Origin of the sequence: Morganella psychrotolerans (assembly GCF_001676055.1) — a bacterium.
Classification (GTDB): Bacteria; Pseudomonadota; Gammaproteobacteria; order Enterobacterales; family Enterobacteriaceae; genus Morganella; species Morganella psychrotolerans_B.
Genome location: NZ_LZEX01000042.1, coordinates 115,343 through 230,685 on the forward strand (window position 1 = coordinate 115,343; position 115,343 = coordinate 230,685).

Sequence of the window (115,343 nt, forward strand, 5' to 3'; positions counted from 1 at the left end):
AATATGCCATGTTTACAATAACTTTTAAGTAGGATACTTTGAGTTTTTCCGGCATTTCGGATAATGCTACCAACTGCTCTTCTTCTTCGAAGGTGTCGAATTGACTACTGATAGCGCTTAAGAACTCTGCCAATTTTTCAAGATTGCATTCACTGATATGTTCAATATTAAAGGATGATCCCGCTTTTCGGGTGATGGTAGTGTACTCAGTGACTTTCTCTTTACCTTTATCATTGACCGTGACATTGCGGACATATTTAGCTGTTTCTAAATCGCTGAAGTGAACGACTACAGGCGATTCAAACGCCTGTTTATAGACCATTTTTTCACCCGTAAATGCCAGTCCATCTTTACCGCTGCCAAATACAGTACTGTCGATCAAAGCGATCACTGAACCGACAGTATCTTCCAGATTCATCGATTTAGCTGCGTTGTTGAGTTTTTTCTCCGGAATATCCGGTACAATGTGAAGGCCTGATGATGCAACCTGACTGACATTTTCTTTAATAAAGACGTTGATGTTTTGCATTGTAAATACCTGAGGTTTAGATAACCGGCTTTAGGTACCGGCACAATTACAAATAAAGGAGAGTTCCTGAATTTTATTTTGTATGACCAATATAAATGATTATACGACCAACTAATTGTGCTTTCCGTGAGTTTTAACACATTGATTCAAATTAAAAATCATTGAAAGTGTAGTGGTTTAATGATTTTGACCACCTGAACAGAGGTAATATTGCCCATTTTCCCTTTTTGTCCTCTGCAAAAATTTTCCCGCAACGCCGCACCACTTCCGGATTTTTTAAATTCAGCGGCGTTTTTGGTTATCTCTTATTTTACTATTTGGTTTCCTGTATTAACCGCTGCCACCTTTGTTATTTTTAATTTTTCCTGCTCTTCTGCCTCAATCTTATCACGGCAGGCATTTAAAAATGTGACGGCTAAAAATGAGCGGAAAACCAACTCATCATCAAGCCACGCGATTAAATCATCACGGGTGATATTATGGATAGTATTTGTCAGTGCAGATGGTATTTCGTCATCAGACTCAATGTAATAACCTGTCTTTTCATCATAAGCGACATTGTTCATCAGCGAAAAAAAATCATCGATGGCTATATTAATCTCTTCCGGTGTTTCATCGGAAATATAACAACCGTCAAAGTGATGACGTAACATAGTTTCCGGGCAAAGTTGTTTCGTCCGGGTCAGATAAATACGTTCCAGTGCCGTTTCTGTCTGAGGCTCCGGATAGGAAGTAATAAACGCCGAATACCGGAAAATAAAGGGTTTATCCAGCGTTTTACTTAGTTCGTGGTAAATATCATTATCTTCATAATCACTGAAAATCCCCTCACACAAATGAGTCAGCTTACGGCAATGCTCAATTTTATCCACCAGCGTCCGGCAACGGCGCACATCAAATACGGTCGAATTAATATCAGATTCATAGTCATCAATTTCATAATAGGATTTAAACGTAATATCACCCAGATTTTTTATTGTACGGGTAGCAAATCGCCGGCGTAAAAAAATGGCGATAATAACTACTGTCAGGGTGACTATGCCGAACGTTGCCATAAATAATTTCCTTATATTATTAGTACTTCAACAGCATCTTCTTAGCTAAATGATAATCTCCGGATGTCATATTCCGTCGGCACATCACTGGTGTTATTTTCTTTCAGTGTTGTCAGCCAAGTATCCGTAAAACAAGCTGAAGATAACGTATGCAGCACATTTATAATTTTCTGTACTTACTCCGTTATTTTTTCTGTGTTGCCATCAGCAATGTAACAGATCCGCTCCGGCCATCACTATCCAGAGAAATATGGGCGGTTACACCCTCGTGGTTATATTCACTGTAAATTTCACCACAGGATTTACGTGATAAACAGGTAAAAAACGAATCATCCTGAATAACATTATTTATATCATTGGTTGCTGCCCCGAATACGGTATTCAGTTCATTATTCAGACGATTATATTCTGCAAATAACTCATCTTTATTAGTGTATTTTTTGGGGTTCAGTATCATCAGTGATGCAAGTCCCTGCTCCCGCATGACTACAAAGAAATAGGCATATTTCTGCATTTGTTCAGCAGGTGATGAAAAGGAATGACATGCCCAGCCTTGTGGTGCCGATGTACAGTCCAGCCCTTTTAAATCAGACTTGCGGATTTCATCCATACTTTGACCCCATTTAAATCCGTGCATAATGTCAGGGGATTGATCACATGCCGCTAATAACGATAGCAAGAAGATAAAGACGATTTTTTTCATAAAAATTCCATGGGTATTCATTCAATACATTTTATTATTTCTGTCATTGAGAGATCTGACGAGCTACCTGTCCGACCCTCTGCAATAATATCCCGGGTTATCTGCAAAAACGCCTCTATATCCTCAGCGGAATGGCAGTGCAAAGGCGATACCCTTATCAGGCTGTTCAGCCCGTAGGAGGTCAGGATCCGCTGTGAATACAGGCTGGATACTGCGCGTTCATGGACAATAACATTCCGCTTTGCAAATTCACGGACGGCATCGGTACAATTTAAATCATCAAATACAATCCCGGTAATAAGGTTACGGCGGCTTAAATCACCGTTATCCACACAGACGGTAACGCCCTGCATCGCCCGCAGTCCCTGTACTTTTTCTGTGCCGTTTAATAAAAGATGTAATAAACCCCGTTCATGTTCTGCAATACGGTCCATTCCGGCTGCAAATAATGTCCTGCGGTTTGCTTTGCTGCTGATATCCTCACTATCTGTGCCCTTTTGTCCGAGCCGGCAGATATAATCGACCACTTCAGATAATGCAGCATAGTGTGCCGGTGTCGGTGTGCCTAATTCCCAGTCGGCGTCCGGCTTACCCTTTAATTTATGATGTACCAGACCGGCTGCTCTGTCAGAAATAAAGGCAAAACCCGCACCTTTGACGCCAAAAAAATTTATAAGGTGCAAAATTTATGGCATCGATATTCAGACCGGAAATATCGAGTACACCATGAGGCGCATGTTGTACGGCATCAACAATAATATAGATATCCGGATTGATGGCTTTCGCCTGAGTGACAATTTTTTTAATATCGTAAATATACCCCGAGATATTTGAAGCTGCCATCACACATAAGAGAGCGGTATTTTTATCAATCAGGGATAAAATAGCATCCGCATCAACGCCGCCGGTTAACGGATCCGCATCAGCCACACGTAACTCACATTGTGTTTTTTCCGCATAATGACTGACCGCATCAAATGCCGAAGGATGCTCTAACATGGATGTCACCATATTTGAGCCTGCCGCATGTTCACTTATTACCCGAACCAGTTCAAACATCACCTGTGAAGCGGTATAACCGGGATAAACAGCGCCGCCCTGTGCATTAAAAATAATCCTGACGTCCTCTTTTCCTTTTTGTTCTGTCTCCAGGAGATATTGTGATACAGAATGCGGCTGTCCCGCGCAGTCAGGAATGGCATCCACTTCATGGAATTTTTCTTCCGCACGTTTTAACCGGAAGGAACCACCGGAATTATTAAAATACAGACGATAATTACCTGATATATCCTTATCAACAAAATAAAATTTATTTTTGATCTCGTTTTGCTCTTCACGGGTAAACATTTTATATTTATTTAACATTCCATTATCCCTGACAGTCATTTTGTTTTCGTTACAGTATTTAAATATTATTCATTTCTGTAAAGCCTGTTATTTGATTTTATCAGGCGGGATCAATAAATATTTTGATACTGTTTCTGCCTATCGCCACGGGACTAAACACGTATCATTTGCAATCATACTGAAATCAGTATCATCACTATTTTCACTCATAAAATGATACAAATAAAACATATAACGCGTGCTTTACCATAGGATTCATAATGTAATTGTCACCATATTTGAATTAGTTGAATTACATTTTTATTACGCTAAGCTGACTCTCAAATCTGATTATTATATTACGTACTTTACCTTAATTAACGACGTTTTCCGGAGTACCGGCCATTAAAGGGATTGATATGACAAAGCAACGTAAATACGGGCTTATTCTGTTTACTATTATTGTACTGTCCGGCGGAGTCTGGCTGTCACAGTCCGGCACGATGCCGACAGATAAAGGCTATGAACTTTATCTGTCCGGCGATACTGAAGGTGCATTCCGTTATTTCTCCGAAAATGCAGAGAAAGACCCACAGGCCGCTTACGCGCTGGCAATGATGTATCTCGGTGGTATTGATATACCCGCAAGTAGTGAGCTGGGACAAAAATGGCTGCTGGCATCGGCACAAGCCGGAAATAAAAGCGCACTCTATAATCTTGGTTTTTACCGCTACCGTGGTTTAATAAAAGACACTCCGGACGACCTTTATGGTATTGACTCCCTGAAAAAATCGGCACAGGCCGGTGTACGGGAAGCGCAGGAATTACTGGGCAGTATTTACCTTCACGACAAATACAGAAATATTCCGTCAGATATAGAACTGGCCCGTAAATATATGACTGATGCCAAAGAACAAGGATCATTTATTGCAAAATTAGGGCTTGGATATATCGCTTACCAGAATGACAAGGATTATAAAAAAGCGGTTGAAATTCTTACCCCGCTGCTCAGTGAAAAATTTGTTTTCCCGGCCGTACTGCTTGCAGGTATTTATGAAGAAGGCGGTAATGGCATAGCACAGGATCTGAGTCAGGCAGAGAAATATAAATATATGGCGTTTTCACAGATAAGCTCTGTGAGCAGTGAAGATCTGGAACCACAACCACTGTCGCTTTACGGCTCTCTGACACAGAAAGAAATGACAGCCCGTCTGAATAAACTTGAAACACTGGCAAAAAATGGAAATCAAGCTGCCCGCTATACCCTTTTCTCTATTTATACGGATGGTGACGGTGTTATCCCCGATAAAGAAAAAGCCCTTACTTACCTGCAACCGCTGATTGATGCCAACGATCCGAAAGCGATGTATGCCTGGTATGTTGCCACCCGCTCACATCCTGATTATCTGAAAAAAGCGGCTGATGCCGGCTATCCCGATGCGCTTTTTCTGCTGTATCAGATATATGCCAATATCCGCATAGACTATGACATACAATATGACGCTGAGCTGGCGAAAGAATATCTGAAACGGGCAGCGGATACCGGGCACCGCGATGCGATGATGAGGATCATCGATACCACAGCGCGCAGTTATGCCTATCCGGATAAAGAAACCAATACACTTGTTTCATCCTATTTAGCCAAATTACTGGAAAAATATCCGCAAGACCCCGCTGTACTTATGCTGGCATCCGAACGCTATGGTGATGATGATGGTCATATTTACGATCCTGTCCGTGCATTTGAGTTCAATAAAAAAGCGGCGGAACTATCACCAAACCCGGAATATCAGGATAGCCTTGCTTATAAATACGGACATGGCATTGGTATTAAACAAGATCTGAAAAAATCAATTGAGATATATAAATCACTTATCGGCGATAAACATGATCGTGATGCAGATGACATCTCCCGCCATTTAACAGATATTTATTTCACTTACGATGGCGGAAACTATATTGATGAAAAAGAGATTATTGCCTTCCTGAAAGAGGATGTTGATAACAATAAAAACTACCGCCAGGCTTATTTCTATGCCGACATTCTGCTCCGCGACGATCCGGTTAAAAACCGGGAACGCGCTATGGAGTTATACGAAAAAGCACGGGAATACACATCCCGTGCAGATATTCATCAGGCAAAAGCCTTGATCGCGCTGAATACCGGAGAAAATAGTCAGGCCCTGAAACTGGTTCTGGATGTACTGGATAATGAACGTGCCCGCTATATTATTTCACCAAAAGAATGGAATGATGCGGCACAAATTCTGTTCAGTGAAGGAAAAAACAGTGCTGTTGCAAAACGTTTCTGGGTGAATTTTGCGCTGACAGACAATAATCCTGATGCCATAAAACTGATCGGGCCACTCATCGGTCATGATCCTGATGTCAGTTATTACTATGCATTATTAAAATTAACGCAGGCAGAAAATCAACCGGATATGACAGACGAAGTACTGCGTCCGTTAGTTGAGCTGATGCTGACTGCATCCGGACTCGGTAGTTCAGATGCGGACGAATATATTATTTCTCAGTTAAAACAATTTGATAACACAAGTAGTAAACCGGTTCATCTGCAAGCCTTTTTACGGATAACCGGGCTTGCTGAAGGGGATATTGTTCCACGGTATAAAAAGTGCGCCGATACCGGAAGCATCCGCTGCATGTATGAATTAGGGGAGATTTATACCAATGGTGATTACGGTGAAAAAACGGATCCGGATATCGCTATCGCCTGGTATGAAAAAATTCCGGACAAAGATTACCGGTTTACCACCTCACGTCTGAGAAACCTGAAAGAGGGCAAAGCCAAGCTTGCTGAGCTGAACGCCCTGGTACAAAAAGGCGATGCCGAAGCGACCTATTCATTGGCCTACGCCTGGAGAAACGGTAACTATGGTCTGAAAAGCGATCATAACATGTGGCTGAAATATCTGAAAATAAGTGCAGATGGTGGCTATAACGATGCAATGATCTCACTCATCGACAATTACAGTGAAACCGATACTATCAGTGCCGCCGATAAAGCCATGCTCCTGCACCTGTATGAACGACTTGCCGATGCCGGTGAGCAAAATTACACACGCAAACTGGCTGGCCAGTATCTCAGCGGCAGCAATCTGGTCAGCGCCGATCGTCAGAAAGCCCGCCATTACTTTACCAAAGCCGGCAGAGAGGGAAAGTATGAGCTCGGGGAAATGGATACGTTTGATCGTAACCTGAAACTCGCCGGTGAAAGTCCGAATGCCGCTTACCTGTTAGGTTATGCACTTCTGACAGGAAATGGTGCACAAAAAGATCAGAAAAAATCTGTCATTTACCTCCGGCAGGCTGCACAGGCCGGTCATGACCGGGCGGCTATTCTGCTTTCAGATATACTCACAGACGGTAAATATGACAAAACTGCTCAGCAGTGGATTGTAGAGCCGGATCTGAGTGAAGCTGTTACCTGGCTGCGTCAGTACCGGGGACCGCGTGATGTATCAGAAAATATCACATTCTATGAAACAAACCTTAAACCGGCTCTCAGCGGAGATAATAACGCTATTCTGGCAATCGGACAGAAGTATCAGCAGCAGGGAAATAACCCGGCGGCACAACTCTGGTTCGGAAAAAGTGCTGAAACCGGCTATGTCCCTGCATTTTGTTTACAAGCGGAAGTGACTGATAACCGGATAAAAAAACAGGAAATACTGCGCCGCGGCGCGGAGAAAGGAGATATCTGCTCTGAAGTACAGCTTGCGGCACTTTATCTGAGCGATCCCGCTTTTACACCGGATTCAGCGGAATGGAATGATGCCGTTTCATGGCTGGAAAAAGGCATAAAAAATGATGACCCGGCAGTGTCAGCGGCCGCATTTACGGCGCTGGCAGGGCTCTACAGTGGTAATACACGCAATGACAGCGGGGATTCATTCAGAAAACCCGATAATGAAAAATATCTCGCTTTCCTGCTATCCGTTGCCGATCATCGGGCAGATGCACAGATAGCCCTGTTCTTCTATTACCGGAATAACAATGATATTGATAACGCCGTAATTTATCTGAAAAAAGCACATGACGGCGGAGATATTTCTGCAACAGAACTGCTGTATAGACTCTATATGCCATCAACGTATTGCAAAAACTCTGATGATGCCGATAAAGCGGCTCTGTACCTGACAGACTGGCTTAAACGAACCCCGCATGAGAAAAACCGCCGGGATCGCTACACGCAACAGCCGGAAACTGACACTAAACAACTGGGTGATGCCTGGCTGGAAGGATACTGCGACATAGATCCAAATCCTGAGAAGGCCATTGCCTGGTATAAAACATCGCTGGAATACCATTCCACTCATGCGTTGTCTGCAATGTATAACGCACAGGTCAAAAATCAGAATGCAGCAGAAGCCTATTACTACGGATTACTGGCGGAGGTTTCTTCCCTGAATGAGTCAGGTCTGATTGCAACACTTTCAGAGCAGGACCGTAAGGCGGTTGAAGAGCAGGTTCGTAAAACACAGGAATACGAAAATTACGGTCAATTTGAAAAAGAAACAGAGGAACGTCGTCAAAAGGCTGAAAACGGAAATGCAAGTGCTGCATTCTCCCTGGCAGTCAGTTATGCGCGGGGGGAAACCGTACCGGAAGATACGAAAAAAATGCTGTATTACTATGAAATGGCAGGTAAAAATGGTTATGCACGCGCCTATAATGTATTAGGTAATTTGTACCGAAAGCCAAATGAACGCGGGATAGTGACTGATGGTGAAAAAGCCCTTTCCTATTTTGATGCAGGCGCAAAACTGGGAGACAGTAATACCGCTCATCTTGCCGGTGATATGCTCTATTTCGGCCAGGCAGGACTAAAAAAAGATTATGAACGGGCTGCGCAATATTATGACATGACATCATTAGAGCAAGGGGATCATCATAGCCTGGCAAAATATAAACTGGCCCTGATTTATTACAATAAACTGGCTGGAACAGGCAGTGATGAGGATCTCCGTAAAGCGCGTGATAGCCTGTTACTGGCTGCAAAATACGGTGATAAAGATGCCATACAGGCGCTGAAAGAGTGGGATTTTTCCCGTATTTCCGGGCACTGATTCAAAAAAGTACTAGTCAGGACTATTTCAAATCAGGTGATCGAGTTTAAGACTGACAGCAAAAAGCCTCTGCTTTCAACAAGCAGAGGCTTTTTAATACTGCTAATTATTTCTCAACAATTATATATTCTACACCATTTACATATTGGTTTCCGTAAGCCTTGTAACCCTGTAAACGGTAATTATCAGGAATATCATACTGCTCACTGGAGTCAACAATGACAGTTTGAGGATCTTCTCTGCCACATTTTACTGACGACCCATCCTTATAATTGAATGTAATAGAAGAAAGAACTTTATTACCTTCATAGCGACCAGTATTCGTCACGATTTTAGAGACATGAGAGACATTCTTCACTGTAATCAGCGATCCTCCGTTACCCCCAATTCCCCCCATGTTGTCAACTATCCCGCCGCAACGCATAGCTACTGTATAATCAGGTGGAGTTACAACAACAGATGCCGAACTACCAGTACTATAACCAAATGATTTTGAATGAATTAATGGTGATACATTCAGTGTTGCCTTAATTTCAAAAGGTTGATTCTGGTATATCCCTTTTGCAATAACCTCGGTGTTACCTGCAGCTTTTGCTGTGAGAATACCTGTAGCAGCAATAGCTGCAATCGCGTTATTACTCACAGACCATGTAACACTATTAGCCGGGACCGTGATCTTTTGGCCATTAGTTATATCTTTCGCCTCTAAGGCATACTGATATTGCAATGTTTCCCCCAATCTCAGATTGTCAGGGGTCAATGTAAACGTGTATTGAATAATGCTGCCATCCGTATTACCGCCGTCGGTGCCGTTACCGTCACTGCCCGGCACGGTGGTGACCGTTTCGGTGTTACCGGTGACGCCCGCGCCGTTTTTCGCCTGTACCGAGACCGCGATCACCTTGCCGGTGTCCGCCGCTTTCAGCACATACGCCGGCAGGCTGCCGTTCGTCGTAGCGATACCCTGCCCGCCGCTGACTGCCGCTTCGGTGCTGCCGTTTTCACCCCAGACCGCCACGGAGCTGTCCTGCGGATTACCGGTCTGCGCAGCAAAGGTATAGGTGCCGCGCAGGGTCTGCCCGACCGCCAGAGTCCCCTTGATCGCCAGCTGACTGACCGCCGGTTTGCCCGCTTCATCAGTGATGCCGCCGTTATTACCGCCGTCGGTGCCGTTACCGTCACTGCCCGGCACGGTGGTAACCGTTTCGGTGTTACCTGCTGTATTTAAAGCATTTCTTGCCTGTAAACTCAGTGATTTTATCTTCCCGACATCCTCTTTGACCAAGATATACCCGGGTATACTACCTGATGTAATAACCGTTTCACTCTGATTGAGACTGCTGGTTTTTCCCTCATTTCCCCACTGATAGCGGGATCTATCCTCATTATTACTTCCGTTAGCATTAAATTTATACGTTCCGGTTAAGGTCTCTCCTAACGCCAGCTTACCGGTTATCATCAATTCGCTGACAGCCGGTGCCCGGCCAATAATAGTTTTCGCTGATGCAATGCTGATATTCTGAATTTTCGGAGTCAGTAAAAACTCCCCTGATGATATACCCGCAGTTACTGTGGCATAGTAAGTTCCGGGATTATCCGGTACTTCGGTAAATTTGCTGACCGTGACGTCAGACTGTGAACCGGATAATGATTTAACTGACATAAGAATATCTGCAGCAACACCGGTTACAGGCTGATTATTCGTATTTTGCAATTTCAGTATTAACTGCGCAGTCGACTTGCCATCATTCGGCAGAAGGATTTCTGAAGGTGATAATGTGCTGCCGGCCGGACTTACTGCCGCTGAAGTTACTAATACCTGCGTACTCGCTTGTCGTGACGGGTTACCCGATTCATCATATGCAATGACAGAAACCGTATAGTGATTAACAGCCCCTTCCCCGTATTGATAATCAGGCAAAATAACACTGTACTCAGTAGTTCCTTCGCGGGTAATTTGTCCGCCATGTGCCAATAATTCCGGGGCACTCCATTCCACATGGCCGACACCGTTACGGCTGTTAACAGACAGGTTAAGTGTACGTCTTTCACCGGTGTACCCGCTTATCTGTGCAGGAAGTGAGACTGAAATCGTTTCTTTTTTACGGTATTCCAGAATGATATGGTTATTACGATCCACAAAATCGTAACGGTTGGACTGTAACAAGCGGCTGGCAAGTAGCTGATGAGAATCAAGTTGCTGCAACATAGGTACACCAAAGGTATAATTTAGATCTATACCAAACCGTGTATCATTTTCGCCACTTTTACCCTGACGTTGTTCTGCATTAAATGTCAGTAACGGGAAAGGCGAATAATTCGCGCCAACCGTCACCGCATATGGATTTTTTTGCTGATTATCTTTACCGAATAAGCCTACGCTATCGCCGTAATATTTTTCGTAAACTAATTTACCCCCAATCTCAGGGTATGCCGGCAGATAACCTTCAGCACGCAAATCCCAACCATCGGCCGGGCGCTCTTCATAAAATTGCACATCACGGGAATCTTTCCAGTCTGATGTTCTAAAATAGCCATTAGCCGATAATTTCATAAAATCACGTTGATATTCGGCACCCAGTCCGACCCGGGAATGACTCCGGGACCAGTCGTGATCATAGAATGTATTTACCCCGAGCATATAGTCAGACGCAAAAAAACGGTAACCCAGTCCTAAGTTTGATTGGGTCCGGCTTTCTGTGCGATGCAGTGACGCCTGTGAAAATACCATGTGTTCCGGTAATTCCCACAAAGGAACCAGAATATCCAACTGTGAATTTTTTAATGTAAAATCATTATCCACGTCAAATTTAACACGGGCTTTTCCCTTACCCTGCAACCATTCAGTAACTTCATTATTAGTTTGTGTATTAATTTCACCCACTGCCACAGAGCGGGCCAAATCTTTTGCCGCATCTCTGCCGGGATTATTTTGTAAAAAATGCCCTGCCTGTAATGCCGTCTGAGCAATACCAGCCGAATTACCTGCTGTTTCTGTGCCAGTGGTTTCTGTACCCACTGTTTTTACCGGTTCAGATCCGCCCGGAATATCAATTTCATCACCGATACCCAACTCTTCAAACGGTTTTGAAAATGTTCTGAACTGATTCAGTTTCTTTAACTGTTCAAGTGTTATACCTTGCTGTTTTGCAATACCTGCAGGTGTATCACCTAATCCCAGTGTATAAACTTTGGTCGCAGGTAATAACAGGAATGTTGTTCTTTTTTCTGTTGCATGAGCAAGTATTGACGGGGTAAATGAAAGAGACAACGGGAATACAATCTGTATTCCAATATTAAAAAATATAAAGTAGCGGTGACGGAGTGTCATTGAATTAAGTTCTGTTGTATTTGTCATAGCAGATTAGACCTATTAAAAAATGATGTTACCGGCAGAGCCGGTTAACACATGTATTTAATTTTTAACAAGATAAATTAACGTGATTTTTTGCAGGTATCTTTTCTTGATGTCTCCCGCTCACGAATTATTTGTAGCGTAGTATCTTCAGTAACGTATTCGCTTCCCATATCATCAAACGCTGTAAATGATAAGATTTTATAACCATGCAATGGCCCGTCGACAAGAATAGAAAAGTCATATTTTGCGTTCCCGGGGATTTGGTTAAAAGTAATAACGTTGGCATTTCCGGGGTAACAATGTTCATTAAGTATCAGATACGTTATCGCAACATGCTCAATTGGTGAGGCCATTTTATTCTCAATCGTACCGCCGATACGGTATTCTTTATCTGCTCCGGCACCGACATGGAATAATAATTCAGCCTGGTTTCCGGCATACACTGAAGAACATGAAAAAATAAAAAATATAATAAAAATAAACGATTTCATTACAACTCCGGTAATCTTTAAATTTAGCAGACGACTTTAAGTCTTTATAATAAATACGTTATTATCTGAACTGATACATTGATACATTGATACATTGATACATTGATACATGTTTTAGTGAAACCGCAGACACAAAGCATCGAAAATAGATTAATCATAAAAAGACAGATTGTATTTACACCTGAATAAAAACCTGTCTTTATCAGAGATATTTATATATTAAACGAGATAATAACTGCAGAAATCATACCATACTCACTGAAACAGTGATTAAACAATAGTCAATAAAGCAGAGGATCATTAAAACCATACAATTCAAAATACTGAAAAAACCAGATGATAACGTTCACTCTGTCGGTTCAGAAATACAATTCCATGGGTTATTTTCTGTTTTATAAGCATTTTTATTTAAATAGTTTTACTTAAAAGAGATTACATTGCAATACTTTTTATTTGCCTGTGACATTCGATTAAAATCATAATCACTATGTGTTCATATGTAACTAATTAATATGGTTGGAATTAGCTTAATTTATGATTATATCGCCATAAAATCGGATGAAAAAAACCAGCATTAAATTTTATTTTAATTAAAAACAGACAGTCAAATAAGAATGAAAAACCGTTATTATGGCGGGGTTACTTAGTGTACGAGACGTTAATGATTACGTGATTAATTGATTCATAAAGCATTATTTCACATCCTCATAAGTAGTATTCTATTTTACCTCACCAGTCTTTTAAAGATTAAACACATGTAATATTACTTATATCAAAAAATGTGTATTATCGCCATTACTGCCAGCCTGGTTTAATAATACACACTCTCTATTTCGATACATCCGCCAATTTAAATTTATAAACACCGATATATACATTCAAATTAAAAACATGTAATGTTCATTTACGGCATAAATCACCAGTTAACTGACTTACCACTGCTGTTACTATGACAGAGACTCTGCATTACTCTGTTAATATTATATTAGTTATTATTTTTAACCGGTATGTCTGAATGACAGTGGCGGCTTTACTTTTTCTGCACCGCTAGCCGGGGTGCAATGGAGGGGCTATATTTGATACAGCCCCTCCATTGCACTAAACACCCCGTAAAACCTGCTTACTCCAGCGCACTCAGAATAGCCTGTGCCGCTTTCACTCTTTCTGTATTCGGGTAGTTTTTATTCGCAAGGATAACAATTCCGACCTGTTTTTCCGGAATGAAAGCTACATAAGCACCAAAACCGTTTGTTGCGCCGGTTTTATGTACCCATGACGCTTTTTTGTATGGCTGAACGTGGTGATTGGTGACCGGATGAGGTTCTAATGCCACCTCATTCGTCACGCCGCCTGCTACCATGTCTGATTGCTGCGGCCAGTCATACATCTCCCAGCCAAGCCCCTGATTAATTGCAGCTGTTTTGTAGTAACGCGTCTGTGCAATTTTGATCCCGTTTTCCAGGTCACTGTCACCTGTCTCAGACGGGTTCATATTTGCTTCTATCCAGTTAAGCATGTCTTTTGAGGATGATTTCACGCCGTACGATTCCGCATCAAGCTGTCCAGCAGACAGGCGTACCGGCTCATTATTTTTATAACCATAGGCATACTGATTTTTTGCTGCATCCGGCACAGTAATAAATGTGTGTGACAGCGCCAGTGGTGTAAAAATACGCGTCTGAAGCGCTTTTTCATAAGGCATATTAATGGCTTTGGCGGTCAGAACACCAAACAGCCCGATACTACTGTTTGCATACAGACGCATATCTCCCGGTGTCCATTGTGGCTGCCACTGCTGATAAAAATGCAGTAAATCCTGCCGTGTGACTACCTCAGACGGCACCTGTAACGGTAATCCGCCCGCCGTGTAAGTTGCCAAATCCAGTAAGGTGATTTTCTTCCATTGCGCAGAATTAAGTTCCGACCAGTATTTTATGGCAGGATCACTCAGTGCAATCTCGTTTTTTGCCACCGATATGCCGCCAAGCACACCTGTAAAAGTTTTACTTACAGATCCAAGCTCAAATAGTGTATTTTCTGTTACCGGCTGTTTCGCCTGTACATCAGCAAGCCCGTAATTAAAGAAATACTGTTTTCCCTGTACGGTAACCGCTACAGCCATGCCCGGGATTGCCTGCTGCTTCAGTAACGGCTCAATCGTATTATTAACCGTGGCAGCGACGTCTGCCGCGATTGACAAGCCCGGTACTGAAAATGCCAGCAGCGCCGAAACCAGTGTTGCGGATAACGATTTTATCATCATAATTAATCTCTTATGTATATGGATTCCGGGCAGAAGTATCGTCAGAATACGGGTACAGAACAAACGGTAAATTATAACAAGAGCCTAAAGAAAAACTTACAGGTGCTATATGGTCAGACGCTACATCCCGCTGAATCCGCTCAGGGCATTTGAGGCCGCCGCCCGCCATCTCAGTTTTACCCGCGCCGCGGTCGAACTGAATGTCACTCATGCCGCCGTCAGCCAGCAGGTCCGATTGCTGGAAGAACAACTCAGGTGCGCGTTGTTTGTCCGCGTATCGCGCGGGCTGGTGCTGACCCATGAGGGCGAAAGTCTGCTGCCGGTACTCAATGAGGCGTTTGATAAAATCGCCGGTACGCTTGATCAGTTTTCACAGGGGCAATTCCGGGAGCGCATAAAAATCGGGGTGGTCGGGACATTTGCTGTCGGCTGGTTATTGCCGCGCCTTGCGGATTTTTATAAAAAATACCCGCATATTGATGTGCAGCTCTCCACGCATAATAACCATGTGGACCCTGCCGCAGAGGGACATGATTATACTATCCGCTTCGGAAACGGCGCATGGCATGAAGTGGATTCTGAATTAATTTTCAATGCACCGCATGCCCCGTTATGCGCGCCGTCGATTGCTGAAAAATTACAGCATCCTGATGATATTCATCAATTTACATTATTGCGATCTTACCGGCGGGATGAATGGAGCAGATGGATGAGTTGTGCCGGCGGCAAAGCGCTTTCGCCGTCACATCCGGTCATGGTGTTTGATACCTCGCTGGCAATGGCAGAAGCCGCACAACTCGGTGCCGGGATTGCAATTGCGCCGGTTTGCATGTTTGAGCGCCGGATACAATCCGGCGCTCTTGTTCAACCCTTCGCCGCAGAAATCACACTCGGCGGTTACTGGCTGACACACCTGCAATCACGCCCGGAAAGCCCGGCAATGAAGCTGTTTGCACAATGGTTAAAAGAATGTGGAGAGCCATGATCTCACTCTCCCTCCAGACTTTTTACCCGCAGCGCGTCGCCGTCACTGACCCGCAGGCGTTCACCCCGGCAATGAGGACATGCCGTCGCGTGCTGCATCACGGACACCGCCCGGCTGCAATCCCAGCACCAGCCTGCGCGGGGATAATATCAATGTGCAGTGTGCAGCCTTGTGCCACTGTGTCGCGGCAGGCAATATCAAACGCAAAACGCAGCGCGCTCTCTTCCACATCGGCAAGTGCGCCGATTTCCAGCCAGACATCCGTTACCCGCGTGATGCCGTGCTCCTGCGCCTGTTCGCGGATAATATCCGCCGCACTCATGCAGAGAGATAACTCATGCATGCCCGCGTTCCGCATGACGGAGAAATACCTCACGGCGACCTGCCATCTGCGGCGCGTCCGGGTCGCTTACCGGCAATGAGAGCAACATGCGCGCGCAATCATCTGCCAGCCGCATTCCCTCTTCAGCTGTCAGTGAATGTGGCAGAGGTGATAACAGTGAGCAGGTAAGATACTGTGATACACCGTCCAGTTCCCCGACGGTAAATGTCATGGTGCCGTACGGCAGTTGCAGCCCGATTTTTTCACTGACCTTGCGCTCCGGCCAGATTTGTCCGGGTCCCGGGAAAATCAGCACGCTGAACATCCACGGCGTAATGACACATCCCGTCCATTGTCCTTCAAACAAGGTGAAATTTGTGACATAAACCGGCATCGACGGATGCAGAAAAGTAAGATGCTGCATGGCATCACCGGCAATTTTTTCAAATGCCGTTTTTATCTGTGCCGCGGGGCTGTTCTGAAAGCCCTGAATATCGTCAGACATGTGCCGGCTCCTTTAAAATAGCTTCAACACCCGATTCACGCAGTGCCGCCAGCACCTGTTGCAGTGCGGGCTCAACCGCGGCTTTAAGTGTCTCCGTCATGCCGATTTCCGGCTCCAGAGATTCAGGGATAACCCCGACCAGCGTGAGTTTGCCGGGAAATTCCCCGGTGAAACGCAGGGCCGACAGCACATCTGACAGCCCGAGCTGATGCGGCGATATTTTATTGGTAAACAGTGCCGGAACGTCATCATCACGCAGAATTTTAATGGTTCCCGGCGTGCTTTTTGTGGTCACGATGGCATCGGCGATAATCAGATGATCCCGCCCCGCCATGCTGTCCAGCAGCTCCATTCCTGCCGTGCCGCCATCCATCACCTCGACATAGTCCGGCAGATGATAGCGCTGCTCCAGTGCTTCAACCACATGCACACCAATGGCTTCATCGGTCAGCAGGATATTACCGACACCCAGCACAAGAATCCGCATTACAGCACCTTCACTGAGACAGTTTCGTTACCATCGATATCAACAATGTGTACCGCACATGCCATACACGGGTCGAATGAGTGAATAGTCCGCACCACTTCCAGCGGTTTTTCAGGATCGGCAATTTTCAGCCCGACCAGCGACTGTTCATACGGCCCGACCACATCATTATTATTGCGCGGTCCACAGTTCCAGGTGGACGGCACAACCGCCTGATAGTTTTCAATGACACCGTCTTTGATAACCACCCAGTGAGATAACATCCCGCGCGGTGCTTCCAGGAAACCCACGCCTTTGATAACACCGGTTTCAGGGATCTCCGGTTTCACATAGGTAATATTGTCACCGGTACCGATATTAGCGATCAGCGCGGCATACTGATGTTGCAGAACCGCCTGCAATTCACAGCAGTGAACTGTGCGCCCGATAATACGACCGAGTGTGGAGTGTAATTGTTTTACTTCCAAAGGCTTGCCGGTTAATTGTGTATAAACCGCAATAATTTCATTCAGTTTTTCCTGCGTACCTTCATGTTTTGCCGCCAGTTTGCAGAACATATTTGCCAGCGGTCCCACTTCCACGGTTTTGCCGTACAGTGTCGGCGATTTTACCCAGGAATATTTGCCGTCCGGATCCCAGCCGGTGTAATTCGGATTGGTTGTCCCTTCCCACGGCTTTTGCGGCTCTTCATCCTGATACCAGGCGTGTTTTGCACTCTCCTGAATACCCTCGAGCAGGAATGGATCTGCCTGAGAGTCAATCGGGCGGAAGGTGCTCAAATCTGCATTTTCAATGTAGCCGCCCGGGAAAAGGAAACTGCCGTTTTTGCCGTCAGTCGGGAATTCCGGGGTGCTCAGATAATTCACCGCGCCCTGCCCGGTTTCAAACCACTGCGGATAGAATGCCGCGATCACCGCGGTATCCACTTTATAAACCTGCTCGACGAAATCATTGAGCTTATCAATGAATGATTTGATGTACATCAGGCGCTCAAGATTCAGTGTGCCGAGTCCGTCAAGGTTGATCGGGTTCGCCACACCACCGACAGCAAGATTCTGAATATGCGGGGTTTTTCCGCCCAACAGCGCCACAATGCGGTTAGCATCGCGCTGACATTCCAGTGCATGTAAATAGTGTGCCACTGCGATCAGATTGACTTCCGGCGGCAACTGCATCGCCGGGTGTCCCCAGTAGCCGTTGGCAAAAATGCCCAGTTGCCCGCTCTCCACCAGCGCTTTGATTTTTTCCTGCACGCGGGCGAATTCCTGCGTGCTGTTCAGCGACCAGCTTGATACTCCGCTCAGCATCGCGGAGGCTTTTGCCGGATCCGCTTTCAGTACCGAGGTGATATCCACCCAGTCCAGAGCAGAAAGCTGATAAAAATGAACAATATGGTCATGAGTGGTATGCGCCGCCAGTATGATATTGCGGATATATTGCGCATTCACCGGCACATCCAGATTGAGGGCATTTTCCACCGCACGCACCGATGCCAGGGCATGGGTGGTTGTGCAGACGCCGCAGATGCGTTGCAGGATCATCCAGGCATCACGCGGATCTTTGCCCTTCACAATTTTTTCCATACCGCGCCACATGGTGCCGGAAGCCCAGGCTTTGGTGACTTTGCCGTTATCGATTTCACAGTCGATGCGTAAATGCCCTTCGATACGGGTGACCGGATCAATCGTAATTCTCTGGCTCATGACTTGCTCGCCTCATGATAATTGTGAACAGATGATTTTTTTAAAGGAGGAATTATCGGTAACAGGCGGATCAACAAGATGTACGCGCAGATCTCAACAGCCACGAAACCAATCGAAATTAATAATTCTGCCGCCGACGGGAAGTAGTGATAGCCATTTCCCGGATCAAAGGCGAGCAGTGAATACGCAAGACGCCACGCCGCACAACCAAGCATCATGCTCAGTGCGCCGATGAAAAGCAGGCGTGAATCCCGGCGCAGTTTCGGCAGGCTGAATACCGCCAGCGCAAATGCCATCAGCAAAATTTCTGTCCAGAACATCGCAGAGTAATAGTCACCTGCAAAAGCAAGACTGAGTTTGCCGTGATAAATTAACTCGCCGAAACGCAGTACCAGAAACAGTGCCATCAGCACGCTGACCGTGACAGCCAGTTTGGTAAACAGGCTTTTCTCATCCGGCCCGTTGCCTTTCAGCCCGCTCTGCAACAGCGAACCTTCAAACACCACAATGGAAAAGCCCATAATAAAGGCGGTCAGCAGGGAGAACAGCGGCAACATTTCATAGCTCTGCCACAGAGGATGTACTTTATAACCGGCGGCAATCATCAGCGATCCCATGGATGACTGGTGCATCGCAGGCAGCAGTGCACCGAGGGCAATCACAAAAAACATGATTTTATTCAGCCGCTTCAGGGATATTTTCCAACCGAAGCGCTCAAATACTGCCGGGGCAAGCTCCAGCGCCATCACGCCGATATAAATCGTCATACAAACCGCGGTTTCCAGCAGAACGGAATTCACGTTAAAAATGCCGGGGATAAAAAAAGTTCGGCATATTCCAGTAACGACCTAAATCAATAGTGATGGATAATCCGCCCAGTGAATACCCCAGCAGACTTGCCAGCAGAGCCGGGCGCACCAGCGGGTGATATTCCCCTTTATTAAAGACGTACACCGCCCACGCCAGCGCCCAACCACCACAGGCAAATCCGGTGCCGATCAGCAGGTCAAAGGCAATCCAGATCCCCCACGGGTAGCCGCCGTTCAGATCAGAGACAGATCCCAGTCCGAAAATCAGACGTTTAACGATAAGCAGCGCACAAAGGATAACAAGCGGCCCGAAAATGATGATCGGCTTACTGAATAATTTTCCGCCCAGCGGTTTGGGATCATGACTCATGGTCGTCCCCTCCGTCATGATGGTCATTTTTGGTATTGCGGCGCACCAGCACGGTCAGCCCCGCCAGAACAGCAAGCGGCAGGATCATGCCTTTATAAAGGGTGTGCTGGATATTTTCCGAGCGGGCACCGGTTGACAGTTCAGCCAGTTCAGGTAATTGCAGATTTTTATACGGCACGCCGGTCAGTACCATCACCTGAGTTCCGCCGCCCTCTTTTTCCCCGTACAGATGCGGATAATAAGAAGGTACCGTGTGTTTATACACATCGCCGGTTTTCAGGGTCTGACGCGGATAGCGGTACTCTTCGCCTGCATTCAGTCCGAGGCGTTTTTTGGCTTCACTCATCAGATCTTCGCGGGAGCCGAAAATAATCGCGCCGGTCGGACACACATCCACACAGCCCGGCAGTCCGCCTTTATCCAGCAGTTCCACACCTTTCTGATTGCACAGCTCACACTTGTGGATCATCCCGAACGGGTTGTCATAATCATATTTCGGCACATCAAACGGGCAGCCGACCATGCAGTAACGACACCCGGTACAGACATCTTTGTCGTAATGAACGATGCCGGTGACCGGATGTTTTTTCAGTGCGCCGACCGGGCACACTGAGACACAGTTAGGATCAACGCAATGCATACATTGTTTCTTGATGTAGGCATAACCGTCTTTTTCCTGATCTTTGTGCTCACCCGTACCGCTCTGCCACACCTGAATAATGTTATTGGTGTACGGAGACAGCTTGTCATTGTTGGACCAGGTCTGTTCACCCTGCGGGTTGCGTCCCGGAAAATTAATATCCTGGCACTTAGTCACACAGGCCTGGCAGCCGATACACAATGTTGAGTCATAGAGCATACCGAGCGAGCCCGGGATCGGCGGGCGGTTTTCTGCCGCCGCATGACCTGCGGAGGAGCTTCCCAGAAGCAATGCCCCGCCGGAGGCTGCTTTAATAAAGTCACGCCTGTTCACAGTTACTCTCCCCGCGGCGAGTCAGCATCATTTTTCTTCTGCTGACGCCCCAGCTCCCGAACCGCCATAACACTGACACCGGCAACCAGCCCGACAACACCCCCGAGCAATCCGATGGCACCACCGGAGACTATGCCGCCCTCTTTCAGATCCACATCCGGTTTTTCCGCACGCGGTGTCGGGTTCTGCACAGAAGCAAGCTGATGGATGCCTTTATGGAAACCGACACCGGCTTCGTTACAGCCATAACAAGGATGCCCGATAGCCACCGGCCACACGCCGCCGACATCACAAAACTGCAATGTTGAGCAGTTACCGTAAGTTTCCGGTCCTTTGCAGCCCAGGTGATAGAGACACCAACCTTCGCGGTGACCTTCGTCACCGAACTCTTTGGCAAAACGACCGGCATCGAAATGTGCGCGGCGTTCGCAATGTTCGTGGATCAAGCGCCCGTAGGCAAAAAGCGGACGGTTTTTGCTATCCAGCTTCGGTACGGTGCCGTAGGTAATAATATGCACGACCGTTGCCAGGAAATTATGCGGATTCGGCGGGCAGCCCGGAATATTAATAATGGTTTTGCCCGGCAGCACTTCCTGAAGACCAACCGCGCCGGTCGGGTTATCACCCGCTGCCGCGACACCACCCCATGCGGCACAAGAGCCGATAGCAATAATCGCAGCCGCATTCTCAGCGGCTTTGCGGATGTGGTCAGCAATCGGCTCGCCTGCGATCATGCAATAAATGCCGTTATCTTTCAGTGGCACAGAGCCATCGACCACCAGCACATATTTGCCTTTGTATTTCTCAATGGCATTGTGTTTATTCGCTTCGGCCTGATGACCAAATGCGGCGGAGAGCACCTCGTGGTACTCCAGCGAAATCATATCAAGTATGAGGTTTTCGATTGTCGGGTGCGTCGCCCGGAGCAGGGACTCAGTGCAACCGGTACACTCCTGTGCAGATATCCAGATGACGGGGGGACAATCCTTACGGCTGACGGACGCCGCAATTTCGGCGGAAGCATTTGCACTGAGACCCATAGTGGCAGCTAATGCCGCACAGAGTTTCAGAAAGCCGCGCCGGTTAATACCCTCAGAAGTGATAAAAGTATTATCTTCAATCATTCTATTATTCCGTAGTGTTAATTTGAGACGTAATGTAATCGTTTTTTTAAATAATTAATGCGACACAGAACAAAATCAACACTAAAAATAAGGGTATTTAGCGGGGTTATGATCAATAAAAATGGATAAAATAATAAAATATTCATGACATTGGAGAACAGACAAAGGCAATCGGATGTTTTCATTAATATTTAACATTTAAAGCAATATAAACGTCTGAATGTTAAATCTGACTTTTGAATATTCCTAAATATTTAAATGCCCTGTAAAGATGACAAAAATGCCACATGAATGGAGTCAGCAAAAGCGCTAAGACCAGTCAGGGCAACGGATTACGGAATGTGAATCGTTCTGATTCACGGGTTAAAATAATGAAGAACAGTCAGGGTTGTCATATGATTTTTATACCTGAGATTAAAAAACAACCGTTATTTGTTTTTCTTATTTAACTTAACGTAAAAAATCATATTGCTGTAGTGCATTATAAAACACCTGTACTTTACCGCGTCTCTATTTTCATTTTTTATAATTAAATAAAGATCCCCACTGATGCAAATGAATATAAATCTCATTTTATAATTACTCTCAACAACAGAACACTTCCCTCTTAATAAATTACTGCGTAATTCAGTTACGACAATAACGCCATAACACCCCTGATAAACTAACTGACAAAAAATACACGGCATTTATGTTTACCTTCGCTGAAGAAAAGCAGAAACAACAGACATTAAAAGAAGATATCTCTGTAAAATACCGATTTTTAAATTAATAATACTGAAATACTAATAACCTGTAGCCCCTATTATGAATATATTGTTAATTAATAAATAATTACAATTTTTATTAAACTCTTAATATTCTTCCATAAAATAACAAATCACCAAAATACTCATTTAATGCTCACGTCGGTAATCATTTGAATTAAATTAAGTTTAAACTATTAATTTTTTCAGTTTGTTAAATTACCGATATATTGACTTGCCATAAGGTAAAAATTAAAATTTACTCTCTATGTAAGTATTTATATGCGTCAAGTACACTTCCGTTATCTGCTGAACAGGTAGCGACCTCCAATTCATTCCATCTCCGAAAAAAACAGGCAATGTGATGAAATTAAAAAAATTATCGTTCCTGATACTCTCAGTAACCGGCATGGCTTATTCTTCTGCGGGTATGGCTGATACCACGCCTCCCGCCACGGTAACACCTGAACCGATCCCTGAATTTAAGTTCAGTGATGAATCACTGCGTATTGAGCAGATTCAAAATGGTGGAAGCTATACGAATGCTGATAGTGATGCACTGAAAGCGACTGAAGCAAATAAAGGCATTACGATTAAGGGGCCAAAATTTCTGACTGAAATTGATATGGCGTATCCCTCATCAGTCGAACCAACCGTGAATTTCACTGACGATACCCACCTTATCGGCACAAACCTCGGTCACGCCTCTTTCCGGTTGGGCGACTCATACCGCGGAACCGCGTTTGATGACAGCAGCGTGATAAATATTACGCTCAAAGGTATTGATAAAAACAATACCGGGAACCTGCAACTGCATAACGGAACAAAGTCCTATAACACCACGGTTGATGCATGGGGTGTTATGGAGTTACGGACAGCATCAGATAAAGAAAAAGTACAGGCTTATAACACGCTGGTGAAAACCAACGGAAAATTGACGGTCAGCTACAATGCCTATGCTGAAAATAACCTGATCGACGGTGGTGAACTTTATATACCAATAGGTGCAAATGACGCCATTGTAAAAAATACCATTATCCGTAATGGCGGCACCTATACGATAGACGCCGGGACCGCCATTGATAACTATATTACCGGAGCGGGTAGTTACCAGGCAGTATCAGGACTGGCACTGAATAACTACATATATGAGGGTGGTTATCAGACTGTTTATGTTAATGACAGAAGTGGCGCTAAAAATACCACTATTTATCAGGGTGGTACGCAGCGGGTACGTTCAGGTACAGTTGAAGATACCCTGGTTTATGGTGATCAGATTATTTCTAACCATAGCGGTGACTGGAAAAACGGGCAGTGGGTCGCGGATAATGATCCTGACAAAACCTGGGGAAGCAATCCGACGGCTGAAAATACCCAAATCATGGCGGGTGGTACACAAACAGTCGGGCTGAACGGTAAAGCAGAAAATACTACTATTTATAAAGACGGTGTTCAATCTGTTGAAAATAAAGGTATCGCCACTCAAACAACAATAATGAATGGTGGCCTGCAATCAGTTAAACAAAACGGAAAAGCCTCAGACACCACAGTTAACAGCGGCGGCGTTCAGTCTGTTGAAGATAAAGGCTCTGTCACAAATACAACGGTGATAACCAACGGGGCTCAGTTTATTGCACAATATGCCCTCGCTGCGTCGACGATAATTGATGGCGGAACTCAGCATGTACAGGCAAACGGCAGTACCGAAAATACCACTATCAAAAATGGCGGGAACAGCACCCTGGATGACGGAGCATATTCTCTGGGTACACTGACTGTCGATAATGGTTCTCTGATTCTGGGCGCAGGCAGTGATCACACTCTGAATGGTGTTCTCAGTAAAGGCGCATACGCTGAACAGGTTAATCTGTATAACGATAAGTCATATATATATATAAGCCAGAATGCAGCATCTCCTGAGTCAATAGCGACTATCAATAAACTGACCAACAACGGTGTAACAGTATTCGGTGATATGACCGGAAATAATATTAATCATTACAGTCAGTTAAATATCAGTGAGCTCAGCGGTAACGGATTATTTGTGATGAATACCGGTCTCGCTGACGGCAAAGGTGATTTTCTGAATATCACTGACTCGGTCAGCGGTAATCATGGTGTCCGGGTGATGGATTCAGGTAAAGCGCTGGTCAGCAATACATCAGATCCGTACCGTTATCACCTGATCCACGCCGCAGGCAGCCAGAACGATACCTTCGCCCTGACTAATAAAAGTGTGGATTTAGGTGCTTACAAATACTATCTGGTTCAGGATAAAAATACAGCGGATGAATGGTATCTTTCTCCGGTGAAAGAAGTTCCACCGGTTGACCCTGTTGACCCTGTTGACCCTGTTGACCCTGTTGACCCTGTAGTTCCGGTTCTCCCTGAAATTACTGATCCGGCTAAAACCGCCCTGATGATTGCCAACGCCATCCCGACTGTCTGGAAAGGTGAATTAAGTACATTGCGCGCCCGCCTGGGTGAGTTACGTAATGATCCACAGGTTAATCTCGGAGTCTGGTCAAAAGCCACTACTGCCCGTCATAATATCAATAACAATGAGGTTGCTTACCGTCACGATATGAATGGTATCGTCGCCGGGGGTGACAAAATGACAGAATTTGAAAGCGGTAAACTCTGGACCGGGGTGCTCGTCGGCTACAGCCACTCCTCACTCGACATGGCTAAAAACGACGGTAAAATAGACAGTTACAGTCTGGGTGTTTATTCAACCTTCCGCCATAATTCAGGAGTTTATGTAGATGGCGTGGTGAAAGCCAACCATTTCCGCAGCACCTATGATGCCCGTTTCAATGACGGAAAAACATCGGCTGACAGTAATACAAACGGGTTTGGTTTCTCCGTTGAAGCCGGTAAATACTTTGAAAAAGATGATTACTTTATTGAGCCTTACGTTATGGTATCCGCCTTCCGGGGACAGGGTGCAGATTACCGCTACAGTAATGGTATGAGTATCAAAGCAGATGCTGCCAAATCGTTCAGCGGTGAACTGGGTGCAACTTTAGGTAAAAATTTCACACTGGGAAACGGCGCACAGATCAAACCTTATGTCCGTGTGGCAGTTAACCATGAGTTTGCCAAAAACGGCGAGGTTGAGCTTAATAAAGAAACCAAACGGACAAATGACATGTCCGGCACCACAGGAAAATACGGTGTTGGTATTGATGCCAAACTCAATGATAAATGGGCTGTTTACGGCGAATTTAACTACGCAAAAAGCAGTAAACAGGAAACACCTTACAGTGGTTTGATCGGCGTAAACTACCGGTTCTGATACAGCATCGGTTCTGATAAACCGGTTCTGTCAAACCAAAAACGGCAGGGAGAAATTCCTGCCGTTCTTTTATTCTGTTATCAGCCAATCAGTCCGTGTACCAGGATAACACCAATACAAACCGGCCCGATATAGCGCCATACCAACAGCAAACACTGACGTTTCAGACCGGTAATATTATCAGGGATCAGTGCATTCGCTTTACGTGACCAGCCGAAAATCAGGCAGACTGCAATACCGAACAGCGGCATCAGGATATTCGATGTCAGGTAATCCAGCAGATCAAACACCGTTTTTCCGCCGAGGGTAACATCACTCAGTGGTCCGAATGATAACGATACCGGGATCCCCATCAGCATAATCGAGGCCGTTACCACCAGACCCGCCCTGCGGCGCGTCCACTGAAAACGCATCTGAACATACGCCACAATATGCTCCAGCAATGAAATTGCGGAAGTCAGCGCCGCCATCAGTAATAAAACAAAGAAGGTTACTGCCAGAACTGAGCCGCCGGGTAAGTGGGCAAAATAAACCGGCATGGTCATAAAGGTCAGACCCGGCCCCGCATCCGGTGCCAGACCTGCAGCAGACAATGCAGGGAAAATCATCAGCCCCGCCAGTACGCACACCATGCAGGAGAGGATAACCACCCACATACTTGAGTTTGCAATACCTTTATTATCAGATAAATAGGCGCTGTAGGTAATATGAATACCCAGACCAATTGAGAGCGAGAAGAAAGCCAGGCCCAGTGCATCCAATACGCCTTTTCCGGTCAGTTTGCTGAAATCAGGATATAAAAATAATTTCAGTCCGGCAGACGAACCCGGCAGGCTGATACCAATGATAGTCAATGCAATCATGATAATAAATAATAACGGCATCATGACTTTAACGGATTTTTCCAGCCCGCGCTGTACACCCGCCAGCACCACAAAACAGGTCATACCGGCAAAGGTGAGATGAGCAATAACCGGCCACCAGGGATTACTGATAAAGCGGGTGAATATACCGGTCAGCTCTGCGCTGTCCGAAATATTCAGTTCACCAGTCGCTGCCATCACCGTATAACCGATAGTCCAGCCCCCGACGACACTGTAAAAGCTGTAAATACACCATGAACTGAACACACCGATAACACCAATCCATGCCCAGTGGCGTCCCATCATTTGTTTAAATGCATTAACAGCTTCAGCCCGCGTACTGCTGCCTAAAATATTTTCAGCCAGTAATACGGCAAGACCAATAATAAAACTGAATAACAGAAAAACGATCAAAAATGCGCCGCCGCCGTTAGATGCAGCAACATAAGAGAATTTCCAGATGGCACCGATGCCGATAGCAGAACCGGCGGCGGCTAAAATATGCCCGAAGCGGGACGTCCATTGCTGACTCATGCGGCCTCCTTCTGTGTCATCTGAGTGACAGAGGCGGCGGCAGAACAATTATTCTGCGGTGAAATGGTGCTGATAATAATCCTTGCCGTGTAACCAAACATCATAGGAACTCCCGTAAAAAAACAGTTCCACCAGCAGGTTACACATACAAAAAAGCCACCTTGCTGGTGGCTTGTGAAGAAAAACGAATAAACGCAGCCACCTAACTGAGTAGTAGGTTTAGGCTTAGCAGATGGTTAATGATTGCGTTCATGGTTTAGCTCTTCATATTTAAAAATGGGTATTTATTGCGCCACACCATGGTATGGCGCTCTGTTTCTTTTATACCACAAAAATAAATTTAAAAAATATAATAATTATTCAATACTCATTGTTTTGAGCATATCAACAAACGCATCAATATGATGGCGCTGTGTTACCGGATTCATAAATACCGCTTTTTCTCCCGGGATATAGGCAAACCGGTTGTGTTCTGCATACGTTGAGCAGGCTATTGAATCCACCCAGTTAGTATACAGACCCGCTTTACCGCGTTTGAGGAATAAATCACGATGCCAGTGGCTGTTGCGAACCATCATGTCATAGGCGGTTTTGTCACTCGCACAGGTCAGTTCATGTGCAAACATAGCCTGCGGATCTGTCACCAGTTTTGGTGAATAGAGACGGAACCCGACACTCGGCCCCTGGTTTTCCGGTACCATAACGCAGGCATTACCCATTGATAACAGGTGGTTACGAAGATAATTCGCATTTTGCAGACAGTGCGCAATAATTGTCTGATACCCTTCAATGCCCAGATAATGCAATCCGGCGTACGCCCCGAAGATCCCGACGCCGCTGCGGCTGCATTCGATAGTGGATTGCAGGTGGGTCTGCCCCTCCAGCGAGTGCTCAAAATAGGTAAAGTTTTCCGGATCGTTTTCCAATGCTTTGAAATCATCGCCATCACGAACCATCACAAGACTTGAGGTATAAGGCACATATCCCCATTTGTGAAAGTCGATCGTTATCGAATCTGCATACTTAAGCTGCTTAAATTTCTCAACATTATGGCGCAACCCGATCAGTGTGGCTTCATTAATTGCCAGCGGGTTCGTCGCAAAGTCATAATCAATAAAGAAGATAATCGGCCAGCCAACCGCCGCATCCACGTGAATATGCGGCTTATCCGTAATTTCAAATTCTTCACATAAACGGTTACGAAGATCATGAACCTGTTTAATCTCATCGACGCCAAACGTATCTGTTGTGCCGGCGGTCAGCAGAATAACCGGAATTTTACAGTGAACCGTATAACAGGCACGGATTTGCTGCTCAAGATCAGCAAGATCAATCGTATTGTCTGATGCCACCCGGATGCGGATAGTTTTGTTTTTAATATCCACACCCAGCAATGACAGGTTAGTGATATTAGAATAGTGCCCGCCCTGTGAATTGATTATGCGGAAATCCTGATCAACCGACATCCCCAGATGTTTGGACTGTTTAAGTGACTTACGGATCCCGAAAAGATACCCGTACAGGTTACACATAGTCCCGCCCTGGGTGAACAAACCAGACGCTTTGTCGGCATCATAACCAATCAGATTCGCGATTTTTCTGACCACGGTTTTTTCCATGGTATCTGCCACACCTGAGTATTCGCAGTACACCATATTCGGGTTTCCCAGCAATCCGAGCATGGAGCCGTAGACTGCCGGATCAGATGGCATGGCAATGACGTTTTCAACGGCAAGCGGGTTTTCCCAGTTTTTACACAGCGCTGATGCAAATACCAGTAAATCATCCTGACCTTCTCCCGGACGGATAACATTCTGACGGATATGTGAGTCATCTGCCAGACGGGAAAATAATTCAGCGCCATTCGGATAGCGGCCTATTTGCTGAACATCGGCCTGTGTGGTTTGCCGGAATTCAGTAATAGCCTGAATTTGCGGATGATTAAGAATCGGCCATTTGCCGGGATCCCGGCTGAAGAAATCGCTGATGACATTTTGATATTTAACTTCAAAATCTTTATTCAGCACATTCGCAGAAGCGGACGTGATATGTTCTGATTGATCCACAATTAGCTCCAAAATAGTAAATCACACAAGAGTATTGCCACTATTTTGCGCCTAATTAGTTGCATTTCAAATGATAAGAAGATAATCAACACCGTGATGAATAATAAAATAAATAAATAAATTCAATTAATTACATCAAAAAATGTGTGATAGTCAGGTTTAATATTTTTTAAATTATGACGGTGAGATCACAATTAATTGCACTGCAAAATATAATAAATACAGATTTTAAATTTAATTAACGCGAAGGAATACAGAATAATGTTCTGTAAAAGCACATATATAGCAAACTATTTAAACAGAGCCTAACACCAATGACAATAAATGATAAATTTATCTAATTTATTTATTCAGTCTGTTACCTGATTTATTCTGTGTAACGCCCGATATTTTGCCGGTTTGTGAGTAATCATCAGAATAACGATCCCAGAAAGATAACGCATCTCCAATTCTGTTAATGATTGCCGGTTTAGCACTTTTTCCACATCAGTGACAAATAATTAAATAACATCATGATTTTTAAAACTAAAATATAAAAATATTTTTTTTTGTGATTATTTTTCGCTCAATTGTTATATACCCAACATCATTCAAATTACAGGCAGACGGTAAGGGAAGACACGCAGGGAGCATATGACGCGGCGGGCGTTGTGCAGCCAATTACACCGACAATTAAAACAGATGATTTAAATGCCGTAGCTCCCGAAAAATCGTTCATTAACAGCAACTTTGATTAAAAACGCAACTATCCCCACAGAACTTATTGATTTAACAACAGATATAATCTGAAAAATAAAAATCTCACCTTAATATCATCTTACGTTATCCGGAAAAAATTCACTGTCTCCGTTACCCCTAATTTGTTAGAGTGACCCTGTTTTGCAACACATATATCAGGGGTTATCTGCCGCAAACATCATGACTGGTGCGCGTGGTTCTTTACCTGAAAACACCCGATCGACGAATTAAGCCTACTTCAGTTTTAGGAATACTTGATGGAAACAATGCAGCAACTCTTTTTTGCACTTTGGCATCAGGATTATGAGACCCTGTCAAACCCATCTCTGTTATGGGCTATCTATATTATGCTGTTCGCCATCCTTTTTCTGGAAAATGGCCTGCTTCCTGCCGCCTTCTTACCCGGTGACAGCCTGCTTATCCTGGTCGGGGTATTAATCGCAAAAGATACGCTGGATTTTCCGACGACACTGATTGTACTTACTGCCGGTGCCAGCCTGGGTTGCTGGGTCGGGTATCTGCAGGGGCGCTGGCTCAGTAATACGCGCATGGTACAAGGCTGGCTGTCACATTTGCCGCCTCACTATCACCAGCGCGCACACGGGTTATTCCACCGCCATGGTCTTGCCGCACTGTTAGTCGGCCGCTTTCTTGCTTTTATCCGTACATTACTGCCGATGCTGGCAGGGATAGCAGGCCTGAGTTCACGCCGTTTCCAGTTTTTTAACTGGCTGAGTGGCTTTCTCTGGGTCGGAATTCTGACCTCGCTCGGGTATTGCCTGGGTATCAGCCCGCTTTTCCGCAAGTATGAGCATCATCTGATGAACATCCTGATGCTTATCCCGGTTGTCCTGCTAGTCTGCGGGTTAATTGCCAGCCTGTGGGTTGTCTGGAGACGTAAACGGACAAAAAATACCGATACGGATATCACCCCGCAATAAGGCAATAAGCCTTTGATATCTTTTCCCGGTCTGTACCCGATGTCATTCAAGATGCAGGCAGGCGGCTATCATCATTCCGCCAACGAACCTGCAGTTTGAATGAATAAGGGTATACGCAGTTTCAGCGACAGACCGGAAAACATCATCCCGCAACCTTTCATTTTCCCGCAGTTTACTCTGAATTAATCACCCACCGCCTGAAATGTGCAGGACAACGCCGGAAAATACACTATCATTAGACCTTAATTGCACTTATACCCTTATTCATTCAAACTGCAGGTGTGTTGGCTGCACTCAGATCGCCGGGTCACATACTGATGTATGCTCCCCGGCGATCTTTCCTTGCCGCCTTCCTGCATCTTGAATGACGTTGGGTATATAACCTTGGTTATATAATCACAAGGAGTTCCTATGTCACATCATTCAAATGAAGAGTTACGCGCCGAACTGAAATCATTGGCTGACACCCTGGAATCTGTGTTAGGTAATGCAGAAAATAAATCGAAAGAAGAGCTGGATTCACTGAAGAAGAAAGCGCAGGCCGCATTACAAAATTCCCGCGCACGCCTGACAGAAGGCAAAGAACAGGTTATACAGCAAACTAAAGAGATAGCCGGTCGTGCGGATAACTATGTGAAAAAAAATCCATGGACAGGTGTCGGGATCGGCGCTGCTGTGGGTGTCGTGTTAGGCGTTTTACTGACCCGTCGCTGAGTTATGGCTGAATCTGAACGTCCGCAGGGGCCCGGTAAAGGGCTCCTCGACACACTGACGCGCATCGCCACTATTGTGGTCAGCATGGCTGAAACCCGTCTCAGGCTCATCGCAACTGAGCTTGAAGAGGAAAAAGCCAATCTTATTCAGTTGATTTTACTGGCCGGCGTTGCACTGCTGCTGACCGCTTTCGGGCTGATGAGCCTGCTTGTCCTGGTCATGTGGGCAGTTGACCCCGTCTATCGTCTGACGGCTCTGGCTATTACGACAATAGTATTGCTGGGAAGCGCGCTGATTTTTGCGCTCTCTGCTGTCCGTAAAGCCCGCAAATCATCACTGTTGAGTGCGACCCGTGAACAACTGGCGATTGATAAGCAACTGCTGGAAAAAAAACAGCAGGAGCAACATCATGAATAAACAGACCCGCGCTGAACGGGCACTGCGCAAGCAGGCACTGATTGATACCATCGCTGCACAACGCAGCGACTTATCACAGACCACAGAACATTGGCTGGAAAAAACAGAGTCACTGGACAGAACCTGGCAGACAGTGGTGCAATTGCGTCCGCTGGTCGTGGCCGGTCTCAGCCTTATCTCTGTATTTTCTGTCCGCCACCCGAAAAAACTGTACCGTTGGGGACAACGTGCCGTTGGGTTATGGGGCGTGATACGCACCATACAAGCTAATTTTCCCCGCAATAAACCACACAGCTAACCTTTTTTCAAAATCAAAAAATTTGAATTTGTTCATGAAGAATTCTTGCTAACAATCCTTCTCATTCGCACTTACTATTAGTCCAACAAAACGCATTGGCATATCGTGCCATTTAAATGAAGAATTAGTGACTCTGCCTGCAGATTTATAAATTCAATATTGTTGAGCTAATAAGGATCTCTCAATGAACAATTACGCTATTTTAATCGCCCGTATCATGATGCCTGTGTTATTTATTGTGGCCGGATACGGCAAATTAGGTGATGCTTATGCCGGAACTCAGCAGTATATGCAGGCAATGGGTGTACCCGGTGCTCTGCTGCCACTGACTATTTTACTGGAACTGGGCGGCGGGCTGGCAATCTTGTTTGGTTTCTTAACCCGGACAACCGCTGTTTTCACTTTCGGGTTTACTGTACTGACCGCTCTGCTGTTCCACACTAACTTTGCCGAAGGCGCTAACCAGTTAATGTTTATGAAAAACTTTACTATTGCAGGCGGTTTTCTCCTGCTGGCTGTCACCGGCCCCGGTAAATTCAGTATTGATCATTTATTAAAAAAGAAATGGTAATTACATTCAGGCAAAGCCACACAGCAAAATAATAGATTAGCAGATATCCGCTCTCAGGCGGATATCTGTCTATTCAAAAGATTTGAATGTCAGATAAGGGTTTATTAAATAAATATTCATAATCCAGTGTTCCCATTCTTATATTGCTATATCCTTTTTTCTGGTAGGCAATGCAAGGATACAAACCAAACCAAGAATCCTTTTCCATATATTTACACCAATATGAATCAACTGTTTTTGACTCATCAAAATCACCATTTGCAGTAATTGCCTCAATAGATTCATTCAGGATTTCCAGCATTTTTTCCGCATAATTCTTATTGACAATATACGCATTTGCACAAAAAGAAAATTTTAATTTTAATAAAAAATTATCCGGCTCATGAGATGACGCGTAATAATAATTCCCCCCCAGGAAGGCCACATCCCATTGTCGTGTCTTCAGAGAAGACAAAAAATTTATTTGCCTGCCTTATGTGTTCAATATCACTATATAAATCAGTGTCATCCTCAAGAATCAGTACATTCCCCCAACCATTATCTATAACCATTTCCATCACAGCCGTATGGGAAAGGGTACAACCGAGAAAACCCGGGGCCTTACTTATCGCTTCAAAGCGAATAATTTTATCCTCCGGGATCTCTGCTCTTGCCAAAATATTAGTTATCTCTTTCTTGCGATCTCTTCTTACTTTTAAATTTATATAAATAATTTTATCAAAGAGATCATGATTCAATGTATTATCTTCTTCTGACATAAACAACTTCAAATCCATACTGCCTCCGGCATCCGGGATATATAATTTATTGCATTATGATGCTCAATAGTATTTTTTTGTCAATCCGGGGCAATCTTAATATCAGAGCGAAAAAAAAAAACTGCCGGAAAGCATCCGACAGTCTATTGATTTAGCGTATTTTTTATTATCAGACTTATTTATTGATAAACAGTTTCGGAATTTCACGCAAACACCAGGCTTTCGCCTCACCCATACTGTCACGCCGCCATGCCATTATCACATTCGTTTCATGGCTGTATTCCGACCCGACCACTTTCAGGCGGCCTTCCTGAATATCTTTTTCCACCAGCGGATACGGCATACTTGCCACACCCAGCCCGGCCAGCAGAGCGCGGTGTTTATCATCAATTGAACTGACCGTCAGGCGTTGCTGTTTATCCAGCAGTAAGACAGTCAGCACCGGGCGCTCACGGGCGCTGTCTGCCACTGCTATGCCACGGTATTTTACCCGCGTTGTCTCAGATAATGGCTCTGGTTCGCGGTGAATAGGATGATCGGGTGCTGCCACATAGACATTCACCACGGAATAGAGCGGACGGGAGTTAATTTCAGAAGAAGAGCGGAAATGCATATCCGGCGCAATCACGATATCTGCCCGTCCGGTTTCCAGCCGCTCCCAGGAGCCGGCAAGAACTTCTGTCGCCAGCGTCAGTTGGGTGGTGGATTTAAGTGCCAGTTTTTCCACCAGCGGAAACAGGGATGCCGCCGGTATCAGGGCTTCGCAGACAATAGTCAGATGCGGCTCCCAGCCACGGGCAAGTGCTTCGGCATCACTTGTCAGTTTGTCTGCCGCTTCCAGAAGCAAGCGCCCGCGCTCCAGCAACATCCGCCCGACATTGGTAAATTTTGTCCGGTGTCCGGAACGATCAAATAATACAACATCCAACTCTTCTTCCAGTTTCTGCATGGTATAGCTCAGAGCGGATGGCACCCGCCCGAGCTCATCTGCCGCAGCGGCAAAACTGCCCCGCCGGTCGATAGCATCCATCACGCGCAATGATTCCAGCGTTAACGCTTTGTCTTTACTCATCATTATCTCAATCAGAAAATTTGAATGTCGCCACCAGATTAACTGGCTAACAATTCGGCGTCCAGCCCTTTATTATTTCAGTATATTTTTCTCAGCAGGCAGACCATCATGATTATACACCGAACCGCAAAACAAGCCGGCTCCGCAGATTATGGCTGGTTGCAGGCAAAATATGCCTTCTCTTTCGGGCACTATTTTGACCCGGAATTTCTGGGATATGGTCCGCTGAAAGCACTGAATCAGGAAGTTCTGGCACCCGGTGCCGGATTCCAGCCCAAATCCTATCCTGATGTGGATATTGTAAACCTGATCCTGAGAGGGAAACACGATATTCGTGATAATGACGGGCTGTATCTTGAAAATAAACAGGATGAGTGCCGGTTTTTCTCCCCCCGCAAGGGCGTCAGTTACACCGAAACCAATCCCTGCGGACAGTCACCGCTGACCCGTATTCAGATCTGGCTGCGGGCCGTTCCCGGCGTGCCACGCGGAGGTTCACAGTCCCTCACGCTGACATCAGATCCGGTGCAACTGATTGCCTCACCGGACGGGGAAAACGGCAGTATTGATTTACAGCAGGGGATCCGCATCTCTCACCTGAATATCCGGGCCGGGGATTCATTCACCCTGCCTCTGTATGGCAGGCGGGCATTTTATCAGTCCATACACGGATGTGTTGTTGCCGGTGACGGTCAAAAACAGGAAGTGGTGGAGTGTGGTGACGGTGCCTTTATTCAGGACAGCCGGGAAGTCACGTTTCACGCACAGACAGATTGCAGGGCGCTGCTGATTGATATCATCGCCTGAGATAGTATTTCTGATTCTATATTTCTGATTCAGTCCGGCTGAAACGAAAAAACCCCGCGTCAGACGCGGGGTTTTTATAAGTGTGGAGTCAGCCGTTAAGCCGGGTTCTGTCTTGGACAACCATTCCTCTAGGCCAGCACTCGCGCACTGGCTCCAGCAGCCTACCCGGGTTCAGTGCGGGCCGCACCATGTGAACCCCTATTTGGCCTTGCTCCGGGTGGAGTTTACCATGCCACGAACTGTTACCAGCCGCGCGGTGCGCTCTTACCGCACCCTTTCACCCTTACCTGTGCCCTTACGGGCCATCGGCGGTTTGCTCTCTGTTGCACTTGTCGTAGGCTCGCGCCTCCCAGACGTTATCTGGCACCCTGCCCTGCGGAGCCCGGACTTTCCTCCCCTCTACCCGTCTCCCGAAGGGACTACGATAAAGCAGCGATTGCCTGGCTGACTCCGGGGCGGATTATAAGCGGCTTTCCTGCCGATGTACAGAATAAGTCCGTACTGAGTGTCTGAGTGACGGGAAATGCATCACAGCTGCGGCGTATCACTCTCCAGAGTGTAACGGTACAGCGCATTTTTCTTCACGCCGTAAATCTCTGCCACGATTGCGGCAGCTTTTTTCGGCGGCAGTTCTTTTTGTATAATCGCGAGCGCACGCAAAATTTCCGGACTGAATTCGTCATTCTCAACCGGCTTTGCTCCCTCAACAATCAGGACCATCTCACCTTTACGGCGATTCTCATCTTCCAGAACCCACGCCAGTAATTCGCCGACCGGTTTGCCCTGAATCGACTCCCAGGTCTTTGTCAGCTCCCGCGCCAGCACAACATAGCGCTCTGCGCCCCATACGGTGACCATATCTGCCAGTGTATCCAGAAGACGATGCGTAGATTCATAGAAAATCAGTGTTCTCGGCTCTTCTGCCAGCGCCTGCAAGGTGTCCTGACGGCTCTTGGTTTTTGCCGGCAGAAACCCTTCGTAACAAAAACGATCTGACGGCAGACCTGCTGCACTCAGTGCTGTCACCGCAGCGCAGGCGCCGGGCAGCGGGATAACAGTCAGTCCCGCATCGCGGGCACGACGGACAAGATGATAGCCGGGATCGTTAATTAATGGTGTACCTGCATCAGAGACTAATGCGATACTCGTTCCTGACTGTAATTTGGTAATTAATTGATCTGCTTTATACTGTTCATTATGATCATGCAGCGCAAACAGCCGGTTATTAATCCCGAAATGAGAAAGTAACAAACCGGTATGCCGTGTATCTTCAGCCGCAATCAGATCGACATGCGTAAGAACGTCCAGAGCACGCGCAGTAATGTCGTTCAGATTGCCGATAGGTGTCGGCACAACATACAGTGTCGCTGCCGCAACCACGGCTCGATTAGGTTGATTCATTGTTTCATCCAGATGATCACATTAGAATTGAGCTTTCAGAAAACTATAACCGGGTACAGTATGTTTTCCTTAACTTTATCGCGTTACCGCAAGCAATTACTTTGTACCGCATTATTTTCAACATTGATTATCTCAGGGTGTACGCTTGATAATCAAACTGCGGGTACAGGTGGCAAAAACCAACCGGAAACGCTGGTTCAGCAATATCAGCGGGTTATCGATGCTGCCGCCGGACAGCCGTCAATGGATGCTGTCCGTGCATTTATCGCTCAGGAGCCACTGCTCACAGACCCGGACGCACACCAGCAAAACATTAACGAAACCTGGCTGATGCTAACACGTTTTTCACCTGATGAGCGCAACAAGGTTCAGATTAAAGCCGATGAAACCACTTTACGTGGCTGGATGGATCTCCTGATCCTCTGGCAGGGCAATCAGCAGGATCAAAAAGCACTGCTTGCCGCCGTCAGTGACTGGCAAATCCGTTATCCGGAAAACCCGGCGGCAAAACTTCTGCCGCAGGATTTAATCCAGTCTATGAGCAGCATGTACAATCAGACCGGGAAAAATACCCGTGTCGCGCTGTTTCTGCCGCTGAGTGGTCAGGCAAAACTGATGGGCGATGCCATCCGTCAGGGCTTTACTGATGCACAAAACGGTGTGGCAAACTTTACCACCGGCTATCAGCAGACAACAACACAGGCGCCTGTAAATCAGCCCGCGCTGACAACGGAACCGGTAACGGCACAAACGACTGTCAGTGCCGCGGATCCGGATAAAGATATCAGCACGCCTGATCAGGCTAATGGTGCGCCATCAAATAATGCCGACAGTGACGGAGCCACGGCTGCAAGCCCTGCCGTGACAGCTGCCGTAACATCGGCTCCGCAGGTTCAGCCATACAGCGGAGAAGCCCGCAGTGTCACCGATGTAAAAATCTACGACACCGACAGCCAGCCACTTACAACATTACTGGCACAGGCACAGGCTGACGGCATGGATTTGATTGTCGGGCCATTGTTTAAGGGGGATGTTACCGCCCTCGCATCAAGTAATACCCCTCTGAATATTCTTGCGCTCAATGAATTGGACGCACCAATCGCCAAACCGAATGTCTGCTATTTTTCACTCTCACCTGAAGATGAAGCCCGCAATGCCGCGCAGTTTATCCGTCAGGAAAATAAATCTGCCCCACTGGTACTGACGCAGGACAACAGTTTCGGTCGTCGTATTGCGCAAAGCTTTGCTGATGAATGGCAAAAATCCGGCGGCGGCGTTGTGCTTCACCAGACATTCTCCGGAAATCCGGGCAGTGCAATCCCGCTTTCCGGGGTTCCGGTTATTCCTGCATCACAGCAGACCGGACAGACTGACGGTTTGGTAAGCCAGCCGGAGCCAACCGGTGTCGGTGTGGATTCTGTCTATATTATCGCCACATCCGATCAACTGACTTACATTAAACCAATGCTGGAATTTGCCACCAGTGCCCGCGGGCGTCCGGCCTTTTATGCCAGTTCCCGCAGCAACAAAGCCGGCACCGGAAAAGATTTTCAGTTTGAAATGGAAGGCCTCAGACTGACTGACATCCCGTTAATTGCCGGTGGTAACCCGCAGTTACTCAACCAGGTCGCAGGACGTTTTGGTAATGATTATACCCGGGTCCGGTTGTATGCCATGGGAATGGATGCCTGGCGTCTGGCGAATCAGTACGGGGATATGCAGAGTCACTCCCTGCGCATAAGTGGTGCGAGCGGAGATCTCTCCATTACGGATAATTGTACGGTTTACCGCCGGCTTCCGTGGCTTGTCTTTAAGCAGGGCAACATCACACCGCTGGCATCTGCTGACTAAGTTTTGTCTGATTTTCGGGGGTGACAGGAGGTCACCCCCGTTCTGTTTGGCATAATAGATTCACAGGGATGACGTATTTATGCTTAGATGGCTGACAGGCCGGCAGCACGAACAATTTGCCAGGACCTGGCTGGAAAGTCAGGGACTGACGTTTGTTGCGAAAAATGTCCGGTTTCGCCGTGGTGAAATCGATTTAATTATGCAGGATAACGGCACATGGGTATTTACTGAAGTCCGTTACCGCCGCAATGCACTGTATGGCGGTGCTGCGGCCAGTGTCACCAAAACCAAGCAACGCCGGTTACTGTATGCGGCGGCCTGCTGGTTATCTCAGCGGCAGCTGAGCATGATGACCTGTGACTGTCGTTTTGACATTTGTGCTATAACCGGTGACCATGTCGAATGGCTGAAAAACGCCTTTGGTCATACTGACTTTTATTAATGTAATACACCCGACGTCATTCAGGATGCAGCCAACGAACCTGCAGTTTGCATGAATAAGGGTATAACCCGTCGCTAATAGCAGGCCCTAACGTGTTAGATAGAATCAAACAGTGTTTTACTGAAAGTATTCAGACTCAGATTGCGGCAGCAGAAGCACTGCCGGATGCCATTTCCCGGGCGGCCATGATGATGGTTCAGTCCTTATTAAGTGGCAATAAAATACTCTGTTGCGGAAACGGCGGTTCCGCGGCGACGGCATCACGCTTCGCCACCAGTATGATCCACCGCTTCGAAACTGAGCGTCCGAGCTTACCCGCACTGGCGCTGAATACAGATAACGTCGTGATGACGGCGATTGCCGCCAACCGGCAGCAGGATGAGATTTATGCTAAACAAGTCCGGGCTATAGGACAGGCAGGTGATGTGTTACTGGCCATTTCCACACACGGAAACAGCCGTAATATTATTAAAGCTGTCGAAGCTGCGGTTACCCGTGATATGACTATTGTTGCTCTGACCGGCTACGATGGCGGGGAACTGGCCGGATTACTGGGTCCGCAGGATGTGGAAATCCGCGTGCCGTCACAACGCAGTGTTCGCATACAGGAAGTGCATATGCTGACGGTAAATTGTTTATGTGATTTAATCGACAATACCCTTTTCCCCCATCAGGAAGACTAAGGAGATATTATGAGAATTGTGCCCGTGGCAGCACTTGTCTGTACCGCATTACTGTTACAGGGATGTATCGGCGCAGCTATCGTCGGATCTGCGGCTGTTGCAACCAAAGCCGCCACAGACCCCCGCTCTGTCGGCACACAGGTCGATGACGGCACATTAGAAGCCCGTGTCAGCGGCCAGCTCAATAAAGATAAAGATATCAAGCAGGCGCGTATTATCCCGGTTGCCTATCAGGGGAAAGTGCTGCTGATTGGTCAGGCTGATGATTTGTCTCTGGCCCGGCGCGCAAAAGAAATTGCCGCTAAAGTCGACGGAACCGAAATGGTTTACAACGAAGTCCGTCAGGGTGCCCCTGTTGATTTGGGTACGGCATCAAAAGATGCGTGGATAACCACTAAAGTCCGCTCCAAGCTGCTGACCAGCGACGCAGTAAAATCAGCCAATATTAAGGTGCTGACTGAAAACGGAGAGATTTTCCTGTTGGGTGTGGTGACGCGTCAGGAAGGTGCTGCCGCAGCCAAAATCGCCAGTGAAACCGACGGCGCGAAGAAAGTCACCACCGCCTTTACCTGGCTCAATTAACCGGGGCTTTCAGAAACAGATAAGAAACCTGACCCAAAGTCAGGTTTTTTTTTACCCTGCAGCTCAGGTCGGTAAATAACGAATGATAACCTGCATTGATAAAAAAACAGGAAATATCAACAAATAACGAATACTGAGAGAATTATATCGAACTTACTAATTCAGCCACTCTCATTATTTATACCTGTCGTTAAAATGAAAAAAAAGGGAAATTAATTATATTCCTGTTACTTATCTGTAAGGTCATTTTTCCTCAGAAATTCGCTCCCGCCCAGCAGTTGCATCTGGTGTAAAATCCATTGCTGACGCCCGCGCACATAAGCCGAGGGTTTATCCGCACGCAGGCGATGCGGATTAGGCAATACCGCCGCCAGCAGAGCAGCTTCAGCCGCTGTCAGGTTTTTGGCGCTTTTATGAAAAAAGTGCTGTGATGCAGCTTCCACACCGAAAATGCCCGGTCCGAACTCGGCAATATTGAGATAGACCGTCAGGATCCGCGATTTTGACCAGATAAGTTCCACACCCGGCGTCAGTAACGTTTCCAGTCCCTTACGTACCCAACTCCGTCCGTCCCACAAAAACAGATTTTTTACTGTCTGCTGCGTCAGTGTGGATGCCCCCCGGGATGAATGCCCCTTTTTACTGCTTTGTGAGAGTGCATCGGAAATTGCGTCAAAATCAAATCCGTGATGATCAGGGAAGCGTTGGTCTTCTGACGCAATCACTGCCAGCTTTATATAAGGGGAAATAGCACTTTCACCCGCCCATGTACTGCGGGCGACATAAGAAAAATTAAATGTTGCCCATGCTGAAACCTGTCTTTCCAACATTACCATAGAATAGGGCACAGGGAGAAATGCGAACAAAATTATCATTGTTACCCATAACAACATAACAAAAACAACTATTTTCCGCAGAAACCGCAAAATCCCCCTCATAATTTCCCTCACTGATTATCCTGCCATTTGCAGAACTTTCTTAACCAGTTTATCAATACCGGCCTGCGCCTGTACGATATTCTCAGCCAGCATATAAGCTGGTGTTGTCACGATTTTATGGGTTTCATCTACGACGATATTATCCACCGTACAGTTTACGTGAACACCGCCCATTTCAGCGATCGCCTCCGCAACCGCGGGATCATTACCAATAGTAAGTTGAACTGATGAATTTACGATTTTCGGGATCATTACCGGCGCGATACATATAAACCCCATGGGTTTGTTTTGTGCCAGCATTTCCCGTGCTAATAATAAAAAATATTTATTAATTTCACAGGCAGATCCTTTTGTGGCGAAATCACATAAATTTTTGGCAGCGCCAAATCCTCCGGGAATAATCAGGGCATCAAGCTGCGCTGCATCAGCCTCTGATAACGGGCGGATTTGTCCGCGGGAAATCCGTGCAGACTCTTCCAGAACATTACGTTTGTCGTTTTCTTCCTCACCTGAAAGATGATTAATAACAGTGCGTTGAGGTTCATCCGGTGCAAAAAAATGAACGCAGGCACCGGATTGTGTCAAACTGAGCAGTGAAAGCACTGATTCATGGATCTCGCTGCCATCAAAAACACCACACCCACTTAAAACAATACCAACGGATTTCATATCTGACTCCCTTTGCAGTAAATTAATCCCTGACCTTTCAGAGACGCAAACACCTATCTTCATCACAGTTTTTAATGAATCTTGTAACAAAAATACTTATCTTTGCTATGTTGATGTCTGTATGATGTAAAAGCCTAATTCATCACTCGCCTAAATAACGATAATAGTTGAAGCGGGTGAACCAGTTTCCCTGGTGTTGGCGCAGTATTCGCGCACCCCAACTTCGGTTGGGGTTATTTTTACCTGCGATCCGCCAGCCACTTTCTTAAAATCTCCACCTGGCTTTCCCAATCATGATTGAGCTCATCAACCCATTCCTGGACGTTATCTGCCCATGCCGGTAAATCCGGAGACTGAATCTGCTGAGCGACCTGTCTCAGGTGAATCAATCCGACAGAGCCTGCCGCACCTTTGATCTTGTGCCCTTCTTCCGCAACCCCTTTCTGATCTTTCGCCACCATATTGGAATTGAGAATAGCCAGATAACCCGGCATCATTTTTTCAAACACATCCAGACTGTCATGGATAAGCTTCGGTCCCACCAGTTCAATGTACTGATTCAGCATTTCCAGATCCAGTGACTGCGCATAAACGTCCTCAGCGGCTTCCTGTACAGGTTCAGATGCAGGCAGACCCTCAGTGCCATCTCCCCAGAATTTCGCTATAACCTGTGTCAGAGCACCGACAGCAAGCGGTTTACTCAGCACTTCATCCATCCCGGCATCCAGATACTCTTTTTTATCTTTAAGCACATTTGCCGTCAGTGCCACCAGCGGCGGCAAATCATCCGGCTGATAGCGCCGGTGCAGCTCACGGGCGATATCCAGCCCGCTCATATCCGGTAACTGAATATCCAGCAATACCAGGTCATACTCTTCAGGAGAGAACATCGCCAGCGCGTCATGGCCATTCATGGCGACATCCACGGTATTACCCAGTTTTTCCAGGACAGAGCGCGCCACCACCACATTCAGCTCAATATCTTCCACCAGCAAAATATTCAGTGCCGGCAACAGCAGACCTTCATCTTCATCCTCTGCTGACTCTTCCTGCGCGGGCGCGCAGATGGAGAGTGTAAAACAGGAGCCTTTGCCCGGTTCACTGGTCACGGTGATATCCCCGCCCATTGCCTGTGCCAGACGGCGGGAAACCGCCAGACCAATTCCTGTACCGGTTGCCGGACGCCCGCCTGCGCTGTCTGTGACCTGGTAATACATCGCAAAGATTTTTTCCAGCTCTTCCTGCGGGATACCTATCCCGGAATCACGGACCTCAAAGTAGAGCATGTCGTTTGCTTCACGCCACACTTTTACTGAAATTCCGCCCTCACGGGTAAACTTCACACCATTGCCTATCAGGTTCCACAGGATCTGGCGCAAACGGGTGCCGTCAGTAAGGAGCACCTGCGGAACAGGCTGAACAAGATCAAGCGTAAACTGCAACCCTTTCGGGTGAACCAACAGCCCGGAGAGATTTTCCAGATCTGAAATAAACTCAGCTGAATTCACCGGTTGGATATCCAGGCGGACATTGCGTCGCTCCAGTTTATCCATATCAATCACATCATTGAAGATATTGCCGAGTGTCACAGCGCTGACGTGGATCGTTTTCAGGTACTTTTCCTGCTCTGCATCCAGTTCCGTATCCAGTAAAATACGGCTCAGCCCGACAATACCGTTCAGCGGCGTGCGCAGTTCGTGGCTGATGGTGGAGATAAACGTCGTTTTTTCACGGCTGGCGTTTTCAATCGCCTCCTGGTAGTGCTTGCGCTCAGTGATATCACGCCCGAATCCCATCAGACCGTGGCGCTTGCCGACACTGTCATAGAACGGCACTTTGCGCAGCTCAAAACAGGCTTTGCGCCCGTCCGGATACACCAGCCACTGCTCATAAGTGAGAGAGACATTATGACGGAAAACTTTTTCATCCGTTTCCATCACTTTATCAGCAATTTCAGTCTCATAGATATCACGCGGAGTCAGCCCGCGCAGCAGTTTTTCACTGCGCCCGGTCAGCAGTTCCATCGCGCGGTTACAGCCGGAGAATTCATTTTTTTCGTTGCGGTAGTAAACCAGATCAGGAGAGGCATCCAGAAAGGAGCGCAGCAGGACAGATTGCTGCTCAAACTCCAGTTGGGTCTGCTCGCGGCGGCTCATCTCTTTTTTCAGTTTATCCAGCAGGATAACCTGTTCGCCTTCCACTTTCTCACGCTCGGTGATAACCAGATTCAGCTGACTGATGTTTTCCTTCAACTGCTCATTGAGCTCCAGATCCCGCTTGCGCATCACTTCCAGTTTACTCACCAGACGCGACAGACGCTGGCGGGATTCCTCCAGTTGCTCCACCACCACAGACATAAAATAAACCGCCCACGGCGTGATAAGCAGCCCGAAGAAAATTGACCGGACAAGGTCGATACTCTGCACTTCTCCCTGCAACAGTATCGTGACAGCAATCTGTACCACCATCGCCAAAACCACCAGCCCGGAAGCCAGTAATAACGAGAACCTGACAAGCCCGAGCTTCATCAGTAAATCAACATAATATTGCGCTAAACCGCGTAGCAATTTCATACCTGCTCCACCCGCTGAATAAGGGTTAGTATCATATCGTAAAATGTGCGGATCACCGCGTGCTGAGCGGTTATTGTCCCGGCCCGTATCGTAACGGATTACATAAAAAATCAAATTAACAGAAAAAATAATCACATCACACCGGATAATATGACTGCTTTGATACCGGTCTCTGTTTTTTTCACTGAACAAAAACAAAAACACGACATTTATCTGTAAATTAGCAGGAACAAAGCAGATAAAATCAGGTTATACAAAAAAATACCCATGCTGCACGGCGATAAGCCACAAAAAACAGTGATATTCATCACATAAAAAAAGCGTTATCCGGACGTATAAAAAAGGAATTAAAGACCATAAAAAGGTTCTTTTTCATTGTATTATCACAATAATCAGTATCCGTTACTGCTATTTTCCTGATATTTGACCTGAATATCATTTACCGATAAGTTGAAAAACGACCTTCCGGGCTGCCTGTCGCCTGCTCCGGCATCATAACTATTCATACCGGTACCGGCACAAACACACTATCACTGCATCTTTTACTGACGTATTAACTGTCAGTAACGGCTGACTGAGGCCCGGAAACACGCTTAGCCGTTGAATTAACGGCACAATGTGAGACATGCAAAAGGGGCCTGTATGCTTTATAACCCGTCACAAGACAAGGATAACTGCGGTTTCGGGCTGATAGCTCATCTTGAGGGAGAGCCCAGCCACAAAGTGGTGCGCACCGCAATCAATGCATTAGCCCGTATGCAGCATCGCGGGGCTATTCTGGCTGATGGTAAAACCGGCGATGGCTGCGGGTTGCTATTACAAAAACCTGATCGCTTCTTCCGATTGATAGCGGAGCAGAATCAATGGCAGCTGGCGCGTAATTATGCAGTCGGAATGCTGTTTCTCAGTCAGGATCCGCTGATTGCACAAGCCTGCCGCGAGATTATCGAAGAAGAGCTACGCGATGAAACATTGTCCGTGGCAGGCTGGCGCAAAGTGCCGGTCAGACCGGATATCCTGGGTGAAATCGCCCTTGCCGGGATGCCCCTGATTGAACAGGTTTTTGTCAATGCACCGGCCGGATGGCGGGCACGGGATCTGGAGCGCCGCCTGTTTATGGCGCGGCGGCGTATTGAAAAACGCATTACCGACCCGGATTTTTATGTTTGCAGTCTTTCCAATCTGGTCACGATTTACAAAGGATTATGCATGGCGGCAGACCTGCCGCGCTTCTATCCTGATCTGGCGGATTTACGGATGCAATCTGCCATCTGTCTGTTCCACCAGCGGTTTTCGACAAATACCGTTCCCCGCTGGCCGCTGGCGCAACCGTTCCGCTATCTGGCACACAATGGTGAAATCAATACCATTACCGGCAACCGCGAATGGGCCCGCGCCCGCGCTTATAAATTCCGCACACCGCTTATTCCTGATCTTATCAATGCTGCGCCGTTTGTGAATGAAACCGGATCGGACTCCAGCTCGCTGGATAATATGCTGGAGTTATTTCTCAACGGCGGAATGGATATGGTGCGCGCCATGCGCCTGCTGGTGCCACCGGCATGGCAGAATCATCCGGATATGGATGAAGATTTACGCGCCTTTTTTGATTTCAATTCCATGCACATGGAGCCGTGGGATGGCCCTGCCGGTATCGTGATTTCAGACGGGCGCTATGCCGCCTGTAATCTTGACCGCAACGGGTTACGCCCGGCGAGGTATGTCATAACCACCGACAAACTGATCACCTGCGCCTCTGAAATCGGAATATGGGACTATCAGCCCGATGAAGTGGTGGAAAAAGGACGTGTCGGACCGGGTGAACTGATGGTTATCGACACACAGGAAGGTAAAATTCTGCATGCACATGAGACGGATAATGACCTCAAAACCCGCCATCCGTACAAAGCCTGGCTGGAAAAAAATGTCCTGCGTCTGACGCCTTATGAGACCCTGATGGACAGCATACCACCTCAGCGGACACTGGATGACGCACAGCTTGCCGTTTATCAGAAGCAATTCGGTTATACCCTTGAAGAGCTGGAGCAGGTTCTGCGGGTACTGGGTGAAAACGGACAGGAAGCGGTCGGTTCAATGGGTGATGATACCCCGTTTGCGGTACTCTCCGCCCGCCCCCGACTGATTTATGATTACTTCCGCCAACAATTTGCCCAGGTCACAAATCCGCCGGTTGATCCGCTGCGTGAAGCTCATGTGATGTCACTGGCAACCAGTATCGGGCGGGAAATGAATGTCTTTTGTGAGGCTGAAGGTCAGGCACACCGCCTGAGCATGAAATCCCCGGTACTGATGCACACTGATTTTGAGCAACTTCTGAGCCGTGATCCGCACAACTACCGGTCACACGTATTTGACCTCTGTTTCAATCCGCAGGAAACCTCACTGGAGCAGGCGATCCGCTCTCTGTGTGATAATGCAGAAGCCGCTGTCCGCGGGGGTGCAGTGTTAGTCATACTCAGTGACAGACATATTTCACCTGATACATTACCGATCCCCGCACCAATGGCTGTTGGTGCAGTGCAACAGCGCCTGGTCAGCCAAAATCTGCGCTGTGACGCCAATATTATTGCCGAAACTGCCGGGGCGAGGGATCCCCACCACTTTGCCGTTCTGCTGGGCTTTGGTGCCACAGCGATTTACCCGTATCTGGCCTGTGAATCATTACTGAAATTAAGCAGCGCCGGAGTAATTAATCACTCAGCACAACAGGTTCTGCTTAACTACCGCAACGGGATCAACAAAGGGCTGTATAAAATCATGTCCAAAATGGGGATCTCCACCGTTGCCTCTTACCGCTGTGCAAAACTGTTTGAAGCGGTCGGGCTGGATAATGCGGTGGCAGATCTCTGTTTTCAGGGCGCGGCAAACCGGGTAGGCGGGGCTGATTTCAGTGATTTCCAGCAGGATTTATGTGATTTATCCCGCCATGCCTGGCTGCCGCGCAAGCAACCGGATGCGGGCGGGTTGCTGAAATATGTTCATAACAGTGAATACCATGCCTGGAATCCGGACGTGGTAAACGCATTACAAAAAGCCGTCCACAGCGGAGACTATGCCGATTACCGCTGTTACGCAGATCTGGTTAATACCCGCCCGGTCGCCATGCTGCGCGACCTGCTGGCACTGCGCACGGATACACAGCCCGTAAACATAGATGAAGTCGAATCCGCCGACTCACTGTTTACCCGGTTTGATACCGCCGCGATGTCTGTCGGCGCATTAAGCCCTGAAGCCCATGAAGCACTGGCGATTGCCATGAACCGCCTCGGCGGCAGCTCCAATTCCGGCGAAGGGGGCGAAGACCCCGCGCGTACGGAACAGAAAAAGAGTCCAAAATCAAACAGGTGGCATCAGGACGGTTTGGTGTGACGCCCGGCTACCTGCGCAGCGCCCGGGTTATTCAGATTAAAGTGGCACAAGGCGCAAAACCCGGTGAAGGCGGACAGCTTCCCGGGGACAAAGTCACGCCGTATATTGCCTCACTGCGCTATTCCGTTCCCGGCGTCACACTGATTTCTCCGCCGCCGCACCATGATATTTACTCTATCGAAGATCTGCACAGCTGATTTTTGACCTCAAACAGGTCAATCCGCAGGCACTTATCTCTGTCAAACTGGTGTCTGAACCGGGTGTCGGCACAATCGCGACCGGGGTGGCAAAAGCCTACGCGGATCTCATCACGATATCGGGTTATGACGGCGGCACCGGTGCCAGTCCGCTGACCTCGGTAAAATATGCCGGTTCCCCGTGGGAACCCGGACTGGCAGAAGCGCAACAAGCACTGGTCAGCAACGGATTACGTCACAAAGTCCGGTTGCAGGCAGATGGTGGGTTGAAAACCGGGCTGGATGTTATCAAGGCCGCTATTCTCGGCGCGGAAAGTTTTGGTTTTGGCACCGGTCCTATGGTCGCGCTTGGCTGTAAATACCTGCGAATCTGTCATCTGAACAACTGTGCGACCGGTGTTGCCACACAAGATGAAACACTGCGCCGTGATCATTACCACGGCCTGCCGGAGCGGGTAATGAACTACTTCCGTTTTATCGCGCAGGAGACCCGTGAACTGATGGCACAGCTTGGTGTAACAAAGCTGACTGATCTTATCGGGCGCACTGATTTGCTGCATCAGATACCGGGAACGACCGCCAGACATCACAAAATTAATTTACAGGATCTGCTTGCTTCCCCTGTCCCGCAAAACGGAGCTGCCCGTTTCTGCTGTGAAAGCAATCCGGCATTTGATAAAGGCGAACTGAATCAGCGGATCCTTGAAGATGCCCGCCCTTATGTACAAAATCAGCAATCGCGGGCATTTTATTATGATATCCGCAATACTGACCGCTCTGTCGGCGCGTCACTGTCCGGTTTTATTGCAGAAACTCATGGCGACACAGGTGCCGCTGCTGCCCCGCTGAAACTGTATTTCACCGGTACGGCCGGGCAAAGTTTCGGTGTCTGGAATGCCGCCGGTATTGAACTAACCCTGACGGGGGATGCCAATGATTACGTCGGGAAAGGCATGGCCGGCGGGCAGATTGTTGTGCATCCGTACCCCGGCTCTGCATTTATCGCCCATGAAACTACTATTGCCGGAAATACCTGCCTTTATGGCGCGACCGGCGGGAAATTCTATGCCGCAGGCTGTGCGGGAGAACGCTTTGCCGTGCGCAACTCCGGCGCGTTCGCGGTCGTGGAAGGCGTAGGTGATAACGGATGTGAATATATGACCGGCGGCGTTGTTTGTGTGCTCGGAAAAACCGGGATCAACTTCGGCGCAGGAATGACCGGCGGGTTTGCCTATCTGGCTGATGAAGACGGCAGTATCGCCGGGCGTGTTAATCCGGAAATGACAGAAAGCCTTGCTATCAGTAATCTGCCCGCTCATCAGGAGCACCTGCGAGGCATATTGCAGGAACATCTCCGTCTGACCGGTTCGGCGCGGGCAAACGCAATCCTCAATGCATGGACACACTGGGTCGGACGGTTTATCCTGGTCAAACCTAAATCGGCCGATCTCAGTACACTGATAACGCAGCACAGCCGGGTCCATACCGAATTACGATTGCGGACACCGCAGGGAGAAAAAATATGAGCCGCAATGTTTATCAATTTATTGAATTACAGCGAATTGATCCGCAAAAATTACCACTGGTGCGCCGTAAAACTGAATTTATCGAGATTTATGAATCCTTTTCACACAACCAGGTGCAGAACCAGGCTGATCGCTGCCTCGGGTGCGGCAATCCCTACTGTGAATGGAAATGTCCGGTTCATAACTATATCCCGAACTGGCTGAAACTGGCGGAAGAGGGGCGGATTATTGAAGCCGCCGAACTTGCCCATCAGACCAACAGTCTGCCGGAAGTATGTGGCCGGGTATGCCCGCAGGACAAACTGTGTGAGGGCGCATGTACGCTGCATGATGAATTCGGTGCAGTCACTATCGGCAATATTGAACGCTACATTACGGATAAAGCCTTTGAAATGGGCTGGAAACCGGATCTCTCTGCTGTCCGTCCGACAGGCAAAACGGTGGCGGTGATTGGTGCAGGCCCCGCCGGGCTTGCCTGCGCGGATGTATTAATCCGCAACGGCGTCAATGCGGTTGTTTATGATAAACACCCTGAAATCGGCGGATTACTTACCTTTGGTATTCCGGCATTCAAGCTGGAAAAATCCATTATGCAGCGCCGCCGCGAATTATTCACTGAAATGGGTATTGAGTTTCATCTCAATACCGAGATCGGCAAAGATATTTCACTCAGTGAATTACAGCAACAATATGATGCCGTATTTATTGGTGCCGGAACCTATCAGCCAATGAGCGGCGGACTGCCGAATGAACAGGCGCCCGGTGTTTACAGCGCCCTACCCTATCTGATTGGCAACACCCGCCATATTATGGAACTGCCGGATGATCATTCATCGCCCTACATTGACCTGAAAAATAAGCGGGTGGTTGTGCTCGGTGGCGGAGATACCGCTATGGATTGTCTGCGTACCGCCATCCGTCAGGGTGCTGCGGATGTTACCTGCCTTTACCGTCGTGATGAAGACAATATGCCCGGCTCGCGACGGGAAGTAAAAAATGCGAAAGAAGAAGGGGTGAATTTTCAGTTTCACTGTCAGCCTGACGCCATAGAACTCAATGACCGGGGAGAGGTGTGCGGAGTCCGCGTTATAGCAACACAATTGGGCGGCACCGACAGTAATGGGCGTCGTATCATTGAAACAGATAATAGTTCCGCTTATATCATTGAAGCAGATGCAGTCATCATTGCCTTTGGCTTCCGGCCTCACGCTATGCCCTGGCTGGATGCACTGAATATCGAACGCGACACTCAGGGGCGGATCAGCGCTTCCTCACAGGCACCGTACCCGTTTGAAACCTCAGTCAGTGGTATTTTTGCCGGCGGGGATGTGGTGCGCGGCTCGGATCTTGTGGTGACCGCCATTGCGGAAGGACGCCGCGCCGCTGAGAGCATTCTCGATTATCTGCATGTTTAAAAACAGTAATGCGCTCTGTCATCTCAGAGCGCATTATCTATCCGTTTGAATAAATAAGTGAATATACTTACAGATTTACATTAATCAGCTCACCATCACGATTAAATATCAGCTTCACATCGCCGTCAGGTAATGTATCAATCAGATCTTTTGCTTTATTCACTGCATGTGCAGGGTATTGAGTGCCGTTAATATTAATTAACACATCTCCGTTTCTTAAATTATACGCTTTCAGTACTTTTGCACTGTTATAGAATAACTCAACTTTCCCCTCTGAAACCCGCAGGTTTAACGACCTGATACGCTTAAAATTAAGCCGGCTTTTTTCACTTCTATTATAACAAATCAGCATTCTGTCCGGTGATAACACGTATTTATCAAATGATTTAAAAAAATCCATACCAAGGGCACTTGCTGATGTTTTATCGCCTGAAAAACGCTGTCCGGGGAAGGTCATATTATTTAATTCAAAGTCACTGACATAATAAGATGATTTAGTACTTTCCTGTACACCGGTAATATCAACTGACACTGAGTTTTCAATCTCATTAAGATAGGTTGCTTTATTACTTTTTACCAGATACTTCAGGATATCTTCAGCCATGTAGCTTGATTCAGAACCGGTATCCAGGTTGATTTCCGTACGTTTTTTATTATTAAAATTTCCGCTGAAGTGAGGTGGATGAAAGGCAGCATCACTATAAGGAATACAGTCTTCATATTCATCAAGACTTGGTGGATTGGAATAAATAGCCAGCGTTTTATTTTTATTATCAACCTCCCAGTTTAACCGTCTGTAAATATCGATACCCAAAATGCCGGATATCTCTTCTCCGGTTGACTCTGAGAGGATATTAAGATCATTTGATATCCACACATCCCCGCCATTAAAGACATAATTACCAATCTTAAAATTAACCGGCTTAATGAAACTGACATTACCTTCTGTTCCCGGTTTTTCAAGTTCATCAGAATAGTGCCTGTAAGAAACCGGCGGGCTGTAAACATTGTCCGACAATTTTTTCACTAAGCTGGTATCCAGAACAGAGGCCGGAGAATCCGTATCCAACAAGAATGTATACTTATCATTATCTATTGTCACAGGGACAAGAATATAGCCGGTGCTCTGATGTTTAAATGAATGCTTTGCGACAGGATCTTTCGGGTTTAATGAACCTGTGCATCCGGAGAGCGTAACAGACAATAACAGCGTTACAGACGTGCAGAAAACCTTACTGATTACATTAAATTCCTTTTCCATAACATCCCCACTTCCTGGTAGTTGTAATATATTTATTCACTTACCCATAAAGAAAAATCATTATTCTTATAATAAAAAATAATATTAGTTTTTTACTTTACAGCTAATTTCATCACTACACCCAACATCACGAACCTTCAGTCAGGCTAATACGGTATGCAGACTGACCGAAGCCAACGAACCTGCAGTTTGAATGAATAAGGGTATAAGACGATATATTCAGATTATTCCATACCACTCTTTATAAACTTCCGTACACTGCTCTCCCGCATACTCCGAATTTTAAACTGCCATTATCATTTCATGACTAAACACTACAAAAAGAGTACGTCATTTCACATATTAATTTCAGACAGCAGCTGATTTATTAAGAGGTTATACTTATAAAAAGAAGATGGAGTACCGGAAAAACTAAAAAATGAAAGTAATTCCATTATATCATAACAACCGGGTCATTATATTATGATAATTCAACAAATGGATTATTTCAAAATAAGATAAATACAGATACCCTGCATCATTCAGAATGCAGCCAATGAACCTGCTGTTTACATTAATAAAGGTAAGAAAGCTACATTCTGACCATTTACTGATATATTTTTGTACTTTCAGTACATCGCTATTCTGCTTACTGAAAAACAGCGTATTTTGCCGGTAATATTTAATAACAGACAAAAGCAGAATATTTTACTACTGCTGATTATCAGATTCAGAGTAAAAAAAAGACCCTGCTATGGGTCTTTTTTACTGTCAATATCAACCGGTTACTTCACAACACGCAAGTTTGGGCGACCACGCGGCGGCGTTGGCGGTTCGGGATCGTTTCCGTCCGTTTTCTGCTCCGCCGGTTTTGCCGGTTCATCATGAATAAGTGTGATGTTGTCTGCCGCCGGGGTATGTGCAATATCGTTTTCATCTGCCACGTCATAAGCCGGTTCCGGTTCAAACATCAGTCCGGCACCATTTTCACGGGCATAGATAGCAATAATTGCCGCCATCGGAACATCAACCTGGCGCGGAATACCACCGAACCGGGCGTTAAAGCTACCCATTCGTTGGTCATTTCCAGCCCACCCACCGCACGTGGCGCAATATTCAGGACAATCTGTCCGTCCTGAGCATACTCCATCGGCACATTAATACCGGGCATATTAACATCAACAACCAGGTGCGGAGTCAGTTCATTGTCCAGTAACCATTCATAATGCGCCCGTAACAGATATGGGCGCCGTGGTGTCATTTCCGGGATATCCATCAGCGGTTAACCTCTGGATTGTAAACGCATTTCGCGCTCAGCTTCTGTCAGAGATGCCAGGAAAGAGTCACGCTCAAACACACGCTGCATATAGAACTGCAGATGTTTGGTGTCTGAAGACGGACGCGCTGACAGATCAATACCCAGAACCGGCAGACGCCATAACAGCGGGGACAGATAGCAATCCACCAGGCTGAATTCTTCATTCATAAAATACGCATACTCTTTGAATACCGGTGACACAGCAACCAGCTCTTCTGTCAGCTGTTTACGTGCCTGGTTCGCTTCCTGGGCTGAGCCTTTCTCGATTTTATTCATCAGCGTGTACCAGTCCTGCTCGATGCGATGCATCATCACACGGCTCTGGGCGCGCATAACAGGATAAACCGGCATCAATGGCGGATGCGGGAAGCGTTCGTCAAGGTATTCCATGATAATACGTGAATCATATAACGTCAGTTCGCGATCCACGAGTGTCGGTACCGTCTGGTATGGGTTCAGATCGATCAGGTCTTGTGGCAGATTGCCCGCTTCGACATGTTCAATTTCAAAACTTACCCCTTTCTCCGCCAGTACAATTCGTACCTGGTGGCTGAAAATATCGGTCGGGCCGGAGAACAGAGTCATTACCGAACGTTTGTTGGCAGCGACAGCCATGAAAACCTCCAAGTTTATCAAAATAAAGACGTGAACAGCGCGGTACGCTATTCCTGTCTGTAATCTCTCACTGAATCCGGGAAAGAAAACCATCGCGGCCAATCAGGATGCGAAACAGTCTTCCGGTTTTAGTTTTCACTAAACCAGTTTAGTGTTCAGGGGTGAGAAAAATGTTTGTGCCAGTCTACCAGATTTCGGGCAACTTAGGGTGAGTCTGAACAAAAAATCATTCAAAAATACTAAAAACGATTATTAATCAGGATAGATTAACGAAATAAACGCAGTAAACAGGATAAGACGGGATATTTATAGCTGTTAAAAAAAAAACCCGCCGACAGGCGGGTTTTTGTATTCCAACGAAAACAGTGATTAACGTTTGGAGAACTGTGGACGGCGACGTGCTTTGCGCAGACCCACTTTTTTACGTTCAACTTCACGCGCATCACGCGTTACGAAGCCAGCTTTACGCAGCTCAGAACGCAGAGATTCGTCGTACACCATCAGCGCACGGGTGATACCGTGACGGATAGCGCCTGCCTGACCTGAAATACCACCACCTTTAACAGTGATGTACAGATCCATTTTACCTAACATATCAACCAATTCCAGCGGCTGGCGAACGACCATGCGTGCTGTTTCGCGACCGAAATAATTTTCGAGGCTACGTTGGTTAATAACGATGTTTCCACTACCCGGTTTAATAAACACACGAGCGGATGAACTTTTGCGGCGACCAGTGCCGTAGTATTGATTTTCAGCCATTGCCTATAATCCCGATTAGATGTCCAGAACTTGCGGTTGCTGTGCCGCGTGATTGTGCTCGTTGCCTGCGTAAACTTTAAGCTTACGGTACATTGCACGGCCCAGAGGACCTTTTGGCAACATGCCTTTCACAGCGATTTCAATAACGCGCTCAGGATGGCGGGCGATCATCTCTTCGAAGGTCGCTTGTTTAATACCACCGACGTAACCTGTGTGACGATAATACACTTTGTCAGTACGCTTGTTACCGGTTACGGCAACTTTTTCTGCGTTCAGAACAATGATGTAGTCACCAGTGTCAACGTGCGGAGTGTATTCCGCTTTGTGCTTACCGCGCAGGCGGCGAGCCAATTCTGTTGCAAGACGGCCTAAAGTTTTGCCGGTTGCATCAACAACGAACCAGTCGCGTTGTACGCTTTCTGGTTTAGCTGTAAAAGTTTTCATTAAAGCTTACCCAATAAATAAGTTACATGTTGGCGAACACTCAATGTTCAGAAAACTAAAACTGAGGTTCACACGACGCTTGTCCAGTAAACCTACCCCTTCGAGCAGAATCATCTGGCACTAGTTGCGATCTTTTTGGGAAAATAAAAAAATCGCTGTAACGTGGGGTCGCAAGATTATAGAGAACTCTCCACAAAAGATCGACCCCCAATTTGAAAAAAAACCTGAAAGTACTTTTCAGGGGGACGTATTATGCCAGATGCGGCATTTTTAGATACTCCTCACTTTGCATTTCCTGCAATCGTGAAAGACACCGTGCAAATTCAAATGCCAGCAACTGCCCCTGATAGAGCGCATCCATCTGTGTATCCGCCTGAATAATCAGTTTGACCTTGCGCTCATAAAATTCATCCGTCAGTGCAAGAAAACGACGGGCGGCATTCTCGTTTTCGGTTGTCAGCACCGGTACGCCATACAACAACACTGTGTGATAAATTTTTGACAGCGCAATATAATCCAGCTGACTGCGCGCATCCTCACACAAGGTATGAAACGTAATCGCCAGCACACCGTCTGCTTCCCGTACCACCGGCATCGGGCGGTGATTAATTGTCAGCAGCATCTGACCGCTATGGTGCCCGCCGCCGGTCAGACGGGAGAACATAGAATCCAGTACCGCGGTGGTTTGCCCGTCTGATGGCGTCAGCCAGAGATGCGCCTGTGTGAGTGTCCGCAGACGGTAGTCAATTCCTGCATCAACATTCAGGACATCGCAATAGTGTTTTATCTGCTCAATCGCCGGCAAAAAACGAGCCCGCTGCAACCCGTTACGATACAGCTCATCAGGTGGAATATTTGATGTAGCCACCAGCGAAATTCCACGCTTAAACAGCGCTTCCAGCAATGACCCGAGGATCATGGCATCCGTGATATCTGAAACAAAAAATTCATCAAAACAAAGAACATCGGTTTCCTGTGCAAAACGATCAGCAATCAGTTCCAGCGGATTTTCATGTCCCTGATGTTCTGCCAGTTCTTCATGAACCCGTAACATAAAACGATGGAAATGAAGACGCAGTTTGCGTGGACCCGGCAGACTGTCATAAAAGAGATCCATCAGCCAGGTTTTACCGCGCCCGACCCCGCCCCACATATAAAGCCCCCGTACCGGCTGACAACCTGTCTGCACAGGTACTTTTTTCAACCAGCGGTTCAGTGTGCCTCGCAACCCTTTTTCCGGTTCTTGTATGCAGGGAGAGTGCTCACCCAGAGCCTGATGCATCTGTGTCAGCCGTTCAACCGTAAGTCGCTGAACGTCATCCGGCTGAAAAGCCGGGCCGGTCAGAGCCTGCTGATACAATTCACGCGGTGTTGTACTCATAAACAATAATCCCTTAGCATTATCAATGGTTTTTATTGAGATTTTTATGATGTTGCGACAGGCATTATACTCAGAAATCCGGGATAATGTCGGCAAGCACGATGTTCGCTATTCCCCCCGGACAGCAAATCCGGTTATAGTGATAACAGAATCTTACGCGCATGATGCACTTAAAGGAGTTGCCATGATTTGGGTATATGCACTCATCGGTTTAGCAGTTGGTTTAATCATTGGTGCGCTTGCTGTTCGTCTGGGGAGTTCAAAACTCCGGGAGCAGGAAGCGATGAAGCGTGACCTGGATAAAAACAAAGCGGAACTGGAAGAGTATCGTAAAGAGCTCGTCAGTCACTTTGCCCGTAGCGCAGAACTACTTGATAACATGGCAAAAGATTACCGCCAGTTATATCAGCACATGGCGAAAAGCTCGTCCGAACTGATGCCCGGCCTTCCTGCTCAGGATAATCCGTTTAATTACCGCCTGACAGAAGCGGAAGCGGATAACGACCAGCCGCCGGTTAAATTACCACCGCGGGATTACTCAGACGGTTCATCGGGTCTGTTCCGTCCTGCCGAAAACAAAGAAAATTAATCTGAAAAACCGTGGATCCCACGGTTTTTTTTTTATCTGAATTCAGCCAGTTAATGATTTACATGAAACAATTCGTAATGCGAATTTAAATTCTCGTAAAGCCTTGTAAAGGTTGTTTTATTCTCATTGAACGCGGAACTTTCATCCCGCATATAGAGTCATAAGATTAACTGCGTATGCTGCGGCTTTGTGTGCCGCAGATTCAGCTTATTAAATAATGAGAAATAAAACACATGATGAACAAGAAGAAAAAAAACCTGCTCAGTGCTGTTGCCATCAGCCTCGGATTATCACTCGCCGTCATGCCGGCGATTTCAAATGCCGCGCTGCCGGCTAAACTGGCTGCCGGTGAATCATTACCAAGCCTGGCGCCAATGCTGGAAAAAGTATTACCGGCGGTTGTCAGTGTCAAAGTCTCCGGTACGGCGGTTCAGCGTCAGCAACTTCCGGAAGAATTTAAGTTCTTCTTCGGTCCGAATGCACCGTCTGCACAGGAAAGTGTGCGCCCGTTTGAAGGTCAGGGCTCCGGTGTCATTATTGATGCGGCAAAAGGTTACATACTGACGAATAACCACGTTATTCAGAATGCCGATAAAATTCAGATCCAGCTCAATGACGGACGTGAGTACGATGCCACCTTAATCGGCCGTGATCCGCAAACAGACATTGCGCTGTTACAGGTAAAAAATGCCCCGAACCTGACTGCGATTACAATGGCTGACTCAGATAAACTGCGCGTGGGTGATTTCACTGTGGCTGTCGGTAACCCGTTCGGGTTAGGACAGACTGCCACATCCGGGATTATCTCTGCCTTAGGCCGCAGCGGGCTGAATATGGAAGGGCTGGAAAACTTTATTCAGACGGATGCATCCATTAACCGCGGGAACTCCGGTGGTGCGCTGCTTAACCTCAATGGCGAGCTTATCGGTATTAATACCGCGATTCTGGCACCGGGCGGCGGTAACGTCGGGATCGGCTTTGCTATCCCGAGCAATATGGCTAAAGACCTGACCGGTCAGTTGATCGCAACCGGTGAGGTAAAACGCGGCGTCCTCGGGATCCGTGGTACTGAAATGAATGCTGATATTGCAAAAGCCATGAATGTGGAAGCACAGCGCGGTGCATTTGTCAGTGAAGTTATCCCGAAATCAGCGGCGGCCAAAGCCGGAATCAAAGCCGGTGACGTACTTATCTCTGTTGATGGCAAGCGTGTCGGCAGCTTTGCTGAGTTACGGGCAAAAGTCGGTACCACACCACCGGGCAAAGAAGTCAAAATTGGCTTATTGCGTAAAGGTGCAGCCATGGATGTCAGTGTGATTCTGGATAACAGCGAAGGTCAGACGACCAAAGCTGAAAACCTGACCACTCTGCTGGAAGGCGCGACACTGAGCAACGGCAGTAATAAGCAAGGCGACAAAGGTGTGAGTGTTGATGTGGTTCAGAAAGGATCACCTGCTGAAGCATCCACACTGCAGGCCGGTGACCTGATTGTCGGCGTCAATAACCAGCGTGTTCAGAGTATTGTTGAATTACGTAAGATAATTGATGCTAAACCGAATGTTCTCGCACTGAATATTTTACGCGGTGGTGAAGATATTTACCTGCTGCTCAATAATGCCGGTCGCTGATTAGTTCCGGCTACAGATAACACAGAGCCGCACCACTAAACATGGTGCGGTTTTTTTATCCCGCAAGAACCTGCCGGCGATTTTTCATATAACAGACAGTGTTATGACAGAAGCGGAATAAAAATTGCGGCTCTGCCCTCCTGCAATAACAGATAACATTGAAATACAGCCCCGTTTCCGGGTTTAGTATTACATCATTCCTGTTGGTTCTGTTTGCGTGTTACGGCGGGAATAGCAGAGAGGCGATAAGTATGGATATACAAAAATTAACGCCGGCTATCGGCGCTCAGGTCATAGGGACAGACCTGAACACGGCAATGGATACGCATACACTGACTGCATTGCAAACAGCATTATCCGAACATCAGGTTTTATTTTTCCGGCGACAATTTATCGGACCGGAAGTCCACCGTGATCTTGCCGCCAGTCTGGGTCAGCTGCATATTCATCCGATTTATCCCTCTCATAAAAAAGCAAATGAAATCATTGTACTGGACAGCCATCTGCTGGATTTAAAAGACAATGAGCTGTGGCACACCGATATGACCTTTATGGAAAAACCGGCGCTGGGATGCGTATTGTCAGCAGTACAGGTTCCGGCATTCGGGGGCGATACATTATGGGCATCTCTGACCCGTGCTTACGCCGATCTGTCACCGCCCATGCGGCAATTTTTATCCGGTCTGACAGCGGAACATGATATCAGCCGTTCATTTCCTGACAGTCGTTTTGCTCAGACAAAAGAAGCAAAAGCATCATTGAAAAAAGCCGTGCAGGATTATCCGCCGGTGAGCCATCCTGTGGTCAGAACACATCCTGTGACCGGTGAGAAATGTCTGTTTGTCACGGAGGGCTTTACAAGCAGTATCAATGAGTTAAGTCATGAAGAGAGTGATATATTGCTGGCATTTTTGTTTAAACACAGTACCCGGCCAACCTATACTGTCCGCTGGCACTGGCAAAACGGAGATGTGGCTATCTGGGATAATCGCTGCACTGCGCATCTCGCCTGCTTCGATTACGGAAATGCTCACCGTATCATGCACCGCGCAACAGTGACGGGGGACATCCCCTTTTAACTGCCACCGGTAAACAAGCATAATTTATCCGCAGTCTGATGCTGATAACATAGCAGTCAGAACAGATATCAAAATAAGCGCGGATCCGGCGCTTATTTGTTTGGTTATCATCATAAAATACGGCATTTACCCACATATTAATCATCAGGATTATGGTATTCTGCCTGCAATCCTTTCTTCCTTAATTCACAACACTGGTTAAGCACTATGTGGTTTAAATTATTGCGATCCGTATTCATGGGACTTATTGTTGCTGCCATTCTGCTGGTCAGCATCCCGTCTATTCGCCCGCAATTTGTCACACAGTGGTTTAATCATCTGTTTAATAATGATGAGCCGGTCAGTTATAACAAGGCAGTTCGCCGTGCAGCCCCCGCTGTTGTCAACGTTTACAGCAGCAGTATGGGCAGCCTTTCCCAGCAGGGACCCGAGCTGACTTCCCTCGGCTCAGGCGTAATCATGAATGAGCAGGGTTATATTCTGACCAACCATCATGTTATCAAAAATGCGGATCAAATCCTGATAGCTCTGCAATACGGCAATTACGGCAGACTGTATGAAGGTATGCTGATTGGCGCTGATGACCTGACAGATCTTGCGGTATTAAAAATAAATACCACCGATAAACTTCCGGTGATCCCGATAAACCCGAAACGCCCGTCTCATGTGGGTGATGTCGTACTGGCTATCGGCAATCCGTTCAATGTCGGGCAAACCGTAAACCAGGGCATTATCAGTGCGATGGGCCGCGTCGGGCTGAGTCCGACACGCCGCCAGAATTTTCTTCAGACAGATGCTTCAATAATGGCGGGTAACTCAGGTGGCGCGCTGGTCAATACCGAAGGTGAACTGGTCGGTATCAACACCATGTCTTTTGACAGTAATGATCCTTCACGCCTGAGTGACAGCATTGGTCTTGCTATTCCGGCTGAGCTGGCTCTGCGGATTATGAATAAGCTGATTAAAGACGGTCGGGTGATCCGCGGGTATATCGGCATTACATCAAAAGAGCTGCCACCGATCCGGACGAATAACAGTGACATCAATCAAATCAGTGGATTACGTGTTTTCCAGATTGCGAAAGATGGCCCGGCAGATAAGGCCGGTATTCAGGTTGGTGATATCATCACCAGCGTCAATAACAAACCAACCGTTTCACCACTTGAGATGATGGATCAGGTTGCAGAACTCAGTCCGGGCAGTATGGTGCCGGTAACCTTGTTGCGTAATGGTCAGATGAATTCTGCCGATGTGATGATTGAAGAGTTTACCCCGCCCGCCGGACAGAACTAAAAAAAATCCAAAAAAAAGAGCGGATATCCGCTCTTTCTTCTGAGTATCACTCTTCTGAATGAATACGTTCGATATTCGCGCCTAACTTACGCAATTTCTCTTCGATGTGCTCATAACCGCGATCAATATGATAGATACGGTCAACAATCGTTGTGCCTTCTGCGATACAGCCCGCCAGTACCAGGCTTGCGGATGCGCGTAAATCTGTCGCCATCACCTGAGCACCGGACAGTTTTTCCACACCGTGGCACAGAACTGAATTACTCTCAATTTCAGCATGTGCACCCATGCGGATAAGCTCCGGAATGTGCATAAAGCGGTTTTCAAAAATAGTTTCAGTTATCATCCCGGAACCTTCTGCCACCAGGTTCAGCAGACTGAATTGTGCCTGCATGTCAGTCGGGAATCCCGGATGCGGCGCAGTGCGGAATGTCACGGCTTTCGGACGCTGACCTTTCATATCCAGGCGGATCCAGTCATCACCGGTTTCAATCTGAGCACCAGCTTCGCGCAACTTGGCAAGCACGGCATCCAGAGTGTCCGGCTTGGCATTACGGCACAGAATTTTCCCGCGTGAAACCGCGGCGGCGATCAGGAATGTACCGGTTTCAATACGATCAGGTACGACAGTGTGAGAGCCGCCACCGAGGCGTTCAACACCTTCAATGACAATATGATCACTGCCGGCACCGGTAATTTTTGCTCCCATCGCATTCAGGAATGCAGCGGTATCTTCAATTTCCGGCTCACGGGCCGCATTTTCGATAACCGTTTTGCCTTTTGCCAGCGCCGCTGCGCACATAATGGTGATCGTGGCACCCACGCTGACTTTATCCATCACAATGGTGTTACCGGTCAGGCGACCGTCAACTTCCGCTTTCACATAACCTTCATCCAGCGTGATTTTTGCACCAAGCTGCTCTAATCCGGTGATATGCAAATCAACCGGACGCGCACCAATAGCACAACCGCCAGGCAGTGAAACCTGACCGTGACCAAAGCGGGCAACCAGCGGCCCCAGTGCCCAGATTGACGCACGCATGGTTTTCACCAGGTCGTAAGGCGCACAATATTCATGAATATCAGAGGAATCAACACGTAATGTCGTACCATTACGTTCAATTTTTGCACCTAATTGTGTTAATAATTTTATTGATGTGTCGATATCCCGCAGTTCCGGCACATTGTGTAATTCAACCGGCTTATCTGCCAGGATTGCGGCGAACAGGATAGGCAATGCAGCATTTTTTGCGCCTGAAATAGTCACTTCGCCCTGAAGAACGGAAGGACCTTTTACCCGAAATTTATCCATCTGTAGACACTCTCATTATCATTAATTTTTTTGTTCGTGCTTTGCCCGGCCGCGATTACAGCCCGTTCAGTTTGCGATCCCGTTCCCACTGAGCTGGTGTATATGCTTTGATCGACAACGCGTGGATACGGTTGTCTGCAATGTATTCCATCAGCGGTGCATAAACGGCCTGCTGCTGTTTAACGCGGTTCATACCGTCGAACAGGTCACCCACGGCAATCACCTGAAAATGGCTGCCGTCTCCGGTCACAATTGCGTCAGTCAGTGCTAATGCATTCATCAGCACCTGTTTGATTTCATTCGTATCCATAATATCTCAAATTGGTTATCAGATTGTACGTTATAAGCACTATCGTAATCGAATATGCCGGACTCTTAAACCATTAAAAATGCCCCCGGCAGCGCAGTCATCGGAATGATGGCTGCCGGAGGCAGTTACCTTACGGAAAATCACAGCAAATTTATATCGATCGCGGCGTTATTTACCGTATTTTAAGTTTCACTCATTATCACTGAATTCAGATGCAAGTCCGTAAAGTGAAATAAGCATCTGCAGATTCGGGCTCACACCTGACAGCACCAGCGGGGTATCACCCTGCTCACTGTTCAGGCGTACCAGCATAGCAAGCCCCGCGGAATCCACATGCGCCAGACCGGATACATCCACTGTCCGCACGCTATTCATCTGCGCCTGACGCACGGTCCAGAACGACATCAGTGTGTCGCGATCCAGTTCACCTGTCAGTGCGAGCACATCATTGTGTTTTTCCCACGTCAGTGCGGCAGTCATTATTTCTGATCCAGTGTGATAGGTGTTTTCGCACTGCGATCCAGTTCTGCTGTCAGACCATCAACGCCTTTCTGACGCAAAATTGATGCCCACTCATTTTGTTTGGTGGTGATCATACTCACGCCTTCAGCGATCATGTCATACGCCTGCCAGTTACCGGTTTTGGTATTTTTACGCCACTGGAAATCCAGGCGGATTGGCGGGCGCCCTGCCGGTTCAGTGATCGTCACACGGATAGCCACGATGGTTTTATCACCCAGTGGTTGTGCCGGCGCTATCTGATAGCTCTGGTTGGTATACATTGCCAGTGCCTGACCGTAAGCCTGTGCCAGATAAGCCTCAAATGCTTTAAAATAGGCATCACGCTGTGCCGGGGTCGCATCTTTATAATATGAGCCTAATACCAGCGCCCCCGCATATTTAATCTGTACATAGGGCAGTAACTCTTCCTGAACCACAGTACGCAGATATTCCGGATTCGCCCGGATCTGCGCCTGGTCGGCTTTCAGGCGGTCAAAGGTTTTTGCCGCCGCATCTTCCATCAGTGCATACGGATCAGTCTGATCAACAGCACCGGCAAACGGGGCAATAACAACCAGCATTGCAGCTATCAGTAAACGCTTAAACATAGTTAACTCCTGATCTCTCACAGGCGGTATCCCGCTGCGAGAATAGAATAATATATCCCCTTATTCATTCAAACTGCATGTTAGTTAACTGCATCCTGAATGACGTCGGGTATAAACAGTATTATGCAAATTTTCCGGCACGAAGCACGAAAACACCCGGTTTTACATTACTTTTCGTATCAGTGCTGTGCTGCCGGTGCTGTTTCAGGGGCTGATTCACTGCCGCTGTCACCGCTCTTGTACAGGAACTGTCCGATCAAATCTTCCAGTACCATTGCCGGTTTGGTGTCCTGAATACGGCCACCGTCTTTCAGAATTGCCGTACCCAGTTCTTCATCCTCAAATCCCATATTCAGTGCGAGGAACTGCTCCCCCAGCAAACCGGAAGTGCGGATAGATAAAGAACTGGTGTCCGGAATCTTGTCATACTGACTGTAGATATCCAGTGTCACTTCCGGTCTGTATTTTTCATCCAGCCGGATGTTGTCGACCCGACCGACCACCACACCGCCGATTTTCACCGGAGAACGCGCCTGAAGCCCGCCGATATTGTCAAAGGTGGCATAAATCCGGTACGTTTTTTCGCTGCCGACAGAGCGGATATCCGCCACTTTCAGTGCCAGAAACAGTATCGCCGCAATCGCAACGATGACAAAGAGCCCGACCCAAACTTCATTTTTCTTACTTTGCATTGTTTAATTCCCGAACATCAGTGCCGTAAGCACGAAATCTAACCCTAACACGGCAAGCGATGAATGAACGACCGTGCGTGTTGTTGCCCGACTGATCCCTTCAGACGTCGGAATAGCATCATAACCATTGAACAGTGCAATCCAGGTCACTGTAAGAGCGAAGACCACACTTTTAATAAAGCAGTTCAGCAGATCTTTCTGCCACTCCACATTCGCCTGCATGGACGCCCAGTAAAAACCTTCATCAATGCCTTTCCAGTCCACCCCGACCATGACACCGCCCAAAATTCCGACGGCAACAAAAATCATGGATAACAACGGCATACTGATTAGTCCGGCCCAGAAGCGTGGTGCAACAACCCGACGCAGCGGATCGACAGCCATCATTTCGAGGCTGGATAACTGTTCAGTCGCTTTCATCAGACCAATTTCGGCCGTCAGCGCAGAGCCTGCCCGTCCGGCAAACAGCAGTGCCGTCACGACCGGCCCCAGTTCACGCAACAGTGACAGTGCCACCATCATGCCGAGGCTGGCTTCCGCACCGAAGGTTTTCAGAACCAGGTATCCCTGTAACGCCAGAACCATCCCGATAAACAGCCCGGATACTGAAATAATCAGCAGGGACTGCACCCCGACGCTGTAGAGCTGCTGGCGCAGCAGCGGCCACTGACGGGCAAACTGTGGTTTACCGAACAGTGCACGGAACAGCATATATCCTGACCGCCCGAAAGACGCGCACGTTTCAATCGCACGGCGTCCCAAAGCAGCAAGTGCCTGTGTCAACATGTCTCATTTATCCTAATAAATCAGCGTGGTAATCACCCGCCGGATAGCGGAAAGGAACCGGTCCGTCGGCTATACCATCCAGGAACTGGCGTACGCGCGGCTCCGTATTATTCTGCAATTCATCTGCTGTACCCTGTGCAATCACAGACTGCTCCGCCACAATATAGGCATGATCGGCAATGCTGAGAACTTCCGGCACATCATGGGAGACAATAATACAGGTAACACCCAGAGCCTGATTAAGCTCATCGATCAATTTGACCAGTACGCCCATCGTGATCGGATCCTGTCCGACAAACGGCTCATCAAACAGAATAAGAGCAGGATCCAGCGAAATAGCGCGGGCCAGTGCCGCACGCCGGGCCATCCCACCGGATAGCTCAGACGGCATCAGTTTTGCCGCACCGCGCAGACCGACAGCTTCGAGTTTCATCATCACGGCAGTGTGGATCAGTGGTTCAGTCAGGCTGGTATGTTCACGCAGCGGAAAGGCGACATTGTCATAAACCGTCATATCCGTAAATAAAGCGCCGGACTGAAACAACATGCTCATTTTGCGGCGGGACTGATACAGTTTACTGCGTGAAAGTGCCGGAATATTGTCGCCGTCAAACCATATATCACCGCTGTCCGGACGTAACTGACCGCCGATCAGACGTAACAGTGTCGTTTTCCCGATCCCGGAGGTCCCATAATAGCGGTCACTTTGCCACGCGGCACATCCATGCTGATATCATTAAACAGCATGCGCGACCCGCGCCGGAAGCACATATTCCGGATCTCAATAATATTTTCCGTCTGTCGGTTCATAACCTCACAACCTTAACGTTATGTTTTTCGTGTTTGCGCAACACCTTATCGGACTGACCCATCATAATATAAAAAATCCCGGCAACTTTCGCCTTTAAATGCGGCCGATACTATCTGAATTATCCGGAAGTACCGGAAATTCGTGATAAAAGCAGTAATAAATAAGTGTATCAGTATATTAATTTAACACCCGGCACAGAAAGGATATTGTACTTATATTTTATTTCCCCGCCAGTTTCCCCCTGAATATCTGCCTGATTTTATTTTTAAAGAAAAAATACAATCCCCTGAATCTTGTCCTTTCAAAAAAACCATGAAATCCCCTAAATCATTTCGTTCACAGGAAGGCGGCAAATGAAGAGCACCGGGGAGCATACACAAGTATGTGACCCGGGGATCTGAGCGCAGCCAACGCACCTGTGGGCAAAAGGATGACGGGGATTCAAGTATGTGACCAGGGTGGACGAGCGCAGCCAACGCATCTGTGGACGAAAGGATGACGGGGATTCGGGGATTTACTTTTGCGACTCACCCCGTACAATAACCTGATACCCTGCACTTCATCATAATCCACGATTTCCGGCCCGGAGGAGAGCTATGCTACTCACTTGCATCCTTTTACTTATCGGGTTGATATTGCTTGTTTATGCTTCTGACCGGATTGTTTACAGCGCGGCGATTTTTTCCCGTGCGCTTGGTATTTCCCCGTTTATTATTGGTATTGTTGTTGCCGGTCTGGGTACGTCTTTACCTGAGCTGATTACTTCTGCGGGCGCTGTACTTGAGGGGCAACCGGCTCTGGCACTCGGCACTATTATCGGCTCCAACATTACCAATTTACTGCTTATTGCCGGATTAGCGGCACTTATCCGCCCTATGAGTGTTCAGTCGGCTATTTTACGCCGCGAACTGCCGATTATGCTGGCGGTGATGGCACTTTTCGGGCTGTTTCTCTGGTCGGGCGGTATTACCCGGGTTCAGGGTGGATTTCTTCTGCTTGCGGGACTGGCAAGCCTCTGGTTAGTGGTGAGAATCGCCTCCATTGCCCGGCGTGACCAATATGACGGCTTCACAACTGAACGAAACCATGAACTACCGCAGGAAAACAGTCTGCCGATTGCGTTATTGTGGCTGGTCGCAGGATTACTGATTTTGCCGGTGTCGGTGCGGATTGTGATTGATAATGCGGTCGCCTTTACCCGCTATGCGGGCATCAGCGGGCGGATAACCGGGCTTACTATCCTGGCAATCGGTACCAGTCTGCCGGAACTTTGCACCACGATCGCCGCGGCGGTAAAAGGGGAAAAAGATATTGCTCTCGGCAATCTTATCGGCTCAACATTATTTAATATCACAATAGTTGCCGGTATCCCTGCCCTGTTAGCTGCCACCCCGATGACCGCAGACAATTTTGTGTCTGACTTTTGGGTTATGATAGCGGCCAGTATTCTTTTTGTTCTTTTTTCGGCAGGCCGGAAACAGCGCCTGAACCGGCTGAAAGGGATTATTCTGCTCGGCGGATTTATTGCCTGGCTGACAAGCCTCTTTATGGGCTATTAAGCTGCACAGCTTTAGCCATTCACACACAGAAAGTGAGAAAAACCTGATGTCCCGAACTGATTTTCAACTGGCAGGTAAGCGTGTTCTTCATATTGAACGTGAAGGTCTTGCGTCACTCGAGCAGTATATCAATGATGATTTTGACCGTGCCTGTGAACTGATGTTTCACTGTGAAGGCAAAGTTATCATCATGGGGATGGGAAAATCCGGCCATATCGGGCATAAAATTGCGGCAACCTTTGCCAGCACCGGCACGCCCTCTTTCTTTGTTCATCCGGGAGAAGCCGCGCATGGTGACCTCGGCATGGTGACACCGAAAGATGTGATAATTGCGATTTCAAACTCAGGTGAATCATCAGAAATTCAGGCACTTATACCGGTAATCAAACGTCAGAACATCCCGCTTATCTGTATGACCGGCAACCCGGACAGCACCATGGGGAAAGCGGCGGATATCCATCTGTGCATCAGTGTCCCGCAGGAAGCCTGTCCGCTGGGGCTGGCGCCGACCACCAGTACCACGGCAACACTGGTAATGGGCGATGCTCTGGCTATCGCACTGTTACAGGCCCGCGGCTTTACCGCAGAAGACTTTGCGCTCTCCCATCCGGGCGGCGCACTCGGGCGTAAACTGCTGTTACTGGTTTCTGACTTAATGAATACCGGCGATGATATTCCGCGCGTGCCAAAAAATGCCACATTGCGTGAAGCTTTGGTTGAAATTACCCGCAAAAAATTTGGTATGACTGTCATTTGCAATGATGACATGCTGATTCAGGGGATTTTCACCGACGGTGACCTGCGCCGGATTTTTGATGCCGGCGTCGATTTGAATAACTGCCGGATTGCCGATGTTATGACGCCGGGCGGGATCCGCATCAGCCCTAACACCCTGGCGGTTGAAGCACTGAATTTAATGCAGTCACGTCATATCACCTCATTATTAGTCACGGAAGGTGATAAACTGCTGGGCGTTCTGCACATGCACGATTTACTTCATGCCGGCGTCGTATAAGGATTTACCATGACACAAAATGCCACTGTCGCCACCTGCTATGGCGCGATAAAGCAAACCGTGATAGAAAAAGCCGCTAAAATACGTCTGCTGATTTGTGATGTTGACGGCGTGATGTCTGACGGGCTCATTTATATGGGTAATAACGGGGAAGAGCTGAAAGCGTTCAACGTCCGCGATGGATATGGCATCCGTTGCCTGCTCACCTGCGGTGTGGAAGTGGCGATAATTACCGGTCGCAAAGCCAAACTACTGGCAGATCGTGCCATAACACTCGGAATTACACATCTTTACCAGGGGCAGAGTGATAAGCTTTTGGCGTATCGCGAACTATTAGATAAACTGGTACTCCGTCCGGAACAAGTGGCGTATATCGGTGATGATCTTATTGACTGGCCGGTTATGGCAGAGGTCGGATTATCTGTCGCCGTCGCTGATGCGCACCCGTTGTTATTACCGAAAGCGGATTATATTACACAGATTGCAGGCGGCCGGGGTGCGGTCCGAGAATTATGTGATCTTATTTTACTGGCACAAGATAAACTGGATGATGCCAAAGGCTTATCCATCTGAATAATAATTCATTGATTACACTGGCTTTACCAAGGAATTCATGAGTAAATTTAAGCTTTGGCTGATCATCATTTTAGCCCTTATTGTTCTCGGACTGCTTGGCTGGAACCTGTCAGAAACCCGTATGGGTGGCGGTGACGGCGAGATTGTGGAAGACGGTACACCGACATATAAGACAAAAGCATCATCTACCCTGGCGTATGAACCGACGGGGCTGCTGGCGTATAAGCTGAATGCAGACGATGTGCAGAATTTTGCTCAGGAAAAAATCACATGGTTTACCAATCCGGTACTGACCACGTATGACCCTGATAAAACCGCCACCTGGTCTGTCAGTTCAAAGCGGGCCAAATTAACCAATGACAGAATGTTGTATTTATATGGTGATGTGCAGATAAACAGTCTGACCGCCGACACACAGTTACAGCAGATAACGACGGAAAATGCGCAAGTCAATCTGATAACCCAGGATGTCAGCTCTGATGATAAAGTGACAATTCTGGGCACCGGACTACGCTCCGTCGGGATGCAAATGCGGGGAAATTTACGCCATCGCAATGCGGAACTGATCAAAGATGTAGAGACTTACTATGAGATCCCAAATGAAAGCAAACATCCTTAATACATTGATAGCAACAACGATCCTGACTGTAAGTATCCCTGCATTCGCCTTAAAAGAGGATACACAGAAACCGGTAACCGTCACATCGTTAAAGCAATCTCTTGATTTAGAAAAAAATATCACCACATTTACAGATGGCGTGGCGGTTAAACAAGGCTCTATCGATATCCGGGCTGACAAAGTGGTCGTCACCCGTCCGGACGGCGATTCCAACAGAATGGTTATCGAAGCGTTTGGTAATCCGGTCACGTTTTATCAGATGCAGGACAACGGCAAACCGATCAAGGGCCGTGGTAACAAAATGCGTTATGAGATGGCAACCGAGCTGGTCACACTCACCGGAAATGCGTATCTTGAGCAGTTAGACAGCAATATCACCGGCGACAGAATCACCTATGTTGTGCCGACACAGCAAATGCAGGCATTCAGTGACAAAGGCAAACAGGTAACAACCGTTCTGCTGCCGTCACAGCTTCAGGAAAAAAGCCCGGCGGCAACCGGCCAGAAAGGTAAGTAACGATTTATGGCAAAATTAATTGCAAGCAAATTAGCCAAAGCCTATAAAGGGCGTCAGGTCGTCGAGGATGTCACGCTCGAAGTCAGTTCAGGCGAAATCGTCGGGCTGCTCGGACCAAACGGTGCCGGGAAAACCACCACATTCTATATGGTTGTGGGGATTGTTCCCCGTGATGCCGGTGAAATCAGTATTGATGACGAAGATATCACGCTGCTGCCACTGCACGAACGCGCCCGCAAAGGTATTGGTTATCTGCCGCAGGAAGCCTCTATTTTCCGTCGTCTGACGGTGTGGCAAAACCTGATGGCGGTGCTTGAAATCCGCAACGACCTGAACAATGATGAACGCAGGAACCGGGCGGAAGAGTTGATGGAAGAGTTTCATATCAGCCATCTGCGCGACAGCCTCGGTCAGTCACTCTCCGGCGGTGAGCGGCGGCGTGTGGAAATTGCCCGTGCACTGGCGGCAAATCCGAAATTTATTCTGCTGGATGAACCTTTTGCCGGTGTTGACCCGATTTCGGTACTTGATATTAAAAAAATTATTCAGCATTTACGTGATTACGGACTCGGTGTTCTTATTACCGACCATAATGTCCGCGAAACTCTGGATGTCTGTGAACGGGCGTATATTGTCAGCCAGGGTCACATGATAGCCCACGGTACACCGGAGTCCATTCTGAATAATGAGCAGGTTAAACGTGTTTATTTAGGCGAAGGTTTCCGCCTGTAATTTCCGTAAGGAGCCCGTGTCCGCAATGAAGCAGAGTCTGCAACTAAAACTCAGCCAGCAACTGGCAATGACGCCACAACTTCAGCAGGCTATCCGTTTGTTGCAACTCTCCACGCTGGAACTTCAGCAGGAGATCCGCGAAGCGCTGGAATCGAATCCGCTTCTGGAACTGGATGATAATCAGCAGGAAATAGATACACCGGCTGACGCTGAACCGCAAAAAGAGATGGACAGCGTTGAGGCACTTGAGCAAACCGCACTGCCTGAAGACCTGCCGCTGGATACACAGTGGGACGAAATTTATACTGCCGGCTCGCCATCCGGCACCGGTAGTGACTACAGTGATGATGAACTTCCGCTCTATCAGGGCGAAACCACTGAGACATTACAGGATTATCTTATCTGGCAGGCCCGCCTGACGCCCTTCACCGAAACCGATACGGCAATTGCCTTCTCAATTATTGATGCCATCGATGAAACCGGCTATCTGACTGTACCGGTGGAAGATATCCGCCTGAGTATCGGGGATGATGAAGTTACCACCGAAGATGTCGAGGCGGTACTCAAACGCATTCAGCGTTTTGATCCCGTCGGCGTTGGTGCCCGTGATCTGCGGGAATGCCTGCTGGTCCAGTTAAAAATGTTGCCGGACACCACACCGAGCCTGAAAGACGCACTTGTGATTGTGGATAAGCATCTTGCATTGCTGGGAAACCGGGACTTCCGGACACTGGGACGGGTAACAAAATTAAAAGAAGATGCACTAAAATCTGCCATTGATCTGATTCAGACCATGGAACCGCGTCCGGGTCTGGTAGTCAACACCGGTGAATCAGAGTATGTTATCCCTGATGTCCTTGTCAGAAAGCACGGGGAGCAGTGGGTCGTTGAACTCAACTCAGACAGCCTTCCCCGTCTGCGGGTAAACAGCCATTATGCTGCGTTAGGTTCACGGACCCGCAATGAAAGTGACAGTCAGTTTATCCGTAACAATTTGCAGGAAGCAAAGTGGCTCATTAAAAGTCTGGAAAGCCGGAACGACACTCTGCTCAGAGTCTCGACCTGCATTGTTGAAGAACAACAGGCCTTCTTTGAGCACGGAGCCGAGCATATGAAACCGATGGTGCTGGCTGATATTGCACTGCGGGTAGATATGCATGAATCAACAATTTCCCGTGTCACCACGCAAAAATTTCTGCACAGTCCGCGGGGTATTTTTGAACTGAAGTATTTTTTCTCCAGCCATGTGAATACCGACAGCGGGGGTGAAGCCTCCTCCACTGCCATCCGTGCACTGGTGAAGAAACTGGTTGCCGCTGAAAATCCGGTAAAACCACTCAGCGACAGTAAGCTGACCGAGATCCTTGCCGAACAGGGCATTCAGGTAGCCAGACGCACTGTCGCGAAATATCGTGAGTCGTTATCCATCCCGCCTTCAAATCAGCGCAAACAGCTGATCTGATACTATTTGAGAAGGAAGACACTATGGAATTACAAATTACTGGCCACAACGTTGAAATTACAGAAGCATTGCGTGAAATCATCACGTCGAAATGTAAAAAGTTGGAGCAGTTTTTCGATAAAATCAACAGCGTCCAGGTGACCCTGCGGATTGAGAAAGTCAGTAAAATTGCGGAGGCAACGGCTCAGGTAAACGGTGCGGATCTTCACGCATCAGCGGAAAAAGACGATATGTATGCTGCAATTGATGAAATGGCTGAAAAGCTGGGTCGTCAGTTATCAAAACATAAAGAAAAACTGAGAAACCATTAAAAGTGCCTGTGTGTTTAAACATAAACAAGCAGATATTTTAAATCTTCTCAGAAAAAAGAAGTAATCTGATCCCGGCTGTCATCCTGGCATCCGGGATTCTGATCCTAAGTGAACAATGAAATGAATAACGAAGCAAATTTGTCCCTGAGCGATGTACTGAGTATCAGTTGCACGCGCAATAATATTCACTGCACCAGCAAAAAACGTGTACTGGAAATAATCAGTGAGCTGGCAGCACCGGCACTGAACCTGCCGGAAAGCACGCTGTTTGAGGCACTCCTCACACGGGAAAAAGTCGGGACAACCGGTATCGGCGGCGGGATTGCTATTCCGCACGGAAAACTGGACTGCAACGAGGCACACAAAGCCTGTGGTGTATTTTTACACCTGGAACACGCTATCGCATTTGATGCGATTGATAATCAGAATGTGGACATCCTGTTTGCCTTGTTTGTTCCTTCTGACCAGTGTCAGACCCATTTACACACACTGTCGTTAGTCGCAAAAAAACTTGCGGATAAAACGCTCTGCCGCCGTCTTCGTCAGGCGCAAAGCGATGAAGAGCTGTACAGTATCATCACGGAATGATATCAGCCGGCTAACGACAATGAGATAATGGCATTATGCCATTGAAAGAGAAACGATAGGGAGTCCCCTCATGGTGCTGATGATTGTCAGCGGCCGTTCCGGTTCGGGTAAATCCGTTGCCCTGCGGGCGCTGGAAGATATGGGTTTCTATTGTGTCGACAACCTGCCGGTAACCCTGTTACCGGCACTTGCTGATACACTGACAGCACGCGACATTTCTGCCGCCGTGAGTATTGATGTCAGGAATATGCCTGAATCTCCGGAAGTCTTTGAAGAAGCCCTGACCAGATTACCGGCCAGTTTCTCACCACAACTGCTTTTTTTAGATGCGGATCGCAATACGCTTATCCGCCGTTACAGTGATACAAGGCGCCTGCATCCGCTTTCCAGCAAAAATCTGTCACTGGAAAGTGCGATTGACGAGGAGAGTGATCTGCTGGAGCCGCTGCGCTCACGGGCAGACCTGATTATCGATACCTCAGAGATGTCGGTGCATGAACTGGCGGAAATGCTGAGAACCCGGATCCTCGGCAAACGCGAACGCGAGCTGACAATGGTGTTTGAGTCCTTCGGTTTCAAACACGGCATTCCTATTGATGCCGATTATGTGTTTGATGTCCGCTTTTTGCCGAATCCGCACTGGGATCCGAAACTGCGGCCGATGACCGGGCTGGATAAACCGGTGGCGGCGTTCCTTGACCGCCATACTGAAGTACATAACTTTATTTATCAGACCCGCAGCTATCTGGAACTGTGGCTGCCGATGCTGGAAACCAACAACCGCAGCTATCTGACCGTTGCTATCGGTTGTACCGGCGGGAAGCACCGCTCTGTATATGTCGCGGAGCAACTGGCAGACTACTTCCGTTCACGGGGTAAAAACGTGCAATCGCGTCATCGCACGCTGGAAAAACGGAAATAACCCATGACGATCCGCTGTCAGGTTGAGATTAAAAACCGGCTGGGGCTTCACGCACGACCGGCGATGAAATTAGTTGAGCTGATCCAGACATTCCGTTCAACGGTTATCTTTCGTAATAAACAAAATGAAGAAGCCCGCGCAGACAGTGTACTGGCGATGCTGATGCTCGATTCTGAACAGGGCAGTATTATTGAAGTGGAAGCGACAGGACCTGATGAGAATTTAGCGATTGAGGCAATTATTTCCCTTTTCGATTCAGGTTTTGATGAAGATTAGCTATACTAAACGGAATATTTTACTTAAAAAAAAATTGATACGCTGTTTCATTCACGCAGCCTGATGGTTCGTGATCCTGATCTCTTTCTTTTCAGGGGAGAACAGCCTACTATCAGATTAATTCTCAAAAGAGCACCCCCCTCCTTCTGGTGTGGGGGTGTTCTTTTGTATTGGAAATGATTCGGAGTGTGGTATGAATAAACCCAACATAATTATTAATGAACTGGACGCAGAGCGTCTGGATAAGCTGCTGGAACAACCAGCTTACGCAGACAGCGCCATAGCGGCTGCATTAAACGACGAGTTAGATCGCGCGGATATTCTTCCTCCGGAAGAAATTCCTGCCAATGTGGTCACAATGAACAGCCGTATCCGTTTTATCGATCTGTCGAGTGAAAAAGAGAGCATCCGCACCCTGGTGTATCCTGCATCACTCAAAGACAGTGCTGAACAATTATCCGTTATGGCACCGATGGGCGCGGCGTTACTCGGCCTTTCTGTCGGTACCGAGATTTCATGGGAAATGCCGAACGGTGATTCTGCGCGCATCAAAGTATTAGAAATTATCTATCAGCCTGAAGCCGCCGGTGAATTACACCGCTAATCTGCTTTAGCCGACTCTGCGTCCGTTTTCTTTTGACCTGCGGGCGCAGCTTCCGTTTTTCCCTCCTTTGATGCATGATGCCGGTATATCCTTTTCAGTACGGAGATCTCATGTCTTCCTTTAGTCTTGCTTACCTTTTTGGTTTGCCTGCACCGACGTCTGAATTCACTTACCCTCTGTTGTTCGGACTTGAACGCCAGGTTAGTTTTGTCTGTCAAAGTATTGCTATGCTGATGATGTAAGGCTTTCCGGCATAAAAAAACCCTGACGTAAATGTCAGGGTTTTTCATGTAGCCATACAAGGAATTTAGGTTTTTAACGTGGGGATATTACTGCCCGGCGATACTCATTTCCGGCAGCCAGACAGAGCCGCACTGAATGTTGCTGCGGGTTTCGATATCATCCCCGGTGGCAATCATATTCGCCCACATGTCTTTCAGGTTACCCGCTATCGTGATTTCACTGACCGGATACTGAATCTCGCCGTTTTCCACCCAGAAACCGGATGCACCGCGTGAATAGTCACCGGTAATACCGCTGACGCCCTGTCCCATAAGCTCCGTCACAACCAGCCCGGTGCCCATCTCTTTGAGCATGGCATCAAAGCCCATCCCTTGTCCGGCGATGTGCCAGTTATGGATCCCGCCGGCGTGCCCGGTGCTTTTCAGTCCGAGTTTCCGCGCGGCGTACGTTGTCATCAGCCAGTTAGTCAGAACACCGTTTTCGATAATCAGGCGATCCTGTGTGCGGACACCTTCGCTGTCAAACGGCGTTGAAGCCAGTCCGCCAATCACATGCGGCAGCTCGCGGACTGTCAGCCAGTCCGGCAGAATTTGTTTGCCAAGGCTGTCGAGCAGAAAGGTTGATTTGCGGTAAACGGATGTGCCGCTGATAGCGCCCACCAGATGACCAAACAGCCCGGTGGCAACTTCCGGTGAAAAAATAACCGGCGCTTTTTGTGTTGCCAGTTTGCGCGGCGCCAGGCGGGACAATGTACGGCGTGCGCACTCTTTTCCGACCCATTCAGCAGACTGTAAATCCTCAAGTTTGCGGGCGATAGTGTAAGCGTAGTCGCGCTCCATATCCCCGTTTTCTTCTGCGATCACACTGGCTGACATTGAGTGACGGGTGCTGCAATAGCTCTGTAACATCCCGAGCGTGTTACCGAAAACACGAATACCACAATGGCTGTTGAAACTGCCGCCCTCGGTATTGGTTATGCGCGGGTCAGCACTCAATGCAGCTTTCTCTGCATTTGCGGCGTAATCTATCGCCTGGTCCGCACTCACCTCTGCCGGATAAAACAGTTGCAGATCAGGTGCGTCAAATGCCAGCAAGTCACGGTCAGCGGGACCGGCAAACGGATCTTCTGATGTGTATTTTGCAATATCAATGGCGGCCTGTACCGTGCGCGCAATTGCCTCGTCGCTTAAATCGGTGGAAGAGGCGCTGCCTTTGCGCTGGTTATGATAAACCGTTATCCCCAACGCGCCATCACTGTTAAATTCAACGTTTTCCACCTCACCCATACGGGTGCTGACACTCATGCCGGTGGTTCGGCTGACAGCAACTTCTGCACTGTCACAACCTTTTTGTGCAATACTCAGTGCCTGCTGAACTGCCTGTTCAAGACGCGTACGTTGCGCCATAATCTGAGAAGTGATATTCATCAATCAGGTTCCAATCTAATAAATTAAGGGTGCCGTTCAGCCAATCAGGTAGCTAATAGGTGTTATCCGGCCTTTTCCCCGGTTACAATAGCTAATATACGAATGTTAACACTCACAAACACAGAGATCATCCGGCGTCATGCTGCTCTGTGTTTCGCCACAGGAAATACTATTATGGCAAAGCAGCCTGAAACCTGGTTTGAAGAACCCGAAGCCCTTCCTCAGGAAGAAGAAGACGACGAGATTATCTGGGTCAGCAAAAGCGAAATCAAACGCGATGCGGAAATCCTGAAAAAACTCGGTGCCGAACTGGTTGCGTTAAGTAAAGCACAGCTGGAACGTATTCCGCTGGATGAACAATTACTCGATGCCATTTTGCTGGCACAAAAAATTAAACGTGAAGGCCTTCGCCGTCAGATACAGCTCATCGGTAAACTAATGCGCTCCCGTGACATGGATCCCATCATCACGGCACTGGATAAACTGAAAAACCGCCATAACCAGCAGGTCGTTCTGCTGCATAAACTGGAAGATCTGCGTGAACGTCTGGTCACCGGTGACGACAGTGTGGCAGAAGAAGCTATCGATCTGTTCCCGCACCTTGATCGTCAGCAACTGCGTTCACTTATCCGTAATGCGAAAAAAGAACGCGAAGGGAATAAACCCCCGAAAGCGTACCGCCAGCTGTTCCAGTATCTGAAAGAACTGGCTGAAACCGCTTAATCCGCCCGCATGGTCAGGGGGGTCAGTATCAGCTGAATATCCCCCGGCCACTCTTCCTCTGCATCACGACAAGTGGCAATCACCGCCGAGAACAACCGCCGCTGACGCGCAGTAATATGCTCAAACACCAGCGTAACAGGCAACTCAATTGCGCCTGTTAACATATCCCATAATGCATCCGTGTTATGTCCGAACTCCGGAAACAGGGAAAATTTATCACGAAATTGCTGATAAAAATCCTCTGTGGTCCGGATCATACGGAAATCAAAATGCACGGTGTTTATCTCTGTCGCGTTTGTATCAGCCGTCATGCATTACCCTGCCTTCTGAAATGAACGGTAATGATCTGTGGTCACATAAATCAGTCCGTCATTTGAGTAGAGCAGGCGATCACTGCCGCGGTGTCCGCAGTTATAATTGATATCTGCTTCAAACCACTGCCGCGCAGGGGCATCCGGCAAGCCTTTTTCGCGGTTACCAAAACGATCACCGCCGATAGCTTTACCCGGCATCACCTCGCAAAGATCCCCTTTTGATGGCTGCCAGCCCGCATTCCGCGCCGCTTTTTTGGTTACATAGTAATCCGGTAACTGCTGGTGCTGCTGCACATAACTCACCACGCGGGATTTTTCCGTCAGTGCATCAATCGCCTGCGGCTGTTCTGTCCGTTGCGGGACCGGCTCTGACGGGCGGGTTTCAATAAATTGTCCCGGTAACCCCGCCAGCCAGGCAGAGACGGCAACGATCAGGACAATCACCAGCGTGCCGTACTTCTGCATCATTACGCCGTACCGCCGACTGTGATACTGTCAAGCTTCAGAGTAGGCTGTCCGACACCTACAGGGACACTCTGCCCCTCTTTTCCGCAGACACCCACGCCTTTATCCAGTTTCAGGTCATTACCGACCATCGAAACCTGTTGCATAGCTTCAATACCCGAGCCAATCAGTGTCGCGCCTTTCACCGGTTTGGTAATTTTACCGTCTTCAATGAGGTACGCTTCCGATGTGGAGAAAACAAATTTCCCGGACGTGATATCCACCTGACCGCCGCCGAAATTCGGGGCATACAGACCATTTTTCACGCTTGCGATAATCTCTTCCGGTGACGATTCACCCGCCAGCATATAAGTGTTTGTCATGCGCGGCATCGGCATATGGGCATAGGATTCACGGCGGCCGTTACCGGTCGGTGCGACACCCATCAGGCGCGCATTCAGTTTGTCCTGGATATATCCTTTCAGAATACCGTTTTCGATTAATACGTTGTATTGACCCGGTACGCCTTCATCATCAATCGCCAGTGAGCCACGGCGGTCGCTGATGGTGCCGTCATCAACAATCGTACACAGTGTTGATGTAACCTGCTGACCTATTTTCCCGCTGAATACAGATGAATTGCGGCGGTTAAAATCACCTTCCAGGCCATGCCCGACGGCTTCATGCAGTAACACACCCGGCCAGCCTGCGCCTAATACCACAGGCATTGAACCTGCGGGCGCCGCAACCGCAGAGAGATTAACCAGCGCCATACGCACGGCTTCACGGGCAAAATTATCAGCACGGACTTCGCCGTCTTCTGTGCCGAGAAAATAGTCATAACCAAAACGACCACCGCCGCCGCTGCCGCCGTGTTCACGTTTGCCATCCTCTTCCACCAGCACGCTGACAGAAAGGCGCACCAGCGGGCGGATATCCGTTGCCAGTGTGCCGTCAGTTGCCGCGATCAGCACTTCTTCATAAACACCGGTCAGGCTGGCATTCACTTCCTGAACGCGGGGATCTTCAGCCCGCGCCACACGGTCAAGGCGGTGCAGCAGGGCAATTTTTTCTTCACGCGGCATAGAGCGCAGCGGGTCGAGCGCGGCATACAGCGCGGTGTTATTCACACGACTCAGCGCCTGTACCTGACCATTTCCCTGCTCACGCACAATGCTGCGCGCCGCAGAAGCACTCTGCTGTAATGCAGTAAGGCTTATCTGATCCGAATAGGCAAACCCGGTTTTCTCACCGCTGACCGCACGGATCCCGACACCCTGGTCGATATTGTAAGAACCGTTTTTAATAATTTTATCTTCCAGTATCCAGGCTTCATGGAAGCTGTTCTGGAAATAGAGATCGCCGTAATCAATATGACGATCAGCCAACTGAGTGAGAACAGAAAACAGATCCTGTTCATCAAGACCATTGGCGGTCAGCAGATCGTTGCTAACAGTTGAAAAACTCATAATTTACTCTTTACCTGTCGTTTTTTTCTCAATCAGCGAGGTCAGCTGAGGACGGAACCGGTTGTGTTTGACCACACGGATCTGCTCGCGCATTGATGTTAAGCTTTCCGGACGAATATCCGCTTCAATGGCCGCGACCGCATCCGGATTTTTCTTCACAACTTTACCCCAGCCGTCAACCACCATGGAGTGTCCCCATGTACGGCGGGTGCCATGTACACCAACCTGAGCCGGTGCAAGGATAATGCATTGGTTCTCAATCGCACGGGCGCGCAGTAATGGCTCCCAGTGTGATTTGCCGGTCAGACGGGTAAATGCCGCCGGAACAGAAATAATCTCAGCGCCCTGCTCACGCAGCGCCTGGAACAGGCCCGGGAAGCGCAGATCATAACAAATAGTCATGCCGAGACGCCCTACCGGGGTATCCACTACCGTGATGTGCTCACCGCGCTGGAAAATTTTGGACTCGTTATAAGAGCCCTGTTCGTCGTCAATATTGACGTCAAACATGTGGATTTTGTCGTAACGGGCTTTAATGTCGCCTTTATCATCAAACAAAATACTGCTGGCTGTAATGCGCTCAGGGTCTTCACGGCTTATCAGCGGCATAGAGCCGACCAGGATCCAGACACCATAACGGCGCGCCATATCAGCCACGGCACTCTGCAACGGCCCGTCACCCTGGGTTTCCGCATATTTATGATAGGTATTGCCCGAGGCAAAAATCAGGGCATTTTCCGGGGTCATGACCAATTTGATATTATCAGGCAGTTGTTTGATCTGTTGTTCGATTTGCGCCAAATTGTGTTTGGTATTTGTGCCGCTGCACAATTGTAATAATGCCACATTTGCGTTTTTCATTACTGAGTCTCCTTTAACTGACGCAAAACTTCATCTATCTTAGGCTCTTCTAAACTGCCGCTCAGGTGATAACGTATCACCGAAATTTTACTCCAGAGCGGGCCCAGTACCTTACTGGCAACAAAGACCGCGGCTCCGGCTATCGGATTGACAACAAACGCCGTTGCCACCCCGACTGTCGCAGACAATTCCGGTGTGACTACCACCGACATATCAATGCGACGCTCCACAAGATAAATCGAACCATCAAAACTGATATCCGCCATCAGACCATCCACACGGGTATCATTCGTACTCAGAATACCCTCTTTGATGACACCTTTACCGCGTATGCTGTCAAAAACAAAATCATTACTGAAGGTATCGGTAAAATCCAGCTGTAATTTTCGCAACAATGCATCAAAACTGACCAGACGCAGCAGTTTTCCGGCATTTCCGCCACCCATGCGCTCTATGGCACCGTTCCCCAGAGAGGTGTTAATGATGCCGTTCAGTGAGGCCACATCAGGCGACCATGGCACATCGCGCCAGTTCAGATCAAAATCCATGTTAAACGGCGAGCCGGTGATCGGCACCAGCACCCCGAAGTAGGCTGCCATATTATCAAATACCGGCCCTTTAAACTGGCCTTTAAAGTGCGATAGTGGTGTACGCCCCGCATCCCAGCGTCCGCTGACCGTCAGTTCGCTGGCACTGTTTTTTACCGATGCCGCATCCAGAATCAGGGTGTTATTTTCAGGATAAACCCTGGCATTCACCGTACCGATATTCAGCCCGCCAACCCAGCACGCCTCACAACGCAACGTGATTGCCGGCCAGCTTGCGACCCGGTAATCTGTTTTGGTCTGCTCACTGCGCTGAGCTTTCGGCAGCGCATTCTGAATGGAGTCCGGATTATAATAAAGATAATCAATGCTTGCCTGCCACGGCCCTGATGGCGGGAGACGAATATCGCCGCGCAGCTCCTGCCCGTCCGCACTCAGCAGCCAGCCATTTTCCTGCGGGTGAATGCGCAGTTTTATCTGATTCCAGCGCTGTCCGGCAAAATCCACCGATGGCGCTGAAATAGCTATATTTCCCGGCAATTTCAATGATGCAGGCGATTCATGACTTTGCCCTGCAACAGCCAGTGCACCGACCCAGTGCTCGCCCGTCACTGCCGGCAGCTCAATACTGATGGTGTCCGGCGTGATTTTTTCCGGTACTTTTGTTCCCGGACGGATAGCGGCACCGCGCAGCGTCAGAATATCGCCCAGTGTCCAGTCTGTGAGGAAACTGAGGGATTTTCCGAGCGTTCCTCCCGCTTTCAGCGTGTGTTCTGTTCCGGTGGCATGAATATTCAGTGTACCGGTGTCAGCCGCCCAGCGCCGGATCGCCGGCAGAGAAGTGCTGGTCAGTTTTTCTGTTTTACCATTCAGATCAACCGTATAACTGACTTCGCCTTTTTGCGGGAGCGCAATTTTTACCTCGCCCGTCCACGGAAACGATCCATTTACATGCTGTTTTACGACATCAGGAAGGCCATCGATCCCTTTCATCTGCCAGTTGCCGTCCAGTGCGATATTAACCGCAAAATCTTTCGGATTCTCTTTGGTCGTAAAGTGAACATTCAGCGGCTGTCCGAACCAGCGGGCAGTAATGCGATCACTTTCCAGGTCACCGTTATCAAAACGGAACTGCCCGGTGACATCATGCAGCGTGCTGCCGAGCGGCACGACATCAATAGTATTGTTTTTCAGGCGAACTTCACCGGTTGCCCGTACCATTTCATTAAAATTGAGCGGAATTTCCAGGTTAAGGTTACCGTTGACACCACCGCCGATTTTCAGCTGCTTCAGGGTATTGCCGATGGAGCCTTTCATCGGGGTCTGATCAAAATAATTACCCAGCGACTCCCCTTTCCCTTCGATATCGGACTGAATATAAAGGCGTTCAACTGTAAAATCCGGAATATCGGCTTTCAGGTTCAGGGCTGTTGCATTACCCAATTTTGCCTGCGGAGCTGTCATCCATAACCCGTGATTATGAAAATTCAGATCAACATTCACATCCATCAGTGCAGGCCAGTCCGGATCATATTTGAATGTCGCATCGCGCAACGGCACCCATATCTGGAACTGTCCCTGATTTTTACGGAACGGAAAATCTGCCGGATCCCCCTGAAAGATCACGGTGGCATCTTCCGCTTTTCCGGCAATCAGTGCCTGTGTCAGGTATTCATTGAGATGTTCGCCCATCAGCGGAACCGGGAAGTAGCGCCAGGCTTCTCCGGCATCTGTCAGACGGACACCGGCCAGGATCCCGAGTGACGGCGGACCCTCTTTATTTTGCTGATAACGAAAGTGCCCGTTTGTCCATAATGCGCCGGAGCGCAGATCTAAATTATCACTCCAGGCACTGAAATCACCGTCAGTATTACGCCACTGAATTTGTCCGCCACTTTGTGAAATCGCCAGCGGCGCGGTAAACATCGGACGGTAATCCACCTCACTGTCAGCCAGGGCAAAACGCATAATGCCTTTCGCTCTGTCGCCGCGCAGCAGCCCGCTGAAGTGAGATACTGACGGCAGCCCGCCCCACGGCCTCCAGCTCACATCCTGCCAGGCCACATCCACATCCAGGGTTTCCGGGGTGGCAGGTGTGATATCAAGAGCAAAATCCTGAATCAGCCCTGACGGGTCGCGGTTCTGCCAGGCTCTGACATCATCATTCGTCAGGAAAGAGAATGTCGGCACAATGCTGCTCAGCCGTGCCAGTTCAATATTGTTTGCGCGGATGCGCAGATGCTGATTGCCCTGATATTTTTCTGATGCGGGGATATAAAGCAGTGATAAATTACCTTCCGGCCACTGTTGTCCGTCTGTTTTGAGGTTAAACAGCTCCGGGATATTAAACAGCCAGCCTTCGCCCTGACGGCGCATGCGCACCACCAGGTCACGGACTTCCAGCGTATGTGTGTCTTTGCCGACCAGCCAGTCCGCTTCGCCGGTATTCAGTTGCACCAACCCGCGGGTTATTGTTCCGCGCTCAACTGTCATCCAGCCGGCAAGACTGAAACTGGCTTCATTCAGTCCGGTGTTATCCCTAAGCCAGCGGCTGAACCACGGTGTCATATCAATTTCATCCGCCTGAAGGTACACCATACCTTCATCCAGCAGACCATTCACATCCCGCAGATCCAGACGCACCTGTAACCAGCCGCGCGGGTTATTCACAGATGAGAGCCGGACTTCACCCTGTGCCCGGTGGCGTTTAGTCTGATTAAGCCAGGAGAGGCGGGAAACCACTAAGGTCGCGGGGTCGCCGGACGGGGTAAGAAAACGGATTTCACTGTCACGCAGATCAAAATTATCAAAACGCTCAAGCCAGAGGGCAGAAATGGCATCCGGCTCAAAATTGCCGCCGTCACTGCTGAGAGGGGATTTGTAATCCACATTCATGTGCCAGAATGTCAGGTCACGGAAACTGACACTAAAGCGGAATAAGGTGCGCCAGATATCAAGGGAGAGGTCGATTTTTTCGGCTGAGATATCAGCATCATCACTGGTAACCACCAGGTCACGGATAGTCAGTGCGGGACCAAAGCCCTGCCAGCGTCCGCTGATTTCACCGATCCTGACCGAGGCCCCGGTCATCTCAGAAAGGGTTTCTTCGATTTGCGGGCGGTATTCATTAATCTGAGGCAATAGGTAGCGCAGGCCGCCCAGTAACAGAGCAGCAGCAATCACAATCACAACAACACATGTAAACAAAACCTTTGGCAGTCGCCTCACTGGCTCCCTTCTCCCTGCTGCTGTCAAGGCCGGCTATACCGGATACTGTTCAGTATCCGGTAATATACCGCTAATTTATACCCTTATTCATTCAAACCGCAGGTTCGTTGGCGGAACGACGATAGCCGGGTACATTACATCATCACCACATCAAAATGTTCCTGACTGTAAAGTGGTTCTGCGCGGACCTGTACTTGTTTGCCGACAAAAATTTCCACTTCCGCCAATGCGTGGGATTCATCACCCTGCAAGGCCTCTGCCACTGCCGGAGAGGCATACACCAGGAAGCGATCAACATCAAGCAACCGGTGAACGCGGACAATTTCCCGCAGGATTTCATAACACACTGTTTCTACTGAGCGGACACTGCCCCGCCCCTGACAGGCCGGACATTTTTCACATAAAACATGTTCGAGGCTTTCCCGCGTGCGTTTGCGGGTCATTTCCACCAGCCGAGCTGGGAGAAACCATTGATAGTTGTTTTTACGCGATCTTTTGCCAGCGCCTGTTCCAGAGAACTGAGTACCCGCCGGCGGTGATCCGCATCCGTCATATCAATAAAATCAATAATAATAATACCACCAAGATTGCGCAGTCGTAACTGGCGGGCAATCACCTGGGTTGCCTCAATATTGGTATTAAAAATCGTTTCTTCCAGATTCCGGTGCCCCACAAATGCACCGGTATTGATGTCGATTGTCGTCATCGCTTCTGTCTGGTCGATAATCAGATAACCACCTGATTTCATTTCGACTTTTCGTTCCATCGCCCGCTGGATCTCGTTTTCGGTATCATAGAGATCAAAAATCGGCTGGCTGCCCTGGTACAGCTCCAGTTTTGCGGTCATTTCCGGAATGTAATCATCCACAAATTCCTGCAAATCACTGAAACTCAGCCGGGAATCAATGCGGATCCTGTCGAGCGATTCACCGGCAAAATCACGCAGAATGCGGTGAGCGAGTGCCAGCTCACCATAAATTTTGGTACGCGTGGTATTGCGTTTTTTGCGCTGGATAACTTTTGTCCACAAACGTCTGAGAAACGCCGCATCGGATGTCAGCTCTTCTTCACCGACCCCTTCAGCCGCTGTGCGGATAATAAATCCGCCCTGCTCATCACAATAGCCGGAGACAATATTTTTCAGCCGCTCGCGCTCTTCTTCGCTTTCAATGCGCTGGGAAACCCCCACATGAGAGGCACCCGGCATAAAGACCAGATAACGGGAAGGCAGTGTAATATCCGTGGTCAGACGCGCGCCTTTGGTGCCGATCGGATCTTTCACCACCTGGACAATCAAGTCCTGCCCCTGGTGCACCAGTTCCCCGATATCACGGGTGCGGAATTTTTCCTGCTCATCACCGGCAATACATTCTGTATGCGGAATAATGTCAGAGGCATGCAAAAACGCGGCTTTATCCATGCCAATATCGATAAAGGCCGCCTGCATGCCGGGCAACACCCTGCTCACACGCCCTTTATAGATATTACCGGCGATGCCGCGTTTTGCTTCGCGTTCGATATGAATTTCCTGAAGGATCCCGCCTGTAATATAAGCCACACGTGTTTCAGACGGGGTCACGTTGACTAAAAGTTCGGCTGTCATGGTATTTCTTTTCCATCTAAGTGTGCCGGTACAGTCCCGTTCAGGGTTTCCGTGTACCGCTTAATCAATTCTTCGGTTTCCACTAACGGTAATCCCACTACAGCGTGATAGCTACCATTAATTTTCCGGACATAGCGCCCGCCCAACCCCTGAATGCCGTAAGCACCGGCTTTATCCATTGGCTCACCTGACTGAATATATTCTTTTATTTCACAATCAGATAACCGGCGGAAGGTCACATCTGTCACAATCAGAGTGCTGAGAGTGCGAAAACGATCGGAAACCGCGACGGCAGTCATCACCTGATGCGTATGACCGGACAGTGCACTGAGCATGGCGAACGCATGGGCTTCATCGCGGGGTTTTTCCAGGACTTCACCGTCGAGTACCACAATGGTATCCGAGCCGATAACCGGCCTGTCTTCTGTTGCCAGCAAAACGCCTGCCTGTGATTTTTCCCGCGCCAGACGCTCCGCATAAGCAGGCGCTGATTCACCGCTCAGGCGAATTTCATCAATACAGGGGGACAATATTTCACATTGCACATTCAGCAATTTAATCAGTTCCCGGCGGCGGGGAGAGGTTGAAGCAAGGTAAATCGGCAGCATTCAGGCGTCCTGACGTTTTGTTAACGTATCACGCCGCCGTTCCCTTATTAATGAACGGAAAAGTGACGGCGCGTCTTACGCAATAATAAAAAAATCCATGGCCACAAGATACCATTGACCAGACTGTTCCAGAAGACTTCCGGATGAAACACAATGTTGGACAGCAGAAATTCTGACCAGAAAACAAAGAACTGCATCAGTGCCGACAATACCATAATCACCAGTGATTGCTGCCACAGTGCCATATTACGCAGTAACTGATGCTTGAACGCCACCAGATAAGTAACAATCGATAAGCTCAGTGCATGCACGCCGAGCGTGGATCCTTCAATCAGATCAATCATCATACCGAGGAAAAAAGCAGAGCCGACGCTGACACGGTGTGGCAACGCCATCACCCAGTAGATAAGAAACAGCATCGCCCAGGACGGGCGGTAAAATTGCAGTTGTTCCGGCCACGGCATAATTTGCAGCACCAGCGCTATCAGAAATGAGATCCAGATGATAATCCGGTTCTGTCCCCGGTAGGTATTCATTGCGGTCTCATTCTCAGCTGACGGACAGGTGCAGTCTCTGCGGGTGTGGCGGGCGCTGCATCCGGTGTACGTTGGGCGGCAGGCGGTACAGCCGGTTGTGCAGTACGGGCCGGCTTCGGCTGAGCAGGTTTTGGCTGTGCAGGCTTGGGTTGTGCTGCCGGTTTTGGTTGCGCCGCAGGTTGTACTGCCGGAACAGGCGGCACAGCACTGTCCGGAGCGCTTTCCGGTGCCGGTGCCATAATCGGCGGAACCACCTGCGGCATGACCTGCATGATGCGTTCATTTGCCGCGCGGTAAACTTCAGACGGGCCGGAAGGATCACGCGGATTGCCATCCCCGCCCCATAATAAAAGAAGGTAACGCAACCGCTGGAGATCAGCCGTCGGTTTGGCACTGATAATGGTATATGCGCGCTGATTGTCCACCTTCACCGCAGAGACAATCCCGACCGGGTAACCTTCAGGGAAGCGTCCGCCGAGACCGGATGTGACCAGAACATCACCGACACGGATATCAATATTGTTCGGCAAAGGCTCAAGCTGTAAATCATCACTGCATCCGGTACCGGACGCAATAACGCGGATATCGTTACGCAATACCTGAATAGGCAGTGCGTGTGTTGTATCGCAAATCAGCAATACGCGGCTGGTGAGCTGAGAGACAGCAATAACCTGCCCGACCACGCCTTTATCACTGATAACCGGCTGCCCGTTATACACACCATCACGGCTGCCTTTATCAATTACCACCTGATCGCGGTAAGGCGTATTCGCACCTGACATCACCTGAGTGACCATCATGTGCTCGTCCTGGCGTAACGGAGAGCCGAGCAGTTCGCGCAGGCGGGCATTTTCCTGTTTAAACTGTTCAAGCAATTGATTCTGGCTGTTTTTAACCAGAAGTTCCTGCTGCAATGCCCGGTTTTCAAATTCCAGTTGCTGGCGTGTTGCAAAGTTATCCGAAATACCATCAAGTAACTGACGCGGGCCGTTAGCTAAAAAATAGAACGGACTGACCGCCGTATCCAGATAGTTACGGACTTTGGTAAACGCATCAACCCGGTTATCAACCACAATAAATCCGATGGCAAAAATAACCGCGATAATAATGCGAATCTGAAGGGAAGGCCCCCGGCTAAAAATCGGCTTCATAGGTTGCGATACAAGGCGCTACAGTAATTCTGTCCGGGCAGACAGAGGGTGTATCCGGCGAGCAGGAGGAGCGGACTCCCCCGGCTTGCAGTATTGAACGAACGGGAGTCCGCTTATTCTTCACTAAGAAGATCGCTGCCGTGCATGTCGATCATCTCAAGTGCTTTACCACCACCGCGTGCAACACACGTCAGCGGATCTTCTGCGACAATCACCGGAATGCCGGTTTCTTCCATCAGCAGACGATCTAAATTACGCAGCAGAGCACCACCACCGGTCAGCACCATACCACGCTCGGAAATATCAGACGCCAGCTCCGGCGGGCACTGTTCCAGTGCCAGCATCACCGCACTGACAATACCGGTCAGCGGCTCCTGCAATGCTTCCAGAATTTCGTTGGAATTCAGCGTGAAACCACGCGGAACACCTTCAGCCAGGTTACGGCCGCGAACTTCAATTTCAAGCACTTCGTCAGTCGGATATGCTGAACCGATTTCGTGTTTGATGCGCTCAGCCGTTGCTTCACCAATCAGTGAACCGTAGTTACGGCGCACATAATTAATGATGGCTTCATCAAAGCGGTCACCACCGATACGGACGGAGGAGGAATACACCACACCGTTCAGAGAGATAACGGCAACTTCAGTTGTACCACCACCGATATCCACCACCATTGAACCGGTCGCTTCTGATACCGGCAAACCGGCACCGATTGCCGCAGAAACCGGCTCTTCGATCAGATAAACTTCGCGGGCACCGGCACTGAGTGCAGATTCGCGGATAGCACGGCGCTCAACCTGAGTGGCACCAACCGGTACACACACCAGAACGCGCGGGCTCGGGCGCATAAAGCTGTTGCTGTGAACCTGCTTGATAAAATGCTGAAGCATTTTTTCAGTCACAAAAAAGTCAGCGATAACGCCATCTTTCATCGGACGGATTGCTGCGATATTACCGGGGGTACGCCCCAGCATCCGCTTGGCTTCATGCCCGACTGCCGCAACACTCTTGGTGGAGCCGGGACGATCCTGACGGATAGCCACAACAGACGGTTCATCAAGCACAATACCTTGTCCTTTGACATAAATCAGGGTATTGGCAGTACCCAGGTCAATAGACAAGTCGTTGGAAAACATGCCACGAATTTTTTTAAACATACAAAAGGATAATCCTGCAAGCCGGGGACGGAAATAAAACCGTCTACTTTACCAACCACGTTTTTTTTTTTGCGACAAGCCACACATGCACCTTGCCAACAGCGTGTCCACACCACATAGGGGAAGCGGTCTATTCTAGATAATTTTTATACGCTACGCAGTATAAAGCTGCACAAAAATGCAGACTTTTTCTCATAATTTGATGAAATACGCATAGACGGACTAAAATTAGTAATAAAAATCCGGTTATTATCTGCGGATTTTAAATTCTTACACACCTACTCTAAATAATTCGGGATGCATGTAGGCGACAAGTGAAGACTGCCGGGGAGCATAGATAAACTATGTGACCCGGTAGGCTTTGCGTAGTCAACACCCAGGCATCCTGAAGTATGACGAGTAAAATTCTCATCGAAAACCGGCGATATCCGTTATGCAAACGTTATCCCTGATAAGAAACTGTCTTACAGTTGACCCGTCACTTTACGTCAAGTTCAACCGGATTTTATATAATATACGCAATCTTACAATCGGGCAGAAACTATCAGGCCCGGACTCCGATTAAAATATACGGACAAATCCCGGATAAACCGGAAAAACCTCCGGCCGGGCCGCCGGATTATGGCGTATTCACAGTATCTTTTCTTCGGAATAATCTCAAAATAATACTGTGAATAAATATAACCGTTCTTGCTTGCAGGTCATAATCTTGCGCCCTGATGGTATCTGCTGCATTAAAGGGTTAATGCCAAAATAATTATATCTGTTCCGCACCTCAAAATGAGATTGAGGATAAAAGCACTGTTATCCGGGCAAGACAGTAATGTACTGACCGCCACAATTAAAAATGTGAATACAGTACAACTGCCGGACAGATACTTGCCAATCTGCTGACACAGATGCACTATAACGCCACAGTACGGCCTGTGGATTTACATTACCGACCACAGTGATGGCGTTTATTTTACGTAATATCCGTCCTCAGTGTGTGTATTTTGTGAGCGAACCCACAGAAAACATCCTGAAATCCGGACGCATTTGTTAAAAGACCTGCCGGCAAACTACTATTTACGGGCGGCAGCAGAAATCACATTATCTGACACCACCAGTTACACAGAGAAATTCATATGAAACACTGTGATAACGATTAATCCGCCCACATATGCCGGTATCTGACCTGTTCAGACCAGTATTTTGCTGCGAACTGCAATGAAATGTTTATAATGTCGCCCTTCATCCGCAAAAAATAATCTTGCATACGATGAGAAAAAGGTGACAACGCATTAACATCGCGTTATGTTGTGCGATTACGTAAGATTGCAGGAGATGGCAGCAGGATGACCGAAAGTTATCAAATTTTGTTACTGAACGGCCCGAATCTGAACCTGCTGGGAACGCGGGAGCCTGAGAAATACGGAACGCTCACCCTTGCGGATATCGTCACTACACTGACCGGGGACGCCGGTCAATATGGCGTGACATTAAGCCACCTGCAATCCAACGCCGAGCACGAACTCATCGACAGAATTCATGCTGCGCGGGGAAACACAGATTTTATTCTGATTAACCCGGCCGCATTTACTCACTCCAGTGTGGCTCTGCGTGATGCTCTGCTGGCTGTCAGTATCCCGTTTATCGAGATTCATCTGTCGAATGTACACGCACGGGAGCCGTTCCGCCATCACTCCTACCTCTCAGATATTGCCACCGGCGTTATCTGCGGACTGGGTGCGGAAGGTTACCGTTATGCTTTACAGGCAGCGGTTCACCGTCTGTCACAACTAACTCAACACTAAGAGTACGGAATCATCTCATGGATATTCGTAAAATAAAAAAACTGATCGAGCTGGTCGAAGAGTCCGGTATTTCTGAGCTGGAAATTTCTGAAGGCGAAGAATCAGTACGCATCAGTCGTGCATTACCGATACAGACTTTTGCCGCACCGCAGCAATATGCTCCTCAGGTTCAGCAGCCGGCATTAGCCAATGCTGTTGCTCCGTCTCAGGGCCTTGCTGAAAGTGTTCCGGAAAAAGAAATTGCCGGTCATGTGGTCCGTTCCCCGATGGTAGGTACCTTCTACCTGTCACCAAGTCCGGATGCGAAACCTTTTATCCACGTTGGTAAGCAGGTCAATGTCGGTGATACCCTGTGCATCGTCGAAGCCATGAAAATGATGAACCAGATCGAAGCTGATAAAGCCGGTGTGGTCAAAGCAATTCTGTTAAGCGACGGCGAACCTGTCGAATTTGACGAGCCACTGGTCGTCATCGAATAACGAGGCGAATCATGCTGGAAAAAATCCTTATTGCTAACCGGGGTGAAATTGCACTGCGCATCCTGCGGGCCTGTAAAGAGCTCGGCATTAAAGCAGTTGCTGTTCACTCCGCCGCGGATCGTGATTTAAAACACGTTCTGCTGGCTGACGAAACCATTTGTATTGGTCCGGCAGCCTCCGCGAAAAGTTACCTGAATATCCCGGCGATTATCTCTGCCGCAGAAATTTCAGGATCCCAGGCTATTCATCCGGGATACGGTTTCTTATCTGAAAACGCTGACTTTGCTGAACAGGTTGAGCGCTCAGGCTTTGTCTTTATCGGCCCGAAAGCCGATACCATCCGTCTGATGGGTGATAAAGTTTCTGCCATCCACGCGATGAAAGAGACGGGTGTTCCGTGTGTACCGGGCTCTGACGGCCCGCTCAGCGACGATATGCCGCTGAATCACACCATCGCTCAGCGTATTGGTTATCCGGTTATCATCAAAGCCTCCGGCGGCGGCGGCGGACGCGGTATGCGCGTTGTCCGCAATGATGCAGATCTGGAAGAATCGATTGCCATGACCAAGGCAGAAGCCAAAGCGGCATTCAACAATGACGTGGTTTACATGGAGAAATTCCTTGAAAACCCGCGTCACGTTGAAATCCAGATTATGGCTGATGGTCAGGGACATGCGGTTTATCTGGCAGAGCGTGACTGCTCCATGCAGCGCCGTCACCAGAAAGTGGTTGAAGAAGCTCCGGCTCCGGGCATAAGCGCCGAACTGCGTAAAAGCATCGGTGAGCGCTGCGCCAAAGCCTGTATTGATATCGGCTATCGCGGTGCCGGCACATTTGAGTTCCTGTTTGAAAACGGCGAGTTCTATTTCATTGAAATGAACACCCGTATTCAGGTTGAACACCCGGTCACTGAAATGATCACCGGTATTGACCTGATTAAAGAGCAACTGCGCGTCGCATCCGGCCTGCCGCTCTCTGTTAAACAGAAAGATATTCATGTGAAAGGCCATGCGATCGAATGCCGTATCAATGCTGAAGATCCGCATACTTTCCTGCCAAGCCCGGGCAAAATTACCCGCTTCCACTCTCCGGGTGGTTTCGGTGTCCGCTGGGAATCACATATTTACGCCGGTTATACCGTGCCGCCATACTATGATTCCATGATTGGCAAGCTGATCACTTATGGTGAAACCCGTGAAATTGCTATCGCCCGTATGAAAAATGCGCTGGCGGAGTTAATTATTGACGGTATTAAAACCAATATTGAGCTGCATCAGCTGATTATGAATGATGAAAACTTCTGCAAAGGTGGAACAAACATCCACTATCTGGAGAAAAAACTCGGTCTTCACGAGGTCTGATTTTCATCTTCTGCCCTATATCAGGCCCCTGTTATTCAGGGGCTTTTTTATTTTCCGGCGGGTCCGGAAACACCATCCCAAGCCGTATCCCGCCGGATGCCGCTTAGTTTAAAGAGAATGTTATGACTTGGATCCAATTACGCTTAAATTCCACCGGCGCACACGCTGAAACGATCGGTGACGAACTGACTGAAAGCGGCGCGGTATCTGTCACATTTCAGGACAGTCACGATACACCGGTTTTTGAACCACTGCCGGGCGAAACCCGCCTGTGGGGTGACACTGACATCGTCGGTTTATATGATGCCGATGCTGATATGGAATGGGTTGTCACACAGTTACAACAGCATCCGCTGCTGGGGGAAAATTTTGTTTACAAAATTGAACAGCTCGAAGACAAAGACTGGGAACGTGAGTGGATGGATAACTTCCACCCGATGCGTTTTGGTCAGCGTCTGTGGATCTGCCCGAGCTGGCGCGATGTGCCGGATCCTGCTGCCGTCAATGTGATGCTGGATCCCGGCCTGGCATTCGGAACCGGCACACACCCGACAACCTCGCTGTGCCTGGAATGGCTCGACGGGCTGGATCTGAACGGTAAAACGGTTATTGATTTCGGCTGTGGTTCCGGGATCCTCGCGATCGCCGCACTGAAACTGGGTGCAAAAGCGGCTATCGGTATTGATATTGACCCGCAGGCTATCCTGGCAAGCAGAGACAACGCTGAGCGCAATGGCGTGTCAGACAACCTGACCCTTTACCTTTCTCATGAAAAGCCTGACACGCTCGTTGCAGACGTTGTGGTAGCCAATATTCTGGCAGGCCCGCTGCGTGAGCTGGCACCAATCATCGGTGCACTGCCTCAGGCAGGCGGATTACTCGGATTATCCGGGGTTCTGGCGACACAGGCCGAAGGTGTGGCAGATGCCTATCGTGATGTCTTTGTCATTGATGAAATTGCGGAAAAAGAAGAATGGTGCCGGATAACGGCAACAAAACATAACTAACTTCTGATTATTTTTGTATATAAATCGTGCGCTTGCGTTGTTTTGTGAATAGATTATAAGCAAAAATCCGCTGGCGCATTTTCTTATGAAAATTAAATTATAATCCGGATGTAATGCTAATTTCAGCCTAACTTGTTGTTACAAAACATTAATTGATTAAATCTTAAAAAAGCAACAAAAAAAAATCATCCTGAAAGGTCGATTTGCTCAAAGTTTGTCCTTTCATATCTTTGAAAAAATGCGTAATATACGCGCCCTTGCAGTCACAGTATGGCCACACTTCTTCGTCTATGCGAATCGGACAATACCAGTTGAAAAACCGCCTTATAGCGGCCCCTATGGCAGGCATTACAGATCGGCCTTTCCGGTCTTTGTGTTATGAAATGGGCGCAGGTATGGCCGTCTCAGAGATGCTCTCTTCCAATCCTCAGGTATGGAAGACGGACAAATCGAGATTGCGCATGGTACATCGTGATGAGCCGGGTATTCGTTCTGTGCAGATAGCAGGTAATGATCCCGCTGAAATGGCGGCCGCGGCAAAGATTAATGTTGCCGGCGGTGCGCAAATCATCGATATCAATATGGGTTGTCCCGCCAAAAAAGTGAATCGCAAGCTGGCAGGTTCAGCACTGCTGCGTTATCCGCAGCTGGTAGAAGAAATTCTCTCAGCAGTGGTAAATGCTGTCGATGTGCCTGTGACGCTGAAAATTCGCACCGGTTGGTCACCGGAAGAACGAAACTGTGTAATGATTGCCCAATTGGCCGAGCGTTGCGGTATTCAGGCTATTACAATTCATGGCAGGACCCGTGCCTGTCTTTTTAATGGTGAAGCCGAATACGACAACATCCGGACAGTTAAGCAGACTGTTGCCATACCGGTTATTGCCAATGGCGACATAACTGACCCGATTAAAGCCGGGGCAGTACTGGACTACACCGGCGCAGACGCGCTGATGATCGGTCGTGCTGCTCAGGGAAGACCCTGGATCTTCCGGGAAATCCAGCACTATCTGGACACAGGTGAACTGTTGCCACCGCTGCCCGGTGCAGAGGTGCAACGCATTATGTGTGAGCATGTACGGGAATTGCATGACTTTTATGGTCAAGGCAAAGGAGCCCGTATAGCCCGCAAGCATGTTTCCTGGTATATGCAGGAACATGCGCCTGATGTTCAGTTTCGGCGCTCATTCAACGCCATTGAGGATGCCGGCGAACAGCTGGAGGCGTTGGAAGCATATTTTGAAAATTTTTTGCGTAAATAAAGAAAAGAGCTGACAGAACTATGTTCGAACAACGCGTAAATTCTGACGTACTAACCGTCGCTACTGTAAATTCACAAGATCAGGTAACACAGAAACCGTTACGTGATTCAGTTAAGCAGGCACTGAAGAACTATTTTGCTCAATTAAACGGTCAGGATGTCAATGAACTGTATGAGCTGGTGCTGGCTGAAGTTGAACAGCCACTGTTGGACATGGTTATGCAATACACCCGTGGTAACCAGACCCGTGCTGCTACAATGATGGGTATCAACCGCGGTACACTGCGTAAAAAACTGAAAAAATACGGCATGAATTAATTCATAACGTATAATGCTTTGAATTGAAAAGCCTTTTCTGTATTTCGGGAAAGGTTTTTTTGTTGTTTGGGATATCAGATAACACGAAGTGGACAATATCCACACTGATGTAAAAACGAACTCAGTTAACCATACTCTACTGAAAGCCACTGTTTTAAGTAGAGAAATCACCCTCATATTTAATGCAATTCTATACTCTGAAATATTACCTTATTTTTTACTGTTTATTTTTTTAGTTATGTAAGAAAAACAGTATTGACATAACATTTATTTTTGATAAATTTATTTCAACAGCAGATATACGCTGTTAGTTATTAAAAGTACCGTAGTATAAGATGTAATTTACGCGATGATGTAAGGCCACGATTTACCCGGGGGGTTGCAACCGCAATGGTTAGCAACAGAAGTAAGGTAACGCATCAATAGTTTATATCGCGAGGGGGAAGTATACTTACTTATTTGGTTTATTTGGTAAAATAAAAGTAGGTTAGTTGTTAAGTACCGTACCATTGTTAAGATATGATTTACGCGATGATGTAAGGCTATGATTTACCTGGGGTGTTGCAATCTCAATGATTAGCAACAGGAGTAAGGTAACGTATCAGGAGTTTATATCGCGAGGGGAAGTGTACTTGTTTAGTTCATCCTATAATGATGAAATTTTCAAAAAACGTTTATATGGAGACAAAAGTAATTGAGTAAACCATATAGCAAGAAGCGTGTACATTTTTAATAGCAGTATCAAAGTAGTATTACGTTAGTCATATTTAATGTTAAATGTAAAACATGAAGTACCTTAAAAGCCCTGACCATTGTGAAATGTCAGGGCTTTTATTTTATATGAAAATAATTACACTCAGAGCCGGTTCCGGTTGATAAAAACCATTCCGCTGTTTGCCATATAAATAGCACCCTCTTTTTCTGCCATAATCCGGATCCGACGGGTATCTTCTGACAGTAATTCAAAATTATATCTTTTCAACTGCTCAATCCAGTATTCCGGCGGCTGTTCATTGACATGATGATGCCCTCCCTGGCCGGGGAATGCGTGTGTCATGACCAGCACGCGTCCGCAGGCAAATGAATTCAGAAGATGATCCAGATACATTTCATCAATATGTTCAACCACCTCCTGGCAATGAACCAGGTCGACGCGGCAATGAACGGATGAATGCGTAAGGTCGACCTTAAGCGCCGGATACAATGAGTTATCAACATTCGATACCAGCCCTTCCACCGCCAGTGTCTGCATCCCGGCACGGTGAAAATAATCGGCGGCAAATCCCAGACCGGAACCGATATCCAGCACAGATCGTAACGCAAAACGCTTGATCAGATAGTCCCACACTGTCGGTGAAAATGTATTCGGATCGCCTTCGAGAGCATTTCCGCCCAGATGCTCCTCCTCACCATAACCATAAGCAAATGAAAATCCTGACATTTATAACTCCTGTAAATAAACTTATTTTATGATGCATAGCCCGGCATCTGAAACTGCCTGATTTATAAGTGAATACTTAAAAAGCAACAAGCGGAGTGTTCTGTATTTTCCTTTTCTTCATGATAGCTGACAGGGTATTTCGCCCGGCAGCGAAGCATCGTTTTTTCTGCGCGTTAGTATCACCGGCAGAACAACAGGCATCGCCTTAACACGTCAGGAGACAGGCATGAATAATATCGATAGCAATAATCATCTCTGCATTATGTTGCAGGCTGCCCTGGCGGATATGCCGGCACTTATCGATGAGAAAGGGAAGCCATTCCTTTGCGGCGGAATGAAAAAGAAGAGTGACGGGCAGGCATTATCCCTGCCTGCTGTGGCACAGGCAGGGATGTTACTGAACTACGGAGAGGCGCAAATTGCACAGTTATATGATGATTTGCACTGTTTGTATGCTCACTCACTGACGCGCTTTCCGCAACCGCATGAAATCAGCGAAAAACTCACCGCCGCTATGCGGTTGCACAGACAAATCCCTGAGCAGAAAGGTATTTTATGGCGGCGTTTATGTGAGCGGGCAGAAAAAAGCGGATTTTATGATAAGGAGCAACTGACCGATCTTCTGATCAGCTGGCTGTTTTCCACCGGCAGCGCACTGACATTACCGGCATCTGTACCGGTACACAGTGATGCCGTCTGCCCGTAACAGACACCTCACTTTTTTTCCCCGAACCAGGGCTGCTGCAATAACCGGGTAATGAGTGCGACATTCTCATGCCCGATTGCCGCGCCAATCTCATCACACAGTGCAACTTTGATGGCTTCATACGCGTCATAACACTGCCGCCCGTGCGCGGTCATTTTTACACCTTTGAGTTTTTTACTGTCCTGCAAATCAAAAACAGTAATCAGCCCTTTTTCTTCCAGCTGACGGATAAATTTATGAATTGCCTGGCGGGAAATAGTGACAGTCGCCGAGATAGCGGCAACAGAAACCGGATTATTACAAATCCTGGAGAGGATATACCATTCCGAGTTTCCCATTCGGATTGGACTTTGCGCATTCCAGCGGGTATCTATCTGCTCACGCAGCAGAGTGTGCCGCTCACTGATTAAATCGACGAAATCCAGATCACTCAACGCAATTTTCACTCAGTTACCCCTTTTCTTTTTGTGCAGTATAGCAAAAACACAACGTCAACCAAGTTGACCATTATCGCAAAATGCGTTATTTTCCCCGCTGTCAACCAGGTTGATGAAATAGAGGACGTAACGTGACAAAAGAAGCACAACAACAGGTACGCTACCCGAAAATGATGCTCAGCGTACTGATGGCCGGGACATTTACCGGGCTGTTCGGGGAAACCGCATTAAATATGGCGCTCACTAATCTGATGAGCGAATTTACACTTTCTGCCGGACAAGCACAGTGGCTGGTCACCGGCTACCTTCTCACACTCGCCGTTTTCGTGCCGGTGTCTGCTTTTCTGGTGCGCTGGTTTAACACACGGACACTGATCCTCAATGCGCTGGCGGTTTCACTCGCCGGTTGCCTGATTGCGGCTTTCGCACCGGGCTTTACTGTGCTGCTGCTCGGACGGGTTATCCAGGCTATCGGCACCGGTGTTGTACTGCCGGTACTGCTGAGTGCCGCACTGCTGATTTTCCCTGTCTATCAACGGGGAATGGTAATGGGCCTTGTCGGGATAGCCATCACTCTGGCGCCTGCGCTGGGACCCACACTTTCCGGATTTATTCTCACCGCATTCACCTGGCACGCGATTTTCTGGCTGAGTGCACTGGCCTATGTTGCCATTATTCTGCTCGCGCTGAAAGCCATGGCACCTATCGGGGAGATAACCCGGCCGCGCATTGATATTATCTCACTGCTGCTCTCCTCCGCCGGGTTCAGCGGTGTGATTTACGGGCTGGCAATTATGGCGGAACACAGCCTGAGTGACCCTGCCGTCTGGGGATCGCTGCTGACAGGACTGATTTGCCTCGGTCTGTTTGCCCGCCGCCAGGTGGTAATGAAAACGCCGATGATCCATCCGGATGTATTCCGTCAGCCAATGTTTGTCATTGGTTTGCTGATGATGATCCTGAGTATGATGAGTGTGCTCTGTGCCGCCATCATCCTGCCGCTTTTCCTGAAAGATGTGCTGATGCTGAGTGCGGCACTCGCCGGGATATTGCTGCTGCCGGGTAATATTATAAACGTGATATTTTCCCCGCTGGTCGGTCTGCTCTATAACCGCTATGACGCGCGCCCGTTTGTCGTGATCGGATCACTCTTCATGCTGGCAAGCGCTGCTCTGTTTCTGTTTTCAGTCGGTGAGTCCGCGCAGATTTGGCATATCGTTCTTGCCTTTATGTTCCTCTGTCTGGGTGTGACCTTCGTGATTATGCCCGCGCAAACCACTGCACTGAGTGCGCTGCCGGCAACCTTGTATGCCGACGGATCAGCTGTCTGGAATACCTTTTATCAGGTCGCCGGAGCAATCGGTACTGCCATGGCTATCACGCTGATGTCCTTTTATCGTGAACAGGCTTATGCCGCCTTGCCGGAGCACGGCGAAACCGGCGCGCTGGCGGCAGGCGTTCACGCGGTGTTCTGGTTCATCCTTCTGCTCGGTTTTCTGTCCCTGGCACTGGCGTTCTTTCTGAGAAAACCACACCCGCATACCGATACAGAGTAATTCACAGCGTTCATTTTTTATGGCTGCCACCGGCAGCCTTTTCTTGTTACCGGCTCCGTTATCCGCTTTTTTTTCACTTACAACGGTAATAATTATCATTCAAATGAGATTTTTTATGACTGCACTTCACCGCTCTTCCCTCTCCTGCTCCCTTTTCAGGTTATCGTTGCCGGCATTACTGATTGCCGGTGCCTGTCATGCCGCACCTGATGAAATCATCGTGACTGCCACACCCGTGACAATCAATCCGCTTGAGAGTAACGGAACCTACCGCGCCACTCACACTGACAGCGCCACAAAAACCGCCACACCACTGAATAAAGTACCGTCTTCCGTTTCGGTTATCAGTGAGGAGGAAGTTACCGCACGCGGTGCATCAACACTCAAACAGGCGCTGGGCTATACCCCCGGTGTTGTCACCGGCACCTCCGGCAGTTCCTCTGTGTTTGACAGCGTCATGATGCGCGGCTTTCATAATGTCAGTCAGAATATCTATCTGGACGGATTAAAAGTTCAGGGCGATATGTATGCAGAAAGCCGGATGCTGCCGGAATTTATGCAGCGGATTGATGTGATGAAAGGCCCGGCATCGGTGCTTTACGGCCAGTCAAATCCCGGCGGTGTGGTTCTGATGACATCCAAACGCCCGCAGATGACACCGCTACGGGAAGTCCGGTTGCAGGCAGGAAACCATCATTTATGGCAAACCGGGTTTGATTTCAGTGATGCCCTTAATGACGATGAAACACAGGCGTACCGTCTGACCGGGACAATCCATGACCAGCATCAGCAACAACAGGGCGAGCGGGAGCGCTATTATGCATTGCAGGGCTCGTACCTCTGGCAGCCCGATGATGCAACATCGTTACTGCTCACGGCACAGGCAATGAATGCCCCGCGCAATGGCTATTACGGCTGGCTGCCGCGCGAAGGGACGGTTGACGGCGGAGCAACCGGCAAACTGAGCAGCGGTTTTAATGAGGGCGAACCAGGCTACAACCGTTTTGAACGCCAGCAGCGCTTATTCGGCTGGCAGTTTGACCATACTTTTAATGAAAACTGGTCATTTCATCAGGGCGCGCGCTATCAGCAGATAAGCACTAACTGGCGCACCATTTACGGCAGCGGATTATGCAGCAGCAACCCGATGGCCTGTTACGGTGTGCCACCGCAGGATCTCACCTCCACCCTTGCCCGCAATCATATTATCAATAATGAGCGGCTTAGCGGACTGGTGACAGATACCCACGCCATTCACAATTTTAGCAGCAATGGCTGGCGCAATACCCTTATGTTTGGCATCGATTATTCTCAGTTACGCAACCGCATGAGTAATGAGATGGGAATAGCCACACCGCTGGATCTCCTCTCACCGCAGTACGGCAATCTGACCACTATGCCGCAGACACAGGCGAATACCGTGAATAAAAACCGCCAGACAGGAATTTATGCCCAGGAGCAGCTTTTTTGGCAGGACTGGACACTCACTCTCGGCGGACGCTATGACGAAAACGTCAGTAAGTCCCGCAGCCATGACAATCTGAGTGGCGAAGACACCTCTCATCATCAGACAGACCGTGAGTTCACCTGGCGCGGCGGAATAAACTATCAGCTGCCGTATGGCTTTGCGCCATATTTCAGTTACAGCGAGTCTTTCGAGCCAAGTACCGCAGCAACAGTCAGCGGTAAGCCGCTTGATCCTTCACGCGGCAAACAGTATGAAGCAGGGCTGAAGTATCTGCCGGATGATTCGGCACTCTCTGCCACGCTTGCTGTGTATGAGCTGACAAAAGATAACAACCTGCACCGTGACCCGCTCAATCCGTTTTTCAGTGTTCAGGGCGGGGAGATCCGCTCACGCGGTATTGAACTGGAAGCTAAAGCCGCGCTCACTTATAACTGGAACCTGATCGCCGGTTACGCCTATACCGATACCCGGTTCCGGCAGCAGCAGGAGAATGCCAATAATCACCCGGCTATGGTACCAATGCACACAGCCTCTTTATGGACGGATTACACCTTTGACAGTGCGCCGCTCAGTGGCGTGACAGTCGGCGGCGGGGTTCGCTATAACGGCAAAACACAGGGGGATGATGCAAACAGCTTTACGGTTCCGGCGTATACGGTGACTGATCTGATGTTGCGTTACAAGCTGGATAATCTGCCCGCCGTTGATGATGCGGAAATTGCACTGAATATTAATAATCTATTCAACAAGCATTATGTTGCATCCTGTTTTACTGATGCCGCATGCAGCTGGGGAAATGATCGTCAGATAACCACAACACTAACGGTTCACTGGTAATAAAAAAGGGTATTGCCGGTGAGACACCGGAAATACCCGAAATGGCGGGACACAAGAGAGACCAACTGCCCGCCGCAGCGTAAACATAAATACAAATTACGACTTCATTGCCTGCGCAAAAAACTCCTCACTGTATGCCTGTGAAAAATGGAAGGATGCCATGCGTTCACCTATGCGGAAGAATTTTTCCACTGCCTCAGCATCAAGGATATTCAGTTTTTTGATTTTTGGTTCCAGCTCTGCCAGCGCAACCTGTGACAGATGCACAATCTTCGCGGTATCAAAGCCGTCTGACTGTCCGTGGCGCTTGCGAATCACGCCGTCGGCAATCACCGTATCCACATCATTGGCGTGCGTCATTTGTACCACACTGCCCACCGGGTGCATTGCCGGCGCAAACCCGTCTTTATGACGGATAATAATAATGTCGGCTTTTTTCCCCGCGGTCAGTGAACCGATTTCATCCTGTAACCCCAGAACTTCCGCCCCGCCGAGTGTTGCCCAGCGCAGCGCTTCACGCACGGTCGGCGTAATTTCAAACGGCATCGTATCGCGCTGATGAACCTTGTCATTTGCCAGTGCGCGCTCAATTTGCAGTGCCATATTCATCTGTGTAAACAAATCGTCCGTTGTCACACCGACAAAATCAGTTCCCAGCGCAAACGGAATGCCAAACTCAACACACGGCTGATAAGGCAGGAACCCCATACCCATTTGTAACTCGCTGGATGGCGTGCTCGCCACATGACCGCCGCTTTTGGCGATCAGTTTCCAGTCTTCTCCGGTCAGCCCGTTACTGTGCGCATGAATATGCCCGGGCAGTAATAAACCGTGGTCATCCAGTTCCCGCAATCCGCGCAATAATACGGATGTTTTGGCAGCCCCGGTGTGTGTCGCTGATTTCAGTCCGATGCCATCCGCCAGGCGGATTTGTGCCGCGAACTCCGCAAACGGAACCGTTCCGGGATCTGACAGCAGCATACCGGGTTCCAGACGATCTTGTCCGCTGAACAGTGTGTCTGAAATCTCACGGGCACAGGCGCGGCGTGCATCCATAGAGGCAAACCCGACGGGTTTAAAGTCATACACCTGCATGCCGTAGCCATATACGCCGCGAATACCACTGTCTTTCATCGCCTGAACCGCATTGGCGGCGTGTTCTGGTGAATTGACACAATCATTCACCTCGTAAACCGTTGTGGTTCCGGCATTCAGTGCGCTGACGTTTCCGTTCAGAACGGCGGCATACATATTGTCCGCAGTCATAAGAGCGCCAAATGTATGGAATGTATTGATAAGAAATGCCGGCAGAGATTCGTCAACAGAAACACCACGGAACAGCGCCATCCAGTTATGACGGTGCGCATCGACCATCCCCGGGGTAACAACAGCGCCTTGCGCATCAATAATATCAGCGTCGGTATGTGCATCAAACGCATGTATATCCGCACTGACTGCGCTTATCCGGTTGCCTTCAATCAGCAGCGCCCCGTTCACAATATCGCCGGATGATTCATCCATCGTAATGAAGGTTCCGCCGCGAATAATTTTTTTATTATTTTCCATAATTGTCTCTCTGGTTGACACCAAGAATGTACTGACAAGTACATTACAATCCGGTTGTAAAATCAACAAAGAAATTATCAGCATAAAATTTATTTTTTATACCAAAATGAGAGTATTAGCGCTTTCTGTTTATGAAAAAAAAATGAAAATAATGCTTATTTTTCAGAAAAATAAACTTTTTTTATTATGAACGAACGAAGACAGAAACAGAATAATCCGTGTTTTTTTAATATCACCGGGACACAAAAATTCAGCACTAAATATCAATAAATGAGAATTATTCCACCTTTAACATCACTGATTACGCTTTAAAACAAAGACAGAACTGCTGAAGACATAATATTTCTGTCAATATCAGTGCGCGTTATAAGTAAATTTAATTAATTTATAAAGTTTCCAATATGATTACCGATAATAAGTCATTTAACGAGTACCCGGAGGAACGATGCTTTTGCACAGCATTAAGATCAGTACGAAACTCTTTGTGGCTTTTGGTTTTTCAATATTGCTGATGATTATCAGCGCCACTCTCTCAATCATCAGCCTGAATAAGGCAGATAATGGCATCAGTGATATTCTTGAAAATGACTATCCGGTGACCGTAAAAGCGAACTTATTGATTGATTATTTTCATGATTTTGTGGGAATTCAGCAGCTCAGACTACTGGACGACAAGAACCCGCAGATCCGGCAGATGGCAGCCGGTGCATCTGAAACCAGTAAAAAAATCACCCTGATACTTGATGAACTGGGTGAGCAACTCAAAGATGAAACCTCTCAGAGCATCCTTAAAGAGATCCGTTCCGTTCGCCAGCAATACCTCAGTTCGCAGCGCCGGATGACACAATATATGCAAAATGATGATAGTCAGGCGGCTATCAATGAAATGCTCAATACCACTGCGGGGATCCAGCAGGCATACCGCGAGAATGTAATGCAGCTGATTGCACTACAGGATAACCATATGAAAAGTGCGGGAAGCCAGCTGGAAAGTAATTTTAAAACCAACCGCGCTCTGCTGCTCACACTGACTGCCATCAGTATTATTATCAGTGTCGTACTCGCCAGAATTATTGTCCGTACCATTACCGGTCCGCTTGATGAAGCCGTTCGCTTTGCCAGGGCAATTGCAAAGGGTGATCTGACACAGCATATAAACACCACGCATAAAGATGAAACCGGCGTGCTGCTACTGGCGCTGTCTGAAATGCAGTCACATCTTCAGGACATTGTCCGTGAAGTGAAAAACGGCTCTGAAAGTTTGTCTGCCACCGCAGAGCAGATTATGGCCGGTAACCAGAATCTGGCAGCGCGCACAGAAGAACAGGCGGGCTCGGTGGAAGAAACTGCGGCCTCAATGGAGCAAATAACCGCAACCGTCAAAAACACCGCCGCCAATACACAGAAAGCAACAGCGCTGTCGGCAAATACCGCCGGAGTGGTAAAACACAATGGCGAAATGATGCAGCAGATGACAGAAAAAATCCGCACTATCAATGCCACTGCCACCAAAATGTCTGACATCATCAATCTGATTGATTCCATTGCCTTCCAGACCAATATTCTGGCACTGAATGCCGCCGTCGAAGCTGCCCGCGCCGGTGAGCACGGACGCGGTTTTGCCGTTGTAGCCGGTGAAGTGCGTCTGTTGGCACAGCGCAGTGCAGATTCAGCCAGTGAGATCCGTTCATTGATTGAAAATTCAGCCGGACAAACACAGGAAGGGCTGAAACTGGTGGAGGATGCCGCTGAATCATTACGCGGGATCGTCACTAATGTCAGTCAGATGGATGCATTACTGCATGAGATAGGGCACGCCAGCCACGAGCAGACCGACGGAATAACGCAGATAAACAGTGCTATCGGACTGATTGATTCAGCAACGCAGCAGAATGCGACGCTGGTTGAACAATCCGTTGCAGCAGCTTCCGCACTCAACGATCAGGCCGGTACACTCAATGAAATGGTTGGTGTGTTCCGGATAGGAACAACACAGAAGACAAGCGCTTAACTATCATATAATAAATGCATAATACTACTGATAACGGACAAATCTGTCCGTTATCAGTAAGTTATAAATCAAAATCACAAGAATCCGTACATTGCGGCAAAAACCCAGCCAAAGACACAGGAAACACCCACGCCAATCAAGCCCGGGAAAATAAAGCTGTGGTTAATCACAAACCGCCCTATTTTTGTGGTACCGGAGCGGTCAAACTGGATAGCGGCGAGATCACTCGGGTAAGTCGGCAGAATATAGTAACCGTAACAGGCCGGGGCTGATGCCACGATATATGCCGGATTCACACCAATCGCCAGCGCGACAGGGACAATTGCCGCCAGTGCCGCGGCCTGGGAGTTTACAAACTTTGATACCAGCAACAACACAATCGCGTATGCCCACGGGTATTCAGTGACCAGAGAACCTAATACTGTTTTTATCTGATCCAGATGCGCGCCGAACATAGTTTCAGCCATCCACGCAATACCGTAGACCGCCACAATCGCAATCATCCCTGAGCGGAATACTTCATTTTTTGAAATAGACGCAGGTTTGGTTTTGGTGAAAATAATAATCAGCGCACCGGCAAACAGCATAAAGATTTGAATAACCAGTACCATCGAGAGCGGTTTTCCGTCAAATACAGGTCGTAATTCAGGAAATGCACCCATCAGCGCCACTGCCGCAATAGAGGATAAAAAGATCCACATCGCTAACCAGTTGCTGCGGGGTAATTTTTTATCCAGCAGGGTAACGGTATCGCCGTACACATATTCTTTATTTTCAGGCTTGGAAATAAATTCCTGAAACTCCGGGTCTTTATCTAAGTCCTTACCACGGAACCAGCTGAATATCCCGATACATAATATTCCGATCAGTGTCGACGGAATAGTAATCGCCAGTAAATCAACAAACCCGAGATGTTTTCCGTTTAATGTCACATCCCCCAGCATCGCCACTAATGACACCACCGCGACAGACACCGGGCTTGCGATTATTCCCATCTGGGAACCTATCGTACTGGCCGCCATCGGTCTTTCCGGACGGATATTATTTTTAATCGCCACATCATAAATAATCGGCAAAATGGTATATACGACATGCCCTGTACCGCACAAAATGGTCAGCAGGCAGGTAACAAAGGGTGCCACAATTGAGACATACTTAGGGTTACGTCTGAGCAGCCGTTCAGCAATCTGGAGCATCACATCCAGCCCGCCGGACGCCTGTAATGTCGCGGAAGCTGCAACAACCGCAATAATTACCAGCATAACATCCACCGGGGGTTTTCCCGGTTTGAGATGGAAAACAAAGACCAGGATAACCAAACCAATCCCGCCTAATAACCCAAGCGCGATCCCCCCTTTTCGTGCACCGTAAAACAGACAGATCAACACCACGATAAGCTGGATAACAAAATCCATAACTAACTCCTTTTAGACCCTTATTCATTCAAACTACAAGCCCGCCTGCGATCTGAATGACGTCGGGTACAGACATTTAAAAATCCGTTGGTCTGACACTCATGGATTTACTATAGGGCGCACTAAATGACTATTTTTTGATATAAACGATGTTATCTGACGGAAAACATAACAGTTTTCTCATAACAGTGAGGAAGGTAAAAGAATCAGCAAAATAAATGTATTTATGATGCGGATATAAAGCGATAACCTATACCGGTTTCAGTAAGAAAATGCAGAGGACGGGCCGGATCAGTTTCCAGCTTCTGACGCAGATGGCCCATATAAATACGCAGATAATGCGCATGTTCAACGGAATTCGGGCCCCACACTTCATTGAGCAGAAAACGCTGGGTCAGCACTTTGCCGCTGTGGCTGATAAGAATGGTCAGCAGGCGGAATTCAATCGGGGTCAGATGCACTTCTTCCCCGGATTTGCTGATTTGACGTCCGGCAATATCCACGCGGATATCCCCGAATTCATAAATTGGATCATTTTTTTCACTGCCCTGATAACGGCGCATCAGAACACGCAAACGCGCCTGTAACTCACCGACACCAAAGGGTTTGGTCATATAGTCATCGGCCCCGGCATCGAGAGCGGCTATCTTATCATGCTCATCGTCGCGGGCAGAAAGGATCAGCAGAGGAACCGTACTCCACTGGCGAAATTGTTGTATAAAATGAATGCCGTCACCATCCGGTAAGCCCAGGTCGAGGATCACCAAATCCGGTTTACGGGTCGCCGCTTCCACCAGCCCGCGGGCCAAATTTTCAGCTTCAAAAACGCGCAGAGAATCCCCTTCCAGCGCAGTACGCAGCAGGCGGCGGATCCCTTTTTCATCTTCAACAATTAAAACGGTGATCACAATGGGTTATCAGCCTCATCAATAATTGGCGGGTCTTTACAGGGTAAACGTATATGGAAACTTGCGCCACCCCCCTCCCGGTTTCCGGCGCAAATAGTGCCGCCGTGAACATCAACAATCGCCTGACAAATCGCCAGTCCGAGGCCAACTCCCGGGATAGCCGACTCTTTCTGTCCGCGGGAAAATTTATCAAAAATCCGTGCTTCCTGCCCCGCCGGAATGCCGGGACCGTTATCCCACACTTCTATATCGATGCTGTTTTCCGACACACGGGAGCGAATGCCGATCTGCGCCTGAATACCGGCGTATTTAATAGCATTTTCCAGCAGATTAATTAAAACGCGCTCAAACAGCGGACCATCCGCACAGATAAGCTGCATCGGATCATTGAGATCTATTTCAATCTCATCTGTATTAAATCGTGGTTTGAGCATCATCAGTGCGCTGCCGATCACCTCTTCCAGCGGCAGCCACTCTTTATTAAGATTAAAACCTCCTGACTGGATCCGTGCCATATCCAGCAGATTATTCACCAGCCGCGTGGTGCTGAGAATATGCTGGCGGATCTCCATCGCCTGTGAGGCATATTTCGATCCTTCGCTGGTCAGATCAAGTGTCAGAATTTCCGCCTGACCAAACAGAACGGTCAGCGGTGTCCGTAAATCATGGGACAGCGCCGCCAGCAACGAGTTACGTATCTGCTCCCGCTCACTGAACAGACGTGCCTGTTCTTCACTTTCCGTCAGAGACTGCCGTTCCAGGGCACCAGCCGCCAGCAGGATCAGCGTCTCCAGCAGCCTTTGTTGTTCAGGGATCTGCAACTGACGGCGGTTATACGGCTCAACAATGATAACCCCGAGCACTTTCTCTGTCGTGCTGAGCGGCAGGATCTGATACGGCACTCCGGGCAGTGTACCGGTGCCGCATCCGGCGGGCTGTCCTTTGTCATAACTCCAGCGGGTGATCGCTTCATCCCAGGCAATAGCGCCCGGTCTTACCCCGGCGGGGGTCAGATTCCCCTGTGCATCCGGCAGCAGAATTTCACAGCGGGCGTGGAAGCTGTGGCTGATAAAGTGACAGCTGACAGCGGCGATTTCATCACGCTCACGTGCTGTTGCCAGCGCTTTTGACATCTCATACAGATGATAGGTGCGCTGCTCGCGGTAACGCGCCACCCTCGCCTGGTAGCGTACACCTGCCGTCAGGCTGCCGATCACCAGCCCGACTGTCATCATGACGGCAAAGGTGAGCAGATACTGCATATCAGACACTGCCAGAGTGCCCTTCGGGTTGATCAGGAATAAATCAAAACTGACCACATTAATCACAGTGGCAAATACTGATGGCCAGCGCCCGTAAAAACGCGCCACAACCACCACACCCAGGATATAAAGCATCACCAGATTGGCGTTATCAAACGCCATCAGCCAGTGATGTGCCAGCAGTGTGGTGACGGCACAAATCAGTGCTGCAGCAATACAGCCCTGTAAATCGGTTTTATGTTTATCCAGAAACGGACGGTTATCACTGTATTTACTCTGATTGTCCGGCTGTCTGTCCTGCGGGGCTATCATAACCACATCAAGATCAGCGGCCAGGCGGCTGAGTTGATCCTGTAGTTTATCCTGCTGCCACCAGTGTTTGCGGATGTACCGCCCGATCATGACTTTGCCGAGATTATTTTCCCGTGCATAGCGGATCACCGCCCGGCTCTCATCCGGTTCAGCCAGTGTCGCTGTCGTTGCCCCCAGTTGCTGAGCCAGTGACAGGGCATTGAGGATCCCGCGCCGTTGCTGTGCGGGCAGTTTATGGCGGGCAGAGGTTTCGACAAAAATGGCGTGCCAGTCACTGCCCAGTTTAGCCGCCAGCCGTGCGGCGGCGCGGATCAATTTTTCATTGGCACCCGCCGGGCGCAGACAGACTAAAATCGCATCGCGGGTATGCCAGACTTTTTCCTGCCCCTGGCGCTCGCGCCAGGCCTGCATCTGCTCATCAACGCGATCCGTTGTCCGGCGCAATGCCAGCTCACGCAGGGCGATCAGGTTGCCTTTGCGGAAAAAGTGCTCGATAGCCCGCTCCGCCTGCGCGGGAAGATAGACTTTCCCTTCCCGCAGACGGGTGAGAAGATCGTCAGGGGTCAAATCCACCAGAACGATTTCATCAGCGCCATCAAAAACCGGATCCGGCACCGTTTCACGGACAATAACCCCGGTGACGCCGCCGACAATATCATTGAGACTTTCCAGATGCTGCACATTGATCGTGGTGAGTACATCAATCCCGGCATTGAGCAGCTCTTCCACATCCTGCCAGCGTTTCGGGTGCCGGGAGCCCGGAATGTTTGTGTGTGCCAGCTCATCCATTAAGATCACCGCCGGATGCAGAGCAAGGGCGCGATCCAGATCAAACCCGCTGACCTGCCGCCCGCGGTACTGATATTTTTTCAGCGGCAGCAGCCGCAACCCCGCCAGCAGTGCGGCTGTTTCCTGCCGCCCGTGGGTTTCAACCACACCGGCGAGCACATCAACACCTTGTTCATGCAGCCGCTGCGCCTCCTGCAACATGGCATAAGTTTTCCCTACCCCCGCGCAGGCACCGAAGAAAATCTTCAGCTTCCCGCGCGGACGCTCTGTCACCTGAGCCAATAACTGATCAGGATCGGGACGCAGTGGCTCGTCATGCATAAAGATGTCCTTCTGTTAATTCAGGCGCGCACGCGCTGCGGTGTGTGCATCCAATGCCAGGTTCAGTTCCAGCACATTCACAACCGGTTCGCCGGTGAATGCAGGAACCGGTGTGGTGATATTTTCACTGATCAATTCGTTGACCTCCGGCACACTCATTGCGCGCGCACCGGCAACACGCGGAGCCTGCCAGTATGCTGCCTGCGGCGAAATATCCGGATCCAGTCCGCTGGCAGAGGCCGTAACCAGATCAACAGGAACGGTACGGGAAGCATCCGGGTTTTCTGCCCGTAATGCCTCTGCCCGCTGTGCCACGCGCTGTAACAGTACCGGATTACCGGTGCTCAGATTACTGCCGCCGGAACTTTCGGCGTTATAAGGTGTGCCCGCCGTTTCTGACGGACGCCCGTGAAAATAACCGGGCTGTGTAAATTGCTGACCAATCAGCGCCGAGCCCTTTACTTCACCATTGACCTCAATCAGAGAGCCGTTTGCCTGGCGGGCAAACCACCACTCACCCAGCGTCGTGGTTAACAGCGGATAAAATACCCCGGTAACCAGCGCCAGAACCAGAAAAATAACGATTGCAGGACGTATCTGACTCATTGCATATCCTTATACTAACCCTGTCAGGGTCAGTAACATATCAATCAATTTAATGCCGATAAATGGCACGATTAACCCGCCCGTTCCATAGATCCACAGATTGCGGCGCAGCATTGCCGCCGCACTCAGGGCGTGATACGGCACACCTTTCAGTGCCAGCGGGATCAGGCCGATAATAATCAGGGCGTTGAAGATAACTGCGCTTAATATTGCTGAATCCGGTGAATGCAGCCGCATAATATTGAGCGCATCCAGCTGCGGATAGGTCACCGCAAATGCTGCCGGGATAATGGCAAAATACTTGGCGATATCATTGGCAATACTGAATGTTGTCAGCGACCCGCGCGTCATCAGCATCTGCTTACCAATGTGAACCACTTCGATCAGTTTGGTCGGATTGGAGTCCAGATCCACCATGTTGCCGGCTTCTTTTGCAGCCTGTGTGCCCGAGTTCATGGCAACTGCCACATCGGCCTGCGCCAGTGCCGGGGCATCATTGGTACCGTCCCCGGTCATTGCCACCAGGCGCCCTTCTTTCTGATACTGGCGGATCAATGCCAGTTTGGCTTCCGGCGTGGCCTGCGCCAGAAAATCATCCACACCCGCTTCTGCCGCAATCGCCGCCGCCGTCAGCCGGTTGTCACCGGTGATCATCACGGTTTTGATCCCCATCTGGCGCAATTGTGCAAAGCGTTCGCGGATCCCGCCTTTAACGATATCTTTCAGTGCGATAACGCCCAGCACGCGGTGCTCTTCAGCCACCACCAGCGGCGTGCCGCCCTGGCGTGCAACCTCTTCCACCAGTTTATCGACCTGCGCCGGGAATTGGCCGTGATTGACCTCAATATAGCGGCGGATAGCATCTACAGAGCCTTTGCGGATAGTCCGTCCGTCCACATTGATCCCGCTCATGCGCGTTTGTGCGGTAAACGGAATAAAGGTGGCTTTCAGACCGGCAAGATCACGCGCCCGCATATTAAAACGCTGCTTTGCCAGTACCACAATACTGCGCCCTTCCGGGGTTTCATCTGCCAGTGATGCCAGTTGCGCCGCATCCGCCAGTGTGCGTTCATCCACGCCCGGGGCTGCCAGAAAATCGGATGCCTGACGGTTTCCCAGGGTAATAGTCCCGGTTTTATCCAGCAGCAGCACATCCACATCCCCTGCCGCTTCCACGGCACGCCCGCTGGTGGCAATGACATTCGCGGCCAGCATCCGGCTCATCCCCGCCACACCAATGGCAGACAACAGGCCGCTGATAGTGGTCGGGATCAGACACACCAACAGCGCAATCATCACGGTGAGGCTGACTGCATGACCGGCGAACTCTGTAAACGGCCACAGTGTTGCCACCGCCAGCAAGAAAACAATACTCAGTGCCGACAACAAGATAGTCAGGGCGATTTCATTCGGCGTTTTACTGCGCTTCGCGCCTTCCACCATGCTTATCATGCGATCCAGAAAACTGTCTCCCGGGTTTGCGCTGCACTCAATGATAAGCCAGTCCGATAAGATCCGCGTACCGCCGGTGACAGAGGAAAAATCCCCGCCGGACTCGCGGATCACCGGCGCAGATTCGCCGGTGATCGCACTCTCATCCACGGATGCACCGCCCTCCAGTACTGTCGCGTCACACGGGATCAGATCCCCGGCTTCCACCAGCACCAGATCCCCTTTGCGTAAGGTATCTGCCGCGACAGTTTCATATTCGCTGTCACGCTCAGCGGAACGCAGACGCCGTGCCCGGCTGGTTTTTTTCATGCCTTTCAGGCTGTCCGCCTGCGCTCTGCTGCGCCCTTCCGCCAGCGCTTCTGCAAAATTAGCAAACAATACGGTAAACCATAACCACAGGGCGATAGTCAGTGTGAATGCCCCGTTGCCGCGCAAAAGCCCGGTCATCATACCGGCGGCCAGCAGTGTGGTTAACAGACTGCCGCACCAGACAATAAACATCACCGGATTCTGCCACTGCACCACCGGGGACAACTTTCTGAATGTCTCCGGCAATGCCTGTTTTACCAGCTTTGGTTCAAATAAACGCTGTGTCTGACGACTCATTGTCTTCTCCCGTCAATCACTTAAATACAGCCAGAAATTCCGCCACCGGACCAAGCGCCAGTGCGGGAACAAATGTCAGCGCGCCGATCAGTAAAATCGCAGCAATCAATAACCCGGTAAATAATGCACCGGTTGTCGGCAAGGTTCCGGCACCGGCGGTCTGAGCTGTTTTTCTCACTAACGCACCTGCCAGAGCCATAATCAGTGCTATCACCACAAAACGACCGGCAAACATACAAAATGCCAGTAACAGGTTCCAGAACGGGGTATTGGTGCTTAACCCGGCGAATGCGCTGCCGTTATTGTTGGATGCTGATGACAACGCATAGAGCACTTCTGTAAAGCCGTGGGCGCCCGGATTGAGAACCGCACCGCGCCCGGCATCGGTACTCAGCGCCAGTGCCGTGCCCAGCAAGACCAACGCCGGGGTAACCAGGATGGCCAGTGCGGTCAGTTTCATCTCCCGCACTTCGATTTTTTTACCGAGATATTCAGGCGTGCGTCCAATCATCAGTCCGGCAATAAAGACCGCGAGGAACACAAACAGCATCATGCCGTAGAAACCTGCGCCGACACCGCCGAAAATCACCTCGCCAATCTGCATCAGCCACAGCGGGATCAATCCGCCGAGCGGTGTCAGTGAATCATGCATACTGTTCACCGCGCCGCAGGACGCGGCTGTCGTCACCGCCACAAATAATCCGGTTGCAAGAATACCGAAACGCGCCTCTTTACCTTCCATATTGATGGCGCTGTCGATACCAAGTGCGGTAAATGCAGGGTTACCCTGAGTTTCACTCCACATCACTGCTGCTGCTGCCGCAACAAACACAATGCTCATTGCGACCAGCAGAGTCAGACCCTGACGCGGATTACCGGTACAGCGTCCGAAGGAAAAACAGAGTGCAGCGGGGATCAGAAAGATAGCGAGCATCTGCACAAAGTTAGTCAGCGCAGTCGGATTTTCAAACGGATGTGCGGAGTTC

The 115,343-nt window shown here is 48.5% G+C and carries 94 protein-coding genes, 1 other RNA gene and 7 pseudogenes (2 of these 102 running past the window's edge); 44 read left to right on the forward strand and 58 right to left on the reverse strand.

All coding sequences use genetic code 11. From position 1 onward, the window contains the following. The 5 genes from AYY17_RS16160 to AYY17_RS21945 all read right to left on the reverse strand — a co-directional run. Positions 1–529, reverse strand: the 5' portion of a protein-coding gene (locus AYY17_RS16160; protein ID WP_202906432.1) for a hypothetical protein. It extends 584 nt beyond the left edge of the window; the window shows 529 of its 1,113 coding nt (coding positions 1–529); its start codon is at positions 527–529; its stop codon lies beyond the left edge, outside the window. Positions 530–834: 305 nt separating this feature from the next. Next, the gene (locus AYY17_RS16165) at positions 835–1,584 is read right to left on the reverse strand and encodes a hypothetical protein (protein WP_067425297.1); all 750 of its coding nucleotides are present in this window, start codon (positions 1,582–1,584) and stop codon (positions 835–837) included. 184 nt (positions 1,585–1,768) lie between these two features. Then, entirely contained in the window at positions 1,769–2,287 is a 519-nt protein-coding gene (locus AYY17_RS16170; protein ID WP_067425300.1) for a hypothetical protein, read from the reverse strand. Positions 2,288–2,304: 17 nt separating this feature from the next. Beyond that, positions 2,305–2,970: an aminotransferase class V-fold PLP-dependent enzyme gene (locus AYY17_RS21940; protein ID WP_202906433.1), complete on the reverse strand. Its 666-nt coding sequence runs from the start codon at positions 2,968–2,970 to the stop codon at positions 2,305–2,307. After that, positions 2,915–3,652: an aminotransferase class V-fold PLP-dependent enzyme gene (locus AYY17_RS21945; protein ID WP_202906434.1), complete on the reverse strand. Its 738-nt coding sequence runs from the start codon at positions 3,650–3,652 to the stop codon at positions 2,915–2,917. Before AYY17_RS21945 ends, AYY17_RS21940 begins: the two co-directional genes overlap by 56 nt. Positions 3,653–4,032: 380 nt before the next feature. On the opposite strand from AYY17_RS21945, the gene AYY17_RS16180 reads away from it, so the two are divergent. Beyond that, positions 4,033–8,703 (forward strand): SEL1-like repeat protein, encoded by a 4,671-nt coding sequence (locus tag AYY17_RS16180; protein ID WP_067425303.1) that lies wholly within the window; start codon positions 4,033–4,035, stop codon positions 8,701–8,703. Positions 8,704–8,809: 106 nt separating this feature from the next. On the opposite strand, the gene AYY17_RS16185 is transcribed toward AYY17_RS16180, so the two are convergent. The 3 genes from AYY17_RS16185 to ampC all read right to left on the reverse strand — a co-directional run bounded on the left by AYY17_RS16185 (position 8,810) and on the right by ampC (position 14,812). Next, complete coding sequence (locus AYY17_RS16185; protein WP_067425306.1) at positions 8,810–12,061, reverse strand: inverse autotransporter beta domain-containing protein; 3,252 nt, start codon at positions 12,059–12,061, stop codon at positions 8,810–8,812. A gap of 77 nt (positions 12,062–12,138) precedes the next feature. After that, the gene (locus AYY17_RS16190) at positions 12,139–12,552 is read right to left on the reverse strand and encodes a hypothetical protein (RefSeq protein WP_067425309.1); all 414 of its coding nucleotides are present in this window, start codon (positions 12,550–12,552) and stop codon (positions 12,139–12,141) included. Positions 12,553–13,672: 1,120 nt separating this feature from the next. Further along, complete coding sequence (gene ampC, locus AYY17_RS16195; RefSeq protein ID WP_082981438.1) at positions 13,673–14,812, reverse strand: class C beta-lactamase; 1,140 nt, start codon at positions 14,810–14,812, stop codon at positions 13,673–13,675. 112 nt (positions 14,813–14,924) lie between these two features. Between ampC and ampR the strand changes: the two genes are divergently transcribed. Beyond that, the gene (ampR, locus tag AYY17_RS16200; protein WP_067425314.1) at positions 14,925–15,800 is read left to right on the forward strand and encodes a LysR family transcriptional regulator AmpR; all 876 of its coding nucleotides are present in this window, start codon (positions 14,925–14,927) and stop codon (positions 15,798–15,800) included. A gap of 2 nt (positions 15,801–15,802) precedes the next feature. Here the strand turns inward: ampR and hypA are convergent. The 7 genes and pseudogenes from hypA to hybO form a co-directional block, all read right to left on the reverse strand. Beyond that, positions 15,803–16,143, reverse strand: a pseudogene (gene hypA, locus AYY17_RS16205) (hydrogenase maturation nickel metallochaperone HypA). After that, positions 16,136–16,627, reverse strand: coding sequence for a hydrogenase-2 assembly chaperone (gene hybE, locus AYY17_RS16210; protein WP_067425316.1), 492 nt, complete (start codon positions 16,625–16,627; stop codon positions 16,136–16,138). The pseudogene hypA and the gene hybE overlap by 8 nt, the downstream one beginning before the upstream one ends. Beyond that, a complete protein-coding gene (locus AYY17_RS16215) occupies positions 16,620–17,114 on the reverse strand; it encodes a HyaD/HybD family hydrogenase maturation endopeptidase (protein WP_067425319.1) in 495 nt (164 codons plus the stop codon). The genes hybE and AYY17_RS16215 overlap by 8 nt, the downstream gene beginning before the upstream one ends. Further along, complete coding sequence (gene hybC, locus AYY17_RS16220) at positions 17,114–18,817, reverse strand: hydrogenase 2 large subunit (protein WP_067425321.1); 1,704 nt, start codon at positions 18,815–18,817, stop codon at positions 17,114–17,116. The genes AYY17_RS16215 and hybC overlap by 1 nt, the downstream gene beginning before the upstream one ends. Next, positions 18,814–19,996, reverse strand: a pseudogene (gene hybB, locus AYY17_RS16225) (Ni/Fe-hydrogenase cytochrome b subunit). The gene hybC and the pseudogene hybB overlap by 4 nt, the downstream one beginning before the upstream one ends. Next, positions 19,986–20,969 carry a hydrogenase 2 operon protein HybA gene (gene hybA, locus AYY17_RS16230; RefSeq protein WP_067425324.1) on the reverse strand — a complete coding sequence of 328 codons (984 nt, stop codon included), beginning with the start codon at positions 20,967–20,969 and terminating at the stop codon, positions 19,986–19,988. The pseudogene hybB and the gene hybA overlap by 11 nt, the downstream one beginning before the upstream one ends. Before the next feature lie 2 nt (positions 20,970–20,971). Next, complete coding sequence (hybO, locus tag AYY17_RS16235) at positions 20,972–22,093, reverse strand: hydrogenase 2 small subunit (protein WP_067425327.1); 1,122 nt, start codon at positions 22,091–22,093, stop codon at positions 20,972–20,974. Between the two features lie 1,110 nt (positions 22,094–23,203). On the opposite strand from hybO, the gene AYY17_RS16245 reads away from it, so the two are divergent. Beyond that, positions 23,204–26,137: an autotransporter outer membrane beta-barrel domain-containing protein gene (locus AYY17_RS16245; protein WP_067425333.1), complete on the forward strand. Its 2,934-nt coding sequence runs from the start codon at positions 23,204–23,206 to the stop codon at positions 26,135–26,137. Between the two features lie 80 nt (positions 26,138–26,217). On the opposite strand, the gene AYY17_RS16250 is transcribed toward AYY17_RS16245, so the two are convergent. Together AYY17_RS16250 and AYY17_RS16255 are read right to left on the reverse strand one after the other, a co-directional pair. After that, positions 26,218–27,534 carry a sodium-dependent transporter gene (locus tag AYY17_RS16250; protein WP_067425336.1) on the reverse strand — a complete coding sequence of 439 codons (1,317 nt, stop codon included), beginning with the start codon at positions 27,532–27,534 and terminating at the stop codon, positions 26,218–26,220. Between the two features lie 356 nt (positions 27,535–27,890). Beyond that, positions 27,891–29,600, reverse strand: a complete 1,710-nt coding sequence (locus AYY17_RS16255; RefSeq protein WP_067425339.1) for a pyridoxal phosphate-dependent decarboxylase family protein — start codon at positions 29,598–29,600, stop codon at positions 27,891–27,893. 995 nt (positions 29,601–30,595) lie between these two features. Between AYY17_RS16255 and AYY17_RS16260 the strand changes: the two genes are divergently transcribed. The 5 genes from AYY17_RS16260 (at position 30,596) to AYY17_RS16280 (ending at position 33,279) form a co-directional block, all read left to right on the forward strand. Further along, complete coding sequence (locus AYY17_RS16260) at positions 30,596–31,279, forward strand: DedA family protein (RefSeq protein WP_067425342.1); 684 nt, start codon at positions 30,596–30,598, stop codon at positions 31,277–31,279. Between the two features lie 411 nt (positions 31,280–31,690). After that, positions 31,691–31,993 (forward strand): ElaB/YgaM/YqjD family protein, encoded by a 303-nt coding sequence (locus AYY17_RS16265; RefSeq protein ID WP_067425345.1) that lies wholly within the window; start codon positions 31,691–31,693, stop codon positions 31,991–31,993. Positions 31,994–31,996: 3 nt separating this feature from the next. Beyond that, positions 31,997–32,410 carry a phage holin family protein gene (locus AYY17_RS16270; RefSeq protein ID WP_067425348.1) on the forward strand — a complete coding sequence of 138 codons (414 nt, stop codon included), beginning with the start codon at positions 31,997–31,999 and terminating at the stop codon, positions 32,408–32,410. After that, positions 32,403–32,708, forward strand: coding sequence for a YqjK-like family protein (locus AYY17_RS16275; RefSeq protein ID WP_067425351.1), 306 nt, complete (start codon positions 32,403–32,405; stop codon positions 32,706–32,708). The genes AYY17_RS16270 and AYY17_RS16275 overlap by 8 nt, the downstream gene beginning before the upstream one ends. 184 nt (positions 32,709–32,892) lie before the next feature. Continuing rightward, positions 32,893–33,279 carry a DoxX family protein gene (locus AYY17_RS16280; protein ID WP_067425354.1) on the forward strand — a complete coding sequence of 129 codons (387 nt, stop codon included), beginning with the start codon at positions 32,893–32,895 and terminating at the stop codon, positions 33,277–33,279. A 73-nt stretch (positions 33,280–33,352) separates the two neighbouring features. Here the strand turns inward: AYY17_RS16280 and AYY17_RS21645 are convergent, their stop codons facing one another. The 3 genes from AYY17_RS21645 to AYY17_RS16295 all read right to left on the reverse strand — a co-directional run bounded on the left by AYY17_RS21645 (position 33,353) and on the right by AYY17_RS16295 (position 35,109). Continuing rightward, on the reverse strand, positions 33,353–33,580 hold the full coding sequence (locus AYY17_RS21645) for a hypothetical protein (RefSeq protein WP_156656731.1): 228 nt from the start codon (positions 33,578–33,580) through the stop codon (positions 33,353–33,355). A 79-nt stretch (positions 33,581–33,659) separates the two neighbouring features. Continuing rightward, positions 33,660–34,055 (reverse strand): glycosyltransferase family 25 protein, encoded by a 396-nt coding sequence (locus tag AYY17_RS16290; protein WP_067425360.1) that lies wholly within the window; start codon positions 34,053–34,055, stop codon positions 33,660–33,662. A 157-nt stretch (positions 34,056–34,212) separates the two neighbouring features. Next, positions 34,213–35,109: a LysR family transcriptional regulator gene (locus tag AYY17_RS16295; RefSeq protein ID WP_067401581.1), complete on the reverse strand. Its 897-nt coding sequence runs from the start codon at positions 35,107–35,109 to the stop codon at positions 34,213–34,215. A 108-nt stretch (positions 35,110–35,217) separates the two neighbouring features. On the opposite strand from AYY17_RS16295, the gene AYY17_RS16300 reads away from it, so the two are divergent. After that, positions 35,218–35,916 carry a pirin family protein gene (locus tag AYY17_RS16300; RefSeq protein ID WP_067425363.1) on the forward strand — a complete coding sequence of 233 codons (699 nt, stop codon included), beginning with the start codon at positions 35,218–35,220 and terminating at the stop codon, positions 35,914–35,916. 80 nt (positions 35,917–35,996) lie between these two features. Here AYY17_RS16300 and rnpB read toward each other — a convergent pair. Beyond that, an RNA gene (rnpB, locus tag AYY17_RS16305) (RNase P RNA component class A) lies at positions 35,997–36,368 on the reverse strand. A gap of 76 nt (positions 36,369–36,444) precedes the next feature. Further along, positions 36,445–37,317: a 16S rRNA (cytidine(1402)-2'-O)-methyltransferase gene (rsmI, locus tag AYY17_RS16310; RefSeq protein ID WP_067425366.1), complete on the reverse strand. Its 873-nt coding sequence runs from the start codon at positions 37,315–37,317 to the stop codon at positions 36,445–36,447. Positions 37,318–37,377: 60 nt separating this feature from the next. Between rsmI and AYY17_RS16315 the strand changes: the two genes are divergently transcribed. From AYY17_RS16315 to dolP, 4 genes are all read left to right on the forward strand, one after another. Continuing rightward, a complete protein-coding gene (locus AYY17_RS16315) occupies positions 37,378–39,168 on the forward strand; it encodes a penicillin-binding protein activator (RefSeq protein ID WP_067425369.1) in 1,791 nt (596 codons plus the stop codon). Between the two features lie 79 nt (positions 39,169–39,247). Then, positions 39,248–39,610, forward strand: coding sequence for a YraN family protein (locus AYY17_RS16320; RefSeq protein ID WP_067401413.1), 363 nt, complete (start codon positions 39,248–39,250; stop codon positions 39,608–39,610). A 92-nt stretch (positions 39,611–39,702) separates the two neighbouring features. Then, positions 39,703–40,293 (forward strand): DnaA initiator-associating protein DiaA, encoded by a 591-nt coding sequence (gene diaA, locus AYY17_RS16325; protein WP_067401411.1) that lies wholly within the window; start codon positions 39,703–39,705, stop codon positions 40,291–40,293. Positions 40,294–40,302: 9 nt separating this feature from the next. Next, positions 40,303–40,875, forward strand: a complete 573-nt coding sequence (dolP, locus tag AYY17_RS16330) for a division/outer membrane stress-associated lipid-binding lipoprotein (protein WP_067401410.1) — start codon at positions 40,303–40,305, stop codon at positions 40,873–40,875. A 227-nt stretch (positions 40,876–41,102) separates the two neighbouring features. Here the strand turns inward: dolP and mtgA are convergent, their stop codons facing one another. From mtgA to arcB, 3 genes are all read right to left on the reverse strand, one after another. Then, a complete protein-coding gene (gene mtgA, locus AYY17_RS16335; protein ID WP_082981430.1) occupies positions 41,103–41,813 on the reverse strand; it encodes a monofunctional biosynthetic peptidoglycan transglycosylase in 711 nt (236 codons plus the stop codon). A 15-nt stretch (positions 41,814–41,828) separates the two neighbouring features. Next, positions 41,829–42,482 carry an isoprenoid biosynthesis glyoxalase ElbB gene (gene elbB, locus AYY17_RS16340; RefSeq protein ID WP_067425371.1) on the reverse strand — a complete coding sequence of 218 codons (654 nt, stop codon included), beginning with the start codon at positions 42,480–42,482 and terminating at the stop codon, positions 41,829–41,831. Positions 42,483–42,721: 239 nt separating this feature from the next. Further along, on the reverse strand, positions 42,722–45,055 hold the full coding sequence (gene arcB, locus AYY17_RS16345; RefSeq protein ID WP_067425688.1) for an aerobic respiration two-component sensor histidine kinase ArcB: 2,334 nt from the start codon (positions 45,053–45,055) through the stop codon (positions 42,722–42,724). A gap of 642 nt (positions 45,056–45,697) precedes the next feature. Between arcB and gltB the strand changes: the two are divergent. The 3 genes and pseudogenes from gltB to AYY17_RS16355 form a co-directional block, all read left to right on the forward strand. Further along, positions 45,698–49,100, forward strand: a pseudogene (gltB, locus tag AYY17_RS16350) (glutamate synthase large subunit); the annotation flags it as partial. A gap of 183 nt (positions 49,101–49,283) precedes the next feature. Then, a pseudogene (locus AYY17_RS22420) lies at positions 49,284–50,168 on the forward strand (GltB/FmdC/FwdC-like GXGXG domain-containing protein); the annotation flags it as partial. Continuing rightward, positions 50,165–51,583 (forward strand): FAD-dependent oxidoreductase, encoded by a 1,419-nt coding sequence (locus tag AYY17_RS16355; RefSeq protein ID WP_067425374.1) that lies wholly within the window; start codon positions 50,165–50,167, stop codon positions 51,581–51,583. The pseudogene AYY17_RS22420 and the gene AYY17_RS16355, both read left to right, overlap by 4 nt. A 67-nt stretch (positions 51,584–51,650) precedes the next feature. Here the strand turns inward: AYY17_RS16355 and AYY17_RS16360 are convergent, their stop codons facing one another. The 6 genes and pseudogenes from AYY17_RS16360 to zapE form a co-directional block, all read right to left on the reverse strand. Continuing rightward, positions 51,651–52,844, reverse strand: a complete 1,194-nt coding sequence (locus AYY17_RS16360) for a retropepsin-like aspartic protease (RefSeq protein ID WP_067425377.1) — start codon at positions 52,842–52,844, stop codon at positions 51,651–51,653. Positions 52,845–53,608: 764 nt separating this feature from the next. Further along, a pseudogene (gene sspB, locus AYY17_RS16365) lies at positions 53,609–54,099 on the reverse strand (ClpXP protease specificity-enhancing factor). A 6-nt stretch (positions 54,100–54,105) separates the two neighbouring features. Continuing rightward, positions 54,106–54,756 carry a stringent starvation protein SspA gene (sspA, locus tag AYY17_RS16370; RefSeq protein WP_067366996.1) on the reverse strand — a complete coding sequence of 217 codons (651 nt, stop codon included), beginning with the start codon at positions 54,754–54,756 and terminating at the stop codon, positions 54,106–54,108. Between the two features lie 369 nt (positions 54,757–55,125). Then, positions 55,126–55,518, reverse strand: a complete 393-nt coding sequence (gene rpsI / locus AYY17_RS16375; protein ID WP_067366993.1) for a 30S ribosomal protein S9 — start codon at positions 55,516–55,518, stop codon at positions 55,126–55,128. Between the two features lie 15 nt (positions 55,519–55,533). Next, positions 55,534–55,962, reverse strand: a complete 429-nt coding sequence (rplM, locus tag AYY17_RS16380; protein WP_004236344.1) for a 50S ribosomal protein L13 — start codon at positions 55,960–55,962, stop codon at positions 55,534–55,536. Positions 55,963–56,212: 250 nt separating this feature from the next. Continuing rightward, positions 56,213–57,343: a cell division protein ZapE gene (gene zapE / locus AYY17_RS16385; RefSeq protein WP_067425380.1), complete on the reverse strand. Its 1,131-nt coding sequence runs from the start codon at positions 57,341–57,343 to the stop codon at positions 56,213–56,215. 184 nt (positions 57,344–57,527) lie between these two features. Between zapE and zapG the strand changes: the two genes are divergently transcribed. From zapG to degS, 4 genes are all read left to right on the forward strand, one after another. After that, complete coding sequence (gene zapG / locus AYY17_RS16390; RefSeq protein WP_067367302.1) at positions 57,528–57,932, forward strand: Z-ring associated protein ZapG; 405 nt, start codon at positions 57,528–57,530, stop codon at positions 57,930–57,932. A gap of 233 nt (positions 57,933–58,165) precedes the next feature. Then, the gene (degQ, locus tag AYY17_RS16395) at positions 58,166–59,560 is read left to right on the forward strand and encodes a serine endoprotease DegQ (protein WP_067425383.1); all 1,395 of its coding nucleotides are present in this window, start codon (positions 58,166–58,168) and stop codon (positions 59,558–59,560) included. Between the two features lie 251 nt (positions 59,561–59,811). Then, positions 59,812–60,639 carry a taurine dioxygenase gene (gene tauD, locus AYY17_RS16400; protein WP_156656732.1) on the forward strand — a complete coding sequence of 276 codons (828 nt, stop codon included), beginning with the start codon at positions 59,812–59,814 and terminating at the stop codon, positions 60,637–60,639. A gap of 207 nt (positions 60,640–60,846) precedes the next feature. Beyond that, on the forward strand, positions 60,847–61,932 hold the full coding sequence (gene degS, locus AYY17_RS16410) for an outer membrane-stress sensor serine endopeptidase DegS (protein ID WP_067425389.1): 1,086 nt from the start codon (positions 60,847–60,849) through the stop codon (positions 61,930–61,932). A 46-nt stretch (positions 61,933–61,978) separates the two neighbouring features. Here degS and murA read toward each other — a convergent pair whose 3' ends face one another. From murA to mlaF, 7 genes and pseudogenes are all read right to left on the reverse strand, one after another. Beyond that, complete coding sequence (gene murA, locus AYY17_RS16415) at positions 61,979–63,244, reverse strand: UDP-N-acetylglucosamine 1-carboxyvinyltransferase (protein WP_067425392.1); 1,266 nt, start codon at positions 63,242–63,244, stop codon at positions 61,979–61,981. Between the two features lie 55 nt (positions 63,245–63,299). Then, positions 63,300–63,554 carry a BolA family iron metabolism protein IbaG gene (gene ibaG, locus AYY17_RS16420; RefSeq protein ID WP_067401393.1) on the reverse strand — a complete coding sequence of 85 codons (255 nt, stop codon included), beginning with the start codon at positions 63,552–63,554 and terminating at the stop codon, positions 63,300–63,302. 189 nt (positions 63,555–63,743) lie between these two features. After that, on the reverse strand, positions 63,744–64,034 hold the full coding sequence (gene mlaB, locus AYY17_RS16425) for a lipid asymmetry maintenance protein MlaB (protein ID WP_067425395.1): 291 nt from the start codon (positions 64,032–64,034) through the stop codon (positions 63,744–63,746). Beyond that, entirely contained in the window at positions 64,034–64,663 is a 630-nt protein-coding gene (gene mlaC / locus AYY17_RS16430) for a phospholipid-binding protein MlaC (RefSeq protein WP_067401389.1), read from the reverse strand. The genes mlaB and mlaC overlap by 1 nt, the downstream gene beginning before the upstream one ends. Before the next feature lie 179 nt (positions 64,664–64,842). Then, complete coding sequence (gene mlaD, locus AYY17_RS16435; protein ID WP_067425398.1) at positions 64,843–65,355, reverse strand: outer membrane lipid asymmetry maintenance protein MlaD; 513 nt, start codon at positions 65,353–65,355, stop codon at positions 64,843–64,845. Between the two features lie 3 nt (positions 65,356–65,358). Then, positions 65,359–66,141: a lipid asymmetry maintenance ABC transporter permease subunit MlaE gene (gene mlaE / locus AYY17_RS16440; protein ID WP_067425403.1), complete on the reverse strand. Its 783-nt coding sequence runs from the start codon at positions 66,139–66,141 to the stop codon at positions 65,359–65,361. Between the two features lie 7 nt (positions 66,142–66,148). After that, positions 66,149–66,951: pseudogene (mlaF, locus tag AYY17_RS16445) on the reverse strand (phospholipid ABC transporter ATP-binding protein MlaF). A 597-nt stretch (positions 66,952–67,548) separates the two neighbouring features. Here mlaF and AYY17_RS16450 point away from each other — a divergent pair. The 13 genes from AYY17_RS16450 to AYY17_RS22595 all read left to right on the forward strand — a co-directional run bounded on the left by AYY17_RS16450 (position 67,549) and on the right by AYY17_RS22595 (position 76,375). Then, on the forward strand, positions 67,549–68,511 hold the full coding sequence (locus tag AYY17_RS16450; RefSeq protein ID WP_067425407.1) for a calcium/sodium antiporter: 963 nt from the start codon (positions 67,549–67,551) through the stop codon (positions 68,509–68,511). A gap of 46 nt (positions 68,512–68,557) precedes the next feature. Next, on the forward strand, positions 68,558–69,526 hold the full coding sequence (gene kdsD / locus AYY17_RS16455; RefSeq protein ID WP_067401380.1) for an arabinose-5-phosphate isomerase KdsD: 969 nt from the start codon (positions 68,558–68,560) through the stop codon (positions 69,524–69,526). A gap of 9 nt (positions 69,527–69,535) precedes the next feature. Then, positions 69,536–70,099 (forward strand): 3-deoxy-manno-octulosonate-8-phosphatase KdsC, encoded by a 564-nt coding sequence (kdsC, locus tag AYY17_RS16460; protein ID WP_067425409.1) that lies wholly within the window; start codon positions 69,536–69,538, stop codon positions 70,097–70,099. A 40-nt stretch (positions 70,100–70,139) separates the two neighbouring features. Then, the gene (gene lptC, locus AYY17_RS16465; RefSeq protein WP_067425412.1) at positions 70,140–70,721 is read left to right on the forward strand and encodes an LPS export ABC transporter periplasmic protein LptC; all 582 of its coding nucleotides are present in this window, start codon (positions 70,140–70,142) and stop codon (positions 70,719–70,721) included. Next, on the forward strand, positions 70,702–71,238 hold the full coding sequence (gene lptA / locus AYY17_RS16470) for a lipopolysaccharide ABC transporter substrate-binding protein LptA (RefSeq protein ID WP_067425415.1): 537 nt from the start codon (positions 70,702–70,704) through the stop codon (positions 71,236–71,238). Before lptC ends, lptA begins: the two co-directional genes overlap by 20 nt. A 6-nt stretch (positions 71,239–71,244) precedes the next feature. After that, positions 71,245–71,970 (forward strand): LPS export ABC transporter ATP-binding protein, encoded by a 726-nt coding sequence (gene lptB / locus AYY17_RS16475; protein ID WP_067425417.1) that lies wholly within the window; start codon positions 71,245–71,247, stop codon positions 71,968–71,970. Positions 71,971–71,995: 25 nt separating this feature from the next. Next, on the forward strand, positions 71,996–73,432 hold the full coding sequence (gene rpoN / locus AYY17_RS16480; protein ID WP_067425419.1) for an RNA polymerase factor sigma-54: 1,437 nt from the start codon (positions 71,996–71,998) through the stop codon (positions 73,430–73,432). Between the two features lie 23 nt (positions 73,433–73,455). Further along, the gene (gene hpf / locus AYY17_RS16485; RefSeq protein WP_067366918.1) at positions 73,456–73,743 is read left to right on the forward strand and encodes a ribosome hibernation promoting factor; all 288 of its coding nucleotides are present in this window, start codon (positions 73,456–73,458) and stop codon (positions 73,741–73,743) included. A 120-nt stretch (positions 73,744–73,863) separates the two neighbouring features. Beyond that, positions 73,864–74,331, forward strand: a complete 468-nt coding sequence (gene ptsN, locus AYY17_RS16490; protein ID WP_067425422.1) for a PTS IIA-like nitrogen regulatory protein PtsN — start codon at positions 73,864–73,866, stop codon at positions 74,329–74,331. Positions 74,332–74,401: 70 nt separating this feature from the next. Next, positions 74,402–75,253, forward strand: coding sequence for an RNase adapter RapZ (rapZ, locus tag AYY17_RS16495; protein WP_067401368.1), 852 nt, complete (start codon positions 74,402–74,404; stop codon positions 75,251–75,253). A gap of 3 nt (positions 75,254–75,256) precedes the next feature. Next, the gene (npr, locus tag AYY17_RS16500; RefSeq protein WP_067366910.1) at positions 75,257–75,529 is read left to right on the forward strand and encodes a PTS phosphocarrier protein NPr; all 273 of its coding nucleotides are present in this window, start codon (positions 75,257–75,259) and stop codon (positions 75,527–75,529) included. Positions 75,530–75,722: 193 nt separating this feature from the next. Next, positions 75,723–76,133, forward strand: a complete 411-nt coding sequence (gene rnk, locus AYY17_RS16505; protein WP_067425425.1) for a nucleoside diphosphate kinase regulator — start codon at positions 75,723–75,725, stop codon at positions 76,131–76,133. Between the two features lie 110 nt (positions 76,134–76,243). After that, positions 76,244–76,375 (forward strand): hypothetical protein, encoded by a 132-nt coding sequence (locus AYY17_RS22595; protein ID WP_268873069.1) that lies wholly within the window; start codon positions 76,244–76,246, stop codon positions 76,373–76,375. Positions 76,376–76,462: 87 nt separating this feature from the next. Here AYY17_RS22595 and pmbA read toward each other — a convergent pair whose 3' ends face one another. Next, complete coding sequence (gene pmbA / locus AYY17_RS16515; protein ID WP_067425431.1) at positions 76,463–77,803, reverse strand: metalloprotease PmbA; 1,341 nt, start codon at positions 77,801–77,803, stop codon at positions 76,463–76,465. A gap of 174 nt (positions 77,804–77,977) precedes the next feature. On the opposite strand from pmbA, the gene yjgA reads away from it, so the two are divergent. Then, the gene (gene yjgA, locus AYY17_RS16520; RefSeq protein ID WP_067401361.1) at positions 77,978–78,526 is read left to right on the forward strand and encodes a ribosome biogenesis factor YjgA; all 549 of its coding nucleotides are present in this window, start codon (positions 77,978–77,980) and stop codon (positions 78,524–78,526) included. Here the strand turns inward: yjgA and AYY17_RS16525 are convergent. The 10 genes and pseudogenes from AYY17_RS16525 to mreB form a co-directional block, all read right to left on the reverse strand. Then, positions 78,523–78,837 carry a barstar family protein gene (locus tag AYY17_RS16525; protein WP_082981431.1) on the reverse strand — a complete coding sequence of 105 codons (315 nt, stop codon included), beginning with the start codon at positions 78,835–78,837 and terminating at the stop codon, positions 78,523–78,525. The genes yjgA and AYY17_RS16525 overlap by 4 nt on opposite strands. Positions 78,838–78,840: 3 nt before the next feature. Further along, positions 78,841–79,308, reverse strand: coding sequence for a ribonuclease domain-containing protein (locus AYY17_RS16530; protein ID WP_067401359.1), 468 nt, complete (start codon positions 79,306–79,308; stop codon positions 78,841–78,843). Further along, positions 79,308–80,753, reverse strand: coding sequence for a metalloprotease TldD (gene tldD / locus AYY17_RS16535; protein ID WP_067401357.1), 1,446 nt, complete (start codon positions 80,751–80,753; stop codon positions 79,308–79,310). Before tldD ends, AYY17_RS16530 begins: the two co-directional genes overlap by 1 nt. Before the next feature lie 3 nt (positions 80,754–80,756). Next, the gene (gene nit1 / locus AYY17_RS16540) at positions 80,757–81,614 is read right to left on the reverse strand and encodes a deaminated glutathione amidase (protein WP_067425434.1); all 858 of its coding nucleotides are present in this window, start codon (positions 81,612–81,614) and stop codon (positions 80,757–80,759) included. After that, a complete protein-coding gene (gene yhdP, locus AYY17_RS16545; RefSeq protein ID WP_067425437.1) occupies positions 81,614–85,387 on the reverse strand; it encodes an AsmA2 domain-containing protein YhdP in 3,774 nt (1,257 codons plus the stop codon). Before yhdP ends, nit1 begins: the two co-directional genes overlap by 1 nt. A gap of 134 nt (positions 85,388–85,521) precedes the next feature. Further along, positions 85,522–86,990 (reverse strand): annotated as a pseudogene (gene rng, locus AYY17_RS16550) (ribonuclease G). Then, positions 86,987–87,598, reverse strand: coding sequence for a Maf family protein (locus AYY17_RS16555; RefSeq protein ID WP_067425440.1), 612 nt, complete (start codon positions 87,596–87,598; stop codon positions 86,987–86,989). The pseudogene rng and the gene AYY17_RS16555 overlap by 4 nt, the downstream one beginning before the upstream one ends. Before the next feature lie 47 nt (positions 87,599–87,645). Next, positions 87,646–88,134, reverse strand: coding sequence for a rod shape-determining protein MreD (gene mreD / locus AYY17_RS16560; protein WP_067425443.1), 489 nt, complete (start codon positions 88,132–88,134; stop codon positions 87,646–87,648). Then, positions 88,131–89,285: a rod shape-determining protein MreC gene (gene mreC / locus AYY17_RS16565; protein WP_067425446.1), complete on the reverse strand. Its 1,155-nt coding sequence runs from the start codon at positions 89,283–89,285 to the stop codon at positions 88,131–88,133. The genes mreD and mreC overlap by 4 nt, the downstream gene beginning before the upstream one ends. A gap of 113 nt (positions 89,286–89,398) precedes the next feature. After that, complete coding sequence (gene mreB, locus AYY17_RS16570; RefSeq protein ID WP_004236290.1) at positions 89,399–90,442, reverse strand: rod shape-determining protein MreB; 1,044 nt, start codon at positions 90,440–90,442, stop codon at positions 89,399–89,401. A 1,337-nt stretch (positions 90,443–91,779) separates the two neighbouring features. Between mreB and aroQ the strand changes: the two genes are divergently transcribed. The 6 genes from aroQ (at position 91,780) to fis (ending at position 96,664) form a co-directional block, all read left to right on the forward strand. Next, the gene (aroQ, locus tag AYY17_RS16575) at positions 91,780–92,238 is read left to right on the forward strand and encodes a type II 3-dehydroquinate dehydratase (RefSeq protein WP_067425449.1); all 459 of its coding nucleotides are present in this window, start codon (positions 91,780–91,782) and stop codon (positions 92,236–92,238) included. A gap of 17 nt (positions 92,239–92,255) precedes the next feature. Beyond that, positions 92,256–92,717 carry an acetyl-CoA carboxylase biotin carboxyl carrier protein gene (gene accB, locus AYY17_RS16580; protein WP_067425452.1) on the forward strand — a complete coding sequence of 154 codons (462 nt, stop codon included), beginning with the start codon at positions 92,256–92,258 and terminating at the stop codon, positions 92,715–92,717. A gap of 11 nt (positions 92,718–92,728) precedes the next feature. Then, positions 92,729–94,078 carry an acetyl-CoA carboxylase biotin carboxylase subunit gene (gene accC / locus AYY17_RS16585; protein ID WP_067425455.1) on the forward strand — a complete coding sequence of 450 codons (1,350 nt, stop codon included), beginning with the start codon at positions 92,729–92,731 and terminating at the stop codon, positions 94,076–94,078. A 122-nt stretch (positions 94,079–94,200) separates the two neighbouring features. After that, a complete protein-coding gene (prmA, locus tag AYY17_RS16590) occupies positions 94,201–95,085 on the forward strand; it encodes a 50S ribosomal protein L11 methyltransferase (protein WP_067425458.1) in 885 nt (294 codons plus the stop codon). A gap of 290 nt (positions 95,086–95,375) precedes the next feature. Beyond that, a complete protein-coding gene (gene dusB, locus AYY17_RS16595) occupies positions 95,376–96,347 on the forward strand; it encodes a tRNA dihydrouridine synthase DusB (RefSeq protein WP_067401338.1) in 972 nt (323 codons plus the stop codon). A 20-nt stretch (positions 96,348–96,367) separates the two neighbouring features. Further along, entirely contained in the window at positions 96,368–96,664 is a 297-nt protein-coding gene (fis, locus tag AYY17_RS16600; RefSeq protein WP_067366866.1) for a DNA-binding transcriptional regulator Fis, read from the forward strand. A gap of 856 nt (positions 96,665–97,520) precedes the next feature. Here the strand turns inward: fis and AYY17_RS16605 are convergent. Then, the gene (locus tag AYY17_RS16605; RefSeq protein WP_067425460.1) at positions 97,521–98,105 is read right to left on the reverse strand and encodes a class I SAM-dependent methyltransferase; all 585 of its coding nucleotides are present in this window, start codon (positions 98,103–98,105) and stop codon (positions 97,521–97,523) included. A 226-nt stretch (positions 98,106–98,331) separates the two neighbouring features. On the opposite strand from AYY17_RS16605, the gene AYY17_RS16610 reads away from it, so the two are divergent. Then, positions 98,332–98,811, forward strand: a complete 480-nt coding sequence (locus tag AYY17_RS16610) for a hypothetical protein (protein WP_235845414.1) — start codon at positions 98,332–98,334, stop codon at positions 98,809–98,811. Between the two features lie 8 nt (positions 98,812–98,819). Here the strand turns inward: AYY17_RS16610 and AYY17_RS16615 are convergent, their stop codons facing one another. Then, positions 98,820–99,257, reverse strand: coding sequence for a MarR family winged helix-turn-helix transcriptional regulator (locus tag AYY17_RS16615; protein WP_067425463.1), 438 nt, complete (start codon positions 99,255–99,257; stop codon positions 98,820–98,822). Positions 99,258–99,379: 122 nt separating this feature from the next. Between AYY17_RS16615 and AYY17_RS16620 the strand changes: the two genes are divergently transcribed. Next, a complete protein-coding gene (locus tag AYY17_RS16620) occupies positions 99,380–100,804 on the forward strand; it encodes a DHA2 family efflux MFS transporter permease subunit (RefSeq protein WP_235845415.1) in 1,425 nt (474 codons plus the stop codon). A 115-nt stretch (positions 100,805–100,919) separates the two neighbouring features. Next, positions 100,920–103,109 carry a ferrichrome porin FhuA gene (gene fhuA, locus AYY17_RS16625; protein WP_067425702.1) on the forward strand — a complete coding sequence of 730 codons (2,190 nt, stop codon included), beginning with the start codon at positions 100,920–100,922 and terminating at the stop codon, positions 103,107–103,109. Positions 103,110–103,205: 96 nt separating this feature from the next. Here fhuA and AYY17_RS16630 read toward each other — a convergent pair whose 3' ends face one another. Further along, a complete protein-coding gene (locus AYY17_RS16630) occupies positions 103,206–104,675 on the reverse strand; it encodes an amidohydrolase family protein (RefSeq protein ID WP_067425465.1) in 1,470 nt (489 codons plus the stop codon). Between the two features lie 445 nt (positions 104,676–105,120). Here AYY17_RS16630 and AYY17_RS16640 point away from each other — a divergent pair, with 445 nt between their 5' ends. Then, positions 105,121–106,686: a methyl-accepting chemotaxis protein gene (locus tag AYY17_RS16640; protein WP_067425470.1), complete on the forward strand. Its 1,566-nt coding sequence runs from the start codon at positions 105,121–105,123 to the stop codon at positions 106,684–106,686. Between the two features lie 74 nt (positions 106,687–106,760). Here AYY17_RS16640 and AYY17_RS16645 read toward each other — a convergent pair whose 3' ends face one another. From AYY17_RS16645 to kdpA, 6 genes are all read right to left on the reverse strand, one after another. After that, complete coding sequence (locus AYY17_RS16645; RefSeq protein WP_067425473.1) at positions 106,761–108,101, reverse strand: anaerobic C4-dicarboxylate transporter; 1,341 nt, start codon at positions 108,099–108,101, stop codon at positions 106,761–106,763. Between the two features lie 224 nt (positions 108,102–108,325). Continuing rightward, positions 108,326–109,009, reverse strand: coding sequence for a two-component system response regulator KdpE (kdpE, locus tag AYY17_RS16650; RefSeq protein WP_067425476.1), 684 nt, complete (start codon positions 109,007–109,009; stop codon positions 108,326–108,328). Then, positions 109,006–111,693 (reverse strand): two-component system sensor histidine kinase KdpD, encoded by a 2,688-nt coding sequence (gene kdpD, locus AYY17_RS16655; protein ID WP_067425479.1) that lies wholly within the window; start codon positions 111,691–111,693, stop codon positions 109,006–109,008. Before kdpD ends, kdpE begins: the two co-directional genes overlap by 4 nt. A 15-nt stretch (positions 111,694–111,708) precedes the next feature. After that, positions 111,709–112,299: a potassium-transporting ATPase subunit KdpC gene (kdpC, locus tag AYY17_RS16660; RefSeq protein ID WP_067425482.1), complete on the reverse strand. Its 591-nt coding sequence runs from the start codon at positions 112,297–112,299 to the stop codon at positions 111,709–111,711. A 9-nt stretch (positions 112,300–112,308) separates the two neighbouring features. Further along, positions 112,309–114,357: a potassium-transporting ATPase subunit KdpB gene (gene kdpB / locus AYY17_RS16665; protein ID WP_067425485.1), complete on the reverse strand. Its 2,049-nt coding sequence runs from the start codon at positions 114,355–114,357 to the stop codon at positions 112,309–112,311. A gap of 16 nt (positions 114,358–114,373) precedes the next feature. Then, positions 114,374–115,343: the 3' portion of a potassium-transporting ATPase subunit KdpA gene (kdpA, locus tag AYY17_RS16670; RefSeq protein ID WP_067425487.1), read on the reverse strand. It continues 713 nt past the right edge of the window; the window shows 970 of its 1,683 coding nt (coding positions 714–1,683); its start codon lies off the right edge, out of view; it ends in the stop codon at positions 114,374–114,376.

What these genes read in the sequence shown, in the direction of transcription:
- AYY17_RS16610 (WP_235845414.1), top strand. Translation starts at nt 98,332, where the DNA reads ATGAATAATATCGATAGCAATAATCATCTCTGCATTATGTTGCAGGCT.
- kdsD (WP_067401380.1), top strand. Translation starts at nt 68,558, where the DNA reads ATGTCCCGAACTGATTTTCAACTGGCAGGTAAGCGTGTTCTTCATATT.
- elbB (WP_067425371.1), bottom strand. Translation starts at nt 42,482, where the DNA reads ATGAAATCCGTTGGTATTGTTTTAAGTGGGTGTGGTGTTTTTGATGGC.
- kdpB (WP_067425485.1), bottom strand. Translation starts at nt 114,357, where the DNA reads ATGAGTCGTCAGACACAGCGTTTATTTGAACCAAAGCTGGTAAAACAG.
- ampC (WP_082981438.1), bottom strand. Translation starts at nt 14,812, where the DNA reads ATGATAAAATCGTTATCCGCAACACTGGTTTCGGCGCTGCTGGCATTT.
- hpf (WP_067366918.1), top strand. Translation starts at nt 73,456, where the DNA reads ATGGAATTACAAATTACTGGCCACAACGTTGAAATTACAGAAGCATTG.
- murA (WP_067425392.1), bottom strand. Translation starts at nt 63,244, where the DNA reads ATGGATAAATTTCGGGTAAAAGGTCCTTCCGTTCTTCAGGGCGAAGTG.
- rpoN (WP_067425419.1), top strand. Translation starts at nt 71,996, where the DNA reads ATGAAGCAGAGTCTGCAACTAAAACTCAGCCAGCAACTGGCAATGACG.
- accB (WP_067425452.1), top strand. Translation starts at nt 92,256, where the DNA reads ATGGATATTCGTAAAATAAAAAAACTGATCGAGCTGGTCGAAGAGTCC.
- AYY17_RS21945 (WP_202906434.1), bottom strand. Translation starts at nt 3,652, where the DNA reads ATGTTAAATAAATATAAAATGTTTACCCGTGAAGAGCAAAACGAGATC.
- AYY17_RS16290 (WP_067425360.1), bottom strand. Translation starts at nt 34,055, where the DNA reads ATGGATTTGAAGTTGTTTATGTCAGAAGAAGATAATACATTGAATCAT.
- kdpC (WP_067425482.1), bottom strand. Translation starts at nt 112,299, where the DNA reads ATGAGTCAGATACGTCCTGCAATCGTTATTTTTCTGGTTCTGGCGCTG.
- AYY17_RS16265 (WP_067425345.1), top strand. Translation starts at nt 31,691, where the DNA reads ATGTCACATCATTCAAATGAAGAGTTACGCGCCGAACTGAAATCATTG.
- aroQ (WP_067425449.1), top strand. Translation starts at nt 91,780, where the DNA reads ATGACCGAAAGTTATCAAATTTTGTTACTGAACGGCCCGAATCTGAAC.
- AYY17_RS16525 (WP_082981431.1), bottom strand. Translation starts at nt 78,837, where the DNA reads ATGACGGCTGATACAAACGCGACAGAGATAAACACCGTGCATTTTGAT.
- npr (WP_067366910.1), top strand. Translation starts at nt 75,257, where the DNA reads ATGACGATCCGCTGTCAGGTTGAGATTAAAAACCGGCTGGGGCTTCAC.
- ampR (WP_067425314.1), top strand. Translation starts at nt 14,925, where the DNA reads ATGGTCAGACGCTACATCCCGCTGAATCCGCTCAGGGCATTTGAGGCC.
- lptB (WP_067425417.1), top strand. Translation starts at nt 71,245, where the DNA reads ATGGCAAAATTAATTGCAAGCAAATTAGCCAAAGCCTATAAAGGGCGT.
- AYY17_RS16605 (WP_067425460.1), bottom strand. Translation starts at nt 98,105, where the DNA reads ATGTCAGGATTTTCATTTGCTTATGGTTATGGTGAGGAGGAGCATCTG.
- mlaB (WP_067425395.1), bottom strand. Translation starts at nt 64,034, where the DNA reads ATGACTGCCGCACTGACGTGGGAAAAACACAATGATGTGCTCGCACTG.
- AYY17_RS16270 (WP_067425348.1), top strand. Translation starts at nt 31,997, where the DNA reads ATGGCTGAATCTGAACGTCCGCAGGGGCCCGGTAAAGGGCTCCTCGAC.
- mreC (WP_067425446.1), bottom strand. Translation starts at nt 89,285, where the DNA reads ATGAAGCCGATTTTTAGCCGGGGGCCTTCCCTTCAGATTCGCATTATT.
- hybC (WP_067425321.1), bottom strand. Translation starts at nt 18,817, where the DNA reads ATGAGCCAGAGAATTACGATTGATCCGGTCACCCGTATCGAAGGGCAT.
- hybO (WP_067425327.1), bottom strand. Translation starts at nt 22,093, where the DNA reads ATGATTGAAGATAATACTTTTATCACTTCTGAGGGTATTAACCGGCGC.
- mlaD (WP_067425398.1), bottom strand. Translation starts at nt 65,355, where the DNA reads ATGCAAAGTAAGAAAAATGAAGTTTGGGTCGGGCTCTTTGTCATCGTT.
- AYY17_RS16300 (WP_067425363.1), top strand. Translation starts at nt 35,218, where the DNA reads ATGATTATACACCGAACCGCAAAACAAGCCGGCTCCGCAGATTATGGC.
- AYY17_RS16355 (WP_067425374.1), top strand. Translation starts at nt 50,165, where the DNA reads ATGAGCCGCAATGTTTATCAATTTATTGAATTACAGCGAATTGATCCG.
- rsmI (WP_067425366.1), bottom strand. Translation starts at nt 37,317, where the DNA reads ATGAATCAACCTAATCGAGCCGTGGTTGCGGCAGCGACACTGTATGTT.
- AYY17_RS16185 (WP_067425306.1), bottom strand. Translation starts at nt 12,061, where the DNA reads ATGACAAATACAACAGAACTTAATTCAATGACACTCCGTCACCGCTAC.
- kdpD (WP_067425479.1), bottom strand. Translation starts at nt 111,693, where the DNA reads ATGCATGACGAGCCACTGCGTCCCGATCCTGATCAGTTATTGGCTCAG.
- AYY17_RS16320 (WP_067401413.1), top strand. Translation starts at nt 39,248, where the DNA reads ATGCTTAGATGGCTGACAGGCCGGCAGCACGAACAATTTGCCAGGACC.
- AYY17_RS16530 (WP_067401359.1), bottom strand. Translation starts at nt 79,308, where the DNA reads ATGATGCAGAAGTACGGCACGCTGGTGATTGTCCTGATCGTTGCCGTC.
- nit1 (WP_067425434.1), bottom strand. Translation starts at nt 81,614, where the DNA reads ATGAAAAACGCAAATGTGGCATTATTACAATTGTGCAGCGGCACAAAT.
- mlaC (WP_067401389.1), bottom strand. Translation starts at nt 64,663, where the DNA reads ATGTTTAAGCGTTTACTGATAGCTGCAATGCTGGTTGTTATTGCCCCG.
- AYY17_RS16645 (WP_067425473.1), bottom strand. Translation starts at nt 108,101, where the DNA reads ATGGATTTTGTTATCCAGCTTATCGTGGTGTTGATCTGTCTGTTTTAC.
- AYY17_RS16250 (WP_067425336.1), bottom strand. Translation starts at nt 27,534, where the DNA reads ATGAGTCAGCAATGGACGTCCCGCTTCGGGCATATTTTAGCCGCCGCC.
- AYY17_RS16180 (WP_067425303.1), top strand. Translation starts at nt 4,033, where the DNA reads ATGACAAAGCAACGTAAATACGGGCTTATTCTGTTTACTATTATTGTA.
- rplM (WP_004236344.1), bottom strand. Translation starts at nt 55,962, where the DNA reads ATGAAAACTTTTACAGCTAAACCAGAAAGCGTACAACGCGACTGGTTC.
- AYY17_RS16275 (WP_067425351.1), top strand. Translation starts at nt 32,403, where the DNA reads ATGAATAAACAGACCCGCGCTGAACGGGCACTGCGCAAGCAGGCACTG.
- mreB (WP_004236290.1), bottom strand. Translation starts at nt 90,442, where the DNA reads ATGTTTAAAAAAATTCGTGGCATGTTTTCCAACGACTTGTCTATTGAC.
- AYY17_RS16360 (WP_067425377.1), bottom strand. Translation starts at nt 52,844, where the DNA reads ATGGAAAAGGAATTTAATGTAATCAGTAAGGTTTTCTGCACGTCTGTA.
- mlaE (WP_067425403.1), bottom strand. Translation starts at nt 66,141, where the DNA reads ATGTTGACACAGGCACTTGCTGCTTTGGGACGCCGTGCGATTGAAACG.
- AYY17_RS16280 (WP_067425354.1), top strand. Translation starts at nt 32,893, where the DNA reads ATGAACAATTACGCTATTTTAATCGCCCGTATCATGATGCCTGTGTTA.
- AYY17_RS16190 (WP_067425309.1), bottom strand. Translation starts at nt 12,552, where the DNA reads ATGAAATCGTTTATTTTTATTATATTTTTTATTTTTTCATGTTCTTCA.
- lptC (WP_067425412.1), top strand. Translation starts at nt 70,140, where the DNA reads ATGAGTAAATTTAAGCTTTGGCTGATCATCATTTTAGCCCTTATTGTT.
- AYY17_RS16630 (WP_067425465.1), bottom strand. Translation starts at nt 104,675, where the DNA reads ATGGAAAATAATAAAAAAATTATTCGCGGCGGAACCTTCATTACGATG.
- zapG (WP_067367302.1), top strand. Translation starts at nt 57,528, where the DNA reads ATGATTTGGGTATATGCACTCATCGGTTTAGCAGTTGGTTTAATCATT.
- sspA (WP_067366996.1), bottom strand. Translation starts at nt 54,756, where the DNA reads ATGGCTGTCGCTGCCAACAAACGTTCGGTAATGACTCTGTTCTCCGGC.
- yjgA (WP_067401361.1), top strand. Translation starts at nt 77,978, where the DNA reads ATGGCAAAGCAGCCTGAAACCTGGTTTGAAGAACCCGAAGCCCTTCCT.
- AYY17_RS16295 (WP_067401581.1), bottom strand. Translation starts at nt 35,109, where the DNA reads ATGAGTAAAGACAAAGCGTTAACGCTGGAATCATTGCGCGTGATGGAT.
- dusB (WP_067401338.1), top strand. Translation starts at nt 95,376, where the DNA reads ATGCGAATCGGACAATACCAGTTGAAAAACCGCCTTATAGCGGCCCCT.
- pmbA (WP_067425431.1), bottom strand. Translation starts at nt 77,803, where the DNA reads ATGAATATCACTTCTCAGATTATGGCGCAACGTACGCGTCTTGAACAG.
- tldD (WP_067401357.1), bottom strand. Translation starts at nt 80,753, where the DNA reads ATGAGTTTTTCAACTGTTAGCAACGATCTGCTGACCGCCAATGGTCTT.
- AYY17_RS16640 (WP_067425470.1), top strand. Translation starts at nt 105,121, where the DNA reads ATGCTTTTGCACAGCATTAAGATCAGTACGAAACTCTTTGTGGCTTTT.
- mtgA (WP_082981430.1), bottom strand. Translation starts at nt 41,813, where the DNA reads ATGAGGGGGATTTTGCGGTTTCTGCGGAAAATAGTTGTTTTTGTTATG.
- AYY17_RS16245 (WP_067425333.1), top strand. Translation starts at nt 23,204, where the DNA reads ATGAAATTAAAAAAATTATCGTTCCTGATACTCTCAGTAACCGGCATG.
- AYY17_RS22595 (WP_268873069.1), top strand. Translation starts at nt 76,244, where the DNA reads ATGTCTTCCTTTAGTCTTGCTTACCTTTTTGGTTTGCCTGCACCGACG.
- degS (WP_067425389.1), top strand. Translation starts at nt 60,847, where the DNA reads ATGTGGTTTAAATTATTGCGATCCGTATTCATGGGACTTATTGTTGCT.
- dolP (WP_067401410.1), top strand. Translation starts at nt 40,303, where the DNA reads ATGAGAATTGTGCCCGTGGCAGCACTTGTCTGTACCGCATTACTGTTA.
- AYY17_RS21645 (WP_156656731.1), bottom strand. Translation starts at nt 33,580, where the DNA reads ATGCTGGAAATCCTGAATGAATCTATTGAGGCAATTACTGCAAATGGT.
- AYY17_RS16555 (WP_067425440.1), bottom strand. Translation starts at nt 87,598, where the DNA reads ATGCTGCCGATTTACCTTGCTTCAACCTCTCCCCGCCGCCGGGAACTG.
- mreD (WP_067425443.1), bottom strand. Translation starts at nt 88,134, where the DNA reads ATGAATACCTACCGGGGACAGAACCGGATTATCATCTGGATCTCATTT.
- ibaG (WP_067401393.1), bottom strand. Translation starts at nt 63,554, where the DNA reads ATGGATACGAATGAAATCAAACAGGTGCTGATGAATGCATTAGCACTG.
- kdsC (WP_067425409.1), top strand. Translation starts at nt 69,536, where the DNA reads ATGACACAAAATGCCACTGTCGCCACCTGCTATGGCGCGATAAAGCAA.
- AYY17_RS16170 (WP_067425300.1), bottom strand. Translation starts at nt 2,287, where the DNA reads ATGAAAAAAATCGTCTTTATCTTCTTGCTATCGTTATTAGCGGCATGT.
- accC (WP_067425455.1), top strand. Translation starts at nt 92,729, where the DNA reads ATGCTGGAAAAAATCCTTATTGCTAACCGGGGTGAAATTGCACTGCGC.
- AYY17_RS16315 (WP_067425369.1), top strand. Translation starts at nt 37,378, where the DNA reads ATGTTTTCCTTAACTTTATCGCGTTACCGCAAGCAATTACTTTGTACC.
- arcB (WP_067425688.1), bottom strand. Translation starts at nt 45,055, where the DNA reads ATGAAATTGCTACGCGGTTTAGCGCAATATTATGTTGATTTACTGATG.
- rpsI (WP_067366993.1), bottom strand. Translation starts at nt 55,518, where the DNA reads ATGGCTGAAAATCAATACTACGGCACTGGTCGCCGCAAAAGTTCATCC.
- prmA (WP_067425458.1), top strand. Translation starts at nt 94,201, where the DNA reads ATGACTTGGATCCAATTACGCTTAAATTCCACCGGCGCACACGCTGAA.
- tauD (WP_156656732.1), top strand. Translation starts at nt 59,812, where the DNA reads ATGGATATACAAAAATTAACGCCGGCTATCGGCGCTCAGGTCATAGGG.
- AYY17_RS16260 (WP_067425342.1), top strand. Translation starts at nt 30,596, where the DNA reads ATGGAAACAATGCAGCAACTCTTTTTTGCACTTTGGCATCAGGATTAT.
- degQ (WP_067425383.1), top strand. Translation starts at nt 58,166, where the DNA reads ATGATGAACAAGAAGAAAAAAAACCTGCTCAGTGCTGTTGCCATCAGC.
- hybE (WP_067425316.1), bottom strand. Translation starts at nt 16,627, where the DNA reads ATGTCTGACGATATTCAGGGCTTTCAGAACAGCCCCGCGGCACAGATA.
- rapZ (WP_067401368.1), top strand. Translation starts at nt 74,402, where the DNA reads ATGGTGCTGATGATTGTCAGCGGCCGTTCCGGTTCGGGTAAATCCGTT.
- fhuA (WP_067425702.1), top strand. Translation starts at nt 100,920, where the DNA reads ATGACTGCACTTCACCGCTCTTCCCTCTCCTGCTCCCTTTTCAGGTTA.
- rnk (WP_067425425.1), top strand. Translation starts at nt 75,723, where the DNA reads ATGAATAAACCCAACATAATTATTAATGAACTGGACGCAGAGCGTCTG.
- AYY17_RS16165 (WP_067425297.1), bottom strand. Translation starts at nt 1,584, where the DNA reads ATGGCAACGTTCGGCATAGTCACCCTGACAGTAGTTATTATCGCCATT.
- lptA (WP_067425415.1), top strand. Translation starts at nt 70,702, where the DNA reads ATGAAAGCAAACATCCTTAATACATTGATAGCAACAACGATCCTGACT.
- fis (WP_067366866.1), top strand. Translation starts at nt 96,368, where the DNA reads ATGTTCGAACAACGCGTAAATTCTGACGTACTAACCGTCGCTACTGTA.
- zapE (WP_067425380.1), bottom strand. Translation starts at nt 57,343, where the DNA reads ATGAGTACAACACCGCGTGAATTGTATCAGCAGGCTCTGACCGGCCCG.
- ptsN (WP_067425422.1), top strand. Translation starts at nt 73,864, where the DNA reads ATGAATAACGAAGCAAATTTGTCCCTGAGCGATGTACTGAGTATCAGT.
- AYY17_RS16215 (WP_067425319.1), bottom strand. Translation starts at nt 17,114, where the DNA reads ATGCGGATTCTTGTGCTGGGTGTCGGTAATATCCTGCTGACCGATGAA.
- AYY17_RS16450 (WP_067425407.1), top strand. Translation starts at nt 67,549, where the DNA reads ATGCTACTCACTTGCATCCTTTTACTTATCGGGTTGATATTGCTTGTT.